The organism is Salinibacillus aidingensis, from assembly GCF_039522525.1.
Lineage (GTDB): Bacteria > Bacillota > Bacilli > Bacillales > Alkalibacillaceae > Salinibacillus > Salinibacillus aidingensis.
Genome location: NZ_BAAADO010000003.1, coordinates 456930 through 572272 on the forward strand (window position 1 = coordinate 456930; position 115343 = coordinate 572272).

The 115343-nt window shown below is 39.5% G+C and carries 111 protein-coding genes, 3 pseudogenes and 1 riboswitch; of the genes and pseudogenes, 86 read left to right on the forward strand and 28 right to left on the reverse strand.

Features of this window, described 5'->3' with window-relative positions:
- Window positions 1-67 precede the first annotated feature (67 nt).
- Complete coding sequence (locus ABD006_RS09225) at window positions 68-1195, reverse strand: NADH-dependent flavin oxidoreductase (protein WP_343839973.1); 1128 nt, start codon at window positions 1193-1195, stop codon at window positions 68-70.
- Window positions 1196-1462: 267 nt separating this feature from the next.
- Here ABD006_RS09225 and ABD006_RS09230 point away from each other — a divergent pair, with 267 nt between their 5' ends.
- Window positions 1463-2086 (forward strand): YdcF family protein, encoded by a 624-nt coding sequence (locus tag ABD006_RS09230; protein ID WP_343839975.1) that lies wholly within the window; start codon window positions 1463-1465, stop codon window positions 2084-2086.
- A 162-nt stretch (window positions 2087-2248) separates the two neighbouring features.
- Window positions 2249-2659, forward strand: coding sequence for a hypothetical protein (locus ABD006_RS09235; RefSeq protein WP_343839976.1), 411 nt, complete (start codon window positions 2249-2251; stop codon window positions 2657-2659).
- A 182-nt stretch (window positions 2660-2841) separates the two neighbouring features.
- Here the strand turns inward: ABD006_RS09235 and ABD006_RS09240 are convergent, their stop codons facing one another.
- Window positions 2842-3414 carry a nitroreductase family protein gene (locus tag ABD006_RS09240; RefSeq protein ID WP_343839977.1) on the reverse strand — a complete coding sequence of 191 codons (573 nt, stop codon included), beginning with the start codon at window positions 3412-3414 and terminating at the stop codon, window positions 2842-2844.
- 256 nt (window positions 3415-3670) lie between these two features.
- Between ABD006_RS09240 and ABD006_RS09245 the strand changes: the two genes are divergently transcribed.
- From ABD006_RS09245 to betB, 7 genes are all read left to right on the forward strand, one after another.
- On the forward strand, window positions 3671-4528 hold the full coding sequence (locus ABD006_RS09245; protein ID WP_343839978.1) for a TetR/AcrR family transcriptional regulator: 858 nt from the start codon (window positions 3671-3673) through the stop codon (window positions 4526-4528).
- An 83-nt stretch (window positions 4529-4611) separates the two neighbouring features.
- Window positions 4612-6021 carry an MDR family MFS transporter gene (locus ABD006_RS09250; RefSeq protein ID WP_343839980.1) on the forward strand — a complete coding sequence of 470 codons (1410 nt, stop codon included), beginning with the start codon at window positions 4612-4614 and terminating at the stop codon, window positions 6019-6021.
- A 147-nt stretch (window positions 6022-6168) separates the two neighbouring features.
- On the forward strand, window positions 6169-6966 hold the full coding sequence (locus tag ABD006_RS09255; protein ID WP_343839981.1) for an ABC transporter ATP-binding protein: 798 nt from the start codon (window positions 6169-6171) through the stop codon (window positions 6964-6966).
- A 13-nt stretch (window positions 6967-6979) separates the two neighbouring features.
- Window positions 6980-7504, forward strand: a complete 525-nt coding sequence (locus tag ABD006_RS09260) for a DNA topology modulation protein (protein WP_343839983.1) — start codon at window positions 6980-6982, stop codon at window positions 7502-7504.
- A gap of 210 nt (window positions 7505-7714) precedes the next feature.
- On the forward strand, window positions 7715-7840 hold the full coding sequence (locus ABD006_RS09265) for a hypothetical protein (RefSeq protein ID WP_343839985.1): 126 nt from the start codon (window positions 7715-7717) through the stop codon (window positions 7838-7840).
- On the forward strand, window positions 7830-8738 hold the full coding sequence (locus ABD006_RS09270; protein ID WP_343839987.1) for a glycine betaine ABC transporter substrate-binding protein: 909 nt from the start codon (window positions 7830-7832) through the stop codon (window positions 8736-8738). The genes ABD006_RS09265 and ABD006_RS09270 overlap by 11 nt, the downstream gene beginning before the upstream one ends.
- A 453-nt stretch (window positions 8739-9191) precedes the next feature.
- On the forward strand, window positions 9192-10661 hold the full coding sequence (gene betB / locus ABD006_RS09275; RefSeq protein ID WP_343839989.1) for a betaine-aldehyde dehydrogenase: 1470 nt from the start codon (window positions 9192-9194) through the stop codon (window positions 10659-10661).
- A 296-nt stretch (window positions 10662-10957) separates the two neighbouring features.
- Here the strand turns inward: betB and ABD006_RS09280 are convergent, their stop codons facing one another.
- The 3 genes and pseudogenes from ABD006_RS09280 to ABD006_RS09290 all read right to left on the reverse strand — a co-directional run bounded on the left by ABD006_RS09280 (window position 10958) and on the right by ABD006_RS09290 (window position 13215).
- Complete coding sequence (locus tag ABD006_RS09280; RefSeq protein ID WP_425542211.1) at window positions 10958-11980, reverse strand: DUF2332 domain-containing protein; 1023 nt, start codon at window positions 11978-11980, stop codon at window positions 10958-10960.
- A 24-nt stretch (window positions 11981-12004) separates the two neighbouring features.
- A complete protein-coding gene (locus tag ABD006_RS09285; RefSeq protein ID WP_343839991.1) occupies window positions 12005-12772 on the reverse strand; it encodes an aminoglycoside adenylyltransferase domain-containing protein in 768 nt (255 codons plus the stop codon).
- A gap of 41 nt (window positions 12773-12813) precedes the next feature.
- Window positions 12814-13215 (reverse strand): annotated as a pseudogene (locus tag ABD006_RS09290) (HIT family protein).
- Between the two features lie 168 nt (window positions 13216-13383).
- On the opposite strand from ABD006_RS09290, the gene ABD006_RS09295 reads away from it, so the two are divergent.
- Complete coding sequence (locus tag ABD006_RS09295; RefSeq protein WP_343839993.1) at window positions 13384-13848, forward strand: GNAT family N-acetyltransferase; 465 nt, start codon at window positions 13384-13386, stop codon at window positions 13846-13848.
- Between the two features lie 12 nt (window positions 13849-13860).
- Here the strand turns inward: ABD006_RS09295 and ABD006_RS09300 are convergent, their stop codons facing one another.
- Complete coding sequence (locus tag ABD006_RS09300) at window positions 13861-14424, reverse strand: hypothetical protein (RefSeq protein WP_343839995.1); 564 nt, start codon at window positions 14422-14424, stop codon at window positions 13861-13863.
- Between the two features lie 257 nt (window positions 14425-14681).
- Between ABD006_RS09300 and ABD006_RS09305 the strand changes: the two genes are divergently transcribed.
- From ABD006_RS09305 to ABD006_RS09380, 16 genes are all read left to right on the forward strand, one after another.
- Window positions 14682-15683: an LLM class flavin-dependent oxidoreductase gene (locus ABD006_RS09305; RefSeq protein ID WP_343839998.1), complete on the forward strand. Its 1002-nt coding sequence runs from the start codon at window positions 14682-14684 to the stop codon at window positions 15681-15683.
- Between the two features lie 170 nt (window positions 15684-15853).
- Window positions 15854-16423, forward strand: a complete 570-nt coding sequence (locus ABD006_RS09310; RefSeq protein ID WP_343840000.1) for a biotin transporter BioY — start codon at window positions 15854-15856, stop codon at window positions 16421-16423.
- A gap of 17 nt (window positions 16424-16440) precedes the next feature.
- Entirely contained in the window at window positions 16441-16614 is a 174-nt protein-coding gene (locus ABD006_RS09315; RefSeq protein WP_343840001.1) for a hypothetical protein, read from the forward strand.
- 282 nt (window positions 16615-16896) lie between these two features.
- Window positions 16897-17307, forward strand: coding sequence for a hypothetical protein (locus ABD006_RS09320; protein ID WP_343840003.1), 411 nt, complete (start codon window positions 16897-16899; stop codon window positions 17305-17307).
- Window positions 17308-17527: 220 nt separating this feature from the next.
- Entirely contained in the window at window positions 17528-17908 is a 381-nt protein-coding gene (locus ABD006_RS09325) for a YkvA family protein (protein ID WP_343840005.1), read from the forward strand.
- A 30-nt stretch (window positions 17909-17938) separates the two neighbouring features.
- Window positions 17939-18160 carry a hypothetical protein gene (locus ABD006_RS09330; RefSeq protein ID WP_343840007.1) on the forward strand — a complete coding sequence of 74 codons (222 nt, stop codon included), beginning with the start codon at window positions 17939-17941 and terminating at the stop codon, window positions 18158-18160.
- Window positions 18150-18926 carry a class I SAM-dependent methyltransferase gene (locus ABD006_RS09335; RefSeq protein ID WP_343840009.1) on the forward strand — a complete coding sequence of 259 codons (777 nt, stop codon included), beginning with the start codon at window positions 18150-18152 and terminating at the stop codon, window positions 18924-18926. The genes ABD006_RS09330 and ABD006_RS09335 overlap by 11 nt, the downstream gene beginning before the upstream one ends.
- 266 nt (window positions 18927-19192) lie before the next feature.
- A complete protein-coding gene (locus tag ABD006_RS09340; RefSeq protein ID WP_343840011.1) occupies window positions 19193-20419 on the forward strand; it encodes an MFS transporter in 1227 nt (408 codons plus the stop codon).
- Window positions 20420-20544: 125 nt separating this feature from the next.
- Window positions 20545-23214, forward strand: coding sequence for a DEAD/DEAH box helicase family protein (locus ABD006_RS09345; protein WP_343840013.1), 2670 nt, complete (start codon window positions 20545-20547; stop codon window positions 23212-23214).
- A 51-nt stretch (window positions 23215-23265) separates the two neighbouring features.
- Complete coding sequence (locus ABD006_RS09350; protein ID WP_343840015.1) at window positions 23266-23769, forward strand: site-2 protease family protein; 504 nt, start codon at window positions 23266-23268, stop codon at window positions 23767-23769.
- Window positions 23770-23944: 175 nt separating this feature from the next.
- Window positions 23945-25882, forward strand: a complete 1938-nt coding sequence (locus ABD006_RS09355) for an FUSC family protein (RefSeq protein WP_343840017.1) — start codon at window positions 23945-23947, stop codon at window positions 25880-25882.
- A gap of 116 nt (window positions 25883-25998) precedes the next feature.
- Window positions 25999-26805, forward strand: a complete 807-nt coding sequence (locus tag ABD006_RS09360) for an MBL fold metallo-hydrolase (protein WP_343840019.1) — start codon at window positions 25999-26001, stop codon at window positions 26803-26805.
- 35 nt (window positions 26806-26840) lie between these two features.
- Window positions 26841-27386, forward strand: a complete 546-nt coding sequence (locus ABD006_RS09365) for a hypothetical protein (RefSeq protein WP_343840021.1) — start codon at window positions 26841-26843, stop codon at window positions 27384-27386.
- A gap of 65 nt (window positions 27387-27451) precedes the next feature.
- Window positions 27452-28006 carry a hypothetical protein gene (locus tag ABD006_RS09370; protein ID WP_343840023.1) on the forward strand — a complete coding sequence of 185 codons (555 nt, stop codon included), beginning with the start codon at window positions 27452-27454 and terminating at the stop codon, window positions 28004-28006.
- Window positions 28007-28027: 21 nt separating this feature from the next.
- On the forward strand, window positions 28028-28498 hold the full coding sequence (locus tag ABD006_RS09375; protein WP_343840025.1) for a DUF4367 domain-containing protein: 471 nt from the start codon (window positions 28028-28030) through the stop codon (window positions 28496-28498).
- 178 nt (window positions 28499-28676) lie between these two features.
- A complete protein-coding gene (locus tag ABD006_RS09380) occupies window positions 28677-29771 on the forward strand; it encodes a metallophosphoesterase (protein WP_343840027.1) in 1095 nt (364 codons plus the stop codon).
- A gap of 42 nt (window positions 29772-29813) precedes the next feature.
- Here ABD006_RS09380 and ABD006_RS09385 read toward each other — a convergent pair whose 3' ends face one another.
- Window positions 29814-30602: an HAD family hydrolase gene (locus ABD006_RS09385; RefSeq protein ID WP_343840030.1), complete on the reverse strand. Its 789-nt coding sequence runs from the start codon at window positions 30600-30602 to the stop codon at window positions 29814-29816.
- A 193-nt stretch (window positions 30603-30795) separates the two neighbouring features.
- Here ABD006_RS09385 and ABD006_RS09390 point away from each other — a divergent pair, with 193 nt between their 5' ends.
- The 9 genes and pseudogenes from ABD006_RS09390 to ABD006_RS09430 form a co-directional block, all read left to right on the forward strand.
- Window positions 30796-31200: a nucleotidyltransferase substrate binding protein gene (locus ABD006_RS09390; protein WP_343840032.1), complete on the forward strand. Its 405-nt coding sequence runs from the start codon at window positions 30796-30798 to the stop codon at window positions 31198-31200.
- A 326-nt stretch (window positions 31201-31526) separates the two neighbouring features.
- Complete coding sequence (locus ABD006_RS09395) at window positions 31527-32792, forward strand: MFS transporter (RefSeq protein ID WP_343840034.1); 1266 nt, start codon at window positions 31527-31529, stop codon at window positions 32790-32792.
- Entirely contained in the window at window positions 32789-33268 is a 480-nt protein-coding gene (locus ABD006_RS09400; protein ID WP_343840036.1) for a regulatory YrvL family protein, read from the forward strand. Before ABD006_RS09395 ends, ABD006_RS09400 begins: the two co-directional genes overlap by 4 nt.
- Before the next feature lie 404 nt (window positions 33269-33672).
- Window positions 33673-34596, forward strand: coding sequence for a glycine betaine ABC transporter substrate-binding protein (locus ABD006_RS09405; protein WP_343840038.1), 924 nt, complete (start codon window positions 33673-33675; stop codon window positions 34594-34596).
- Between the two features lie 168 nt (window positions 34597-34764).
- Window positions 34765-35274: a YfiT family bacillithiol transferase gene (locus ABD006_RS09410; RefSeq protein ID WP_343840040.1), complete on the forward strand. Its 510-nt coding sequence runs from the start codon at window positions 34765-34767 to the stop codon at window positions 35272-35274.
- Between the two features lie 158 nt (window positions 35275-35432).
- Complete coding sequence (locus ABD006_RS09415; RefSeq protein WP_343840042.1) at window positions 35433-36089, forward strand: type 1 glutamine amidotransferase domain-containing protein; 657 nt, start codon at window positions 35433-35435, stop codon at window positions 36087-36089.
- Between the two features lie 337 nt (window positions 36090-36426).
- Entirely contained in the window at window positions 36427-36909 is a 483-nt protein-coding gene (locus tag ABD006_RS09420) for a hypothetical protein (protein ID WP_343840043.1), read from the forward strand.
- Window positions 36910-36957: 48 nt separating this feature from the next.
- Window positions 36958-37311 carry a DUF2200 domain-containing protein gene (locus ABD006_RS09425; protein WP_343840044.1) on the forward strand — a complete coding sequence of 118 codons (354 nt, stop codon included), beginning with the start codon at window positions 36958-36960 and terminating at the stop codon, window positions 37309-37311.
- A gap of 128 nt (window positions 37312-37439) precedes the next feature.
- A pseudogene (locus ABD006_RS09430) lies at window positions 37440-37802 on the forward strand (helix-turn-helix transcriptional regulator); the annotation flags it as partial.
- A gap of 185 nt (window positions 37803-37987) precedes the next feature.
- Here ABD006_RS09430 and ABD006_RS09435 read toward each other — a convergent pair.
- The gene (locus ABD006_RS09435) at window positions 37988-38464 is read right to left on the reverse strand and encodes a DinB family protein (protein WP_343840046.1); all 477 of its coding nucleotides are present in this window, start codon (window positions 38462-38464) and stop codon (window positions 37988-37990) included.
- Between the two features lie 96 nt (window positions 38465-38560).
- Here ABD006_RS09435 and ABD006_RS09440 point away from each other — a divergent pair, with 96 nt between their 5' ends.
- On the forward strand, window positions 38561-38875 hold the full coding sequence (locus ABD006_RS09440) for a YnfA family protein (protein WP_343840048.1): 315 nt from the start codon (window positions 38561-38563) through the stop codon (window positions 38873-38875).
- 82 nt (window positions 38876-38957) lie between these two features.
- Here ABD006_RS09440 and ABD006_RS09445 read toward each other — a convergent pair whose 3' ends face one another.
- Window positions 38958-40037 (reverse strand): type I restriction endonuclease, encoded by a 1080-nt coding sequence (locus tag ABD006_RS09445; RefSeq protein WP_343840050.1) that lies wholly within the window; start codon window positions 40035-40037, stop codon window positions 38958-38960.
- Between the two features lie 249 nt (window positions 40038-40286).
- Between ABD006_RS09445 and ABD006_RS09450 the strand changes: the two genes are divergently transcribed.
- The 4 genes from ABD006_RS09450 (at window position 40287) to ABD006_RS09465 (ending at window position 42973) form a co-directional block, all read left to right on the forward strand.
- Entirely contained in the window at window positions 40287-40634 is a 348-nt protein-coding gene (locus ABD006_RS09450) for a VOC family protein (RefSeq protein WP_343840051.1), read from the forward strand.
- Window positions 40635-40671: 37 nt separating this feature from the next.
- A complete protein-coding gene (locus tag ABD006_RS09455) occupies window positions 40672-41058 on the forward strand; it encodes a DUF4181 domain-containing protein (protein ID WP_343840052.1) in 387 nt (128 codons plus the stop codon).
- 377 nt (window positions 41059-41435) lie between these two features.
- Window positions 41436-42347 carry an AEC family transporter gene (locus tag ABD006_RS09460; RefSeq protein WP_343840053.1) on the forward strand — a complete coding sequence of 304 codons (912 nt, stop codon included), beginning with the start codon at window positions 41436-41438 and terminating at the stop codon, window positions 42345-42347.
- 149 nt (window positions 42348-42496) lie between these two features.
- Window positions 42497-42973, forward strand: coding sequence for a pyridoxamine 5'-phosphate oxidase family protein (locus ABD006_RS09465; RefSeq protein WP_343840055.1), 477 nt, complete (start codon window positions 42497-42499; stop codon window positions 42971-42973).
- A 216-nt stretch (window positions 42974-43189) separates the two neighbouring features.
- Here the strand turns inward: ABD006_RS09465 and ABD006_RS09470 are convergent, their stop codons facing one another.
- The gene (locus ABD006_RS09470; RefSeq protein WP_343840056.1) at window positions 43190-43609 is read right to left on the reverse strand and encodes a hypothetical protein; all 420 of its coding nucleotides are present in this window, start codon (window positions 43607-43609) and stop codon (window positions 43190-43192) included.
- Window positions 43610-43901: 292 nt separating this feature from the next.
- Window positions 43902-44342 (reverse strand): hypothetical protein, encoded by a 441-nt coding sequence (locus tag ABD006_RS09475; protein ID WP_343840057.1) that lies wholly within the window; start codon window positions 44340-44342, stop codon window positions 43902-43904.
- Between the two features lie 237 nt (window positions 44343-44579).
- On the opposite strand from ABD006_RS09475, the gene ABD006_RS09480 reads away from it, so the two are divergent.
- From ABD006_RS09480 to dptH, 10 genes are all read left to right on the forward strand, one after another.
- Complete coding sequence (locus ABD006_RS09480; protein ID WP_343840058.1) at window positions 44580-44840, forward strand: hypothetical protein; 261 nt, start codon at window positions 44580-44582, stop codon at window positions 44838-44840.
- A 121-nt stretch (window positions 44841-44961) separates the two neighbouring features.
- Window positions 44962-45243 carry a hypothetical protein gene (locus tag ABD006_RS09485; protein ID WP_343840060.1) on the forward strand — a complete coding sequence of 94 codons (282 nt, stop codon included), beginning with the start codon at window positions 44962-44964 and terminating at the stop codon, window positions 45241-45243.
- Between the two features lie 26 nt (window positions 45244-45269).
- Entirely contained in the window at window positions 45270-45659 is a 390-nt protein-coding gene (locus ABD006_RS09490; protein ID WP_343840062.1) for a DUF5694 domain-containing protein, read from the forward strand.
- Between the two features lie 24 nt (window positions 45660-45683).
- The gene (locus ABD006_RS09495) at window positions 45684-46511 is read left to right on the forward strand and encodes an alpha/beta fold hydrolase (protein ID WP_343840064.1); all 828 of its coding nucleotides are present in this window, start codon (window positions 45684-45686) and stop codon (window positions 46509-46511) included.
- Window positions 46512-46677: 166 nt separating this feature from the next.
- Window positions 46678-47319, forward strand: coding sequence for a hypothetical protein (locus ABD006_RS09500; protein WP_343840066.1), 642 nt, complete (start codon window positions 46678-46680; stop codon window positions 47317-47319).
- Between the two features lie 152 nt (window positions 47320-47471).
- A complete protein-coding gene (locus ABD006_RS09505; RefSeq protein ID WP_343840068.1) occupies window positions 47472-48095 on the forward strand; it encodes a Bax inhibitor-1/YccA family protein in 624 nt (207 codons plus the stop codon).
- A gap of 75 nt (window positions 48096-48170) precedes the next feature.
- Entirely contained in the window at window positions 48171-48521 is a 351-nt protein-coding gene (locus tag ABD006_RS09510) for a nucleotide pyrophosphohydrolase (RefSeq protein WP_343840070.1), read from the forward strand.
- 164 nt (window positions 48522-48685) lie between these two features.
- Window positions 48686-51067: a DNA phosphorothioation-dependent restriction protein DptF gene (gene dptF, locus ABD006_RS09515; RefSeq protein ID WP_343840072.1), complete on the forward strand. Its 2382-nt coding sequence runs from the start codon at window positions 48686-48688 to the stop codon at window positions 51065-51067.
- Window positions 51068-51070: 3 nt separating this feature from the next.
- The gene (gene dptG, locus ABD006_RS09520) at window positions 51071-52441 is read left to right on the forward strand and encodes a DNA phosphorothioation-dependent restriction protein DptG (protein ID WP_343840074.1); all 1371 of its coding nucleotides are present in this window, start codon (window positions 51071-51073) and stop codon (window positions 52439-52441) included.
- Window positions 52422-57623 (forward strand): DNA phosphorothioation-dependent restriction protein DptH, encoded by a 5202-nt coding sequence (gene dptH / locus ABD006_RS09525; RefSeq protein ID WP_343840076.1) that lies wholly within the window; start codon window positions 52422-52424, stop codon window positions 57621-57623. The genes dptG and dptH overlap by 20 nt, the downstream gene beginning before the upstream one ends.
- Before the next feature lie 98 nt (window positions 57624-57721).
- Here dptH and ABD006_RS09530 read toward each other — a convergent pair whose 3' ends face one another.
- Window positions 57722-60610: a DEAD/DEAH box helicase gene (locus tag ABD006_RS09530; RefSeq protein ID WP_343840078.1), complete on the reverse strand. Its 2889-nt coding sequence runs from the start codon at window positions 60608-60610 to the stop codon at window positions 57722-57724.
- 119 nt (window positions 60611-60729) lie between these two features.
- On the reverse strand, window positions 60730-61131 hold the full coding sequence (locus ABD006_RS09535; protein ID WP_343840080.1) for a (deoxy)nucleoside triphosphate pyrophosphohydrolase: 402 nt from the start codon (window positions 61129-61131) through the stop codon (window positions 60730-60732).
- A gap of 435 nt (window positions 61132-61566) precedes the next feature.
- Between ABD006_RS09535 and ABD006_RS09540 the strand changes: the two genes are divergently transcribed.
- The 4 genes from ABD006_RS09540 (at window position 61567) to ABD006_RS09555 (ending at window position 65380) form a co-directional block, all read left to right on the forward strand.
- Window positions 61567-62601: an amidohydrolase family protein gene (locus ABD006_RS09540; protein ID WP_343840082.1), complete on the forward strand. Its 1035-nt coding sequence runs from the start codon at window positions 61567-61569 to the stop codon at window positions 62599-62601.
- A 29-nt stretch (window positions 62602-62630) separates the two neighbouring features.
- Complete coding sequence (locus ABD006_RS09545; protein ID WP_343840084.1) at window positions 62631-63329, forward strand: iron-sulfur cluster assembly protein; 699 nt, start codon at window positions 62631-62633, stop codon at window positions 63327-63329.
- 55 nt (window positions 63330-63384) lie between these two features.
- Complete coding sequence (locus ABD006_RS09550) at window positions 63385-63957, forward strand: DJ-1/PfpI family protein (protein WP_343840086.1); 573 nt, start codon at window positions 63385-63387, stop codon at window positions 63955-63957.
- A 301-nt stretch (window positions 63958-64258) separates the two neighbouring features.
- A complete protein-coding gene (locus ABD006_RS09555) occupies window positions 64259-65380 on the forward strand; it encodes a CdaR family transcriptional regulator (RefSeq protein WP_343840088.1) in 1122 nt (373 codons plus the stop codon).
- A 5-nt stretch (window positions 65381-65385) separates the two neighbouring features.
- On the opposite strand, the gene ABD006_RS09560 is transcribed toward ABD006_RS09555, so the two are convergent.
- From ABD006_RS09560 to ABD006_RS09580, 5 genes are all read right to left on the reverse strand, one after another.
- Window positions 65386-66726 (reverse strand): (Fe-S)-binding protein, encoded by a 1341-nt coding sequence (locus ABD006_RS09560; protein ID WP_425542205.1) that lies wholly within the window; start codon window positions 66724-66726, stop codon window positions 65386-65388.
- Complete coding sequence (gene glcD / locus ABD006_RS09565) at window positions 66704-68134, reverse strand: glycolate oxidase subunit GlcD (RefSeq protein ID WP_343840090.1); 1431 nt, start codon at window positions 68132-68134, stop codon at window positions 66704-66706. Before glcD ends, ABD006_RS09560 begins: the two co-directional genes overlap by 23 nt.
- A 248-nt stretch (window positions 68135-68382) precedes the next feature.
- Window positions 68383-68694: a DMT family transporter gene (locus ABD006_RS09570; protein WP_343840092.1), complete on the reverse strand. Its 312-nt coding sequence runs from the start codon at window positions 68692-68694 to the stop codon at window positions 68383-68385.
- Entirely contained in the window at window positions 68695-69045 is a 351-nt protein-coding gene (locus tag ABD006_RS09575; protein WP_343840094.1) for a DMT family transporter, read from the reverse strand.
- Window positions 69046-69050: 5 nt separating this feature from the next.
- The gene (locus ABD006_RS09580) at window positions 69051-69638 is read right to left on the reverse strand and encodes a TetR/AcrR family transcriptional regulator (RefSeq protein WP_343840095.1); all 588 of its coding nucleotides are present in this window, start codon (window positions 69636-69638) and stop codon (window positions 69051-69053) included.
- Between the two features lie 154 nt (window positions 69639-69792).
- Here ABD006_RS09580 and ABD006_RS09585 point away from each other — a divergent pair.
- Together ABD006_RS09585 and ABD006_RS09590 are read left to right on the forward strand one after the other, a co-directional pair.
- A pseudogene (locus ABD006_RS09585) lies at window positions 69793-69885 on the forward strand (VOC family protein); the annotation flags it as partial.
- 189 nt (window positions 69886-70074) lie between these two features.
- A complete protein-coding gene (locus ABD006_RS09590; RefSeq protein WP_343840096.1) occupies window positions 70075-70575 on the forward strand; it encodes a hypothetical protein in 501 nt (166 codons plus the stop codon).
- Window positions 70576-70723: 148 nt separating this feature from the next.
- Here the strand turns inward: ABD006_RS09590 and ABD006_RS09595 are convergent, their stop codons facing one another.
- From ABD006_RS09595 to ABD006_RS09605, 3 genes are all read right to left on the reverse strand, one after another.
- A complete protein-coding gene (locus ABD006_RS09595) occupies window positions 70724-71947 on the reverse strand; it encodes a dicarboxylate/amino acid:cation symporter (RefSeq protein WP_343840098.1) in 1224 nt (407 codons plus the stop codon).
- A gap of 215 nt (window positions 71948-72162) precedes the next feature.
- Window positions 72163-73419 (reverse strand): YeeE/YedE family protein, encoded by a 1257-nt coding sequence (locus ABD006_RS09600; RefSeq protein WP_343840099.1) that lies wholly within the window; start codon window positions 73417-73419, stop codon window positions 72163-72165.
- 162 nt (window positions 73420-73581) lie between these two features.
- Window positions 73582-73788, reverse strand: a complete 207-nt coding sequence (locus tag ABD006_RS09605; protein ID WP_343840100.1) for a thioredoxin family protein — start codon at window positions 73786-73788, stop codon at window positions 73582-73584.
- 287 nt (window positions 73789-74075) lie between these two features.
- On the opposite strand from ABD006_RS09605, the gene ABD006_RS09610 reads away from it, so the two are divergent.
- On the forward strand, window positions 74076-75458 hold the full coding sequence (locus ABD006_RS09610) for an N-acetylmuramoyl-L-alanine amidase (protein WP_343840101.1): 1383 nt from the start codon (window positions 74076-74078) through the stop codon (window positions 75456-75458).
- Window positions 75459-75554: 96 nt separating this feature from the next.
- Here the strand turns inward: ABD006_RS09610 and ABD006_RS09615 are convergent, their stop codons facing one another.
- Together ABD006_RS09615 and ABD006_RS09620 are read right to left on the reverse strand one after the other, a co-directional pair.
- Window positions 75555-75986, reverse strand: a complete 432-nt coding sequence (locus tag ABD006_RS09615; protein WP_343840102.1) for a hypothetical protein — start codon at window positions 75984-75986, stop codon at window positions 75555-75557.
- A 761-nt stretch (window positions 75987-76747) separates the two neighbouring features.
- Entirely contained in the window at window positions 76748-78739 is a 1992-nt protein-coding gene (locus tag ABD006_RS09620) for a S9 family peptidase (protein WP_343840103.1), read from the reverse strand.
- A 221-nt stretch (window positions 78740-78960) separates the two neighbouring features.
- On the opposite strand from ABD006_RS09620, the gene ABD006_RS09625 reads away from it, so the two are divergent.
- The 5 genes from ABD006_RS09625 (at window position 78961) to ABD006_RS09645 (ending at window position 82843) form a co-directional block, all read left to right on the forward strand.
- Entirely contained in the window at window positions 78961-79143 is a 183-nt protein-coding gene (locus ABD006_RS09625; RefSeq protein ID WP_343840105.1) for a hypothetical protein, read from the forward strand.
- 155 nt (window positions 79144-79298) lie between these two features.
- On the forward strand, window positions 79299-79613 hold the full coding sequence (locus ABD006_RS09630; RefSeq protein WP_343840107.1) for a hypothetical protein: 315 nt from the start codon (window positions 79299-79301) through the stop codon (window positions 79611-79613).
- A 689-nt stretch (window positions 79614-80302) separates the two neighbouring features.
- Window positions 80303-81226, forward strand: a complete 924-nt coding sequence (locus tag ABD006_RS09635) for a DMT family transporter (protein ID WP_343840109.1) — start codon at window positions 80303-80305, stop codon at window positions 81224-81226.
- Window positions 81227-81547: 321 nt separating this feature from the next.
- Window positions 81548-81841, forward strand: a complete 294-nt coding sequence (locus tag ABD006_RS09640) for a hypothetical protein (protein WP_343840111.1) — start codon at window positions 81548-81550, stop codon at window positions 81839-81841.
- A 456-nt stretch (window positions 81842-82297) separates the two neighbouring features.
- On the forward strand, window positions 82298-82843 hold the full coding sequence (locus tag ABD006_RS09645; protein WP_343840113.1) for a GNAT family N-acetyltransferase: 546 nt from the start codon (window positions 82298-82300) through the stop codon (window positions 82841-82843).
- Between the two features lie 271 nt (window positions 82844-83114).
- Here ABD006_RS09645 and ABD006_RS09650 read toward each other — a convergent pair whose 3' ends face one another.
- The gene (locus ABD006_RS09650; RefSeq protein ID WP_343840115.1) at window positions 83115-83810 is read right to left on the reverse strand and encodes an aspartate/glutamate racemase family protein; all 696 of its coding nucleotides are present in this window, start codon (window positions 83808-83810) and stop codon (window positions 83115-83117) included.
- Window positions 83811-83922: 112 nt separating this feature from the next.
- On the opposite strand from ABD006_RS09650, the gene ABD006_RS09655 reads away from it, so the two are divergent.
- The 7 genes from ABD006_RS09655 to ABD006_RS09685 all read left to right on the forward strand — a co-directional run bounded on the left by ABD006_RS09655 (window position 83923) and on the right by ABD006_RS09685 (window position 95445).
- Window positions 83923-84411 carry a metallophosphoesterase family protein gene (locus tag ABD006_RS09655; protein ID WP_343840117.1) on the forward strand — a complete coding sequence of 163 codons (489 nt, stop codon included), beginning with the start codon at window positions 83923-83925 and terminating at the stop codon, window positions 84409-84411.
- A gap of 145 nt (window positions 84412-84556) precedes the next feature.
- A complete protein-coding gene (locus tag ABD006_RS09660) occupies window positions 84557-86344 on the forward strand; it encodes a S9 family peptidase (protein ID WP_343840119.1) in 1788 nt (595 codons plus the stop codon).
- 609 nt (window positions 86345-86953) lie between these two features.
- Window positions 86954-91348, forward strand: coding sequence for a S8 family serine peptidase (locus ABD006_RS09665; RefSeq protein WP_425542212.1), 4395 nt, complete (start codon window positions 86954-86956; stop codon window positions 91346-91348).
- A gap of 225 nt (window positions 91349-91573) precedes the next feature.
- Window positions 91574-91658, forward strand: a riboswitch (cyclic di-GMP riboswitch).
- An 84-nt stretch (window positions 91659-91742) separates the two neighbouring features.
- Entirely contained in the window at window positions 91743-92174 is a 432-nt protein-coding gene (locus ABD006_RS09670; RefSeq protein ID WP_343840121.1) for a response regulator, read from the forward strand.
- A gap of 126 nt (window positions 92175-92300) precedes the next feature.
- Window positions 92301-93599 (forward strand): NCS2 family permease, encoded by a 1299-nt coding sequence (locus ABD006_RS09675; RefSeq protein WP_343840123.1) that lies wholly within the window; start codon window positions 92301-92303, stop codon window positions 93597-93599.
- A gap of 192 nt (window positions 93600-93791) precedes the next feature.
- Window positions 93792-94325 carry a hypothetical protein gene (locus tag ABD006_RS09680; protein ID WP_343840125.1) on the forward strand — a complete coding sequence of 178 codons (534 nt, stop codon included), beginning with the start codon at window positions 93792-93794 and terminating at the stop codon, window positions 94323-94325.
- Window positions 94326-94539: 214 nt separating this feature from the next.
- Window positions 94540-95445, forward strand: coding sequence for a hydroxymethylglutaryl-CoA lyase (locus tag ABD006_RS09685; RefSeq protein ID WP_343840335.1), 906 nt, complete (start codon window positions 94540-94542; stop codon window positions 95443-95445).
- 129 nt (window positions 95446-95574) lie between these two features.
- Here the strand turns inward: ABD006_RS09685 and ABD006_RS09690 are convergent, their stop codons facing one another.
- Window positions 95575-96414, reverse strand: coding sequence for a sulfurtransferase (locus ABD006_RS09690; protein WP_343840127.1), 840 nt, complete (start codon window positions 96412-96414; stop codon window positions 95575-95577).
- A 292-nt stretch (window positions 96415-96706) separates the two neighbouring features.
- On the opposite strand from ABD006_RS09690, the gene ABD006_RS09695 reads away from it, so the two are divergent.
- The 8 genes from ABD006_RS09695 (at window position 96707) to ABD006_RS09730 (ending at window position 104083) form a co-directional block, all read left to right on the forward strand.
- The gene (locus ABD006_RS09695) at window positions 96707-97693 is read left to right on the forward strand and encodes a LacI family DNA-binding transcriptional regulator (protein WP_343840129.1); all 987 of its coding nucleotides are present in this window, start codon (window positions 96707-96709) and stop codon (window positions 97691-97693) included.
- Window positions 97694-97831: 138 nt separating this feature from the next.
- A complete protein-coding gene (locus ABD006_RS09700; protein ID WP_343840131.1) occupies window positions 97832-99229 on the forward strand; it encodes a sucrose-specific PTS transporter subunit IIBC in 1398 nt (465 codons plus the stop codon).
- Window positions 99230-99250: 21 nt separating this feature from the next.
- Window positions 99251-100717, forward strand: coding sequence for a glycoside hydrolase family 32 protein (locus ABD006_RS09705; protein WP_343840133.1), 1467 nt, complete (start codon window positions 99251-99253; stop codon window positions 100715-100717).
- Between the two features lie 16 nt (window positions 100718-100733).
- The gene (locus ABD006_RS09710) at window positions 100734-101249 is read left to right on the forward strand and encodes a PTS sugar transporter subunit IIA (protein ID WP_343840134.1); all 516 of its coding nucleotides are present in this window, start codon (window positions 100734-100736) and stop codon (window positions 101247-101249) included.
- Between the two features lie 52 nt (window positions 101250-101301).
- Window positions 101302-102168 (forward strand): ROK family protein, encoded by an 867-nt coding sequence (locus tag ABD006_RS09715; RefSeq protein WP_343840338.1) that lies wholly within the window; start codon window positions 101302-101304, stop codon window positions 102166-102168.
- A 273-nt stretch (window positions 102169-102441) separates the two neighbouring features.
- Window positions 102442-102591 (forward strand): anti-repressor SinI family protein, encoded by a 150-nt coding sequence (locus ABD006_RS09720; protein WP_343840135.1) that lies wholly within the window; start codon window positions 102442-102444, stop codon window positions 102589-102591.
- Between the two features lie 245 nt (window positions 102592-102836).
- Window positions 102837-103340 (forward strand): RNA polymerase sigma factor, encoded by a 504-nt coding sequence (locus tag ABD006_RS09725; RefSeq protein WP_343840137.1) that lies wholly within the window; start codon window positions 102837-102839, stop codon window positions 103338-103340.
- Entirely contained in the window at window positions 103337-104083 is a 747-nt protein-coding gene (locus ABD006_RS09730; RefSeq protein ID WP_343840140.1) for a hypothetical protein, read from the forward strand. The genes ABD006_RS09725 and ABD006_RS09730 overlap by 4 nt, the downstream gene beginning before the upstream one ends.
- A gap of 225 nt (window positions 104084-104308) precedes the next feature.
- On the opposite strand, the gene guaC is transcribed toward ABD006_RS09730, so the two are convergent.
- Complete coding sequence (gene guaC, locus ABD006_RS09735) at window positions 104309-105292, reverse strand: GMP reductase (RefSeq protein WP_343840142.1); 984 nt, start codon at window positions 105290-105292, stop codon at window positions 104309-104311.
- A gap of 185 nt (window positions 105293-105477) precedes the next feature.
- Between guaC and ABD006_RS09740 the strand changes: the two genes are divergently transcribed.
- The 3 genes from ABD006_RS09740 (at window position 105478) to ABD006_RS09750 (ending at window position 108346) form a co-directional block, all read left to right on the forward strand.
- Window positions 105478-106656 (forward strand): LL-diaminopimelate aminotransferase, encoded by a 1179-nt coding sequence (locus ABD006_RS09740; protein ID WP_343840145.1) that lies wholly within the window; start codon window positions 105478-105480, stop codon window positions 106654-106656.
- Window positions 106657-106935: 279 nt separating this feature from the next.
- Window positions 106936-107586, forward strand: coding sequence for a molybdate ABC transporter permease subunit (gene modB, locus ABD006_RS09745; protein WP_343840148.1), 651 nt, complete (start codon window positions 106936-106938; stop codon window positions 107584-107586).
- Between the two features lie 97 nt (window positions 107587-107683).
- Window positions 107684-108346: a ribonuclease H family protein gene (locus tag ABD006_RS09750; protein ID WP_343840151.1), complete on the forward strand. Its 663-nt coding sequence runs from the start codon at window positions 107684-107686 to the stop codon at window positions 108344-108346.
- A 152-nt stretch (window positions 108347-108498) separates the two neighbouring features.
- Here ABD006_RS09750 and ABD006_RS09755 read toward each other — a convergent pair whose 3' ends face one another.
- Complete coding sequence (locus ABD006_RS09755) at window positions 108499-108630, reverse strand: hypothetical protein (protein ID WP_343840153.1); 132 nt, start codon at window positions 108628-108630, stop codon at window positions 108499-108501.
- A gap of 206 nt (window positions 108631-108836) precedes the next feature.
- Between ABD006_RS09755 and ABD006_RS09760 the strand changes: the two genes are divergently transcribed.
- The 3 genes from ABD006_RS09760 to ABD006_RS09770 all read left to right on the forward strand — a co-directional run bounded on the left by ABD006_RS09760 (window position 108837) and on the right by ABD006_RS09770 (window position 111927).
- Complete coding sequence (locus ABD006_RS09760; RefSeq protein ID WP_343840154.1) at window positions 108837-109451, forward strand: PH domain-containing protein; 615 nt, start codon at window positions 108837-108839, stop codon at window positions 109449-109451.
- 212 nt (window positions 109452-109663) lie between these two features.
- Entirely contained in the window at window positions 109664-110779 is a 1116-nt protein-coding gene (locus tag ABD006_RS09765) for a thermonuclease family protein (protein ID WP_343840156.1), read from the forward strand.
- Between the two features lie 548 nt (window positions 110780-111327).
- A complete protein-coding gene (locus ABD006_RS09770; protein ID WP_343840159.1) occupies window positions 111328-111927 on the forward strand; it encodes a histidine phosphatase family protein in 600 nt (199 codons plus the stop codon).
- Window positions 111928-111997: 70 nt separating this feature from the next.
- Here ABD006_RS09770 and ABD006_RS09775 read toward each other — a convergent pair whose 3' ends face one another.
- Window positions 111998-112933, reverse strand: a complete 936-nt coding sequence (locus tag ABD006_RS09775) for an NADP-dependent oxidoreductase (RefSeq protein WP_343840162.1) — start codon at window positions 112931-112933, stop codon at window positions 111998-112000.
- 331 nt (window positions 112934-113264) lie between these two features.
- Here ABD006_RS09775 and ABD006_RS09780 point away from each other — a divergent pair, with 331 nt between their 5' ends.
- The 3 genes from ABD006_RS09780 (at window position 113265) to ABD006_RS09790 (ending at window position 115257) form a co-directional block, all read left to right on the forward strand.
- Window positions 113265-114140: a transporter substrate-binding domain-containing protein gene (locus tag ABD006_RS09780; RefSeq protein WP_343840164.1), complete on the forward strand. Its 876-nt coding sequence runs from the start codon at window positions 113265-113267 to the stop codon at window positions 114138-114140.
- Window positions 114141-114150: 10 nt separating this feature from the next.
- Entirely contained in the window at window positions 114151-114849 is a 699-nt protein-coding gene (locus ABD006_RS09785; protein WP_343840168.1) for an amino acid ABC transporter permease, read from the forward strand.
- A 168-nt stretch (window positions 114850-115017) separates the two neighbouring features.
- Complete coding sequence (locus ABD006_RS09790; RefSeq protein WP_044160513.1) at window positions 115018-115257, forward strand: DUF362 domain-containing protein; 240 nt, start codon at window positions 115018-115020, stop codon at window positions 115255-115257.
- The last annotated feature ends 86 nt before the right edge of the window (window positions 115258-115343 follow it).

Below are 115343 nucleotides of genomic sequence, written 5' to 3' on the forward strand. Positions count from 1 at the left end.
CTAAAAAAATTGCATAAAAGAAAAGCTGAGGCGTAAATCCTGAGTGGATTTTTACCTCAGCTTTCTATTAATAAATTCCCGGGAACCATCCAGGCGTATTTGTGATAATATTCCATAAAGGATCAGGTACGACTAATTCTTCCTGATGATTTTTATTGAGTTCAGTTATAATTTCTTCTTCTTTCCCCTCTGAAATTTTTTGAACCCAGTCAGGATCAATAATCAGTTCACGGCCAAGCGCAAGAAGGGGGACGCCAGTCTGAAGAGCCTGTATAGCATCGTCTGCAGAGTAGATGGATCCTACTCCAATGAGAGGGACACGGTGATTGATGACTTCCAATAAGTATGCAATTCGTGACTTATTATGGTCCTCTACTCCTCGTCTTGGTTCGGACCGGAAATCCGTTAGCGACACATGTAAATAATCCAATCCCTGATCTGACAGCTTATCAACGAAGGCCAGTGTATCATCCATCGTAATTCCATGTGTTTCCGGCTCCTCAGGAGAAAAACGATACCCTGTAATAAAGGAAGAGTCAGCGTGTTCATGAACTACCCGTTTCACTTCCTGGATAACCTCTAAAGGAAAAGTCATTCGCTTTTCAAGGGATCCACCAAAGCGATCTTCCCGACGATTGGAATGAGGGGAGAAGAATTGCTGCAGTAAATAACCATTTGCTCCATGGATTTCAACACCGTCAAAACCAGCTTCTATGGCACGACGAGTGGTTTCACCGAACGCTTTTATAATTTCCTCCACTTCTGATTCCTTTAACGCACGTGGAATTGGATGATCATCCCCTTCTGCAGGAATGTCACTGGCACTCACCACATCTTTGTTGGGGACCAGATAGGTAGGACACATTCTGCCGCCATGGAAAATCTGAAGAACAGGTTTAGCTCCTTGCTCCTTAATTCCATTTGCGAGCTTTCGGAGACTTGGAATCATTTCATCACTGTCGGCACCGAATTCACCAGGAAATCCTTTTCCGTTTGGTGTAACATATGTACAAGCTGTAACCACCATGCTTACACCACTGGAACGCCGTGCATAGTAATTCACTTCAGCATCGGTAACGGTTCCATCTGAATTTGATGAAAAATTGGTCATAGGGGCCATAATGATTCGGTTTTTCAACTCAGAACCATTGGGGAGTGTGTATGTGTCAAACAGTTTTTCATATTTTGGATTCATATAGACGTTCCTCCTTAAATAAGTTACGAAAGATATCTTAAATGAAGAAAACAGGGAATGTACATTATTTTGCTTTACAAATCGGGAATTACTACAAAAGTCCCGTAAATCTTGTTAATATTCAGACATGGGTTTAAAATAGGTAAAACTTTAACTACCCTACAGAATGTTAAGTCATGCCCAATGAATCACATGCGGATATTGAAGTGGTGAGCGGTACAGAAGTGAGAGTTTGACAGTCTGAGCATAGGAAAAAGGTTGGTCAGTATGCATAAAATAAATCTGAAAAAATTAATCGTGCTCATCTTCCTGCTATTTTTTCTTTTCCTTTGTTTTACCGGCTACAGTATCTGGAGTTTTAGCAGGAAGGATCAAACAGCCCCTGCCGATGCAGCTATTGTGCTGGGGGCTGCGGCATGGGGAGAGAAACCATCACCGGTTCTGCAGGGAAGAATAGACCACGCCATTTCCCTTTATGAGCAGGAATATGTAAATAAAATTATATTTACAGGCGGTCAAGCTGAAGGGGCTTCCTATGCAGAATCAGAAGTAGCGAGAGACTATGCAGTTCCCCATGGCATCCCGGAGAAGGATATTTTAATTGAAACACAATCTGAAATAACTGAGGACAATCTGATTTATGCGGCAAAAATTGCTCAGGAAAATGGTTTGGAAAGCTTCCTGATTGTGAGTGATCCTCTGCATATGAAAAGAGCAATGCTAATGGCGGAGCAAACGGGGCTTGACGCTAACTCTTCGCCAGCAGAGAACTCAGCGTACGAGACACTTGAGAGTAAAATCCCCTTCTTTTTCAGAGAATTATTTTTTTATTCCGGATATATTGTAAGTTTACCGTTCAGGCATATTTTATCACGCATTAACTGGCCGTAATACCCCACTTCAAGTCTTGAGGGTAACCCAACATGGCTAAGTGGGGATAAACGGCCAGTAAATTCCTAATAAGTTCAACTAACCATCAGTGGGGCATGGAGTAACCCCCCACTGATGGAAGTTTCACTTTATAAACAATAGAGATTGGACAGGGGGGATTCAATGAATAGAGTTCTTGCGCTTGCAGGATCTGTTATCTTTTTTGCCATAGCCTTTTCCATTTATTCTTATGTTCCTGAGTCCCAGCGTGAGCCTAATGTATATTACTTTGGATTTTTTGAGACATTTGTCTTTGTGATGATTTATTCGGGTCCTGTTTATTTGATCGCAGGTTTACCGGTATCACTTCTAATTGATCAGCTGTTGAAGAAAATAAAGGGAAGATTGCCCTATTTGCCGCGCATGACGATGTATTCTATCGCTGGGATTATAATTGGTTTTTTATTCCATATATGGATGACAAAAAATCATATCGGTTCACTATCGCTTGTTATCCGCCCACTAATATACGGGTTTACCGCTGCGAATATCTTTCTTCATTTATTATTGTTGATTTCGTGGTATAGAAAATAAGGATATTCTTAGAAGGTAAATAATAATTAGGCTGCTGCGCGTTCATATAATGGTTGCTGATGTTCATCGTGGGTATTAGACCTAGTGGAAATGGGATGAAAAGTAAAACGCAAATGAAGAGGTATGCAAATTCATCAACCGAATTCGCATACCTCTTTTAATTGGAGTACTTTCTCATATGATTATGAATGAGTGAATGACCCTTCAAAGATTGATTCTTTTATTGGACGTCGATCAGATGGCTGCTCACGATCCTGTAAATCTGCAGGCAGCGTGCTTTTATCTCCCTGATATCCAATGGCTAGAAGTGCCTGGATGTCATATTCATCAGGGATATTTAATACTTCTCTGGCTTTATCTTTATGAAAACCGCCCATTGGATGGGTAATAAGTCCTTTTCGGGCTGCCTCTAAAGCGAGGAATCCCCATGCTGCACCTGCATCAAATGCGTGTGAACCATCCTGTTTATCTGAGATGATGACGGTGAGGACAGGTGCTGTTTTACACCATTTTAAATTCCCCTCCATAATAAAGGAATGAAATTTATCCCGATCTTCCTGATTACGAGCAACGATAAAGCGCCACGGCTGCATATTCATAGCAGATGGAGCCCAGCGAGCAGCCTCAAACAGACTCATTAACACTTCTTCAGGCACTTCTTTCTCTAAAAAGGAACGAGGAGACCACCGATCTAAGTAGATAGGATCAATATCGTAATCGGCCTTCCGTTGATACTTCATATCTGTAGTACTCATCACTTAACCTCCTGCTTACAATAATTCCAGTAATAGTATAGGGAATATATGCTTCGGTTTCAAAGTTTCTGTTTCGGGACTGTCCCGCTGTACGTTAAAGCGTTAACTCTTTAATGCTTTAATGCTTTAAATCGGAGCGGGACAGTCCCTGAGAAAATTCCAATACATTCCCGTTGACATTTTTGGTGAAAACTATTAGTATACATAAAGTGACTTTTGAGTCAGATAGTTTGACTGCCTGGTCTGGAGGGGTTTGATGCTTAAAAAAAATGAGCTCATGAATCGGGCCATTCAGCTGTTTTCCGAAAAGGGATTTTATCAGACATCTGTACAGGAAATTGCTGAAGCAACCGGAATTTCAAAGGGTGCATTTTACAAGTATTTTGATACGAAAGAAAGCTTACTGATTGAGATACTAAAGCTGCAGTATGAAAACATGATAAAGCAAGCATCCTCTATGAGTCAGCTTGAAGGAATGACCAGGAGAGAAGCCTTTATTGAAAATATGAGTCATGAATTAGAGCAGTGGATCAATAATCGGGATTTTTTCACAGTATTATTCAAAAACTTCCCTCCAAATGAAAACAAACAAGTGTCTGAAATTATGAGTAAGCTGAAATCATCGCTGGTGAACCTGCACCGGGAGACGTTAATAGACACTTATGGAGAAAAAATAGAGCCATTTATAACGGATATCGTTATTATTTTTGAAGGGATTTTGAAGGAATATATCATAACCGTGATTTTAAGGGAAAAATCTGTTGATGTATACCAGTTGGCTTCTTTTATTGCGACAGTTATGGATTCAATTGTTAACTCTCTTCCTTATACAGAACCGGTGTTAACAGATTATCTGAATCCGGCTAATCCAAAGGAACGTATTTTGGACTGTTTAGACATGATTGAAGATAAATTGAATAATACTAACAACATCACAACAGATAAGGAAAAACTTTTAAAGGCAGTTCAAAGGTTAAGAAAAGAAATGAAAACAACAGAGCCACAGCAATTTTTATTAGAAGCACTTATCTCCTATTTAAATAATGAAGAAATCCTCAAAAAAGAGGTTGATGTACTGGACCGCCTGTATAAAAGGCTGGTTCAGGATGAATAAAATATAATTGGCACGGTCAGTTTAATTGACCCACGTTTGTACGAAACACATTAGATTGAGGTTGGAAAGAAGGGTAATAACTTATGAGTGAACAGGAACATACAGAACAAACAGAAAAAGACTATAATAAATGGGTCATTATGATTGTGTTGCTTTCAGGAGCCTTTGTAGCTATCCTGAACCAAACGTTATTGGCAACAGCTTTACCAAAGATAGCTGCTGATCTGGAACTTCCTTATAGTGTTGCTCAGTGGCTGCAGTCCATCTTTATGCTGGTTAATGGGATCATGATTCCTATAACAGCTTTTTTAATTGGTCATTTCACAACAAGGAGATTATTTATTTCGGCGCTTGGATCGTTTGCCATTGGTACGATAATTTGTTCGATTGCACCGAACTTTACAATCCTTATGGTAGGCCGTATCTTTCAGGCTGCAGCAGCAGGTATTATTATGCCGCTTATGCAAACCATTCTGTTCCTGACTTTTCCACGTAACAAGCGGGGAACAGCGATGGGGATGTTTGGTTTAGTTATTGCGTTTGCGCCTGCAATTGGACCAACTCTTTCAGGATGGATGGTTGAACATTTTCCATGGAGAAGTTTATTTTATTTAATCTTACCTATCATCCTGATTGACATTTTAATTGCTTACTTTGTTCTAAAAAACGTGACAAAGCGAACTTTTCCAAAACTGGATCCATTATCAATTGTCTTATCTACATTTGGTTTTGGAGGCTTGCTTTACGGATTCAGTGTGGCTGGTGGAGAAGAAGGCTGGGCAAATATGAATGTCTACATCTCCCTGGCTGTCGGAGCAATTACTTTAACCTGGTTTATTTTAAGACAGTTAAAACTGGAAGAGCCTATTCTTGAATTCAGAGTCTTTCAGTATAAAATTTTCACATTGACAACTGTTTTGGGTATGGTTGTCTTTCTTGCCATGATAGGTTCCATGGTTGTCTTACCGCTATTGATGCAGGATATGCTAGGATTTACGGCCTTTGAATCAGGGCTGGCACTCTTGCCGGGGGCTGCCACGATGGGGTTAATGAACCCTGTTACAGGTAGGCTGTTCGATAAATTCGGTGCCAAATGGCTATCCATTGTCGGCTTAACCATCTTAGTTATTACGACATTTATGTTTGCAACCATGACTACAGAAACGACATTTGCCTATATTGCCGGATTAAATGCGGTAAGAATGCTTGGAATTGCAATGGTCATGATGCCGGTAACAACTGCAGGCTTAAATGAATTGCCTCTGGACATCATTTCGCATGGTACAGCGATGAACAACACCATGCGACAGGCTGCAGGTGCAATGGGAACCGCACTCATGGTAACGGTTATGTCGAATACCACCATTGAATCCCAGGGAGTACAGGGGGCGATACACGGGGTTAACATGACCTTTATCGTAGCCGGTGTATTTGCTCTCATTGGGCTTATCCTAACCTTCTTTATAAAACACAGACGACCAGAAGAAGAATAATGGGGACTGTCCCGCTCTCCGCTAACGCGCTAACGCGTTAAAGCGGTGCGGGACAGTCCCTATTTCTTTATAATCCCCCATTTCCATTCGGCGCAATTTCCTTTATAGTTATAGACAAGTTTATTCAACGACAAGGGGGATTTGGAGATGGTCCTTGAACTTAAAGGGGTTTCGTTAAAACGTAATGGCAAGTGGATTCTTGAGGACATAAACTGGAGTATTGAAGCAGGTGAACACTGGGTATTATATGGATTGAACGGAGCCGGAAAAACAGCTTTATTGAACTTGTTAAACGCTTACTATTTTCCAACAACGGGAAGGATGAAGGTTCTCGGCAAGGAGTTTGGAACGGATCCACTTGCTGAGCATTTACGTACAAGAATAGGATTTGTATCTTCCTCTCTTCAGCAGAAGTTTTATCCGGGAGATAACGCTTTTGAGGTTGTACTAAGTGGCTCTTTTGCGTCTATTGGTCTTTATGAAACACCCACAGATGAGATGAGACAGAAGGCCATTTCCCTTTTAAAGGAAATGGGATGTCTGGATTATGCCAATCAGACCTATCATACCCTGTCCCAGGGGGAACGACAGCGTGTTTTAATTGCCAGAGCATTAATGGCTGATCCTGAACTTTTGATTTTGGATGAACCAACGAGTGGTCTGGATTTCATAGCAAGAGAGCAGCTATTAGAAGTGATTGAAAACCTAGTTGACAAACAGAATGGTCCAGCTATTATATACGTAACCCATCGATCGGATGAAGTTTTGCCTGTATTTTATAAAACCCTGCTGCTGAAAAAGGGGAGAGTTTTTTCTTCAGGGTATACAACAGACTTGTTCAAGGACGAGGGTTTATCCGATTTTTTCGAGATTCCTGTGCATGTTCATTGGCATGAAGGTCGGCCTGTCCTTTCCAAAAAAGAAAATATAACATCCCGACATTAAGGAGAGAGGTATATTGAGGCGTATAGGAATTATAGGTTCAAGCGGCTCTGGAAAATCAACATTGGCAAGGAATCTCGGGGAAATTTTGCATATTGATGTGTACCACCTTGACCAATTATTCTGGAAGCCGGGCTGGGTATTAGCGACTCTCGATGAACAGAAACAAATTCAGCATGAGTTAACGAGTCAGGAAAATTGGATCATAGATGGAACGTATTCAAGCACGATGGATATTCGTCTGAAACAGGCGGACACGATCATTTTCTTAGATTTGCCGAGACTGCTATGTGTGTATCGGGTCGTAAAACGGCGAATTCAATATCGAAACCAGACACGTCCGGACATGGGAGAAGACTGTGAGGAAAAACTAGACTGGGCGTTTTTAAGCTACGTTTGGAATTTTCCCAAAACCAAAAAGCCGAGGATTCAAAACTATTTACAGAATAGGAAAGCGAATCAAGACGTTATCGTTCTATCCTCACTAAGAGAGATCAGAATTTTTTTGGAAAAAATCAGAAAGACTGTGCAGAACCGATGAAAACAGTGGTTATCTAAGGTGATGAAAACAGAGAGCACCGTCTTTAAACTCATCACCACCCCCATTTTAATTTGACATTATTTTATATTACGTTATCATTAAGATTGTTAAGAAAAAATTTAATTTATTGAATAGGGTTAACGGAGGTTATTTATATTGGATACACCCCAGGACAAGAGGGTAAATGAAACTCGAAAATACTGAGGGTGTGTGATTCAATCTATATCAGGAAAATGGACTTGTTCCGATCGTCAGGAAGAGTTAAGAGCTTTTATCAGAGAAACCAATGATACAGGAAAAATTAGACAAGGGGAGTTTTCATTACATGTTTTTTAAAAAACGTATTCTGTTTATCACAGCAATCATTTTTGCAATGCTATTAAGTGCTTGTGGAGAAGGAACGACTGAAGAATCTTCATCAAATGCTAAAGAAAAGAGCAGTTCAGACAAGCCTGCCATTGAAATGGGACAAATCAACTGGGCAGAAAATGTTGCCGTAACGAATATGTGGAAAGCTATTCTGGAAGATAAAGGATATGACGTGAATTTTAATTTAGTAGACATGGGTGCACAAATGTCTGCGTTATCAGCCGGGGAACTGGATGTGAACTTGGAAATCTGGTTACCTGTTCAGGACGCTAAGTATTTAGAGGAATATCAGGATGAAGTGAATTTCTCTGAAGAAACCTGGTATGATAAGGCGAAAGTCGGACTGGTTGTACCAAGCTATATGGAAGATGTCAATAGCATTAAGGATTTAAACAATCATAAAAAAGCCCTTGAAGGTGAAATTACCGGATTTGATCCTGGTGCAGGTACAATGATGGTAACCAAGGATGTTATTAAAGAATATAACCTCGATTATGAGCTGATGCCAAGCTCTGAACCAGCGATGTTAACGGCACTAAATGAAGCTGTTGAGAAAAAAGAGCCTATTGTTGTTCCATTATGGAGCCCGCACAGTATCTTTTCTCAGCTGGATCTGAAATATTTAGAAGATTCTAAGAAGGTCTATGGTGGCGTGGAAAAAATCCATCATGCAACCCGTCAAGGCTTTGCAGAGGATTACCCTAAAGTAAGCAAATGGCTGAAAAACTGGAAGATGGATGACCAGGCCATTGGAGAATTAATGACAGCTGTCAAAGAAGCTAAAGAGCAAGGGAAAGAGCCTATAGACGGTGCAGAAAAATGGGTGAATGAAAACCAGGACTTAATTAATGAATGGATCAAGTAATCAACCAGAAAAACTGCACCGGGAATCATCCTGGTAACCCTATTTAAAAAAAACAGAAAGTCCCGTGGTCTATCAATAACGGGGTGACACATTCATCGATTTCGTGTTCACAGATATGGCCACGGGACTGTATTTAACCATCCCGTTCATCTACTTAGAAAACGAATCCCTCCATTACATTCATCAACGAAAACGAGACGTATTTAATTAAAATATCTTCTTTTGCTTTGACAAACATGGAAATCCATGTTAAATTAATTTTGTTCTAAACATTAAATTTTTTCTTAACAAATTTAATTAATTGAATCTAACTCATTGCATTGTTATATTGTAACAATATGGGTGGAAGTCTGATAAAATCGCGTGTCCTGCTGTTAGCCCTCCATGAGAATGCCCTATTCAGCAAAGGAAGAGACTTACAGCATGTCATGCAGTTTAAAAGGAGGGAATGAGATGGAAACAAAATTACAATTCATTGGTGGTGAATGGGTACCAGCTCTCTCTAAAGAAACAAGAGAAATCATTAACCCATTTAACCAGGAAGTGATAGCCGTTGCTGCTGAAGGTAATGAAAAGGATGCAAAGGAAGCAATTAAAGCAGCACGTAAAGCTTTTGACCAGGGAGATTGGTCCAACACTTCAGCATCCGATCGTGGCGAAATTGTAATGAACATCGCAAATCTCATTAAAAGAGACAGAGAAGAACTGGCAAGACTGGAATCCCTTGATACAGGAAAAACCGTCGAAGAAAGTCGTGGCGATATGGACGATATTGCCGGCGTTTTCCGTTACTTTGCAGAAATTGCGGATAAAGATGGTGGTGAACTGATCGATTCCCCGCTCCCAAATTCAAATAGTAAAGTAGTAAAAGAGCCAGTAGGAGTCTGCGGACAGATTACACCATGGAATTATCCATTATTACAGGCATCCTGGAAGTTGGCGCCAGCACTGGCCGCAGGTAACACGCTCGTTATGAAGCCAAGTGAAATTACCCCGCTTACAACCGTAAAAGTATTTGAACTAATGGATGAAGCCGGAGTACCAAAAGGAGTAGCTAACCTAGTGCTCGGAGCTGGTGCTACTGTAGGTGCTGAGCTGTCATCAAATACAGATGTAGATCTCATCTCCTTTACAGGTGGAATCGAAACCGGTAAGAATATCATGAAGGCAGCAAGCGTAAATGTGAAAAAACTGGCGCTTGAGCTGGGTGGCAAAAATCCAAATGTCATTTTTGCTGATGCCGATTTCGAAACGGCTGTTGACCAGGCTCTAAATGGAGTGTTCTTCCACGCAGGTCAAATCTGCTCGGCTGGCACAAGGATTATCGTTGAAGATAAAATTCATGATCAATTTGTAGATGCCCTTGTAAAACGAGTCGCCAATATTCGTCTGGGCAGCGGGTTTGATGAAAACACTCAAATGGGTCCTTTAATTTCCAAGGAACATCTAAGTAAAGTTATGGATTATGTGGAAAAGGGTAAAAAGGAAGGAGCCACAGTTGCTGTTGGTGGAAAACAACCGGAAGATCCGGAGCTGCAAGACGGATTTTTCTACTTACCAACCGTTCTTACCGACTGCACCACCGATATGAGTGTTGTCCAGAATGAAGGATTTGGTCCTGTTATTACCATAGAAAAATTCTCGAGTGAAGAAGAAGCAATTCAACTCGCAAATGATTCCATTTATGGTTTAGCAGGTGGTGTCTGGACATCTGATATTGCCAAGGCCGAACGATGCGTAGCAAAAATGCGCATGGGCACCGTATGGATTAATGACTTTAACTTATACTTCCCACACGCACCATGGGGCGGCTTCAAACAATCAGGCATCGGCCGCGAATTAGGAAAGCCCGGATTAGATGAATACCAGGAAACTAAACATATTTTCCATAACCTCAAACCAGAGCCAATGAACTGGTTTTAGATGATTTATGGAAATAGATTAGATAAAGCCTATCAGACACATTAGCTGTGTTTGATAGGCTTTTTTATGAGAATGGGGGGGATGATGGGTGATTTATGTGGGGATTGATGATGAATCAGCCGAGAGCGGAGTAGTTTCGGCAGATTCAAGAGGGAATTGCAGGTGAATCGGCCGAGAGAGGTGTGGTCACGGCAGATTCAAGTGGCAATTGAAAGTGAATCGGCGGAGAGAAAGCACATCCCGGCTGATCCAAGTAAATGTCGTGAATTTCTATAACTCCCTTAATCTATTAAAAACTAAATATCCAAAGAAAACCATCTGCCATGCCCCTCTGTTTCTCCAATCATTTGCCGATTCTTTTCACCATTTAAAACATAGTCCAAATGAAGATAGTGGTCTTGAATATTATTATATAGGTGAAAAATGTCGCGCTCTTCACCAATCTTTGAAATCACATTCAGTAGTTTTTCCTTTGATTCATATGAAAATTGGTTTGCAACGTGTGTATGGAAAACGCCAATAACAGTATCATTTGGAATTCTTTTCATGATTTCAGGCAGTAAATCCACACCATCTCCTTCAATAAGTTCTAAATGATTCTTATTGACAACTTGAGATGCAGCTTCAAAAAGTTTTCTTCGTTCTTCATGCTCCGGCCAGATGAGTGCTTTCAGCCATAGCTTATCTTCATCATTTGATAGTCTGTTGATATGTAAATCTACACCAATCCGTTTTACAACGGGCGGACTACTGGACAGTAAAAAGGGGATGGCTCCTCTGACTTTGGAATCAATATGAACTTCAGCCTGTGGATTTCCATATACCTGGGTCGTTCCATATGAATAGCTATATTGATCCCACAACAATTGAATTCCGGCACTCGTCCCAATTTCAATAAAGGCTAAGGGCTTTTTTGTTTTTTCATACATATAGCAAAAGCATGGGTATAAATAGGCGCATCGTCTCACTTCATTGGTCTGTACGTTTTTGTTTTGAAGAATTGACTTGATTTCCTTGCTGTGTTTCAAACAGAAATCCTTAAAATGAGTAAAACTTTGGGTGATGTCATCTTTGGGGTGGTCCGCTATGCTAGCATAAAAGTTTCTAAGTGGGTGTTTCTGTCCCTTAAATAATAGATATTGAACAGCGGCGAAAAGTAAATTTGGTATTGGCTGGCCATTCTTTGCATGAGTACATAATTCGAGAATTTGTTCATCATCAGCAATTTTCAAAGATAACTTTTCATATAATTCAGATGAACCGTGACATTGTTCAGCAAAATTCATAAATCTTGCGGCTATGGAAGAATCCAAAATTATACACCACCTTTAAAATAATATGAACTATAACTGCTGTAAATTGAGTTCTTTGTTAATTTTTCTCACCATACACTCAGCAAACTTTTTTAACAAATTAGGATCAAAATCCTCACCTGAGTTTTGTCCTGTATATTGATTTAAAGCCTTAGAAATTAACTGGTCATAGGGAGTTGACACAAGAGAAATCGCCCATTCACCTCCTTCTTTTTTGGAAGCAATGGCATTCTCTTTTAAATAGTAGAGGGTGCGGCAAAGATTTAATGAATAATAAACTGGATCTTCTGTTATTTTCATAGAAACTTTGTCAATATCCTGTAATAGGGAATGGGTGAAATGTCTCTTTTCGACTTTAGGTATTTCAGAAATACTCGCTCCATAGAGAGTTATTCCTCTATGTTTGGTGACAACAAGGTGTGCCGCTAAATCCGGGTCCAGCTCATTTTCGGATAAATAATCCGGATTTTCCTGATATAACGGTTTGTGGAGTTTTGAATAATGCAGCTCAAAAGGTGTCGGGTACTTAAAATCCTGAAGATGATTGTGTGCGATAATGCTCATTTCAACTTTAATTTCCGGATAGGTTTTCTCCAGTTGCAGTATTTCCTGGATAAGTTTCTTTTTCTTATTTTGCGAAATCTTTTCATGTATGACTATAAGGATGTCGATATCACTTTTTCCTGGCTGATAACAGCCCATAGCCAAAGAACCGTGTAAGTATATACCTATAAGATTGGTTTGCAAATGAGTTTGATAGATTTGAATGAACTGGTTTAAAAAGGATTGAACATACATGTGTATTTCCTCCCCCCCTTATCATTTTCATTAAGGTGCTATTACTCTGTCACTTCCCGTTGATTCATGGAACCTTTAAAAAGATACCGAATCCCTTTACCTGCCAAAGGTTCGTCCTTGTACCTCGGAATCACATGAAAATGGGCATGAAAAATATGCTGTCCACCCACTTCGCCACAGTTCTACCCCAGGTTATATCCTTGAGGCTGGTGATTTCGATCCAGATAATCCTTCACGTCCTGAAGAAGATCATACGTCGCCATCCATTCTTCCTTCGTTAAATCAAAAACGGTTTCACGATGTTGCCTCGGGACAATTAACCCTGCACCTTCCAGTTGACATCCTTTCGTTTGCACATCTTCCAACTGTACAAACATACAATACTCATTACTCATAATGACCCGCTGCTTAGGCTCCAGCTCAGGATAACAAAAAACACACATTGAAAATCCTCCTTTGGGACTGTCCCCACATGCTTTAAAGCGATAAAGCGTGTGGGGACTTTTCTCGAATATAATAATAGTCTAATATAAAGCTATGTGAATGAAAAATAGAAAGCGAATGTAATCCAGGAGGTTGAAAGTTCTAGCTATTAAAAGGGAGGTATCCTTATGATCTATGAGTTTAAACAAATGACACAGGAGCAGGCAGAACAAATCGCTTACAACTGGCATTATGAAGGGATTTATTCCTTTTACGATATTGAAGCAGATAAGGAGGATATGGAAGAATTTCTGGATTCTGAACAGCGGGGCCAATCCATGTTTGCGGTAACTGGAAATAATGAATTAACAGGCTTCTTCAGTATTAACCAGGTAAACAACGATACCATTGATATTGGATTGGGATTGCGCCCCGATATTACTGGCAAAGGTTATGGTTTAACATTCCTGAAAGAAGGGCTAAGCTTTGCAGAAAAGAATTATAATCCTGGAATGATTACTCTATCGGTCGCCACCTTCAATCAGCGTGCAATTAAAGTGTATAAAAGGGCAGGTTTTACAGAGGCTGGAACATTTATTCAGAATACGAATGGTGGACAGTATGAATTTCTCAGGATGGTATATAAGTGTTAGAATTTTTGTCCATTAATCATTGCTCTCCTTCAGCCGCATAATAAAACGAGTTAGCCAGTATGCAATCAGTACAATCCCCATATCGATAAGAAATACATAAAATTGATTCATCCCTTTATTAAAGGATATAAGGCCCATATATTTCTCCAGCGTTGCAAAGCCAAAAGCAAATATGGCACTGGCAATAGCTATGTACAAATAATAATTTTTATTATGGTTAACACAATATTGATATACGAGCATAAAACCCACAGGTAGAACGGCGGCATTCAGACTTAAAGCAAAAGGCAACAATGGAAGTAGAAAATAATGATGAACAAAGTGAGAGGTAGATCCTAAAATGGTATCCGTATAACCCCATAGCATATGAACCGTAAACCCAAAAAACAGGATTTCAAAAATTCGTGTGCGATCGATGGATAAGAATAAGATGATTAAAGGTACCACCAGCATGGCTGCAACAAACCAGAATTGCCACGTATCAAAATAAGAATATTGCTTCCAATATTCAATAAGAGTGGAATTTAATTTTTCATCTGTTTCATATATAAGAGTCCAATATTCCTGAAATTTCATGTTTGATATCCTCCAGATTATATATCCTAATCTTATTTTTCTTAATAATCCCTTATTTATTCAGTGAAATCATCCTGACAGACATTTTTCTTATGACATAGCTATCATGCACACTACAAAAGGTGCAGCATGATTTATTTTTATTAGGTTAGGATAATATGCAGATAGAAACTCAGAGGCACAAGTCATGAAACCAACAGGAGTCTTATGTTACTCTACAGGAGATAATGAAGTTGCATAACAAAGGAGAGAAATACATGGCTAATCTGAACATTCCATTGTCTGTTTTAAACCTTGCCCCAATTCGACAAGGGAAGGATGAAAAGGGAGCCATCGATGATATGGTTGACCTTGCTCAGGCAACAGAAAGCATGGGTTATAGACGTTATTGGATCGCCGAGCATCATAATACAAAAACCCTTGTAAGCTCAGCAACCACGCTTTTAATGAAACATACATTAGAAAATACAAACAATATCCGGGTTGGATCTGGTGGGGTCATGCTACCGAATCACTCACCATTGGTTGTCGCTGAACAATTTGGAACGATGGAAACCATTTATCCGAACCGTCTTGATTTAGGTCTGGGACGCGCCCCTGGGACAGATATGCTTACGGCGAGTGCCCTTAGACGTTCACAGAGTGATACCGTTAACTCCTTTCCCAAGGATGTGCAATCCCTGCTTACATACTTTGGTCCGGAAGAAAATCAGGGTTTTGTTAAAGCCCATTTAGCGATTGGCACAAACATTCCAATATATATTTTAGGATCATCACCGGACTCTGCGGTGTTAGCGGCAAGATTGGGGCTTCCGTATGTATTTGCTGCCCATTTTGCTCCAAGATATTTAGAGGATGCCATTAGTATATACCGGGACCAGTTCGAGCCATCGGAATACCTGGATCAACCGTATATGATGGTTTGCCTGAATGTGATTGCCGCTGAAACAGACGAGGAAGCTAAATTGGAATCGACAACGATGGAACAGTTTTTCCTCAATGTTGTCCGGGGCTCACAAAACTTTTTAAGTCCGCCGGTTAAAAATATGGATGATCTGTGGAGTCCACAGGAAAAAGCCGCCGCTTCGTCCATGTCGAGTGTCACTCTTTTAGGAAGCAAGGATTCCATCAGAGACCAGTTAACCAGCTTTCAGGAAAAGTATGATGTTGATGAGCTGATGGTTGTTTCCTACATTTATGATACGGATAAACAAAAACGGTCCTACGAAATTTTAAAAGAGGTAGTAGATGAGAGCTGAACATGAGCTTGTCATGATAAAAGATCGGCATAAATGTCGATCTTTTTTTCGTTGAATAAGATGCCTGATTTGGTGATTTTTATTTAAAAATTCAAAAAATGCATAGTCAACCTCCAATATTTATGTTAACTTATATCAATAAAAGGTTAACAATTAGGAGGCGTTTTTATATGGAGAATGTTAATCCGAAACTAAGAGCCGTTGTGATTTGTGGTTTGTTCGCAGCTATTACCGCTATTTTAGCTCAGGTAGAGGTACCTTTACCTATCGTTCCCATAAGTGGACAAACCTTAGCTGTAGGATTGACGGCAACGATAATTGGAAGTAAGTTTGGTGCTGTTGCGATGATTTGTTATGCTTTATTAGGAGGCATTGGGCTGCCTGTCTTCGCGGGATTTAAAGGGGGAGCGCAAGTGTTAATCGGTCCAACAGGTGGATATATTTTTGGTTTTATTCTAACCGCTTATGTCACAGGATTAATTCTGGAAAAAACAACATTTAATTTATGGATGGCCATGATCGCGAATACAGTGGGAATGATGATTACTCTTTTGTTTGGCACCATTCAATTAAAAATTGTGCTGGACATGACATGGAATCAGGCGCTTGCAGCAGGGGTATATCCTTTTATTGCCGTCGGACTTATTAAAGCATTTCTGGCAAGCTGGCTTGGGATTACCGTCAGAAAACGTTTAGTTCAGGCTAGTTTAATCCATCAAGTTGATCATAGAGCAGCATGAAAGTAGGAGGGATTTAATTGGGCAACTGTAAATGGAGGAGAATCGCTGGATTAATCGGTTCTTTCTTACTCTTCATCTTTGGTACATATCAATTGGTACTGGATGGACCATCATTCATACCTATTTTATTTGCTATCAGTGGATTGGCAGGGTTTCTAGGAGGACTGCCTGGACCTGAGAGGCGCAGTTAGACCATACCCTGTGTCGAGAAGGTCCAGAACTTCCTGAACGAGCACTGGAGTGGGATCAACACTAAACGTTAACAGAGCCTGAAAATAGGATCTTTTAATATGAAGGTTGAATAAAGACATTATTCAGCCTTTTTTATAGTCCAGGAAATTATAAAATAAGCGATTTGTGGATAAGAAAAACAGGTAAGGCCACGTCCGCCTTTGTTCTTTGTAACCTATAATCAAGTATGTAAATATTGAATATAATATACTTATTACAATGTTCAACTTAAAAAGAAAGGGATGTTTGTTATCGACTTTATCATATTTTTCTTATTCGCAGTTTTTGGATGGATCGCATTAATGGGACTAAGTCATACAGAGAAAAAATGGCTGGGTGGATTTGGCGGATTTTTAGCTATTGTGTTTATCGTTGTTAGTCAAATCATTAAGTTTCAAACAGACTATTTTACGGAAAGCAGTTTTGGAAATGCAGAACCCGTTGGCCAATGGGTGGTTCCCGGTTTTATCGTTTTAGGCATTTATCTTCTTGGGTTGATTAATTATCGACTGATTAAAGCCGCAGTAAAAGCAAAATCGTGGCAACGTTGGGGTCTTGTTGTGCTGGATATTGTTGTTACAATCATCTATCTATGGGCCGGAAGTGTTACATTGTTTTTTGTGGGATTTAGCTATTTTCCATTTGCACCTTAATTTTTTGCAAAAGTAATTAGAAAATTATGTTAATATTGTGGCTGATATGCTTCTATATGTGTTTACCATCATGTCATACTTGAAATGCTTATGGCTGGTGTGCACTTTATATATAAAAAATAATATTATAAATGAACAGTCTATACCTTATTGGATGGTTAATCGTTCCCTTATCTGTACATACTTTAACTGCACTAAAAATGGAAAATGAGGGTCCAAATTGAAAACCATCAGAAATTGGGCGAAAAAACTAAAGCAAAGAATTATGGTTCTATACTTTTCCTGTAAGGATCAAAGAATCCCCTGGTATGCAAAGCTTTTTACAGCATGTGTAGTTGGCTTTGCTTTCAGTCCAATAGATTTAATCCCAGACTTTATTCCGATACTTGGCTTATTGGATGATCTCATTTTAGTCCCATTGGGAATAAAAGCAGCTATAGGGATGATCCCTGAACAAGTCCTTCAGGATAGCGAGGCAAAGGTAAAAGCAATGCAGGGAAGTACTAAACCTAAACCCGGAAATTGGGTTGCAGGTCTTATTGTTATATTGATATGGCTATTAATTCTTAATTGGATTATTTTGGAGTTATTTGTTAGTTAAAAAGAGGATTAGAAGGGAGAGGATGTATATTTGAAACAATTGAAGATTATAAATTACAGCTGTTCATATGCGCAGAGATTTACTGGAAAGCTTTACTTAGACTGCTGGGCAGGTAATCAAAAACTAAGAGTCTATTATCCTGCTCAAGGACTTACATATTTAGGGTATTTTCCTGAAAAGGATTATTCTATCAGTGTGTTTACTTCCACAGATTGTAAGAAATTAGATGGAGGTGACAATGGTGGGGATTGATTTTCATAACGATAGGAATCGTTTTAAATACGCCTTCCGTCATGTGGATTCTTTATGGATGGATTTAGTCAAAAGTCTAGTTCCAATCGAGAATACTTCAAGTGCCGCCGATATTGGCTGTGGAGGGGGAATCTATACTAAGGCACTTTTGAAGCTCGGAGTGAACTCTGTAACGGGTGTGGATTTTTCTCTCGCTATGATTGAAGGGGCAAAAGAAGCTTCCAAAGGTTATCAAAATTTATCCTTTCAGCATGGGAGTGCGTACGAATCGGGGTTGAAGAGAAATGCCTATGATTTGGTTTTGGAGCGGGCCCTTATTCATCATATAAAGGATCTTTATTCCTGTTTTCAGGAAGCCTATCAACTCTTGAATAATGGGGGGAATTTAATTGTACAGGACCGGACACCTGAAGACTGCTTACTACCTGGCAGTCAGGATCATGTTAGGGGATATTTCTTTGATTGCTATCTAAAATTAAAAGATATTGAATTAAAGCGCAGATATACAAGTACATTTGTCACAGAAAATCTTAAAAGGGCAGGCTTTAAAGAAATCGAAGAAGTGACATTATGGGAGACGAGAAGAGTCTATGAAACCAAACATGAATTATTAAATGACATTAAAAATCGAACAGGACGAAGTATTTTGTTTGAATTAGAAAATGATGAATTAAAGTCCCTAATCGACTATATGGATAAGTCATTGCCTATGAATAAAAAAATTACAGAAAAAGACCGTTGGACCATTTGGAAAGCCGTTAAATAAGAAAATGGTTCTTGTGAGGAGCACGAGAAAAATAGGAATGAGTCTCATATGGGGCCATCCAGATTAATCCCCAAATCTCGAATCATCAATATGAATCTCATTAAATATATAAATTTATCGGAATATTTGTTAAAATATATGGAAAATGATGTTAAAATAATTTTGTGTATGATTATAACTATACCGAATCAGTGAACAACTATTTGATTTTCAACCGTATGGAATAGATTATGGTATAAAATTCCGGACTTTTCGGAGCTGATCAAGTGAAGAAGCAATCAAATCTAATCTTTAGAAATCAAACATTTTTCCGGCTTTGGATGGCACAGAGCGGAAGTAGTCTGGGTGACTGGTTTAATCACGTGGCTTTAGCGGCGACCACACTTCGTTTAACTCAATCACCAACAGCAATGGGACTTGTACTGATATGTCGGGACCTTCCCCAGGTAACGTTATCTTTTTTGGCTGGTCCTTTCGTAGACCGATTTTCTAAGCGAATGATCATGTACATATCTGATTTCATACGTGCTGTTGTTGCTGTAATGTTTATCTGGGCAGCTTTAGAACAGCAGATGTGGGCCTTTTATCTGGGTTCAGTCCTTATGGGAGTCGCAAGTAGTGTCTTCGGACCTGCTAGAAACGCGGCGATTCCAGCTGTTGTTGCTGAGAAGGATATCACAGCTGCAAATTCGTTAACTGTTGCTACATCTGGAGTACTTTCCGTTGTGGGGGCTGCATTTGGGGGTCTGGTTTCAGCTGTTCAGCCAGCACTTGCTTTTGCCGTTAATGCACTTAGCTATATTTGGTCGGCTGGATGGGTTTTGGCAACAAAATGGAAGGAAGGAATAAAAAAGAATAATCAAGGATCATCACCTTCTTATTTTAGAGAATTGAGTGAGGGCTTTGGTATTTTAAAAGAAAATCGTTTAATCATGGCTCTGATTTGTACAAGTGTAGCCTTCGCAATTATGTCAGGCCCTTACTTTGTCATGATTCCTGTATTGGGTGATCTTACATATAATCTTGGAGGAATTGGGATAGGATTGCTATATGTTGCGGATGGGTTGGCATTTATTCTATCTGCAATGTTTGTGGGACGGGTTGTAGGAAGTCAGGTGAAGTCTGCCCACAGATGGTATGGCTGGGGATTTTTCATTCAGGCTGTATTTTTTGTTGCCTTCGCTTTTTCGACAAATGTCTGGACGGGAATGATTTTTATCTTTTTATCCCAATTAGGAGCGGGTATTTTATTGACATTAGGGACCACTATTTTGCAGATGACGGTTTCATCTGAAGTACTTGGAAGGATCTTTGCAATTGATCACACGGTGGATTCAGGTATAAAGCAGCTTTCTTTACTCATTTCAGGTCCCGCTATCTCCTTACTCGGTTCGCCTGTTGTTGGAATTATTGTGGGGCTGATTGGCAGTCTTGCAGGTGTCGCATGGTGGTATGTGAGCTATCGGGAAAGAAGGAATGTTGCATATCGATAAACTCACAGGAAATGGCTGGCGGGTGATTTCAAAAGAAGAATTAGAAAAGATGTAAGAATGGATATTGTTACAGGTTATGAAGATACAAATTCTATGAATCTAGTCATTTGTTAAAGGTGATACATATGAAAACATTCCCTGAAAATATTAAGTTTTGCTATCCTTGGCGCAGCTACCAGGCAGAGGTGCTTGAGCATTTAGACCATCACCTGGAAAATAAGCACCTTCATCTGGTTGCCCCGCCTGGTTCCGGGAAAACGGTTCTGGGCTTGGAGGTCATGCTTCGCTTAAATAAACCTACCTTCATTGTGGCACCAACCATTGCGATTCGAAATCAATGGGTGGATCGATTTACGGAGCTGTTTTTACAAGCAGACGAACAACCAGACTGGATGACCACAGATATTAAAAATCCCCAATTTATTACAGTGACTACTTATCAGGGTTTACACAGCCTATTTAAAGAAGACAACGAGAAAGAAGAAGAGCAAGACCATATTGATGATGAAGAAGCAGAAGAAGAGCCTGCACTGGAGCTTACCGAAAAAGAAAAAGCACAGCAACGCCTGTTTGAACAAAACTATCAAACCTTAGTTTTGGATGAAGCTCATCATTTACGTACCAGCTGGTGGAAAACGGCAATGGCCTTCCGTGACGAACTTAACGATCCATCCATTGTGGCTTTAACGGCGACACCTCCCTATGACGTGGGCCAGTCAGAATGGGATAAATATATTCAGTTATGTGGTCCTATTGATGAGGAAATTGAAGTGGCAGCTTTAGTTAAAGAGGGTGACTTGTGCCCGCATCAGGATTACTTATGGATGTCCATGCCGGCGAAAAAGGAACGGGAGCCTATCGAAACCTTCCATGAAGAAGCGGAAAATCTCCGAGAAAGCCTGCTGCATAACCAGTCCTTCCGGGAGCTTATTGAAACCCACCCATGGATGCAGTCCGGGGAATATGTAGAGGAGAAACTCAGCCATTATCGTTATTTTATCAGTATGATGGTGTATTTAAAGGAAGTCGGAAGTGATGCCTGGGAGCTTCCGTTTCAGCTTATTGACGAAAAAGCTAAGCATTTACCTTCGTTTGACTTAGAATGGGCAGAGGAATTATTGACTTCCATGCTGTACCGGGATGAGCTGGTCAATGAAAAAGAGGAGCCCTTGAAAGGGATTAAAAAACAGCTGTCCGGAATGAAGGCTTTAGAGCATCGTAAGGTTAAGCTGCGAGCCACCCGTAAAATGGAGAGAACATTATTGCACAGCACATCTAAGCTGGATAGCATTAATCAGATTGTTTCCTTGGAAAAACAGGCACAGGGGGATGACCTCCGATTAGTGGTGCTCGCTGATTATATTTATGCCGGTGACTTGCCTAAGAATCCGGATGAGGAGCAGCCGTTAATCCGGCTTGGCGTTGTGCCTGTTTTTGAAAACATACGTAGAGAGCTGGGGAACCGGTGCAAGCTTGGTGTTTTAACAGGCTCCGTCGTGATTGTACCCAAAAAGGTCGTTTCTCTATTACAGGAACAGGACTTACAATTTCAAACGGAGCCCCTGGTACATGCTGATCAATATGTAAAAGTCGAGGTACAGGGGGCATCCAGACAACATATGGTAAGCGCAATTACCGAAATTTTTTCGAGTGGAGGAATTGATGTTCTGGTAGGAACAACTGCACTGCTTGGGGAAGGGTGGGATGCACCAAGTGTGAACACGCTTGTTCTGGCCTCCTATGTGGGGACCTTTATGCTGACGAATCAGATGCGAGGCCGTGCCATCCGGACAGAACGAGGGAATGACGAGAAGGCAGCTAACATCTGGCATTTAGTTTGTATGGATCCATATGGTCCGGATGGTGGTTATGATTTTAAATCGCTTAGACGTCGCTTTCGTTCCTTAACGGGTCTGGATGAGGAACTTCCGTTAATTGTCACTGGACTTGAGCGCTTAAGGCTTCCGGACACGACATTTAACCAGAATCAAATCTCGCTCATTAATCATGAAATGAGCAAACGGGCAACGAATCGTAAGCGTCTGTTTGACCGTTGGGAAGAGGCTGTACAAAAAGGAGAGAAAAAACGGGAGGAATTTCAAACCGATACATCCTATGTGCCGAAGCCGTTTGTGTTTAGAAATACAGTGAAATCATTACTCATTATAAGCGCATTTGTATTTTTTAATATGGCTCGTGCAATTGGAGAATACGGATACTATCGGGATGCCTGGGAGCTGGTCGTTCCATTATTTATTGGACTGGGCCTGGGAGCCATTTTTTCTGCTCCGTTTTTATGGAAAGCAATGAAAATTTTCATCTTTAATCCGTCGATTGAGTCAAGTATGAAGCAGGTGGGAAAGGCTGTCTATCACACCCTTTATGATATCGGGCGAATCCAGACCTCTCCCGCTCACAATAAAATAAATGCGGAAAAAAATGAATGGGGAGAAATTGTCTGTTATCTGGAGAAAGGCACGACCCATGAACAGAAATTGTTTTTGCAAAGTGTTCAGGAGCTTGTTGATCCGATTGATAATCCCCGCTACATCATCCACCGAACATCAGGAAAAAGGTTTTGGATTCGGCATGATTATCATGCGGTACCGGAAGAAATAGGCCGGAAAAAGGAATATGCACAAAAACTGTTAGAACAGTGGAAAAAACGAATCGGGGAAGCGGAACTGATTTATACACGTACACCAGAAGGAAGAAAAATACTATTAAAAGCCCGGATGCGTGCGATGTCAGGGCAGTTTGTGAAGCGGTCGGAGCGAAAAAGTGTGTGGAGATAAAGGCTTAGATTTTAATCTCTTTAAGGAAAAAAGAATACATGGGGTGTTATTGTGGAATCTTTAATAGATTTGCTTATCATTATCATTTTTTATACCCTGATTATTCCAGCCTGTGTCCTGCTTCATGAATTGGGTCATGCATTCGGTGTTGTTTTATTTAGTAAGAAACGGGCGACGGTTTATCTCGGGCACAACAGGAAAGGAAAAGAAACATTCAGAGTCGGAAGGATCTCCTTTTGTATTAAATGGTCTTCGGTTGGATTTTGTGGCTGGGAGCATAAGGAAGCTTCCGTTTTTCAACGGGTCATGGTATTTGGAGGAGGGCCCCTGGTTTCTTTTGTTTTATTTTCCCTGTTTTTTATACTTACTTTTCATCATACTCTTCACGAAGATTTTAACCTTTTATGTAACGGAATATGGATTTTTAATCTCATTAATTTTGCAGTCACTGCATTTCCCTTCATATATCCAAAATGGTGGGGACCCTATGCAGGACTTCCATCTGATGGATATCAAATCTATCAGACATTGAAAAGAGCAGAACCTATTCAATAAAGACCTTATTTCCGTAAAACTCTTGATCAAGAATAGCATTAAATTCACTATGCATGACTCGCCGAATAAATGCAAAGTCTGAGAGTAAGCAACCTTGTGAAACGTTTCTCATCGCCCGGCCTTCTGATATAATAGTAAGGTTAACTTTGTTTTGTATGAGAAAGAAGTGACAAACATGACTGAACAAACACCAAGGAATTCTGAACTCCTATCGGTTATGAAACAAGCGTTAAAGGTCAATAAAAAGCCATTTCCATGGGTGAAGGCTTTTTCGGCAGGCCTGGCAGCATCTCTTCCTATCTTGATTGGGCTGTTAGCTGGCCATTTGGACTATGGCTTGATTGCGGCAATGGGAGGCTTTACGTATTTATACGTATTCGATGTACCCTATGCCCAAAAAGCGAAGAAACTCCTATTTGTTATTTTGGGACTGACTCTGGTTACGGCACTGGGGACACTGGTTGCTCCTTATCCGCTTGCGATTGCGTTAGTTATGGGGCTAATCGGCGCTACAGCAATTTTTATTTTTGGTGCTCTCCGTATAGCCGGTCCGTCGGCTATTTTTTTCGTACTGGTATTTGCCATGACTACTGGAATGCCTGTACAGCCTGAAGATGCTCTCTTGCGGGCAGGACTCGTTTTTTCCAGTGGGATACTGTCGTTTATGATTGCCATGCTTGGCTGGTTCTTTAACCCACATGGACCAGAAACGAATGTTGTCAAAAGACTTTATGAAGAATTGGCATCATTCCTTGAATCTGTAGGAACGAAAACCTTTAATGAAGCAAAACATCGTGTTATGTCTGCTTTGAGAGAAGCGGATAACTCCCTTGCAGCAGGGTACATTCCCTGGCGAAAAACCGATTATTTCAAGCGTTTATACTTATTAAATAGTCAGGCTCATCAAATATTTCTGTACATTGTTGAAAACTTTTCGGACGATCATCGGGAGCTGCAGCCTGAATTAGCGAAATCCGTTCACCACATTGCAAAGACTTTAGATCAGAAAAATCCAATGGTTCAGGATTATAAAAATCTCCGGCAATCATCGGATAAAAATGATGAAAAAATTGAATTATTGCTGGAGCGAATTTATGATGCCGACGCAATTATGAATGAACCAGCAAGCCGAATTGATCAGGACATCCCTGTCAACAAGCAATCCATCCGTCAAGTATTGGGTGGGGGCTTTGATAAAAATTCCATAGTATTTATTACAGCCCTGCGATTTGGGTTTGTGACCATTATTGCAGCAATCATTGCCTATGAATTCGGTTTTGCGAGATCCTACTGGGTGCCATTATCCTCTGTAGCGGTAATGTCCGGTTTTTCCATTGTTGCCACCTATCATCGTGGGATCCAACGGGCTTTCGGGACATTCGTGGGGATTTTGATTGCCAGTCTCATTCTGTCTATTCATCCCTCCGGCTATTTGATCGCTTTATTGGTGTTGATTCTGACCTTTATCACAGAGCTGTTTATCGTGAAAAATTACGGTCTGGCAGCACTGTTTTTCACTCCTAATGCACTTCTAATGGCAGAAAGTACAAGTCAGGGGGGCTTTAGCTTTTCGTATTTTGCTTCGGCAAGAATCATTGATGTCATCATCGGAAGCTTAATTGGTCTGATTGGTGTCTGGATGATGGGAAGAAAATCTGCATCGAGCAGACTTCCTCATTTAATTACGAAAACCATTCGCAGTCAATCGCAATTATTACTGGCTTTATTTTCGAATCAGGGAAAAGGATTTGATGCAACGCAGAGTCGGGAACTTCGAAAAATGCGCACCAATCTTAACAATTTAAATATTTTATATAATACAGCGGCCGGGGAAGTGCCTGTAGATCGAAAAGCACTGGATTATTACTGGTCTGTCCTTTATTCCATGAATAGCTTGAGTTATCTTCTGGAAAATTGTGCTACAGACAATCGGCCCGAACTTTCAGATGAAACACTTTCTCAGCTGTTGTATGTCTGCGAATCCATGGCTAATGCAGCCAGTCGAAAACGCATCCCGACGTTAAAAGAGGTACCTCATATAGAAAAATTCCCAAGTATACAGAAGGAACTCATTGCTTTACAAAAATCATTGCGCAATGAAGCTTCCATCTAGCTCAGATGCATCTCTGCCAGTTTAGAGATGCATTTTTTAATTTTAAAGAGGTGTGTGGAAAGGATAATGCGAATATACTCTTGAATAGGTAATGAGTAAGGATAGGAGGTAAAACCATGCTGAATGTGTATGAAAAGGAAGAGGTAACCTGTGTGGAGGCTGTCATTGAAAACTCTAAAGTAAAAGTGGGGAAGGTCTTTTTGTTCTTAGTTGATGGAATGTTAGTAGATACTGGACCTCAATCTATAGAGTCGGAATTACTTGGTTTTCTGAAAAAGCAATCCTTTGATTTTGTCACGTTAACCCATTCCCATGAGGATCATTCCGGTTTAGCGCCGTGGATCCAGCAACACCGAAACGTTCCTATTTATATTCATGAAAAAGGAATTCCGATATGCCGACAGTCCAGCCCGTATCCGGAGTATCGTAAAATGGCCTGGGGATTCAGGGATGCTTTCAGGGCCCTGCCACTTGAAAATACCATTCAGTCACGCAGTCATGAATGGGAGGTTATCTATACTCCCGGTCATGCAGAAGACCACGTTTCACTGTTACATAAAGAAACCGGACGATTATTTACCGGGGATTTATTTGTTTCACCAAAAACAAAAGTAATCATGGAGAGTGAATCGATTCCGACGATTGTGAATTCGCTCCGTAAACTGCTGACCTATGATTTCCAATCTATTTTTTGCAGTCATTCAGGGTACTTTGAAAATGGGAAAGAAATGTTGAAGAAGAAGATAGATTATCTTGAAGACTTAAGGGAAAGAGTGATAGATTTACATAGACGAGGGATGTCTGTTGCAGAAATTAAACAAGAGCTGTTTCCCAAACCCTATCCGATTATAAAGACTTCCGGTGGAGAATGGGATTCCAGGCACATCATTTCCTCGATTTTGTCAGCTGAAGATTCATGGTAAATCGCAATTACGTTAACATGTCAGGAGAGTTTTAAGTGCGGAACAGAACGTATAAACGAATATGGCCGGTTTTCATCATACTTGCTATTGTCGTACCACTTATCTATTATACGCAACAGCCGGATGAAGTATATGGGAATGATCGAGCGTCCATTGTTAAGGTTATCCATTCTATTGAAGGGTATGAAAAGAAATCGATTGAAGTTCTGGATATTAAGGATAAAGGGAAACAAAGACTGGTGGGTTTCCTATCTGACAATCAGCCAGGCTATATGAGGTTCACAAGAAATCCAGAGGGGAATTATGAGTGGGATCATATCGAAGTTGATCGGCAGGATTCCTTCCATATGTTTCTTCCAGTGACTTCGCATCAAACGGAACAAATGATGTTTGTCATGAATCATCATAATGAAGTGGCAAAAATGACGATCGAAATCAATGGTCAGCAACATGAACTGGAGTTTCCAGCGAATCAGACTGCAGTAAAGTGGATGGACCTGCCTGAGTCCTCGGACGGTAGCTATTCCTTTCAACATTTTAAGTACTACGATAAAGAAGGAAATCTGCTGGAGGATTTATAACAACACGAACAGATAATTTTACATAGGATGGTTGGCGATGATTTTCTAAAATTGGAGTGATATCTGTGTCCAAACCCATTTATTATATCGTGATCATAGGTTTTCTGTTCATTGCAGGATGTACCAGCAATCAAGGGAGTGACAATGAGGAAATTGCCGCAACGGTCAGAGGAGAAGAGATTCCCTTAGAGGAAATGCAGTTTCTTTATAAAAATGAACAGATTCCTGATAAGATTGAAGGGACCATAAAAGCAAAACTAGCCATGCAGGAAGTTAAAAAGATGGGTCTTGATATTTCGAGTAAAGTTCAGGAGAGAATGGAGAATCTCCCAGAGCTTCCGCCAAAGGATACTAATCACGCAAGAACAGAATCTGAAAGAGCATTTTACGATTCACAAGCGGAAAAACTTGGCATGGAACCGGAAGAATACTATAAACAGTATCAACAAAAAATGTCTGAAATGAGCGTAGCAGTAATGACCTACATAGAAGAAAAGCTTGGGGAACCATGGGATGATACAGAAGAAAATCAACAATATACGAAACAAGCGAATCAACTATTGGATGACCTTGTAACAGAACATGAAGAAGAGATTCAAATCTTCATCGATCATAACTAACTAGTGAATTGGGGGATTCAAATGTTCAGGAAAATATTCGTATTCGTCATCATACTCGTCTTTTTCATTACCGGCTGTTCCAATGAAGATCCAGATATGTATGAAGTAAGCCGGTCAGATATGACAGAAAAGCTGGTCAATATCAATTTTGACTATCAATTGCCGGCAAAATTACCTTTTGAAGTTCAAAGCATTCAGGCCAATCGTCCTCCAACAGATCAGGCGATGTTCAGTTTAGCCTTTTATGGTCCGGATGGAGAATATCTATTTCTGGATGTATCCAATTCAGAGATAAAGCAAAAATCGGAAAATAATATGGAAGAAGTGAAAATCGGCGATAAAAAGGGATCCTATTTGGAAAATGATCAGGGAGCAAAGATTCTTTTCTGGAAAACGAATGGAGTTTCCTATCAGTTATCCTTAAAAGAGTCTGAAGAACAGCAAGGATACACGAAGGAAGATTTGGTTCATATTGCTAGGAGTTTTGAGTAAAAAGAGAACAGGTTATCTATCACATTTGATGGAATACAAAAATATACGTAATTGAGCAGTCCAATGAGAATATCAAGGGCTGCTTTTTTTAATAGAAGAGGAATTTTGTGTAATGTCTCGAATATTGTCATAGGAAGAGCAGGTTGCAACTTTATATCGTGAAAAGGAGAAAATTCAGTTGGACAAGATAAAAAATATAACGATTCCGAACAATTCCAGAATCATCGTTATCTCTGATATTCATGGAGAAATAGAACTTTTTAAAGAGCTGTTAAAGAAGGTACATTTCAATAAGGAAGATTACTTAATTATTAATGGTGACCTTTGTGAAAAAGGCAGTAACAGTGAAGCGGTTGTAAAATATATTATGGAACTTTCCTCAAAAAGCTTGAAAGTTCATGTGACAGAAGGCAATTGTGATACTTTGGCTGAAGATCTTTTAGATGGAAATCCCGATTTAATAGAATACTTATATCATCGACCTCATTCTATTTTAAATGAATGGCTTGATCAGCTTGGTATGTCATTGAATGAACGATTGAATATTCAGGAAGTAAAGGAATTATTAACAAAGCATTTTTCTGAAGAAATGAAATGGCTAACAAATTTACCAACAGCTATTGAGACAGACCGGTATATATTTGTTCATGCCGGATTAGAAGATAAAAAGGATTGGAAGAACACAAAACGGGATAATGCCATTACGATGTCTTCTTTTTTAGAGAAAACACATAGCACAGACAAATATGTGATCGTGGGGCATTGGCCTGTTGTGAATTATTCATCAGACACCCCGTCTCATAACCCTATCATAGACGAAAAGAAGAAAATCATAGCAATCGATGGTGGGAATGTTATCAAAGAAACAGGACAATTAAATGCATTAATCATTGAAAGAACTGTCGATGCAGAGTCATTTTCATACGTTTATGCTGATCCTTTTCCCACATGTAAGGTCGTAAAAGATTTTTGTAAAGATCCCAGAATGAAAGGATCTATTGAATATCCATTCTATGAAATTATTCCTTTAGAGGAAAACAATGACTTCACTTTATGTGAACAGACTGAGACAAACAGGCAAGTCTATGTTAAAAATGAATATATTAGCCGGAATAAAAAAGGACGTTCTACGGTTAAAACAGATGTATCATGCACACAAATCAATGTAAACGCAGGTGACATCGTGTCAGTGATAGATGATACGTGTTCAGCCTATGTCCTAATTAAAAAAGATGGTAAAGTTGGCTGGGTTGCGAAAGAGTGTATTCGTTAAAATCAAACACAACTGTTAATCCAATAGTCATAGTAAAAATAACTAAATGACATATGGCTGCTGAAGATAACGTTCGATAAACTCGGCTAATCCATCGTCTTCATGATGTCCTGTAACAAAGTCAGCAGTTGCTTTAACCTCTTCTCCAGCGTTTGCCATTGCTGCCCCAATACCGACGTGACGAAGCATTTCTATATCATTGGGGCCGTCTCCTATGGCTGCAACTTCATGTGGATGAATTCGAAGCAGATCTAGAATGGATTTAATACCTGACCATTTGGAAACGTTAGGAGCTACCATTTCAAAGCCGTCGCTCCAATTAATCACTTTTGCTTCCTCTTTAAATAAAGCCGATAATTCAGGACTGGGTGCTCCTGTTTTAACGCTATATTTTAGAACATCCTGATAATTTGCATGTCTTAAATCACCGATGTAGCGTGGTGGCATTTGCCCAACTTTTGTCCAATGATCCACTTCTTTATCTGTATTCTTACAATAAAGCCCATTTGCTGTATGGATCAAAACGTTATATGCGTTTTCCGCTGTCAGTTGATGAAATCGTTCCTCGTTTACCTGCAGGGTGTGAGTTTTCACGGCCTTCCCTGTTTCTGCATCATGAATGGCTGCACCATTCAGGCAGATCATCGGAGTTCGTAATCCCATTTCTTTATGGTAGGGAGCGGTTATTTCATAGTGTCGACCAGTGGCCAGAAAAACCTTCACTCCCTGATTAATGAGCCTGTTTATTGCTACTCTGTTTCGACGGGAAATGATATTTGAGGAGTTTAGAAGTGTTCCATCCATATCAATAAATATCGCACGTACATTCATTTTTATTGCCTCCTTATTTGTTGGTAAATCAACCATATCATCTGAATATTAAGGAGTGGTTAACTCAATGTTCAGATTGGATGAAGTATTTGAAAGCGAGTAAGTTTTATGGGAGGATGTGTTTAAATGAGGCTGGTTTAGTTGTACAGATAATATAATGGTGCAGATATTTTTTAGAAAAAGGAGTAATCTTATGAGCACGGATGATGAAATTCGCTGGAGACAGATATTTGATAATTATGAGAAAGCATTTCGGGAGTTAAAAAAGCATAAAGATACGGCATTTGATAGTAAACTTCAAAAAGCAGGTTATATTCATTATTTTGAAGTAGCGCTGGAATTTGCGGAGAAGGTGATGTATGCCTATTTAGATGCAAAAGGTCATTCCGCAGACACACCACGTAAAGCTGTGAAGGAATTATCGAAGCTCGATATCATTCAAAATCCGCAAGTCTGGTTCAAAGCACAGAACCGCAGGAAGTTACCTTTGTTCATACACAAAAATGATAAGCTATTTGATGAACTCATCATTGATATCGAGGGTACATATCTTCCGGAGTTGGAATTATTTTGGGAAACTTTAAATGAGATAAAATGATGATTCACCAATTATATTTAAGGTATCATTAGTAAAATTAATGTATTTAAGAAGAAGCTGGCGGGAGTCTATTACTCCTGCCAATTTTATTTCTTAATAAGTGAAACCACTGTCTAAGATATTCCTATGTTATTTAAATAGTTTAATGTTAACTTTTGGAGGATTTTGGATAAGTTAGTCGAATAACTTCCTATATATTAGATAGGAAATTTTACTTCCTGGGTAATCAGTCTTGAGACTTAGGATAATTCCTTCCTTTGAATGTTTCATTTGTATAATCAGGAAGTAACAATGGAGATAGAAAATAAAGAAGGTGAGTGTTTCCATTGTGGACTTTATTCAAAAATGGTAATTTCACACGATTATTTATTGGCCGTTTAATCACAAACGCAGGGGACAGCTTGTATGCAGTAGCAGCAATGTGGTTAGTCCATCAGTTGGGAGGTTCGACGTTCCATACAGGCCTCGCTGGATTTTTAACGATGCTACCCACGTCACTCCAATTTCTGGTGGGACCTCTGGTGGATCGCTGGGAGCTAAAGAAGACACTTATTGTGACACAGGTTATTGAACTATTGTTTATTCTGTTAATTCCGGTATTTTATTATGCAGGGATACTTAATGTTACGGTTGTCCTTGTTGTGATGCCTATCGTTGCTTTTGCAAGTCAGTTTTCGTTTCCAGCTGAACGGGCAGCCCTGCCAAGTATTCTGGAACCAGATGAGCTTGTTAAAGGAAATTCGGCATTTTCATTCGCTTATCAAGGATTGGATCTGGTTTTCAGTGGATTAGCAGGGATATTGGTAGCGATGTTCGGAGCGGTTACTTTGTATCTGATAGATTCGTTAACATTTGCAATAGCTGTTTTACTGTTTGCTACACTTCAATTTCCTGGAAAACAGAAAACCCATGAACCAAAAATGAGTGTGAGGGAAAACGTTAAAAAATACGGAAGGGACCTTAAGGAAGGCTTTCGTTTTGTAATGGGATCTATTATTGCAAAATTTTTCATCGGAGCTGTTGGGGCTAATTTTACGTTTGGTGCGGCAATGGCTGTCCTGCCTGCTTATGCAGACGTAAGAGGGGACGCTTCGTTCTATGGATATATGATGGCTGCACTTTCTGGTGGATTTCTTGTTGGTGCACTTTTATCACCGTATGCAGAAAAATTTTCATTTGGAAAGATGGGGATTGCCGCCTATAGCTTAAGTGCCTTTTCATGGGTGGCGTCTGTATTCGTTCCCTGGAACATCCTGAGCATCATGTTATTCGGGGCGGCAACGATCCCGATTGGAGTAACTGAAGTGCTTCTTGCTGCGGTTATTCAGCGCATTGTGCCACAGCGTTTACTGGCACGGACATTCTCGGTGATGACGAGCGTTTCCACATCTGCAATGCCACTTGGAGCATTGATTGGCGGTGCAGTGGGTGCAAAGATTGGAAGTGTAGCTACTTTCGGTGCAGCCGCTTTCGGTATACTGCTTGTTTCAGTAGTATGGTTTTTAGTTAAAGACCTGCGGGAGTTGCCAAAGTCAAACGAAATTGATCCCGGGAAATACGGATTGAGCGAACAAAATGAAGCGGGAGTATGATGCAAAGATATATAAAGGAGTGCAGAACTTATATGCCCTTACGTAAAAAAGAAAAAATGGCTACTATGATAGGAATGATTTTTTTCATCCTTTTTATAGCAGGTTTGGTATTGGGTATTTACTTTTTGGGGTTCGCCGGGATTTTTGAATTACTCGGTGTTCAATATCATTCAATTTGGTCTTTGTTTGTTTTTGCAGTTTGTTTCTTTATGGCTGGTTTTATCATTGAATTATTTTCCAAGCCAATTTTTGAAAGGTCCACCCGGAATGTGTCGGGAAAAATAAAACTGGTTTTTATACAGATCTGTTTTGAATCTGTATCTAACTGGCTCGTTCTATTCACCGTTGATGAGTTTATGCAAAAAATTAATCTTTCTTCTAAAACAGAGTTGCTGATTGCTCTATTTGTTTCAGTATTTGAAATTATACTTGAGAATAATAATGACGATGATGGAAATAAAAAGAATCCAATTTGATTCATAAACAAATTGGATTTTTTCTATTCAATACGGTGACATTAAAATATATCAGCAAGTGAAAACCTCCAATCATTTTAAACTTTTTGGAAGTTAAATAGCGGAAACCACTTTGATTCTATATTTAGGACACATTATATTATTAGGATAATTTTATTTTGAGGTATAGGTTATAATTTGAGATATTTTGAAATTTGTGAAGTGTTATGATCATATGTGAAAATTAATGTAGTTTCGTCTTAGAGGGTTCAAAGGCTCTACATACAGAGATTTATACGCTTTAAAGCACTATATTTGGATTTGTATACCATTATTTTCAGAGAGATTGTTTCTGGAATGAACCAATCTATACAAATCGAATATTATTCTGGTGCTTCAAGAAGAAACTAAGGAGGAGAAATAGAATGATCAGAAAGCTTCTATGGGTAACGCTAACATTCGCTTTAGCAGTTACGTTAACAGCATGTGGAGGAAATGAAAGTCAAGATCAGAACCAGGGTCAGAGTGATGATACAAATAATGAAAGCACTTCCGTTGGTGAAAAACTTGAATACACGATTACCGGAATTGATCCAGGTGCAGGTATCATGGGCCAGGCTGAAGATGCATTAAAAGAATATAGCCTTGATAACTGGGAGATTCAATCAAGTTCCGGTGCGGCCATGACGGCGGCATTAGAGAAAGCAATTGATGAAAAGAAACCAATCATTGTCACAGGATGGATCCCACATTGGAAATTTATGCGCTTCGACCTGAAAATGCTGGATGATCCCAAGGGTGTTTTTGGAGGAGAAGAACAAATTAACACCCTTGTACGAAAAGGATTAGAAGAGGATATGCCTGGTGCGTATAAATTCTTTGATCAGTTCAACTGGGAGCCGGAGCACTTACAAGATGTAATGCTGAGCATTGAAGAAGGAAAAGAAGAACAAAAAGCAGCTGAAGAGTGGGTTAAGGAGCACGAAGATCTGGTTAGTACGTGGACGGAAGGTGTAGAATCTGGAAATGGCAAGGAAATTAAGATGACTTATGTTTCCTGGTCCGATGTCATTGCCAGCTCCAATGTTGTAAAATACGTACTGGAAAATAAGTTAGATTATAATGTTGAATTAGTTCTGGTGGAGCCAGGCCCAATGTTTGCCAGTGTTGCAGAAGGTGATGCAGATGCAATGATTGGTGCATGGTTGCCTTCCACACATAAGTCTTATCTGGAACAGTATAAAGAAGACCTGGTAGATTTAGGAGTTAACCTGACAGGTACACGAAATGGTCTTGTTGTTCCTTCCTATATGGATATTGATTCCATTGAGGACTTAAAAGCTGAATAACACTTCTACTGGAATGATAAATAAAATCCGCAAACGTGCTTGTTTGCGGATTTTTTCGATTTATAAGGGTTATTCATCCAGAATAAGTTTAACGCTATTCAGTTTGAAGTATTGTAAATGTTATAGTGGAAATATCATGAAATAATGAATAGGGAAGGAGAATTGAAAATGGATGTTAAATTCCCAATTGGCCAGTTGGAAGTTCCGGAGAAAATAACACTGGAAAATATTCAGGAATGGGTAAAGCAAATCGAAACGTACACGGAACGATTAAGAGAAACGGTTGACTCATTAAGTGATGAGGAATTAAGCAAAACGTACCGGGATGGAAGCTGGAACGTTCGACAACTGGTTCACCATATTGCTGATTCTCAGTTGAATATGTATCAGCGTTTGAAGCTTGCTCTAACTGATGAGAGTCCAACCGTACCCGCATTTGATCAGGATAAGTGGGCTGTTCAACCGGATACAGAGCTTCCTGTTGAAAGTTCGATTAAAATGCTGGAAGGTATAAATGAGCGCATCGTATCTTTAGGTCACCGTTTAGCGGAAGAGGAATTAAATCGATTTTTTGTTCATCAGACAAACGGTGACATAACCGTGGGAACAAAAGTGGCAAAATTAGCCTGGCATGAAGAGCATCACTTAGCCCATATAAAAATCGCATTATCAAAATAGTAAAATGAAGCGGGCTCAAATTATAAGATTGTATCCCATTTGACTCCAAGCACTTGTTTTGAATCCCTCCTGAATTTATGCTAAAAATTAAAGTGTGAATAAAAATAAGCATGTGACACATATTATTTGTGTTACATACTTACCAGGGAGGTATAAAAATGGCAAAAAAAATACTTATGGTAGTAACCAATCATACAACGATTTCCGATGATCATAAAACAGGACTTTGGCTCGAGGAGTTTGCAGTCCCTTACTTAGTGTTTAAAGAAAAAGGATACGATGTAAAAGTGACCAGTATTGCAGGTGGCGAAGTAGCATTGGATCCAAACAGTATTGAAGAAAGAGCGGAATGGAAAGAAGCAGAAGAAGAACTGAAAAATACTGCAAAGCTGACAAAAGATGATGCAGACGGCTTTGACGCCATTTTCCTGCCAGGTGGCCATGGAACAATGTTTGATTTTCCTGACAACGAAACGCTGCTGTATGTTCTCCAGCGTTTTGCGGAGAAAGGAAAAGTTATTGGTTCTGTCTGTCACGGACCAGCAGGATTAGTGAATGCGACCTATGCAGATGGAACACCTATCGTGAAAGGGAAAAAGGTTTCTGCCTTTACGGATGATGAGGAAAGAGAAATGCAATTAGACCAGCATATGCCTTTCCTATTAGAAACCAAACTGCGTGAAAAAGGTGCCAATTTTGAGGGTGCAGAAAAATGGACCGATCATTCAGTGAAAGACGGCAATTTAGTCACAGGCCAAAACCCGCAATCCAGTAAAAGTACGGCGGAAAAAGTAGTAGACGCATTAGAAGCATAATCAGGGATATATTGGTTTCACAGAAAGCATAGAAAAGAAAATGACTGCAAGCCTAAAGCGCGTGAATGGATCTTTTATCCATTCACGTGTTTTTTATCTTATTGACAATTGGCACCATTCCTGTAAAATGATGGCCAACCAAGTTGAAGAATACTAAGGGAGAAAATAATGATGGATAAGGTGAAGAATCATTGTAATTGGGGGTGTCTTAGAAATGACCAATTTTATAAGAAAATCTTTTATACTTCTTTTTTCTGCTTTCATATTTCACATCGTCTTAAAATTCAATGATTGGCTGAATGTTAACTTTGGAAATCTATCAATCTTCATTCTTATTATGACAGCATTTACGGCTGCTGTTATATGGACAGCTCTTCAACTGGATAAATGGCTGGCAGCACGGCGGTTTCAGATTCTGATTAAATCTATAGTGAACAGCTTAATCATCCTGTTTTTTATTTATCAATTATTTACTCCTTACTTCTATACAGATCAATACTTACAAACAGCAGGATTGGAACAAATCGAGACGTATTACCAGCTTTCAAACGAAGAACTGACAGACCAGGATCGAAGCAGGATGGCTGAGTCCTCTCTGGTTGAAGGTATGGCTTTTGCCACACTGACTACGAATCATTATCCGAAACAACCATTAAAAGATGTGAAGCCGATGGATCTTCAGCGGAGCTATTATCACTATGATATGATTGTTGAATTGAAGCAGAAGAATGCTCAAACGAAGGTTTACCAATTTACATTTGCAAGGGAAGAGGGTAAGTTTAAAATCAAGGGGATCACACAGTTAAAGGCTGAAGAATGAAAATATCAACTCAAAACCATTTAGTGATCGGGCAAAAGGAGGATACATATGGCCAAACATAAGATTTATTCAATGAGTGTCGCAAGCGTCTATCCCCATTATATTAAGAAGGCGGAGAAAAAAGGACGTACGAAAGCAGAAGTCGATGAAATTATCCGCTGGCTGACAGGATATAGCCAGAAAGAACTCGAAGCGGAACTGGAAAAACAGACGGACTTTGAAACTTTCTTTAAGGAAGCCCCCCAATTGAATCCTTCACAGGCTTTCATCAAAGGTGTAATCTGCGGTGTCCGAGTAGAGGATATAGATGAACCCACAATGCAGGAAATTCGCTATCTGGACAAGCTGATTGATGAATTAGCAAAAGGAAAAGCGATGGAGAAAATCCTGCGGGAATCTTAAGTAAAGAACTACTTCTCGTCGTCTGCAGAGGTCAATGAAAGGATAAGATAAACCGACAAAATAGTGCATAAAAAGTCGGACTAAACGTTTCGATTCCTGCTATTCTATTGATGAAAGGAGGTCATTAAGTGGATTTGCTTAAGAGCATGAATGATGCAATGAGCTATATCGAGGCTAACCTTACTAAAGAAATAGACTTTAAAGAGGTGGCAAGGATTGCTCAATGTTCTGAATATCATTTTAAAAGAATGTTTTCATTTCTTGCCGGTATCACATTATCAGAATATATTCGCAGCAGACGACTGAGTTTGGCCGCATTTGAGCTTACAAATACTAATCTAAAAATCATTGATATTGCGGTTGAATTTGGATACAATTCACCAGACTCTTTTGCCAGAGCTTTTCAAAATCTACATGGTGTAACGCCATTAGAAGCAAGAAACAATGGACAGCAATTAAAAGCCTTTCCACCCATGACCTTCCAATTATCAAGTAACTGAGGGACCCGAAATTTTGTCGATTAAAACGAATGACTTGACTTCACCATCTGTAAAAAGTGAAATTTGGATTCCGGTTTTGAAAAATAGTTAAAGATAGGAAGCATGAAAAAAGGTACTTGGACTTCATTCCAAGCACCTTTTTTTAACATAGGAAAAGGTGGAGAACTTCCCGCCCCTTATTTTTCCTGATCTTCTTTAGTTGGCCCCATAACGCCTGGAACATTTAATCCTGCCTGGCGCAGAAGCACCGTCATTTGACCGCGATGATGGGTCTGGTGGTCAATTAAAGTACGCAGCAGTGCGCCACGTGGAGTTGGCGTACCATGGGCGTCCACTTCTTCCACGATTTGTTCGTCTGTTAGTTCTTCCGCCTGACGCTGAATGCTTTCTGCAACGTTTTTATATGTATCAGCGATGGTGCTTGCCTTGTCTGGTACCTTATTTGGATCACCGGAAATATTGATATCGAACCCAACCAGTCCCCCAAAATAAGCAGGCGCAGTTGCCAGGTGCCATCCAAGCCATCCTAATGTATTATGACCTTCTACAATCGCCTGGTCCAATGTTTCATCGGTTAGAGATTCAAGCACTTTCATCGTACCTTTTGATGCTTTTGACCATTCAGCTGCAAAATCCTCAGCTTTACGATACATGGAATCACTCCTCTATTATTTTTGATATCATTGTAACATGTGGAGATAGAGAATTAAAAAATACGAAACTATGGGTGTGATCAGGTGTTTTATGCCATGATTTTATTTATTATTGCAGGAATAGCTGAAATCGGTGGAGGTTATTTGATTTGGTTATGGTTTAGAGAAGGAAAGCCATTTTACTGGGGAATTGGTGGTGGCCTGTCACTAGCCTTGTACGGCGTAATCGCTACGTTTCAAACCTTTCCTTCTTTTGGGCGCGTTTATGCAGCATACGGAGGTGTCTTTATCATCCTGTCTGTTTTATGGGGATGGGGAATTGATAAGAAAACTCCGGATATGTATGACTGGGTTGGGGCAGGGATTTGTCTCATCGGAGTTTCTGTGATGCTTTTTGCCCCGCGGCAATGATGGCTAAAAAAGTTTCATTATAATTTAGGATACATCATCTTAAAAAAGCGCTATCAAAAATAGCGCTTTTAAATAGGAAAGGTTATGTTGTGGTTATTTTTTCAAAGCTGGTGACAACTTCCAAAAATTTATCTTTATATTTAGTCAGATCGGACACTTTGTCTATGTTATATGTATTTCTATCTTTATCATTAAATTGGACGTATTTTTTATTTTGATCTAACCCCAATCTACAAACCCATCTTCTAATATTATTATCTAACAGGATATTAAAATAGCTTTTGTTATCTCTGTAAAATATTCGTTCTTCATCTATTAGCTCAGAAAGGATGAGTTGGACAATTGTGTACCCTTGAATTTCCTCTTCAGTTGTAATGATACCGTCATCTTCGTCTTCTGATTCTTTCCCTTCCTCTTCAATTACGTTTTCTTTATCTTGGTCATTTGAAGTGGAATCCAAAGCAGCATTTAGCTTTTCATTTACCAATTCGTTAATAAATTGCTTTAGAGATTTTTTTACAACTGGTGTAAATTGATTGATAACATTCTTGGTTTTTCTTCCATCATACACATTATTGAGAATATATGTTATGAAGTCTTCAGTTGGCTCTTCCCAAATTTCATATAAGAAGGATTTGATTTTGTTGGTGTACTTCAAATCGGATGCTGTGCTGAAAATATTCTCAAGATCAAAACTGTCTTTTTTAAATTTAGCCAACTCAGTAACTTGGCCATCTTTAAAATCTAAAATATTAAATTCAAAAAACGGAGAAGTATCCATCTTATTTTGTTCGTCAAGATCAGTGTAAAACCTGTATAAAATTCCGTTAGTTAGAATAGAAAATTTGGCTGAGGATGTTCCAAAATACCTAAATAATTGAGAGTCATGTTTATTTAATTTTTCTGTTATAGCTTTAGCTTCGATCAAAATAATCGGATTTCCCTCATCCATTATTGCATAGTCAACCTTTTCTCCCTTTTTAATCCCTACGTCTGTTATATACTCGGGTGTAAATTCCTCTGGATTAAAAACATCATAACCAAGGAGCTGAAAAAATGGCATTATTATACTTGTTTTTGTAGCTTCTTCGGTTGAAATAGAATCCTTCATCTTCTCTACTCTCTTTGACAATGAAACCAAACTTCCTTTGAAATCAGACATCCTTTGTTCTCCCCTTTTATTAAATAATATTAAAACACACCTTTAAAGGTACTAACGAAACAAATTATAGTGGGATTAACATCTGGAGTGTCGGCTGTTTAATGTCATGTATATTAGAATTAATTTACAATTATACTGCTATTTTGATGAGCTTTAAGTGTAGGGGATGTTGTGAGAGAAGGAAAAAAGCTTATTTTATTGAATAGTATAGTATTAGAATAATAATTCAATTTAAATGGGGGAATTGATTTGGAAATCTACTTAGACCATGTAAGAGCGAATGTGTCGGACTTACAGAGATCGATTCAATGGTATGAGGACACCCTGGGTTTTAAAGTCACAGGTCATTGGCCACCTGAAAATCCGAATTATGCACATTTTGAAACTGAAAAAGGAGCTATTTTTGCCATAATGGAGCATGAGGAAAATCCTTCCCGGGGGCGATTTAATTTTAAGGTGGAGAATGTAGACGCCTTCTGGGAGGAACTTAAAGATAAGGTTGAAGTTGTGGAGGAATTATTCAACACACCATATGGCAGTAGAAAATTTACCATTAAAGATATTGACGGAAATGAGCTTGGGTTTGTACAGGTATAAAATAGAACAATAAATATGGAAAAGAGGAAGCTTCAATATGAAAATCATAACCGTTACAGGATTCATTGTAATTTTCTTGGTTTACATATTTGTCGATCAATATCTGCTTAAAAGAATACTTGGTGTAAAAACAAAGAAGTTCTGGTTATTTTCTAAGGATAGAAAAGTATTTGCGATTGTTATAGATGTGATAATCCTTATCCTTTTTGTGATAAGCTATTGGACTTTAAATAGTGGTGAAAATGTCATGCAATATTCAGCGATTGTTAGAACAAGTCCTATGTTTGGTTTATTCTTTCTGTTGTTTGTTAACCGTGGTATTGAGGAAAGATTAGTCAATCCTGCTGAGAAAGCCTACTACCGTGATTGGCTGGGTGCATTGCTTATTTTGTCAGCATTTTTCGTACTATCAATCTTTGAATAGCCTTGGAACGGAGGGATGAGATGTATATCAGTTTTAAGTCAGTCTTCGTTTCTTTTATTGGTACATCAATAGGTGTAATTCTATTTACGATTCTAAAAGGACTATGGACTGATTCTTATGACTGGGATCAATGTATAGCGATGATCATAGGCGGTCTAATCGCTCACGTTTTGCTAACAACGTTGATTTACTGGCAAGGTAAAAAGAATGCCGGGAACGATGATTAGTTATTTTTTTAGAAAGAACAGGCCCGCCAGCAGCTAATGAAAGTGCATCATTTACATGCAAGGATTGACGAACCTCACAGACAGCGTTATGATTTCTCTTATGAAGTTTTAAGTCTGCGAATAGATTTATAGAGTAAGGAGAAATCATCATTGTCCAGTTTTAATCATCAGTTTTTATATTCTATTATTATCATCGCATTAGGTTATTTATTGAAGCGGACGAATTTTATCAAAGAACGGGACGGCGAGGGGCTCTCCCGCATTATATTTAATTTAACGCTGCCTGCACTTATTCTTGTGAGTTTTCATGATATTACCCTGGATACATCTTTGGTTTTACTGATTATTATAGGTCTGGTTTACGGACTGATTATGGGTGCGGTGGGTATTTTTATTTTCCGGAAACAGGAACAAACGACAAAGGGTATGCTTACCATGATGGTGCCGGGATTTAATATTGGTCTTTTTGCTTATCCTCTGGTCGAAGGAATCTGGGGAAGCAAAGGAATCCAGTATTTTGGTATGTTTGATATGGGAAATGCCTTTATTGTCTTTGGTCTTATCTATGTCATTGGTGCGTATTATTCAGATTCGTCCTCGTCACTGGATGTCAGGACGATTTCCAGACAAATGACCCAGTCGATTCCTTTTATGACCTTTATTGTTACCATTTTCATCAGTTTGGCCAGCATCCCGCTCCCGGAAGCACTGATCGAAACGGCGAATATTATTTCCGTGGCCAATATGCCATTGTCCTTACTGCTATTGGGGATTTATCTGAACTTCACGTTTGAGAAAGGATACCTGAAGCTGATTATGCAGTATATGGCCGTTCGGTATCTCATCGGAATCGTGGCTGGCGCAGGATTATTTATCCTCTTGCCATTTAATGACATGTTCAAATATACAGTGTTAATTGGACTTATCCTTCCATCGTCCATGTCTGCACTCCCGTATGCCGTGGAGTTTAACTATGATCGACGGTTTGTAGGCACTGTGACAAATATGACCATTATTATCAGCTTTCTATTGATGTGGCTGATTGCAAATTTTGTGATTTAAAAAACAGAACAATATCTACTGTTGTTACATTTAAATGGTTTACCTCCTTTATTTGCGGATGTTTGTTTCATTTTATTTAGAATTCTACTGCACCTGAATATAAGTGGGGACAGAGGGAAGTATATACCCTGGAAGGAGGTAATACCATTATGAAACAAGATGATATTGAAACTCTATGGGAGTTAATTAAAAATGTAGATACGGCAATGTTGACTACAGCTACTGAAGAAGGACTTGTTTCTCGTCCTATGAGAACCCAGGAAGTAGAGTTTGATGGAGACTTATGGTTTTTCACTAAAAAAGAGACGGATAAATATGATGAAATATTACATAATCAAGATGTTAATGTAGCATATGCAGGTAAATCCTATGTTTCCGTCCGTGGAAAAGCGGAAATCGTTGAAGATTTAGACAAGAAAAAGGAAATGTGGAGCAAAGTACACGAGAAAATTATGCAAACTTCTTATGATGATCCGAACATTATCCTGATAAAGGTAAAAGTGGAAGCAGCCGAATACTGGGAAGAAGGAAATTTCATAAAGAAGGCTGTCTTCTACTATAACCGTATGACAGGGCAAAATTCTAAAACTACAGATATTAATGAAACGATTGAATTCAATAATTAACATCAAAATGGGTTGTCTGTTTATAGGACAATCCAAATTATTTGTTAGATCACTGAATGGAACAGGTAATAAAGTGAGACTTCTTGTTGAGGTATTTCTTCAATAATTTTAAGTAAACGTTCCTTGGCTGTATTCATATTGAATTCATCCTTCTTAACGATTTTCTAGGTTTAAAATAATCTTAAAGATAAGCCTACGTTGGTTGAATAATATCTACTAATTATTTTTAGAACAATGAAAAGTACCAATTAGCATTAACACAGCCATAGAGAACCCAACTGTAAAAACAGGTATAGTTATAAGTCTTGAGTAAATTATACCCATTGTCCCTAACATTCCTGACAAAATAAACCAGTAAATGAATTTTGTGTCTTTGGTTTCTTTTGTGTTAATTACTGCATCCAACACAACCAATACATAAAATCCAGGATAAAACATCGCAAATTCATAATTCACTACGGCTAATGCTTCCTTGTGTAATCCATTCATATCTAAATAGAGTGCCTGATTTATATGGGATAGACGATTTATAAAATGTTCTATAATTAAAAATGTGATGGCTTTAATATATTGAAGATTTAATAACTGACCAAGCCCTGGCATCACTATACTTATTAAAGCAGTTCTTATTCTCATGTTTATCACCTATAATAGCTTACCCTACAAGGATAGAACATACATTTTTTTACATTGCTGCCTCTTTAATTTAAAAGAAATATTATTCATCGATATACATCACGCTTTCATTTTTTATTATTTGTTCCTTCTATTTATCGCTTACTAACTGGCGGTAAGACCCCCTTATAAAAATAAGAAATCAGTGGGGATCCCCCCACTGATTGAAGTTTCACTTTGTCTCCTCCGGCTCAGTCCAGTCCGTCGTCGCTAATAGTACAGCTGGATAAACGGGCACTTCCACCTTTGTTCATTACTGTACCCTGTACCATGCAAACCATCCATCTTCCTTGCTTTTTGCTAAAAACAGCTGACCATTTGCAGCATTTTCACTTTTTCCTTCCCAAAGTGGAAAGTGCAGCTTTACTAACCATGATTGTTCCGTCACATCTTCCCCGCAGGCTTGTTTCGCCTGGTTATAATATTCTTCATTTTGCTGATCATTTTCAACAGCTTCAGCAAAAGGCAGAGCTGAAGTCACTTCCCATTTGGAGAAGTAATTTCCATAGTCATTTTCCCCATATGTATCCGGTACAATATTGTTCAGTGCTTCACTCAGCTCGTCCTGATCATCTATTTTCGTATTCAGCAGATTCTTTGTACTCGGACAATGAACATCCGATTCTGCACTTAATTGTACGGGGAAAATGAGAAGGAATGTAATGATACATATCAAAACTGTTTTTTTCCTCATAAAATCACCTCACTATTACTCTTCCTAATCATGTTTAAATTATTCACTTTTCGGACTATCCTTTTTTGTGAACTTAGCGAGCGGCATGAATCGTCGTTTAAGAAAAAAAGTTTTAATCGATAATGACTTCAGAATTACCTTATTAAATTTAAAAAAATATTCCAAAATATTACAGAAAGATGTATAATGGTATTTGGATTTTCATACTTTGCATGAGATTTTGAAGGGAGGAATGATGTGAGGTATTTAGTCCTCTTGTTGGCAGGGCTTGTGTTAGGTGTGATCCTTCGTTTTATCGAAACGAGAAGTGTGTTTTTAAAGCAGTGGATGAGAAGGGTACTGAATTATTTATTCCTTGTGTCACTCATTACAATCATAGTTGGATATGGAATATTCCTTAATGTATATCTACTGGATGCAGGACTTTTTATTTTTATCCCAGCATTTGCTGTATTTCTTGTTAGACAGACGTTTATTTATGTTAAAAGGAAAAGGTGAGCGCTCTCTTAAATGTTGAAGAATCAATTGACATAAGTTCATTTAAAACATAACTCTCGGAGGTTTTACTATTAGAAAGAAAAAATGGCTGGCAGTTGTCCTAATAATAGGAGTACTAGTATTGAGCTTTCAGGTGTATTTAACCATTCAGAAGAAAACACAATTAAAAAAGGACACAATTAACTATTTAGTTGAAAAAGGATATGACGAGGAAACTGATATAAAAGAAATTGAGGTTGTGAAACTCCTGGAATTAAACGAGGATGATGAAGCCGTACATAATGGCAAATACCAAGCTGTTGTAAATTTTAAGGATGTACCGGAGACAGCCTATTTTTATACTTATAAAAAAGATACGAAGGACATTATCCGGATTGACACGGTTGATGAGGGATTAGATTAACTTATGAGGATGGTGATGTTATTTATGTGCTGAAGGAGGAATGGGACTCAGTCATGGGAAAGCTCGCTCATAAACCAAAAGTAATGGTGCTGGGAACTTTTCATATGAGAAATACACCAGACATACACCATGTCGAAGTGAATGATCTAATTGAAGAACATTACATCAAAAAACATCATGAAATGTATTTGCAGGTTTCACGGATTGGAAAAGGAACAGAATATGTTGGAATCGATTGGGTTCGCTGGTGGTATCAGCGGAATCTCATTATCTACTCCAATATTGCAAAACTTGCTCAATCTTCATCGGATCGTATTCTTTTAATTATAGGAGCTGGACATGCGTATATACTATCTCAACTTTTAGCGGATAGCGGGTTGTTTGAGGTTATACCTGTGAATAAATACTTGAAATAACTGATTCTAAAAGGGGTTGATTAAATGGAGATTCAGGTACATGAATGGGGGGACAAGGAAAGTCGAACACTGGTATTGCTCCATGGGATGGGAAGCACAGGCTTGAATTTTAGTGAATGGACCCAGCATTTGAAAGAAGATTTTCATATTGTGGCATTGGATTTACCTGGACATGGACGTACGCATCCTTTTCCTGACGAAGAAGATTATCATCCGAGCTATATAGCAAATCAATTGGGTAAACAAATAAAAAAGGCTGAAAAATCCGGAGTCATCCTTGTGGGGCATTCCTGGGGCGCACATTTAGCTTTATATATAGCCAAAGCCTTTCCTGAACTGGTGGACGGTGTTGTTTTACTTGATGGGGGCTATTTGCAAATAGATAAAATATCCAAATTAGAGGATGAATTAGAACAGGTGGAAAAGGTTTATAATCAGGTTCGTTTTCCTTCATGGGAAGCTTTCATCGAGGCAGAAAAGAGTGAAACCAATCATTGGTCTGATGAACTGGAAAAAGCAGCAAAAGCCCAAATGACAGAAAGAGATGGAGAGGTTCGCCTGGCAGCAAGTGTTCCAACAACACGTGGCATCATAAAAGGGATTTTTTCTGAGCCCACTCGTGATGTCTTTTCCTGTATAGATTGTCCAGTGTTGCTACTTATAAGCACCATACCGGAAGAATTGGAGGAGCTTAGAAGAGAAGCCATAGGGGAAATGAAACAAAAAATGATGAATCTCAACTCCATTGCCATTCCTGATACAACCCATAACATCTATGTTGACGCACCTGAGGACGTGGCGGATAAACTGATTACCTGGGTGAGGGACGAACTTACAAAGGGAAAGGTGTGAATACGAATCAGAGAAGGTAGTAAAATAGGAATAGGATTAGTGGTGGATTCCTGGAACCTCAATCCAAATAAAGGTAGACGAGGCAGTTGCAATTAAATTAGTATGAGGAAGGTTCTAAGACACGAGCAAATTTGGTCTTATGCAACAAAAAAAGGAGAGACAGAAAATGAAAAAAACAAGTTATGTCCTTTTGATAGTATTGCTAACTTTTCTAACGGCATGTTCATCTAATGACGAAGCAGATAATAACGGAGAAAACAAAACTCAAACAGAAGAGTCTGCAAATACGGATGAACAGAAGTCAACTAATGAAGAAGGAAAAGTTGATGTTGATAAAAATTTGCTTAGTGTTGAAGTAACATTGCCAGCTTCAATGTTTGAAAATCAAGACCCCGAAGAAGTTATTGCAAGTGCAGAAGAGGACGGAATAAAGGTGACCGAGAATGACGATGGTTCTTATACTTATAAGATGTCTAAAGCCAAACATAAAGAAATGATGGCGGAAATGGGTACCGAAGTCAAAAATACGGTTGATGAAATGGTATCAAGCGGTGATTATACATCAATTAAAGACATTACTTATAACAATGATTTTTCGGAATTTACAATGGTTGTAGAACGAGAAGCTTACGAAAACAGCATGGATGCATTTGCCGCTATGGGATTGGGAATGTCCGGAATGATGTACCAGTTATTTGACGGTGCTGATCCTGACGAATATTCGGTAGCGATTTCTTTAAAAGATGAAGCGAGCGGAGAAGTTTTTAATCAAGTTAAGTATCCTGAAGCATTGGAAGAAACTGAATAGTTAATTCCAGAGTCTTAAGCGCTATGAATATTCATAGCGCTAAGTTTTTGGTCGGTACATTTGTTGAGAATACGAATAAGAATCTTTTATGATAAAATATGTTGATAGTGAAGCACAGGAAAAAATTCGCTATTAAAAGGGGGAATGATTGAATGGAACATGTGCAGTACCAAAAACCATATGCTAAGTTATTTATTGCTTTTTTTAGTGCATTAATGATTGCGTTCGTTGGATTCTATGCGGGTCAGTATGTACCACCTGCCTATTTCTTACCACTTATATTTGTTGAATTAGGACTAATTATAGCTATGATTTTCCTACGTAGAAAGAAAGCAATTGGTTATCCCCTAATGTTTACATTTATGTTTGTTTCAGGGTGCACCTTGTATCCAGCCATCGCCATGTATATATCCCAATTAGGTGCAGAAACAGTTGGGAAGGCCATTGTTATAACGGCTTTATCTTTCGCCGGAATCGCTTTATATACAGTCATAAGCAAACATGATTTCCGGTTCATGGGTGGCTTCCTATTCATTTCCCTGTTTGTATTAATTGGCCTGGGAATTGCGAATATATTCGTACCATTTGGGGGTCAAATGGACCTGATTTATTCAGGGTTCGGTATTCTAGTTTTTGTAGGATACACGCTTTATGACTTCAGTCGATTGACGCATGAAGGATTCACGGATGAGGATATCCCAATGATTATCGTATCTATTTACCTCGATTTCGTTAATTTACTGTTGTTTGTTTTACGTTTTTTAAATAGAGATTAAATAATCAGGGACTGTCCCTCACCGCGTTAACGCGTTAAAGTGGTAAGGGACAGTCCCTAGCTAAAGGAGCCTAGTATGAATAAGCAAAATGTAACTGTAAATGATTTAGTTCAAGCCGCAACCAAATTTCGTGATGATCGGGATTGGAGACAATTCCATAACCCCAAAGATTTAGCAATTTCCCTGTCATTGGAAGCAAGTGAGCTGCTGGAAAATTTCCAGTGGAAGGATAGTGCAAAATCCATGGAGGAGAATGAAGAAAATATATATGAAGAATTAGCGGATGTGCTCATTTATTCTCTGATGCTTTCGGATGTTTTAGATGTTGATTTGAATGAGATCGTGTTAAACAAATTAGAGAAGAATGCCCGGAAGTATCCTGTGGAGAAGGCGAGAGGGACGGAGAAGAAGTATACGGAATTATAATTAGGGACTGTCCCGCACTACTTTAACGCGTTAAAGTAGTGCGGGACAGTCCCCTTTTATTGGAAGAAGTATACTAATTGATAATGGTTAATAAATTCTGGGATTTTAGTTATAATTAGATTGATGTAATTATGTTTGAGCATGTAAATGAGGTGAAAGGATACATGTCAGAATACACGTTTGATTTTTTACAGGAATTAGATCCTGAACTAGTACAAATCGGTCGGAGTATTGAAAATATATTTTATGATGATCCTCATGGAGTTTTGGTAAAAAGCAGGTTATTTGCCGAACATATGACTAAGACCATTGCTTCATTGGAAAATCTAGATCATATTAAATCGTGGAAACAAGTGGATAGAATTGCTTATTTGGATCGTGAAGGTTTATTTACAAAGGAAGTTGCACAATCCTTTGATATGATTCGTTATATTGGAAATCGTGCTGCCCATGCAGATGGTAAAGGAGATCTTGAAAAGGCTTTAAAAGTGCATAAGAACCTGTTTAAAATATCTGTTTGGTTTGCGGAAGTGTATGGAAGTTATGATTTCAAAACTCCAGAATATCAAAACCCTCCTATGCGCAAAACAGAGGGACTTGACACGAACCAAATTACAAAACTGATTGAATCAACATTATCAAAGCAATTATCCTCATTTTTTAAACAGCAAGCGATAGATGAAGGTTTTGTAACGGATGATAAACCTGGAACCAATCAAAAGGAATTAGTAGAAGAACAACAGGGTAATCCTCAAGAAGAAGAACCACCAAGAGAAGAAGAGGAACAGCATGATACAGCAGATCAACCTGAAGAAGGTCCTAGAACATTATACGGAAGTGAACTCCTCTTCCAGCTATCTAAATTGAAGGAGTCTTCTCAGGAAGCTATTGAAGGATCAGAAGCCTTTAGTTCCTTTAAAAAATATTTACACGTCGAGCGTCCTATACAAAATGACCTTGAACACATCTTAAGAACAAAAGTGAATGAACAGAGTAGTCAATTGATCTTCCTTTGTGGAAGTGTGGGGGATGGTAAGTCTCACTTGTTAGCCTACATGAATGAAACCTATCCAGATTTAATGGCTAATTTTAAGGTCCATAACGATGCTACAGAGAGCTTTGACCCTCATAAAAATTCTTTAGATACGCTCGCGGAAGTGTTGGAGCCATTTTCTGATGCAAATATTGATAAAACGAACGAAAAACGAATTCTAGCGATTAATTTAGGGGTACTACATAATTTCTTAGAGTCCTCCTATGTAAAGGAAAGTTATACAAAACTTGCTTCGTTTATTTCTGAATCAAAAATCTTTGAGACCGATTATGTATCAGAGAACTACATGGATGACCATTTTAATTTAATTAGTTTTTCTGACTATCATCCATATGAATTAACAAAGGAAGGCCCAGAGTCCTCCTATTTTATGAATATATTTGAAAAAATTGTTCAACCAACGGATGATAACCCATTCTACAGAGCATTTAACCGTGACCAAGCAGAAGGCATAATGGGGCCTTATATGACGAACTATAAATTGCTCCAGCAAAAAACGGTCAGGCAAAAGCTTTCTCAATTATTAATTAAAGCTATTGTTCAACACAAATATATTCTTTCAACACGTACATTGCTTAATTTTGTTCATGATATTTTGATTCCTTCTAATTTAGAAGAGCACTTGACCTCTACATCTGTCATTGAGGAAACACAAGCTTTGTTACCAAATATGTTGTTTAATAGTTCGGATCGATCTCCGTTACTCAAAGTAATTTCCTATGTTGATCCTATTCATACACGTTCAGAGATGATCGATCAGATGTTAATTGAGCTAAATAATTCAACCGATATCTCAAAAGTGTTTCAAAAGAATATAAGTCAAGAGGGGTTAAAAGACTGGGTCGATGCCCTATCCGATTTAGGCCCATTTTATGAGCTAACAAAAGCGACAAGACAGGTGTTAAATACATCCTTGATCCGTTTTTGTTACTTCTTGTCTGATGAAATGGAAGAGATATTCAAAAATAAAACCTACAATGATTTTATGCATTATTTATATGCCTTCAACCTAGGGATTCCTGCAGGCCTTAAAGGGATATATCAAGAAACGGAAGATGCTATCTTTGCCTGGAAGGGAAGTCCTAAGGGGAATGATCAATATATTTATTATGAAGAATCAATGGGCTCCATGAATATTGCTCAAACCTTAGAATTGAAAAGGTATACGAATCATTTAGTCAAGCGAGACCAAGACGTTTTTTATCGATTTAAGGATACCTTACTTATCGGATTTCAAAATCAACATAAAACAGAGTATGCATTGCTTGAAATTGACTATCCATTATATGAAACCATGGTGAAAGTTCTAAATGGTTATCGTCCAAATAAAAAGGATAAAGAAGATGCGATTCAATTTTTAGAATTTGTAGAGAAACTGATGCAAATAGGTAAAAAGGAAGATGAAATGGTAATTCATGATTTAACGGAAGATTTATTATTCAAGCTTGAATATGATGCTGAATTTGAAGAATTTACGTTTAAGAGGGAGTAAGTCATGGGATATACAGAGGAATTGAAAGCCTTACGCAAATCGTTAAGAATAAAAGAGGATAAAAAAGGGTTAACACACACGATTAATAAAAAGTGTCCAATCTTTCCATTTCCAACTCGTAACCCAGAGCGTGCGAAATTTTCTAGAGGCTTTGAAGGTGTTACAGGGGAATTTGCCCGTATCGTGAGTGGAAATGTATTAGACCAAGAAATCGAAATGGAATCGGTCATTAAAAAAATAAGTGATACGGTGAATCCTGATGAGAAGGATTTACCTTACTTTAATCGCTTGATTCGAATGTTTTTATCAGATGACCTACAAACCATGAAAATATTTCATCCGCACATCTATCAATATCTTCCTTTGACATCTGGGAAAGAAGCAAAAGGTGAAACCAATATAGCCATATTTATTCGTGATGTACTCTTACAGAATGAGCAATATATCCAGGAGTTTTTCACGAAATCAGAAACTGATCACCTTATGTCTAAATTGATACTAGATCAGCTTGACTATTTAAAGGAAAAGAGTCATACAAAACGTTATCACATTATGATGCCAATGATTTCTGACCTTTTTGAAGAGGATATCAAATTCCTTATGCAGCATAAGGATTACTTTATTGAAAATATTAATATGTTTTTAGCGTATTATTATTTCTTCTATATTACCCAGCTCACATTAAAGCTGAATCAAACGAAGAAAGCAGACTTTCATTCGGTAAATGAGGTTGTTTATACCCTCGATTGGGAAGGAGCCAGTAAAAGTCGTATTGGATATGAACGAGGGTATCAACGTATTAAAGATGCAGCTAAAAATATATTGGTTCATAATAACTGTTTAGAACATTTGAATTTTCTTCTTGATACTACAACGGCTAAAAGCTATGAAGGAATACGAGAAATCTTCCAGGATCTTTCTGAGGAGGAAAAACAGGATTTCCTAAATGTATTAAAAACATGGATAGGAGAGTATCGATATCATGTATCGCTACTTCCCTTAGAAACATTAGCGGATGATTTTGATGGCCTTGTAGACCAGCTGTTTTTAAGCCTAGATGAAGGTGTGCCAAAAGAAACGAAGACCCGTTTTGCTTTATCTATTGAAGAAATCGGGAAAAGATATTTCCTGAAGACACGTGGGGTACTCGGCTACATGCTTAATATATCCCAGGATTTTCTATTATTATTAACCACAATAAGTGTGAAAGATGAACGCAAATCTTTAAAAGATGTCTTTCGTGAATTTGAGAAGAGAGGCGTGTTTTTTGACCGCCATTCTCAAGATGAGGTTGTACAACTATTTGATAAACTAAATCTTTTGGATAAAAAGAGTGATAGTGGGGATGCACAATATGTTAAACCAGTTCTATAATTATCTCTCAGAAAAACTAATTGCTTTCTTTGAAGATCAATCGTTATCAGGAGGAGAAAGGTTTTATCTGCAATTTGATGACGAGAATCAAGTTCGCCAATTTTATGATGCTCTAGGAAAGCATGATTATGCGGACAGTTTCATTTATCAGCATGAACATGGTTCCCCTTATGAAACATTTGGGTTAAAAATTGGAGAAGTTACCGTAGTCGTTGCAGCAACCGTTAATCATGTAACTCCTGACTTTTTAGTAACCCTCCGTAATAAGGTAGGGGAACAGCAAGAAGACTGGGAAAATACAGCGTTATTAAGTATTTGTCATGAAACTCTAGATAGTATTCGTGGGGGAAGCAGTGACCTTCAAAAGGAAGGAATGCCCTTTCATGTAAAATCAATCACTAATACGTTAAAGCAGGAAATTGAAAATTCAAGTCTGTCCAAAACGGAAAAGGAAATCGCTAAGTTTCACCTGAATAAAAAGCTAGAAGACATTATCCTACAGCCGGCCTTGGTAGATTTTGCAGAGGTCCTCGGGTTACTATCACAAGGAAGTATTGAGAAGAAGGACTATCCATCATTAGGTCTTTTTTATGATGAACAGTTAGACCAATATACTCCGTCCCAAGTAAGAAAAAGGCTGGAGGAAAACCATAGTTATTTTGAAAAGGTACAACACATACATGAATACGAAAATTTGGAACAGCAACTTGAAAAGAGCTTTGATGATAAAGGTGTGACGCAACTCAAGAAGGATGACTGGCAAGCCTTAGATTATTCCTTTGTAAAAGAATCAAATGAACGGTTAATTGAAGAGGACAAGAAGGTTTTAGAATATATTGAAATGGTGGATAAACAAACAAAGGAAGGACTTGTTTTTTGGGAAAAACCAATACGGGATACAAAAGCAGGTAATCGTAAACGACACATCATTATTTTTAATCCAGAACGAAAAGAAGAGATCAACCTTCAATTCTCTTTTGATGAGTTTTTAAAGCAGGAGTTTATAAAAAATAAGACAAAGGCTCACGTTGAAAAATCCGGGAAAAAGTTAAACGTACAATTATTTCATGATGCGGGAAATACGACATTCTACAAATTTACCTATCAACACAAAAACCAAACAAAATCGACCTATGACTTTCAAATTGCTATTGTTGAATGTCCCCCTACATTTTTAGAGCCTATTCAAACGCTATATGAAGTGAAACAGAATGAAAAAAGGATTATTATACATGGCGAAGGGAACAACGTATTCATTGGTCAAGATCAACAAAATGCCAATGAATACGACGTAGAAGAGCCAGATGAAGTCATTGAGTTAGCTTCAGAAGAGGAAGGAATTGAAATCTCTGAAGCATCAGCGGCTTGGTCAGATGATTCTCTCAAGTTTACGATCAAAATCAATGAATATACGCTTCCATTTAAAATTAAAGACCAACTTACGAGAACACCAGCTGTATTAGGGAAACAAATATGGAAAATGAAACGTGAAAGGAAGGCTCACTTCACATTTGAGAATGATCAACTTCAGCAAGGAACTTTGGTTTACCATCCACGTGAAGAATTCAAGCGTTATTTACAATTAGAAAAAATGTGGATGAATCAAGGAATGCACTTTGCGAAGCTTGGTTCTACAGGTTTAGAAGCAGAATACTTGAATATCCCAAGTAAACTTAAGGATGCTTATGAACACCTGTTAGATTTATATCGTTCAAAACATTTATTGCCAAGCTTAGCTTATTTAGAAGATCAGCTTCTTGAGCAATCGAAAAAGTATGTAGATATTTATAATTCGTGTGTGCGTGCTGTTGAGGAAAACTCTATCTTGACAAAGGAAGAGAAGAATATCTTTAAACTTGGAACGATAGAGGAAGCAAATCGGATTTACTTAACACCTCTACATCCATTAAATGTAGCCTATCAAATCGCGTTCCATGAGCAAATAAGTGGAGAGCAGTTAGAGCATCACATCTTAGATCGGTTAAGACCAAACAATCTCCTTCCTTATGTATTTGGAAATCAGGATGAGCTCTATCGCCCTATTATCCAGCATCATGCAAGTGAGTGGGTTGTTTATGAGCCATTAAAAAATGTGACGGTCGGGGAATCGAATGCCTATTTGGCCAATGTTGTAGAAGAAAAGCTGCAACAGTTTGTGGAGCACTTTAGCTATTTATTTTTAACTGGTTCAAACTCACCATTTAAAATAAATGTTATCAATATTACGAATGATGAGGAGGTCCTTAGAGGGATTTTCTATTTTGTAAAGAAACGGATCGAAAAATATGGGCCCCATCAAGTCATTCCATTAGACATTGCATTGTATCAGGAAAACGATTATGTCAGTGCGTTTGAAACCTTCTCATTATATGATGATGTGGAATCCATAGAAGAAAGATTTGATATATCCTTAGAGTCTAAAAAGCTTGATCCAGCTGATATGCTTCGTTTTGTACGAGAAAATATTCGTTATTACAAACTAAAAGACACAGAAGACTACAACTATGCCCATATATCCTTTTACAAAATGATATCTCAGGATAGTTATGCTAAAGATAATATACAGGAAATGGAAACTGGATTATCCTTACATGGACTACTTTCCTCTGTGACGTCTGCTACGGGCAGACAGGATTATCGAACAGGGTTTGGAATAAAAAATGTACTCGAGCCGGAAAATCAACTGATTGAAACGGCCTACTGCTTAAATGAACTTGCTAGTAACTTGGAAAATGAAGGAAGCAGCCCATATCGAAAGAACGAAGCCATCGTGACTCGCACAACTTCCTTTAAAGAAGAGACGTTAGATGCTTTGTACGATTCATCTTATTGGGTTACATTTATTGATCCTAATGTCGATCTAGACTTCTTTCAAAGATCAGAGCGTGATTTGCTCATTATCCATTATAGTGATCAGTATTCGTATGATCAGTATGATGCCATTACCGTTACAGACAAATCCTCGCAATATCGAAAAGTCATTAAGCAATATTTAGAGGATGAATATATAAAGGCAGAGGATGATCAAATCAATTTAGCTATAAGGGCCTTCAACGCGGTGAATGGAGAATGGCTTTTAAGAATTATTGGAAGTAAGGCGCAATTCTCACGAGAGAAATTAAGCATTATTTCGGCCTTAAAATATGCATTAAGCTTTTTAGACCACGAGCGTATTATTTGGATACCTATATCGTTAGAAGAAATTCTAAGGGTAGCAGGTGTGGTTAACCTAACGAAAAGTGCTGGAATCTTTTCAGCAAAAAATCTTGGGGTTAAAGGTTCGACAAGTGACGATCTCCTACTAATCGGACTTGAAATAACAGAGGATCAAAAAGTGTATTTTCATTACTATCCTGTAGAAGTAAAGGTTGGTTTAAACCAATCTTCAACGATTGCTAAGGCTAAAGAACAGATTTCAACTACTCGCAGCTTATTGGATGAGCAACTAAAAGAGGTCGATGAAAATGGTGATAAAATCTTTAAAAATGCGTTCTTTAGAAATTTCTTTGTTCAATTATTCTTAGCCAATGCCCAAAAATTCCTAGCTAATGGTCTGTGGCCAGAGAAAAACTTTGAGGATATTGAGAAGGTGAAGGATATTCTCCTCAACGATAGCTATCAAGTAGGTAACCATTTACGCCCTAATATTGGCGATGGGATGGTACTTTCTTTCAAGAATGAAGCAACGTGGAGATCAGCAAAAATCGAGGATCGTTCATTGCTGTTACAGCTTTCTGAAGAGGACGCATATTCAGGTGTGATTGAAGAGGTTGAAACCATCAAGTCGAGAATTCATCAAGGAAAAACAGATATAAATACGAATATTTTATTGGCTAATAACTATGGCCAGACTCCTCAGGCCACAGAACATGCAGAGCCAGTAACAGACGAAAAGAAAGAACCTGAAACGAAACAACCAAATGAGAAAGAGCTGTCAAAAGAAAAAACTGAAAAAGAGAAAAAGCCAGTGCCTGATAACGAGGATCCAGTTCAACCAAACCCCGAGGAGGAAAAGGATGAGCAGCCAGTAGACCTAGAAGATGTTCGTGTATTATTAGGAACTGTCGAAGGATCCAAGCACAAAGTCTACTGGGAATATGGCCATAAAGATTTAGCTAATCGGCATATTCTTATTTCAGGGAAATCTGGACAAGGAAAAACCTACTTTATGCAGTGTATGCTGATGGAACTGGCAGCGAATAATGTTTCAAGTATTATTTTTGATTACACAGGCGGTTTTAAGAAGTCTAAGCTAGAACCTGAGTTTAAGGAATTTTTAGGAGATAAGCTTGAACAAATTTTAGTAGCTAGAGACAACTTTCCAATAAATCCTTTTAAACGAAATGAGAAAGAATTGGATGAGGACGAATTTATTGAAGAAGATTTTGCTGATGTAGCTGATCGTATGAAAAGTGTATTTGCGGCTATTTACACAGATTTAGGCATTCAGCAGCTCAATGCTATTTATCAAGCCATTGTTAAAGGTATGCAGAAGCATGGAGATAGCATGAACCTAGAACTACTTCGACAAGAATTAGAGGAAGATAACTCAGGTTCAGCTAAAACTGCATTATCCCAATTAAATCCTATGATTGATAAGAATCCATTTGATAGCTCCCATGATTTTAATTGGGGAAAGCTTGAAGAAGATAAAGGAAAAGTTTTGGTGATTCAACTGACTGGCTTTGCAAGTGATGTCCAAAAAATGATTACAGAGTTTATCCTATGGGATTTATGGCATTATAAGCTTCAGCATGGAGATCAGACGATTCCAATGCCAGTTGTTCTAGATGAGGCACAGAATCTTGATCATAGTGAAAAATCCCCAAGTGCCAAAATCCTAACAGAAGGAAGAAAGTTTGGCTGGTCTGGCTGGTATGCGACACAATTCTTGAAAGGTCAACTGAATACAGATGAAATTGCACGTTTACAAAACTCAAGCCAGAAAATATATTTCTTACCACCAGAAAACGAAATCTCTACGGTGGCATCCAACCTTTCTCATGACAACGCATCAAAGCGAGAATGGGAAAGACGATTGGCTGCTCTTAATAAAGCGCAGTGTGTATCCTATGGACCAATGCTAGGTAAAGATGGTTCATTAAGACAAAGTGAGCCGGTTATTGTTAATATTTCTTCTTTAGAAGAGCGGATTAGGTTGTTGGGGGAGAAGGAAAATTGATAAAAGCCTTTTAAGTAATGGAAGGAGTGCTAATTGTTAGCACTCCCCTCCTTTTACATTCAATTCAAATTTTAAGAGAACGCTATATCTAATAAACATCACTCACTACTTGTTAAATATTGATACAGCTTATAATCAATACTCTTCTCCATAACCATATTCATGCACACAACAGGTTTATAGCTATCCTCCATTTTTGTTTGTTTTATTGTATCCTGATCTATATCTGCTTTACCTAAATAATAGAAGTCTTTCCCCTCGTCATCATCCTTCTTAACAAAAATGTGAACATCAATGTTATTCTCTTTTGCTTGAATAATCTCTTGTACTTCCTTTGATTTTAATGTGCGATTACTTCTTGTGAACCACCTGAGTATATCCTGATTAACAAATTCATCACCATAATCAACGCTAGAATCAACATCTTCATCTTTGTGATAGGTGATAAATATAGGGGTGGTTTGATATTTTGTTTTATAACCATACATCGTTCCCTTTTCATCATTCTCCCAATTTAGTAATCTACAGACATCTTTTCTTGAATACTTTTGATATAGAGTAAGTGGCTGTTCACTAATGTAGGTTCTGTTCTTCAATTTAGCACTTTCTATAATATCTGCGACAAATATCTTAAAATAATTATTCTCATTTAGACTCTTACGAACGTATGGATTGAAATAAAAGTTGTTATTATCGTCTAAAATAATAACAGGTTGGTTGCCATATTTATTTTGATCAACAGAAGTGAAAAATGACAAATTAAAGATTCTTTTTACTGATTGCAGTGTTGCTTCATTAACATAACAATTTTCACGCTCTAATTGATTGATATATTCTTTTTTAGAAATCGTGTCCTGCTTAAAAAGCAAGTCTAATAATATGATTTCATGCTTTCTTTTCCCATTTAAGACTTCTTGTGAGAGCATAGTTAGTACTTGGTTTTCGTACTGTGTGAAAGAAGGAAGCTCTTCTCGCATTTTTATCAAAAACTTATAGTAGTTTTCGAATTTTTCGATAAGTACTAAAGGATCAATTGAATGGTTGGTAATAAAGTCATATAAATAAGGTACTCGTCCAATTTTATTTTTTAATTCGCTATATGAATCTTGTAAAATTTTTATAGAATTAAGTGTGCTATTTTTGATAGATTTGAAAATTTGTTTTTGAGCAATTTCCTCAAAGTTAACCGTGGAAACTCCTTTTATATAACTTGTATCATTCAAACGTCTTCGAATATTATCTTTGTTTTGTGATTGGTCGCCAGACAGTGCAATAGGAATTAAATAGTTATTTTTGTAATTACCGATGAAATCAATGATAGTTACAAAGTCTTTTGACTCATGCTTACGCAGACCTCTTCCTAATTGCTGGACAAAAACAATGCTGGATTGGGTCTGTCTTAACATAACGACTTGGTTTATACTTGGTATATCAATTCCCTCGTTAAAAATATCAACAGTTAAAATATAATCTAATACTCCATTTTCTAATCGATTTACTTGATTCATTCTTTCTTCTTGCGAATGATCTCCAGTTAATGCAACGGTGTTGTAACCCTTTTGATTCAATGATTTAGAGAGTTCTTTAGCCTCATCTTTTCGACTACAAAATATTAAACCTTTAACCTCTTCGCCCGAATGTCCATAATACTCGATTTTATCAATAATATGATTAACTCGCTCCTCTGTTACAAGTTTTGCTAAAGAGGCTGTATCATCTAGAAGTTCACCATTTAATTCAAAATCAGTTACCCCAAAGTAATGAAAAGGACAAAGCATATCTTCCTCGAGAGCTTCTTGTAAACGAATTTCATAAGCAATATTATAGTTGAACAACTCGTAAATATTAAAATCATCTGTACGTTCAGGAGTAGCCGTCATCCCAAGCAGAAACTCAGGAGAAAAGTAATCAATGACTTTTAGATAAGACTGTGCTCCTGCTTTATGAACCTCATCAATTAAAATGTAATCAAATTCGTCTTTTTGAAACCTTCTTAAGTTATCGTCTTTTGAAATACTCTGTATTGTTGCAAATAAATACTTTGCATTTGTTTGTTTATTAGAACCGGATAGAATTCCAAAGTCTTTGTCAGGACCTCCCATTACTCTTTGGAAATCAGATTTTGCTTTTTCTAATATTTGTTCCCGATGAACAATGAATAGCATCCTGTTTGGTCTATATCTTCTGACATCAAATGCAGAAAGATAAGTCTTTCCAGTACCAGTTGCTGAGATAACTAATCCTTTATTCTCTTTAGACTCTCGTAGAGCCTGAATTTGTTTTAATGCCATTTCTTGCATTTTATTTGGTGTGATCTTAATGGAGTCTTTTAGTGCATTTTGTTCATATTCAGAAGGAAACTCTATTACATTTTCTACAAGTCTTTGATCTGAATTTTGATTATATCTTTTTTCGTATTGTAAAATCCAATGCTCTGTTAATGGTTCTGCGTCTTCCCAAATTTCTTCAAATTGATTTTTAAAGTGATGTATGATCTCACCATTCTCATGAGATGTCAATTTTACGTTCCATTCATAATTTTGCTTTAGGGCATGTGCAGTTAAGTTAGAGCTTCCAACTATTAAGGAGTAATACGTATGATTATCAAAAATATATCCTTTAGAATGAAAGCCTTTAGTAGTAGTTAACCTAACTTCCACATTTGTTATTTTTAGTAGTTCTTTAAAAACTTTAGGTTGATTAAAATATAAGAATGTCGAGGTTAAAATTCGACCATTTACACCTTTCCTTTTTAGATCATATAAATGGGACTTAAGAGTAGCTAACCCACTATCGGTAATAAATGCAACAGAAAAAAGAAAGGATTTACATCGATCTAATTCTTCTAAGAGGGAAGGGAGGACCTGTTGTTTCTGCTTCGAATCATTGACTAACAATTCTGGCTTGTATCGGTCATACTTGTTGTGTTTATAGTTTATAAATCCTTTATGTAAAGAGGCTTCTAAATTTTCCAGAAATCCTGACATATAAACACCCTATCTAATAGTTTATTTTGGCTATATTTTAATATTTTACCATTTTTGTTTCAAATCAAAATAATAAGCTACTCACTTTTTGCTGGTGAATAGCTATTTTTAAAGTTAATCTATCGTAATGGTGTTTTATTTGATAATTTTTCTATAGCTGGAATGTCAGCAGGTGCCCAATCTAACTCAGGTAATTTTTCGGGTATCAGCCATTTAATCTCCTTATGTTCAGTTAATGTTGGCTCCTTATCCAAAAGTTTACAATAAAAGGTGGTTAAATGAACAATGCCAAAATCATATTCATAAACGGTTTGATCTATTTGTTCACCTATCTCTATTTCGCAACGCATTTCTTCCTGTATTTCTCGTTTCAGCGCTTCTTGAGTTGTTTCTCCTTCTTCAATTTTACCTCCTGGAAATTCCCATTTTAGAGGTAATGATTTTTCAGGTCCTCTTTGTGCACAAAGAATTTTCCCATTTTTAACTAAAACCGCTCCAACTACGTATATATCTTTTTTCATACTTGGCCTCCTATTAAATGTTCGATAACTATACTCTAACATATTTGAAAGGATAAGGTTTATAGGGAGGAGGAGAAGAGTGCTTTCATAAAAAATAACGATATATCAATAATTTTTTATTTGATTTACATATAACTCTGTATTCGTCATGATAATTACAACTTTTCCTAAATACGTAAATGAGCCACAAATGTGTTTTGTACCTTCCCACAAAAAAACATAAAATATAAAACTTTAATATTAGATTCCTGTACATATAATCCTGAAGTTGGTTTCGCTATAATAATGCTTAACGAAAAAATCATTCGAACAGGATATCTTCTATAAAACGTTCAGGACATTTAATTTTTCAGTTTGAAGGAGGGTAATCTTTTTATCATTAACTTTTGTAACCGCTTACGAAGTTGTGAAAAGTTTTAAAAGGGGAGTGAATGTATGTACAGAACCATGGATGGAGAAGAGATCTTTATTATTGATGCCCATATTGCTTTGTGGGATGCAAGTAAGGAAAATCAGTTGAATGTACATGGACAGCAATTTATTGACTGTTTTTATGATTATCAGACGAGTCTGAGTCCTCAGGAATTTTGGTGGGATAAAGAAGATTTTTTAAAGTACAGTGAAGATCGTTTGATTAAGGATGTATTTCATAAAGGGTACGCGGATATGGCAATTTTCCAGCCTGTTTTGCTGAAGGAATTCTATAAAAACGGGTTTGGGGACATAGAAAATAGTCAAAAGCTGACTCAGACTTATCCGAATCGACTTATTTGTAATGATACCTTTGATCCGCGTCATGGGAAACGTGGCTTAGAAGAGTTAGAGAAGTCGAATGAACGCTACAGTCTCAAGGGTGTAAAGCTGTATACTGCTGATTGGTATGGTGATTCCAAGGGATATAAACTTTCCGATGACTCAACCTACCGTTACTTAGAAAAGTGCCAGGAATTAGGAATTAAAAATATCCACATTCATAAAGGACCTACGATTACTCCACTTAATCGTGATGCGTTTGATGTAGCAGATGTTGATGACGCAGCAACCTCATTTCCAGAATTGAACTTCATTGTTGAACATTTAGGTTTACCTCGATTAGAAGACTTCTGCTGGATTGCAACCCAGGAAAAAAACGTATATGGCGGTTTATCCGTGGCTATGCCGTTTATTTATGCACGTCCGAGATATTTTGCAGAGATTATGGGTGAATTACTCTTCTGGTTAGATGAAGACCGGATCATTTTTGGTAGTGACTATGCAATCTGGGAACCTGGCTGGTTAATTGAGAAGTTTATGGAGTTTGAGCTTCCAGAGGATATTAAACAAGAAACAGGTGCTGAATTAAATTTAGATGTGAAGAAGAAAATTTTGGCGGGCAATGCTGCACGTTTGTACGACATTGATATTGAGGCACAAAAAGGAAAGATTAATAATGACAGGCTTGCTCAAGAAATGAATCTATCAAGTGTTTAATTCGATTTTCCAGTTGAGAGGATGTTGGTATGTCAAAAAAGCAGGACGTAATGGAAAAGCTGGATAAAGTCTACGATCCCGAGCTTGATCAGCCTTTAACAGATTTAGATTTTATTGATGATATAACCATTGAAGGATCTGATGTTGAGGTAAAATTTCGGCTTCCGACTTATTGGTGCTCCCCAAACTTTGCCTATATTATGGCTGAGGATATTAAGGAGTATGTTTCAGAAATTGATTGGGTTAAAGAGGCGCGGGTGACACTGGATGATCACTGTGCATCTGATGAAATTAATCATGGAGTCGCACAGGGGAAGCAATTTAGCCAATCTTTTGAGGGCCAGACTACTGGAGATCTGGATGAATTGAGAAAAACCTTTCGAATAAAGGCTTTTTATTCAAGACAGGATCGATTCGTTCGTCATCTGTTGAACAAGGGATTTTCTAAAGAAGAACTTGTTCGATTGACGCTGCAGGAGTTGGAAGATATCACACTTTCTGAGGAAGGAATCCATTTACGTGACAAATACTTACAGAAAAAGAAGGAATTAAATCATCCCGGGACTTGTATAAATGCAATAACGGATCCCGAGGGGAATGCCATTACCATAGATGATTTATCAGATTACTTATTAGGAATAAAGACCACCAGGTTAAGTATGGAGTTTAACGGACATTACTGCAGAGGTCTTTTGGAAGCTCGTTACCATTTAGAGAAGACAAATTAAGATGTGCTGATTAGTGCTTCATGCATTAATAATAAATTTAAGGAAAGGTGATAGAATGAGTAAAAATGTATTGATTATTACGGGAGATGCTGTAGAAGCTTTAGAGGTTTTTTACCCTTATTACCGCTGTGTAGAGGAAGGAATTGACTGTACGATTGCTTCACCAGTTAAGAAAAAGCTTCAAACAGTGGTTCATGATTTTCTGCCGGAAATGGACACATTTACAGAAAAATGGGCGTATAAAATTGATTCTCATGCAGCAGTGGAGGATGTAAACCCAGCTGATTACGATGGATTAATCATACCAGGCGGTCGCGCGCCGGAATACATTCGGATGGATAAGAAGGTTCAGGAGATTGCTGCACATTTCCTGTCTGAAGATAAGCCAGTCGGTGTCATCTGTCATGGACAACTCGTTTTGACCCCGATAAGAGAGCATGTAAAGGGACGTGAATTAACAGCTTATTCAGCATGTCAACCAGAAGTGGAAGCTGCAGGAGCAACCTATATCAATGAACTCATACATGTAGATAAAAACATTGTATCTGGTCATGCATGGCCTGAGCTTCCTTTATTCATGCGCGAATTCTTTAAGATTTTAGGCGTTACAGAAGGTGTGAAAGCATAGGAGAGGTGCCTGTCACCACCCGAAAAATCTTGTTTCACAAAATGTCTCACAGAAGGTCGGCAATCTATTCTAGTGATTTTCACAAGATACATCTTCCATAAAGAATCTTCATTGAAGATTCATAAAGTAGCCCCTCAAGGCAGCAGAACACCGAGGGGCTATTTTTTATTTTCACTTCAAATAAATCCGAACCTGATGACGGATTACAATCATTTGAAGTTTTTATCCGTATTCATGCAGGCAGGATTTTCCGTTTTTTTGTTCAAATAGATAAGATACAGACTTAAACGGAGGTGAATCTATGCAGCTTCTCCCTGAACTTGCCAATAAAATCATCTATGAAGTTCGTGTCATCCTGAACGAAAATCTGATTGTGGTAAATAAAAATGGTACGATTGTGGCCTCGACCGATGAAAGTCGAATTGGTAGCTTTCATGAAGGAGCAAGAAACGTAGTCAAGACTGGCGAGAAATTGTATATCACACCTGAACGAGTAAAGGAATTAAAAGGCACAAAGCCAGGCATTAATTTACCTGTGAAGTTTGATCATAAGGTTATTGGGGTTATCGGAATTACTGGTAATCCAGAGGAAGTTGAACCTTATGCTGATTTGCTGAGGAAAATGACAGAATTAATCATTCAGGAATCCTATCATTTGGAACAAAAAGAGTGGGAGAAAAGAGGTCTGGAAGCCTATTTTTATGAATGGATTTTTGCCAGGGAAGTTGATGAAGATTTCATCCATAGAGGGCAGATGTTGGGAATATCAATTGGAAATCCTTATATGTGTATTTTGATTCAGGTACATACAGAAAATGAGATTCCGGAACTTCATATGGAATCAAATGTCTTGAATTGGTTTCAAAGTCAGTTTCCGAAAGGTGGGGAAGATTTTCTTATCCGCTGGGGAAAAGGAAGATTTTTATTAGTGAAAAATAAAACTCCTGAAGTGAAAAAGGAATTTTTAACGTATCATTTTGATCGATGGCGGCGTTATTTTCTAAACCATTATAAATGTGTGCTTTCATTTGGAGTCAGCAAGTCCGTCGCTAAATTATACATCAATCAAGTATATACAGAGGCAGAGAAGGCTTTACAGGCTGCCGGAAAAAGTGGGGAAATTTTATTTTATGAAGATTTACAATTGGATATTATTCTTTCCGAAGCCTGTGAGCAGGCACAAGAGGAATTCGTATCCAGGACACTCCAAAATGTATTAAATAATGATGAATTACAGGATACCCTTGTAGCTTATTTACTTCAAAATCAATCGATAAAAGAAACCTCAAAAAAATTACACATACACACCAATACCCTACATTACCGACTTAAGCAAATCACCGAACTTACAGGGCTCGACCCGAAAAACACAAAAGGGGCCACATTGTTTTATGTGGCACTTCATATTATTGGAAAAGTATAGAATGTTTACCCAGCATGTTCCTTGTTGCGATATTCATAAGCTTCAAGTAAATAATCAACAATATGGACCGCTCTCATTTGGTGAGCCATTCTTTCCTTTTCAATGCCCATTTTCATTTGCAAAAGGCATCCCGGGTTTGCCGTAACAATGACATTTGCTTGGGTTTCCTGTGTCCGCTTCATTTTATAGTCTAATATTTGCATAGACATTTCGGTTTGCACCAGATTATAGATTCCGGCAGATCCACAGCATCGACTGGCATCTTTCATTTCTACATAATCGGCACCTTGAATACTCTGAAGCAATTGTCTTGGTTCCATGAATGTGTGCTGCCCATTTTTTAAATGACAGGAATCCTGATAAGTGACGACTTGCTGGGGGAGTTCCAATGGCTGCTTATGAAAACCCAATTCAATCAACAGACTGGAAATATCTTTTATTTTACGATCAAAGGATGCTGCTCGATCCTTCCAGTCCTCTTCATTCTTTAAAAGGTGATGATAGTCGTTTAAAAAAGCTCCACACCCACCGGCATTGGTAATGATATAATCAACATTAAGATGCTCAAAGGCTTCAATGTTTTTCTTAGCCATTTCTTTTGCCTGCTGTTTTTCTCCGCTATGACCATGGAGCGCACCGCAGCAAATCTGATTATTAGGAATAACAACTTCACACCCGGCGTATTGTAAAAGTTTGATGGTTGATTGATTGGTAGATAAAAAGAGAGAGTCCATTAAACACCCTGTAAAAAAAGCCACTCTTTTCTTATTGCTGGATAGAGGCATGAGAACTTCATATCGATCCTTAGCCGTTTTCATCTTTGGTACCATAGGAAGGGATTTTTCCATAAGCCTGAATGCAGATGGGAGAATTTTTGTTAATTTAAATTTATGTACGAGCTTTTGGATTTTGAACTTTTGATAGAATCGTAGTAGCCCCGCTAATCTTCTTAAACGCTTTGGCTTGGGAAACAGGCCTTTAAAAGCGATTTTTCTTATCATTCTTTTGAGGAGCGGTGTTTTTTGGTTTTGATAAATAATATCCCTTGCTTCTTCCAGTAATTGACCGTATTGAACTCCTGATGGACATACAGGTTCACAGGCCCGACAGCCAAGGCACATATCAAGAGATTTTTTTACTTCTTCATCTGGTTCAATGTCGCCATCCACGACTCCTTTCATTAATGCGATGCGTCCCCTTGGAGAATGGGCTTCATCCTCTCCGGTCTCAATATAGGTGGGACAGCTCGGCAGGCAAAACCCGCACTTCATGCAGTTTAGAAGTTCGTCATAGTCCATTCTCTGCTGGAACTCTTCCTGAATTCTAGCTTTCTCCTGCGTATTCACGATTGATCACCACTCTTTTTTGATTATGATTGATAAACATCTTACCAGGGTTCATGATCTGATTAGGGTCCAGGGCAAATTTTAGCTGTTTCATCGCATTTAAGCCTGTGTCTCCTAATTTCAAATGAAGGTATGGAGATTTCATAGCTCCAACTCCGTGTTCTCCTGTAATGGTTCCACCTAATTCAATAGCTTTCATAAAAATTTCCTCAAAGGCTTTTTCCACGCGTTCAATTTCTGCTTCGTTTCGGACATCTGTGAGGCAAGTAGGATGTAAATTTCCATCTCCGGCATGGCCAAACGTACAAATGTTCAGGTTATACTTTTTTGCGATAGTGTTAATAGCTTTGACCATATTCGCGATTTCAGATCGAGGTACAGTAGCATCTTCAAGGATAGTGGTAGGTTTTAAACGGGAAAGAGCAGAAAGAGCTGCACGTCTGGCTGTAGTGAGTGCCTCAGCCTCTTCGTTTGTTTGAGCAATGGTAACGTCAAATGCTTGATTTTCCTTACAAATGGAGGATATGTCGTGAATGTCTTTCTCAACTTTATGGGGGTCTCCATCTTGTTCAATGAGCAATACAGCTTTTGCGTGCGTCGGTAAACCAACCTTCGAAAAATCCTCAACCACTTTAATGGTAGGCTGATCTAAAAATTCGAGTGTGGCAGGAATGATTTTATGGGCAATAATTGCAGAGACGGCTTCAGCAGCCATTTGGATATCTTCAAATAAAGCAAGGGCTGTCTTTTTTGTTTGTGGAAGAGGCAAGAGCTTTAATGTTGCTTCGGTAATAATGCCGAGTGTACCTTCTGATCCAACTAACAGGCGTGTTAAGTCATATCCGGCAACGTCCTTTGCTAATTTGCCTCCTGTACGAATAATATCTCCATTTGGAAGGACAGCCTCTAACCCAAGAACATAATCCCTGGTAACCCCATATTTTAAACCCCGCAGGCCTCCGGAGTTTTCATTGATATTTCCGCCGATTTGCGAGACTTTTAGTGAGCCTGGGTCTGGTGGATAAAAAAGCCCTCTTTCTTCCACTTGGTTGATAATTTCCTGTGTAATTACGCCTGGTTGTGTCGTAATGGTTAAATTCTCCTCATCAATCTCAAGAATTTTGTTCATGTTTTTCAGCAGCAGGACAATACCGCCTTCCAATGGCGTTGTACCCGCGCTGAGGTTGGTCCCTGATCCCCGGGGCACAAGCGGAATTTTATAATGATTACATATCTTTACGATTTGTGAAATCTCATCTGTATTGTTTGGAGCTACAACAGCATCCGGCATGGACTGAAACTGCGGGGTTGCGTCATAGGAGTATACAAGTTTATGGGTGTAGGAGTCCTGATAATTGTGTTCTCCTACAATTCTCAATAATTCCTGTTTGACTTTATCAGGTAACATGAAATGACTCCTTTGTTTATCATAGTACTTTTATTGTATTAAATAGGGGCAGGGATATTAATGTGTGATTGTACAGAAATGGAGATACAGGGGAGAAGTTTTTTTGTACTTTTACCTAAGAAATAAGATTCGTATAGCTTGGATAAAAAAACCCGCTATTCTTTAACTCAGAAGAAAAAGTTAAATAATAGCGAGTTTGCGTGTGAAACATTCCGTGAAACAAGATTTCTCGGGGAGTGACAGGTACCTTACGAAATCAACTTCAGCCCAACCGCCGAAGACAAAATCATGGTAATAAACAATATTCGCTTCCATTCCCGGGGCTCCCCATAGATGAGCATTCCCATTACAGTTGACCCCACAGTTCCGATTCCTGTCCAGACGCCGTAAACGGTAGCCATTGATAAGGTTCGCATGGCAAACCCCAGGAGTGTCAGACTAAGGCCAAAGGTAACGATAAGAATCACTAATGCATCCCACTTTTTCATGGCTAATCGCTTTAAATTAAGTACGCCTATGACTTCACAAATTCCTGCTATAATAATTGCTAACCATGCCATTTATGCTGTCTCCTTTGTTTCTGAAGATTCATTTGGTTCATTTGAGATTTGTTTTAACCCAATCACTCCAATGAGAAGAGTACTGATTAATAGGATCTTTAATAGATTAAAAGGTTCCCCGTATACAATAATTTCCACCAGCACTGTTCCGGCTGTTCCAAGACCCGCAAATACAGCGTAAAGCGTTCCTACAGGGAGGCGTTTTGCGGAAAGTGGTAAAAGGACAAACGTTGTTATAATGGCAATGATGGTAAACGTCCATTCGACTGTATTTCCTGAATGTTTAAGTCCGGCCACCCAGAATACTTCGAAACAGGAGGCTAATAGGACGTAAATCCAGTATCTGTTCATGTGCGTCACTCCTTATCAGATGATGCTAACCCTCGCCAATAAATCGGAAAGGAGACATTAACTCGTTCAAAAAATTCGTTTTTTCCGGTAAACAGAAGCTCGATGACGACTCCATCTACCAGCGTTATATAAGCGAGAGCAGCCTGGTAACTGTCTACGCCGGTAAGCTCACCATTTTTATGGTGATGTTTCATGAGTTTGACCAAAAGCCGCTGCATTCGGGCAATAAAGGCATTCACGATTTTTGAGACTTCCCCTCTAAAGTGCCAGGGTGGGAAAAAGCACATTCTTAATAATAGTTTTGCTGTATCAGATTGATAGAATCTATCCTCAATATAATCAAAAAATCCCAGTAATTTTTCTTTGATCGACTTTTGCCCGGATGATTGAAAATAGGAGAGGATATTTCTTCTTTCCAGACGAAAAACATACCTTACAACAGTAAGGAACAAGTCGTCCTTACCCTTATAATGGGAGTAAATAGTTGATTTTTTAATTCCTGTTTCCTTGGCAATTTCGCTTAAGGAAGCACCCTCATACCCATGCCTGGCAAAATGGGAAAGGGCAACATTACGAATTTTTTCTGAACTCACTTATTTCACCTACCTACCGTTCGGTCGCTTTATTTTCTCACAGGATATTTATAAAGTCAATGTGCTTGTTTTAGAGGTTTACAGGGGAGAATTTGGTTTTGATGAAGAAGAATTTTTATAGATTCCGAGAGTCCAAAGATTGAATGATTGCGGGACGATGGAACCTACGGAAGCAGGGAATGTCACCATAGCTGTTTTCGATGATACATGCGGAAATTTAATTCAGATTGCACAGATGAACGCTTGACGAATGTAAGGCAGCCCGGCAGCAATTCCACATTGGCGCTGTGAAACATTTTGTGAAACAAGATTATTCGGGTGGTGACAGGCACCCATCCGAGTGTGTAGAGATATTGGTCAATAGTTTGTTGATCAAAAATATATGTCTCATGATACGTCTGCCATCTGAAATATTATTATTTGGGAGATGAAGCATATGCATGAGGAAACGAGATTACCTCAAAACGGAAAGGAATTTGCACTGTTTTTAGCCATTATTTCAATAATCTCAGTGAATATTATCGCGCCTATTATTATGGGATTTGAATTTGGTTTTCACAAAGAGGTTTACTTTGAGACTTTGCAGGTTCTTCCGTTTGTATGGATAAGTGTTATTTTGCTGGTAACTCTTGTGGCAAATCCAATAGTGAATGAACTGTTACCAAAGTTTGTGGGACCTAAAGAGGGATTTAATGCGAGGGTATTATTTAATATCTTATTTAGTGTAACCATCTTGTCCATTTTACTTACAGTTATTGGATCCTGGATCGGATTGGGAGAAATTAGTTTAGAGCCGATCCAAACATTCTTTTATTCCTGGCCACGTAACTTTTTCATTGCATTTTGGGTGGAAGCCTTAATTGCTCAGCCAGCAGCAAGATTTGTCATGAAAAAATTACATGCAAGTCAATCCGTAAATAAAACAGCAAATGCGTAATGCTTCAGTTCGAATGACACAAGTAAACTGCTTCGCTATGATATATGTATTCATCAAAAAACCGCTATCTAAATCGATAGCGGTTTTTTTGATGCGGCGGCCCGTGAAACATTTTGTGAAACAAGATTTTTCGGGGCGTGACAGGCACCTAAACAGCCTGATCATCCTGTTTCTCGGTTTTATTAATAATCGATGTTCCAACAAGGTCGCCGGTAACGTTGAGTGCTGTACAGCCCATGCCTACCAGGGCGTCAATGGCTGTTAACAGGGCAACGGCTTCCATGGATAGGCCTAATTGCGCAAATACTGTAGCAATCATAACAATACCTGCTCCTGGTACACCTGCTGTACCGATGGATACGAGTGTTCCTAACACGACAATTTGTAGCATGTCCGGGAAGCTTAAGGTTTCACCCATAACGTTGGCAGCAAATACTGCAGAAATAGCGATTCGGATGGCAGCCCCATCCATGTTAACCGTGGCTCCAAAAGGCAGGCTGAACCCGTATAAACTTTTGGATAGCCCTAAGTTTCTGGCTGCATTCAGTGTAAGAGGAAGGGTACCTGAACTGCTTTGAGTAACAAAAGCAGTGATCATCGGTGTACGTGCCTGTTTGAAAAATTCACCTATTCGAACGTTAAACAGCTTCATGAAGATGATATAAATGACAAGCATACCTAATAAAGCAAGATACAAGACAAGGACCATGCTTCCCAATTCCTCCAGCGTATTCAGTCCCTGACTGCCGACTGTATTTGCAATGATCGCGAAAATTCCAATCGGTACATACTGCAGAATCGCCTTCATAATTGTTAAGGTAGCTTCGTTCAATCCATTTACAACCTTATATACCTGCTCTCCCAGCTCACTGTAATCTTTGGTTGAGCGTAAGTAGGAAATCGCAATACCAAAGGCAAGTGCTGTGAAGATGATTCCAAGCAAGTTCATCTCACTAAATGCTGTCACGATATTTTCAGGTACAATGTTTAAAAGTACGCTGATAAACCCGGGATTTTCCGGTGTTTCAAATTCCTCAGTTGGAAGAGTCATGCCTGTTCCAGGATTGAATAGGCTGGCCACTGCTAAGCCAATAGCAATCGCGAAGGCAGATGTAATCACATAATAAAGAAAAACCTTTCCGCCCATTCTGCCTAAATCCCCGATTTTAGTCTGATTGACCCCGACTATAAGGGTAAATAAAATAAGTGGAATAATTAAAAACTTAAGCAAGCGAAGTAACAGGTCTCCGAATGGGGACAGCACGGCCGCATCCGGTCCAAAGATGAAACCGACAATAATACCAAGTATAAGTGCAACTGTAATCTTTAAAATAAGGGATGCTTCGATATATCCCCGCCATATTGCTTTCATCTTTCAATCTCCTTTCTAAAATTATTTATTCCTATAAGTTTACTAGGAATTATAGATTTCTATGAAAATATAAGGTAAAAAAAGAAGAATGTCAAAACTTTTGCTTTTTTGTCCATAACCATTTATTTACCTTACATCAAGAGCTTCTAAACATGCACGATGTTTGTTTCATGGAAAAAACACCATGCGAGGGTTTCACATGGTGCTTTCCAGACTTAACAAAATGTATCTTTAGGTTTTGGCACGGATAAACCGAATAAAGGTCTAAGATACAGAGCAACAAAGGTTCCTCCCAGGGCTAAAACACCCCAGATATATCCGTGAAGACTGAAGGATGCAATTCCACCGAAGTAAGCTCCGATATTACATCCAAAGGCCAGACGTGCACCGTAGCCTAACAGAATTCCTCCAATGATAGAGGCCACTACATTTCCTGGGCGTAGTTTTGAAAACTTAAACAGACCGCCTGCTGCGGATGCAAGAAAGGCACCCAGGATGACACCAAGATTTAATACAGTAGTAGAATCTGCAAAAATAGAAGATTCAAGAGCAGCGGCATTTGCACCCTGCCAGTATCCCCAGCTGGCTACGTCAATTCCAAAGAACTGGGCTGCTTTAGATCCCCATAAAGCGAACGCTGACGTTACACCCCATGGTGCACCGCGTGTCATAAGTGTTAAGGCATTAAGCACGGCTAACACAATTGCAGCTGTAAACAGGGGCCAGGAACCTCGGAATATTCGCTTCCACCCTTTTTCACTAGGTAATGGAGGCATTTTGGGCGGACGTTTCTTCTTTTCCACTCTTAAAGTAATCCATGAGATTAGTCCGAATAAAGCGATCGAAACAATCCAGGCGCCACCATATCCAAGTCCTGTTGTCGTAGCTAATGATACAGGTTCAAATGCCGGCATTTCTTCTGTCCAGAATGGCAGATGATAGGCTCCTAGAGTTGATCCAACAATAAAGAATAATAGCGTAATAAACATAACAGAACGCCCGCCACCGACGGCATAAAGTGTACCAGACGCACATCCGCCCCCAAGCTGCATTCCAATACCAAATAGGAATGCACCGACGATAAGACTGACGCCAACGGGGGAAACGTAGCCTGAAACCTCATCACCAAAGAATGAAAATCCAAAGGCCAGGATAGGAGCAAATAGCGTAACGGCAACCCCCAGCATAACCATATGTGCACGTAAAGCCTGCCCATTTCCAACAGACATCAGCCTGCGGAAGGCGGAAGTAAAACCAAATCGTGCATGAAAGAGGGTATAGCCAAGCAGCAGTCCAATGACCAGCAGTAGTGGCTGTGCTCCATTTTGTGTCATCATGAGATAGATTAGTAACACAGCTCCAACCAGCAGTCCTCCAATGATTAATGGGGTTTGAGGCTTATTTAACGTTGACTGGTGCTTTTGCACGGGTTCAACCTTGTCTTGTTGTGTTTGAATATTTGCAGTTGCCATTTAAAAAACACCCTTTTCTTATGAGTTTGGTTGGTTTAATTCTGATTTACTTTATTTATAATACTCACATGTCAGCAACATGTCAAAGGAAAAATTTTAAGGACAGAGGAGCAGGCCGGGAATCCCTTATTAAGGGAGTGGCCTGTCCTTCTGTCCTGAATTTTAAGATTGGGCAAATTTTTTTATTTGCTCTTCAGGAATATATCCAATGGAACGATCTGCTTCCTCACCGTCTTTGACCAGGACAAGTGTCGGGATACTCTGAACCTTGAATTCATTTGCCAGGTCTGATGCCTGATCAACATCTACAGAGTAAAAGTCAACACTGTCCAGTTCATCAGCTGCTTTTGAGACCACCGGCCCCAGCATACGGCAGGCTGGTCACCAGTCGGCGGTAAATTGAAAAACAGCCGGCTTGTCCATACTCTTAATAAGGTTCTGATACTCTTCGGATGTAATGGCTTTAACCACCTTTTAACCCTCCTTCTCTTTTTATTCATGTCTAATTTTCCCTGCAGATGCTAAATATATCCTGAATCAATGAAATATTGAATCACCTTCCTCAATTCATCAAAATTCAACGTTTTGTCCAATACGATTTCCGGTTATTTTTAATATACTATATGGAATCTCTTTAATAGAAGGGGGTGTATGGAATGAAACTCTATTTAGATCCCGGGCATGGCGGAACTGATCCAGGAGCTCAGGGGAATGGGTTGGATGAAAAGCATATCGTACTGGACATTGCTCGCAGAATTCGAAATATTTTAACCGATGAATATGAAAATGTGACGATTCGTATGAGTCGTACGGATGATCGAACAGTGAGTTTGAATCAGAGGACCAATGACGCTAATGAATGGGGCGCCGATTATTATCTGTCTATCCACTGTAATGCCTTTAATGGCTCTGCCAATGGCTATGAGGATTATATTCACAGTAGTTTATCCGACTCTTCCCAGACTGCTGAATATCAGGACATTATGCACGAGGAAATAACGAAGGTGAATCAATTAAGAGATCGGGGTCAGAAAAAAGCTAACTTTCATGTGCTGCGGGAAACGACGATGTCTGCACTGCTCACGGAAAATGGCTTTATTGACAATGAAGATGATGCAAATTTACTGCGTGATCCATCCTACCGTCAAACCGTTGCCCGCGGACATGTCAATGGGTTGGTGAGGGCCTTTAACCTGGAGCGGAAACAGGATCCAGGAGGTACCCTTTATAAAGTCATCGCTGGATCATTTCAATCAAGAGATAACGCAAGAAGCCGTGCGAATGTTTTACGGTCAAGAGGGATAGAAGCCTTTATTACTACAGTAACAATCTCTGGTACCCAATGGTATCGTGTTCAGGCCGGTTCTTTTTCTAACCGGCAAAATGCAGAAAGGCGTCTGCAGGAGGTGCGGAATGCCGGAGTTCCTGATGCATTTATTGTGACAGAAAATGTAGGCAGCGATAACGGGGACACCGATAACGGGGACAGTCCCCAGCCTGATCCCCAGCCAACAGGATATCGGATTACAGGGGTAACCTATCTTTCCCCTGAATTAATGAACCAATACGTTAGAGGCATAAACGGCAATGCCATTGAAATTGCAGGTTACTATTTAACGTTTGGAGAATATTATGGCATCCGTGGAGATATTGCTTTTGCCCAGGCGATGCATGAAACAGACTTTTTACGCTTTACCGGAATTGTGGAGCCGGAACAAAATAACTTCTGTGGTTTAGGTGCAACCGGACCAGACAACCCGGGAGCAAGCTTTGATACACCAAGAGAAGGGGTAATGGCTCATATTCAGCATCTGTATGCTTATGCGACGACGAAGCCATTACCTGAGGATTATCCTCTTGTCGATCCCCGCTTTGACTTGGTGACCCGGGGATCTGCATCAACCTGGACGGGATTAAATGGCAAATGGGCCGTTCCTGGAAATGGTTATGGCCAATCGATTCTGGACATCTATGAACGTATGATCAACTCGAGTATTGATAACCTGGAGGATGTACGTCAAAATGTCAGGGAAGCATAACCTTTAACCCGGGCCGTCACCATCCAGTTTTGTCCGACTTTAAAAATAGGTCAGTCATCCCTTAAAGTGGAATGGCTGACCTTTTTAATAACTGATTTAAGATAAAGGAGCTTCTTTACCATGATGGGCAAGCCCTGCAGCATTAATGAAGAAAATATAGACTGGATAAAGAATCAGCAATGCTAAAATCATGAAGCCGGTACCAGGGCCAGGTTCATCTCCTCCATAGGTAATAGGAAATATAGACGCAAAAAGAAATACATAGAGAACATGATAGGGGAACCATAGGATTACAGACCAGAAGCTCGATTTGCGTCCATTTACCCACTTTTTCGTTAGAATGAAAAGACCAATAGTACCCGAGATCAACGTCATCAAACTCATGACGCCAATGATGATCACCATTTGGTCAATATTTACCTTTGTCAGCCTGCTCAGACGATATAGATTGACCATCAGTTCAATTGGGACGAATAATAGGAAGGCATAAATCGCACTGATTGCGTTTAATTTTACGAAAAAGCTCATAGCAAATCCCCTATTTTGGCTTTTTTATATCATAACATGGGAGAATTATATTTTCCGAATCTGTTTATCAATCAGCATACGTTGGTATAATAATAGAAAAGGATTCAATCATTGAGAGGATGTGTAATAATGGCGGTTACTTATGAAAACTTTCGGGGAGATACTTATTATTTGCACAGCAGAAAAACGAAAAAAGGATAATAGATGATTTATTTTGCGCTGGATCCCATATACTCATTTACACTATAAAAATGCCTGAAACATTTATGTGTAAAAGCTAAATTATGGTAAAAAGAGAGAAGGTACTCTATCATAAATGTATGCTTACCACGGCAGATACATTTAGACTTGTATGTGGGAAATGGAAATGAATATAAACAGATAATCCAGCATAACGTTACTTTTTCTTATTTGGCAAAAATTCGATAACAAACCATGCAATTACAATTCCAACTACAGTTTCTAAAATGTTCCACTTCCATTCAATTGTGTTAGTAAAAATGTAATCAAATATACAAAGCAAAAAATACAAAACTAAAACTAAGATGATTCGTGTTTTATTATTCATAAAAATCCTCTTTCAGTATTTTATCCAATATTATACATTAAGTGAATATAAAATTAAATCAATATATGCACTCAGCAATCGACAGCTCGGTGATATATAAATTTCAATCATTATAGAGGAGCAGGAACCTGGATTGTTCCTGCTCCTCTTCACTTTAACGCTTTAAAGCGGTGAGGGACAGTCCCTCGATTGGTTATAGGTACTCCTCAAACCACTCCGCCATTTCATTTAGCCGGTCTATTCTTAACTTTGGCTTTCCGCTTCTGGACAGTTCGTGATCGGATTCCGGAAAACGGACAAATTTTACTGGCTTATGCTGGTGTTTCAAGGCAACATACATTTGCTCACCTTGTTCGATTGGGCAGCGGTGATCCTCTTCACCGTGAATAATGAGCAATGGTGTTTCCACCTCATTAACGTAACGGATAGGGGAGTGCTTCCACAGCTTGTCAGGTTCATCGAGCTTGTCCGTCTTCAATTCCCACTCCGTAAAGAAGTAGCCGATATCACTTACACCATAGAAGCTGAACCAGTTACTTATCGAACGCTGAGTGGCTGCGGCTTTGAACCGATGGGTGTGTCCTACAATCCAATTGGTCATAAAGCCGCCATAGCTGCCGCCGGTAACACCAAGGCGCTCATGATCAACCCAATTAAATTTTTCAACTACGTAATCCACCGCATCCATGATATCCTCATAATCTTTCCCACCGTAATCTCCTCTGACAGCATCCACAAATTCCTGACCATAGCCGTGACTGCCACGAGGATTCATGAAAAGTACCCCATAGCCTTTTTCCGCAAATACCTGAAATTCATGCATAAAGGAGTTAGAGTACATCATATGCGGTCCCCCATGAATCTCAACAATCAGCGGATATTTTTTGCCTTCCTCAAAATCTACAGGCTTCATCAGCCATCCCTGTAAGGAAAGGCCATCACGTGCTGTGAAATTAATTTCGTCAGGGAGGGAAACCTGCTTATCTAATAACCAATGTTGATTGGCTTCCGTTAAGCGAGTTTCCTTTCTGCTATCCAAAGAAACATGATAGAGGTCACACGGAATTTGCGGATCACTGACTCCAATCACCGCTTGTCTGCGATGTTGATCAAGTCCAAAAGCATAAATCTGACGTTTGCCGCCAGCCACAGTAGTTATGCGTTGGTCCAAACCAATGTGATAGAGGTGTGTATTTCCCCGTTCACTCGCAAGCACATATAGCCCATCATCATTCGCTGTCCATACCGCACCCGGACTTCCTGCACCTGTAGCCAAGTCATTAATAGCCACATCGTTGACTTCTGTATCCCAATCTCCGGTCAGACAGATAAGTTCCTTGGAGTGGAGATCAAGTGTCCAGACCCTGGTCAAAGTTGCTCCTTTATATTCCATATTGTGCCCCAGTATAGAAAGCTTTTTGCCATCATGAGAATAATTGGGGGCTGTATACATTCCTTCACTGTTCGTTAGTTTCGTTAAAATCTTGCTGTTAAGGTCAAGCTCATAAATATCGGAAATCATCGTGAAGTCAGGGTCTTCAGAACGATTGGCGGAAAAGGCAACCCGCTTTCCATCAGGGGAGAAGGCAGCATTGTTATGATGATAGCTTCCCTCTGTAAGCTGTGTTTTTTCACCGGTTTCCAAATCTATGAAAACGAGCTGTGAAAACTTTTCCTCAAGCAGCCCCTGGCCATTTGCTTTATATTTTAATCTTGTTGTGATGTAAGGCTCAGGTTCCTTTTCCTGTTCTTTGGACGCCTTTGCATCAGACTCTGTTTCCTCGATGGATTGATTCTCTTTTAGGCTTGTCGTACATAGAATGGAGCGGCCATCGGGTGACCATACTGGCTGACTGGCACCATTTTTGAAAAACGTAACCTGTTGGGCCTCACCACCATGAAAGGAAATTTTCCAAATCTGATTTGTACCGGACCGATTGGATGTAAACAGAATCGTCTTCCCATCCGGTGACCATCGTGGACTCGTATCCCTGTTGTCACCCTGTGTAAAGGGAATCAGCTCCCTGGTTTGTATGTTCATCACATACAAAGAAGATTGATAGTCTTTCTGTTTATGAATTGTACGCTTCACAAAAACCACCCAATTGCCATCAGGTGACACCTGAGGATCGGAAATAAAGGAAAATTTTAATAAATCGTTGACTGTAATTCCACTTTTACTCATTCATTTCCCACCTTTACGTATGTAATTGCCTGGTGAATTCAAAAAATTCATTCCCTTTCTGTTATACACTAGTTCTATAGTCACCACAACTATTTTTAATCATGTGAAATTAAAGAGTACTTTTTTAAATTATGAAACTTGAATCTATGTAAAACGTACTTTATTAAAAGGGTGGAAAATCTTACAATATTTAATAACACCACTGTACAGGGGGGCAAAAATTGAGGAATTGGTGGAAAGGCAGGAAGGAAGTTATGAGGAAAAGGAAGAAGAACCATGATCACCGTTTTCGGGACTATGTTTTTGATTTTCTCAGCTGGATTCCGGAGCTTATCGTCCTGCCCATTCGATTTATTATTTGGATTGTCAGGGGAATTGGAAAATTGATAGGTGACTTTTTTTAATCCTGGATTATAATGTTAAATACTAAAACGAGCGAATAAAACATACCGAAAAAGTAAGAAGCAGGGGCATAATACCAACATCTTTAATTCGTGAAACACTGTAGATAAATTGCTTTTTGAATTAAGAAAGTCATAAATGATATTGGGGTGATGTTTTGACATTGTTTATTCTTTTTACACTAATTTTATTTTTTGATGGAGCAGCTATCCATTTTCACAGGACTGGTAAGATCGCTTTATGGTTATCTGGAATAGTGATGGGCGTACTTTCCCCAATATTGGGATATTCTTTCGTTTTTGTGTTTTGGCAACTCAGTAAAACTTTCGACCCTTCCTCTACACACGAAGGTGCAGCGTATGCAGGTGTATTTATATTTTTGGGATTGTTAGCTAATGCTATTATTTTTTTCATTATCGGTTTAATTATAAAAATCATTAACCACTTTAAGTCTAATAAAATTAATGTCTAATTACCAAGATGATAAGATGTGCTGGTCAAAAATCATTCTCTTAGGAATTAGTATCATATTAACTTGTGAAGAATCGTGGCGTCGGATCCCGGGTTCATCTTGTGGGTTTTGAATATCTTATTGTGCTGATGGGAGTTGTGCTTTCCTTTGTCGGTTTTCAAAAGTGGAATAAAATGAGACAGAAATTGCATGATAAGTATATGTACATATGTTGGTTTCATGTTATAATATATATAGAATTGCATACGATAGAAATGCCGTCCCATGCTGGTAACATGGAACGGTCGTACAATAGACCAACCCCATCACGAGGGGGGAGGCACTATGAAGGGAATAACCTCTCACGGCCCTGCTAAAGCACATGAGGGGTTATTTTTTATTGTCGGACATGATGATGGCAATTAACGTGCCAAAAGCGATCATTAAGGTCATCGCATCGGTCATATCCATAGGCATCACCCCCTCCCTGGGAGACCCTCTTCAGGGCAAAAGGTGTGCCGTCCCCTCATGTGAAGCTTGTCTATTGTATTTTTTATTATAGCATAATCGAACATATGTTTCCATTTTGTTTAAGGAATTAGTCTTTTTCGACTAGATGTGAATAAATGAAAGGGAAAGGCCATCACCATGCAATGATATGTTATAGTGCCTATGGAACAGACAAAAAAAGGAAAGTGCGGGAGAAAAAAATGGAAGAAAAATCCAGATGGAAAGGCTTTGTTTTAGTTGTTTTAGGCGCTCTCTTTTGGGGAGTGGGCGGGACGGTTGCTCAGCGTTTGTTTCAGGAGGATCATATCCCTGTAGAATGGCTGGTATCCGTACGATTAGTTATAGCTGGACTAATCATGATTTTTATCGCACTGTTTACCAACAGTCGGGACCGAACGTTTCGGATTTGGACCCATAAAAAGGCAGCTATTCAATTGATTATTTTTGGCATTTTCGGGATGCTGGCCGTCCAATTTACATACATGGCTTCAATTAATGATGGGAATGCAGCGGTTGCCACTCTTTTGCAGTATCTAGCGCCGGTTTACATTATTATTTATCTGGTTATAACGAAGGCGAACAGGCTCAAAAAGAATGACCTTATCGCGGTTTGTCTGGCTATTATCGGTACCTTTTTATTGCTTACGAATGGATCATTTCAGGAGTTATCCGTGCCGTTATCCGCTGTTATATGGGGGTTTTTATCAGGAATTGCTCTGATGTTTTATACGCTTTATGCGAATCAGTTATTACAAAAATGGGGATCTCTGAATGTCATCGGATGGGCAATGATTGTTGGCGGAGCGGCACTTGGGCTGTTTTATCCACCCTGGAATATTGATATGAGCGGCTGGACCGTGGAGACAGTTTTCTTTCTTATATTTGTTATTTTGTTTGGCACGATGTTCTCATTCTGGTTTTATCTTGAAAGTTTAAAATATCTATACCCACAGGAAACGAGTTTACTAGGGAGTGTTGAACCACTGGCAGCGATAGTTACGTCTGTCGTGTGGCTGCATATCCCATTCGGAATCTATCAGGTTATGGGAACAGCCCTGATTCTGGTTATGGTAGTGGTCGTATCGATGCCGGAGAAAAAGCGGACAGTTCATGTCGTCCATTAATTTTCATACATAATGGTTTTACTTGATTAGGTTCATAGATTTATAAAGAAAACCACAGGAAAGAGTAGTTCAGTTGTGGAGTACATAACAACATGTATTTCAAAATGGACTACTTTTTTATGCTGTAGGAAATTATCGACCCATTTACATAATAAATACTTTAGGATTTGCTGTTAAAATTGGAATTATGTGTTAATGTAATGGTGAAACATGAAGGAGAAATATGCTTATTCAACTCTCCCGCTTAGAACCGTCAACAGGAAATAAATTATTATTCTTCTTCCACGAAACTGTACGTTAGATAAAGGATGAGGTGAAGTTATGAATTTTATTTACTCATTAGATCCGTTTGTTATGCAACTAATAATCATTCCTTTTATCGTTATTGGTTTAGGGGTTTTGCTGGCTGCTGTCACAAAGAAAATCTTTATCGGTCCTTTAGCAACACTAATTCTTAACTTACTGTATGAAGTCTGCTATTCAATGTATTTTTACCCGGACTCGGAACTGATCTTCAGTTCCTGGAATATTATTTTCCCTCTTTTATCCTTAGTCTTTTCGGCAATTTTTGTATGGGTTAGAAAGTCAAATACGGAAATAGAGATTGAGGATTAAGTGACATGTTACTTTTGAAATGAACAAGCAGGAGAGCTCAATAACGAGGGAGAGGCGTGTTGAAAATAAGAAAAGCCTCAAGAATTATTAGGAATACTTGCGGGGATCGCCAGTTGTATTCTATGGTTTGTACTTAAACCGACTGAATATGAGCAATGATAAACACATTTTTTTCACTAGCACTTCCAGCAATTGTTGCAATTATAGCTTCTAACGCCATATAATTTCTTAATGTTGATAGCATTTCTATGGTCACTGCTAATTAGCTTATATATGGTGCTTACACCAGGCTGTTTTGCTCTTTTTGGTATTACTTGTGTTTGTTATTTAATAAGTTTTTATTTTATTATTATTAGACAGGAAAAGAGACAAACAGGATAAACTTATATCAAACTAAAGCAGCTAATAGAATATATGATTCCAATAGCTGTTTAAGTTAACGAGGGGGAGAAAGGCTTGCTTACATACAAAATTGATGAAGAAGTTTCTTTAAGATTATTTAAGGAAGATGATGCAGAAGAATTTTACAATTTAACCATTGAATCAAAACCATATTTAAAACAATGGCTTGGTTGGCTTGATTATATAAAGAGTGTTGAAGATTCTGCCAATAACATAAAGGCAAGACTTAAAGGGTTTGTAGAAAATGGTGGTTATCCCAAGTCGTTTGCTATCATTTATAGAGGTGAAATCGCTGGTACGATTGGATTTAATGAATTAAATAAAGCTAACCGAATTGGTGTTATTGGTTACTGGTTAGGTGAAAGATTTCAATGTAAAGGTATAATGTCAAAGGCGTTTAAAACTGTGATAGATTATGGTTTTAAGGAACTTGAGTTAAATCGAATTGAAGTTAGTGTCGCAGTTGAAAACCAAAAAAGCAAGGCATTACCTGAACGATTTGGTTTTACAAGAGAAGGTAAAATTAGACAAGCGGAATGGCTTTATGACCATTATGTTGACCATAATATTTACGGACTTTTATCTGAAGAATGGAAGTAAAAATTCTAACTTTTGGTGGTAACCCCCAAAAGTTAGAATTTTTGTTTACTGTTTATACTGATAAATATGTTTCGAAATGTATGCTAATCTATATGCTATTTCTATTGTTAGTAGAAATATTTCTCAAACGAATGTTATTAAAATATGGGGTTAAATTCTATTATAAGGCTATGGGTTTACCCATTGTCCTACACAGTCAATTCAATAAGATTTCCCTCTGAATCCTCAATGACACTTTCATAATACCCATCTCAGTTACCGCTTTTGTTCTTTAATTAAACATTGTCTCCACGATTTTGCTGATGTGAATTTCGGTTGTATTGAACAGTAGAATGTCAAGATCGTCATCCTTTAGTATCATGGGAAGCTCTGTACAGCCGAGAATGATTCCTTCAACGTTTTTCTCATCGATCATTCTGTTTATGATATCGATATAGTCTGCCTTTGTCTGTTCATTGACAATTCCGTTTTCCAATTCCTTTACAATTTTCTCATGGATATAGCTCTGTTCGGATGCTGTTGGAACGACAATGGTTTTGTCATTCTCTGAAAAGGGGGTCTTAAAAAAGTCATGCTCCATTGTAAATTTCGTTCCCAGCAGACCTATCCTCTGCAGGCCTTTTTCCTGAACCGCCTGATACGTTTCCTCAACAATGCTTATCATCGGAATCTGTACTCTTTCTTGTACCTGGTCAAATACAATATGAGGTGTGTTGGCAGAGATTGCCGCATAGTCCGCACCGATTTGTTCCAGCTTTTTAACTGCATCTGTGAGGTAGTCTGTGAGTCCATTGATTTGGTTGGAGTCAATCAACTCGAATACTTTGTACATATTAATACTGTTAATCAGAAATTCAGGCAAATCCTCCTTAGTTCCAACCCTTTCCTGATACTTCGAAATAATCTTCTGATAGTACTCTACGGTAGATTCAGGTCCTAATCCGCCAATTAATCCGAGTTTTTTCATTTGTTTTTCCTCCTTAATCTTATTTTAACATATTGGAATAGTCAGACTTTGATTTTGACCGGGAAAGGCTGTATGGTTAAACCAAAGTTTCTGCAGGGAAAGGAGTACCTTTATGAAAATTATTGTCACGGGAGACACTCATATTTCCGGAAAAAATAAACCGCTCCCTCATCGATTGCTTACTGCCTGTGAAGAAGCAGATCTGATTATCCATACTGGAGATTGGAAGTCCCCTGAGATTTATCAGACGTTAAGGGAATACGCGGAGGTTAAAGGAGTTTACGGGAATGTCGATGGGGAGGAAATTACGGATCAATTTCCTATCAAGGACAGGTTAGATGTAAAGGGCTATAAAATCGGTATTGTTCACGGTCATGGAGAGAAAAAGACAACGGAAAAGCGGGCCATTGAAGCTTTTCAGGAAGATATGCCGGATATTTTAATTTTTGGCCACTCGCACATTCCGCTCATCCGGTATTTTAAAAAGACATTGCTGATGAACCCGGGGTCACCTACCGATAAACGAAAACTGCCTTTTTATTCATTCGGAGTTTTGGAGATTGGGGAAGAACTGCGGACAGAGATTGTTTATTTTAAATAGACGGCCTGTGTGAGACCGCAAAAAGAATTTCATAGATGAAATAGTGAAGAGGGGTATGGAGGACGGTCTATTGTTCTCATGCTGGTTTATCGCTATAATAGATTCAGGTTTATTTTAATTTTCTGAACATAATGGAGGCGAGTTAATGATTGAATTTCCAAAACCAGATATTGAACAATACTTAAGATCCTCTGCGATCACTCATTTTGCGGTAAGTCCGGATGAATCATCGCTGGTATTTAACACGAATCTAAGTGGTGAAATGAATCTATGGAAGTTGGATTTGCCGAATCAATTTCCCTATCAGGTATCCTTCCACAATGAAAATAGCCAATTTGTTGCTTATGACCCGGAAAATCGCTATTTGCTTACGGGAATTGACCATGATGGGGATGAAAACTTCCAGATTTATGCTTTACCGATAAATGGTGGTGTTCCACAGCCTGTTGTGACAGGTGAAAGTGATGAAAAGTTCTATTTTAGCCATTTATCAGAGGATGGAGAGCATCTTTACTATACAACGAATAAGGGGAATCCTAATTATTTAAATCTTCGCAGACGCAATCTGAATACGAAAGAGGATGTACAGCTTTTTAATGGGGAGGAGGCTCCTGTTGAACTGGAGGCGGTAAGCCCTGATGAGGAAACCTTTGTCTATCTTCAGGCTTATGCGAATACCTATCAAATACTTTATTTACATACAAACGAGGAAAGCATGCCTCTGACACCTGATCCAAAAATAGTCCATGTGGCATCAGGCCCGGTTTTTACAGATAACGAAACCATTTATTTCGTTACAAACTATCAATCTGAATTTTCCTATTTGGCTGCTTTTGATTTAAAAGCGAAAACCTTTAAAGAGGTACTCAAATTTGATGAACGGGAAATCAGTGACCTTATTTATCACAAAGCGTCCAAAACCCTTTATCTTGTGACGGAGCATGGAGTTGCAGATGAGCTTTATGCCTATGATATAGAGGCAGGTGAAGTCGAGGAGATTGATATTCCGATTGATACCATTGATCAGCTGAAAGCAGCGAAAAGCGGAAATCTTTATCTGTTGGGAAACAGTGCTGTGGAACCGTCTAATATTTATAAAAGAGATGCTGGCGGTGACTGGACACCGTTAACGAATAATCGGGTTATGGGTATGAGTTCTGACGACTTGGTGGATCCGGAAATTGTCACCTATAAATCCTACGATGATACGCCGATTGAATCATTGTTATTTAAGGCAAAACCAGAAGTGGCCAATGGGTATACGGTATTCTGGCCCCATGGAGGTCCGCAATCTTCAGAAAGGAAGTCGTATCGTTCCTACTTCCAGTTTCTCGCGGGAATCGGTTATAACGTCTTTGCACCTAATTTTCGCGGAAGTACCGGTTATGGAGCAGAGTTTGTAAAGCTGGTTGAACAGGATTGGGGGCATGGACCGCGTCTGGATTGTGTGGAAGGTATTGAGTGGCTGTTAAAAAATGGCTATACAGACCAGGAGCATCTTTTCCTGTTAGGAGGAAGCTATGGAGGGTATATGTCTCTGTTACTGGCCGGCCGCCATCCTGAGTATTTCCGTGCAGTTGTTGATGTCTGTGGTCCCAGTGATTTGTTCAGCTTCTACAATTCTGTACCAGAAGACTGGAAGCCGATTATGAAGCTGTGGCTGGGTGATCCGGAAAAGGATAAAGATCGGTTTATTAAGGATTCTCCCATTACTTATTTAGACCAGATGACAAAGCCGATGTTCATTATCCAGGGGGCCAATGATCCGAGGGTCGTGAAAAAAGAGTCCGATCAAATGGTAGAAGCGTTGAGAGACAAAGGTGTGGAAGTAGAGTACTTCGTGATGGAAAACGAAGGACACGGCTTTTCCAAAAAAGAAAACGAAATCAAAGCCTTTCGTAAAATCGCCGAATTCTTTGACAAATATCAATAAGGATTTTTCGGGTGGTGCCTGTCACCACCCGAAAAATCTTGTTTCACAAATTGTTTCACAAACTAATGTCCATCGTTTTTCCTCGTTCATTTGTCGGTGGATTTTGAGTCTTTCAGCTTAATTGCTTCCTCAAATCCTCTCCTGTTTTAGTTCATAGGATAGATTTTTTCAATGGAAAACGATAATACCTGGGAAGATGTTAGGGATTATGTATCATTTTATTTTATAAATATAGCGAATGTGCTAGTTTTCCTAATAGATTAATCCAGGCGGTAAATCCTGGAAACCCCTCCTTCCGTTAGCCTTTTGACAATTTTCTCATCCCTTAAAGACCTGAAGGTGTAGTACTTTTGTAGATGGCTGAAGGGTCTCCGGAAAGGTACAAAACTACTAATTTTTTACAAAAGCATTTCTGCAGTCAAAATATGACAAAATTTCATGCAGATTTTTACTATACTAGAATTAACTTCATAGACTTTTCACAATAACTCGCCTGCAGCTCTAGAGCCTACATGTTTAAAAATTCGTAGGGAAGGAGGGATGAACAGGGAGTTTTTTTGTTTTTCATCAGGAATAGTCAGGATATTAAAAAAAGGAGGAGATTTTTTGCTGAAAAAGAAACGTCGGCGAACAAGGACTTTTAGTATGGTCGCCTCTGCATTGATGGTATTTTCACTCGTCGCACCGAGTATGACCTATGCTGAGAGTGCAGCAAAGAACAACAAAATTCATGAATCAGCGAAGAATACCCAGCAGGTGGCGGAAGCAAAAGTCAGTGATCGGCTGCACAAGCAGTTTAGTGATCAAAAGCAAGTGACGTATCTGGTTAAGTTTAAGGAAAAGACGGATACGAAACAGGTTGCCCAGGATGCAAGGAAGAAGGCACAATCGAACAATCTATCAGCAACGAAAGCAGAATTCACTCAGCGCTCTGCCGTGATTTCTGCACTAAAAGCAACAGCCCAGCAATCTCAGCAGAATGTAAAAGCTTATCTTCAAAAAGAATTGGAAAAGGGCAGTGCAAAGGAAGTCCATTCTTATCATATTGTTAATGGAATGGCTGTTACGTCCACTAAAGAGGTTGCGGAAAAGATTGCTTCGTTTGAAGAGGTTGAAAAGCTTCTGCCAAATGAAACCCGTCAATTGCTGACACCTGTGGATACGAAGGTGAAAAACAATCCTGAATCTGAATTGACCAATGTAGAATGGAATGTTGAACGCGTTGGTGCACCAGAAGTTTGGGAAGATGGAATTGATGGTACTGGATCCGTTGTAGCCAACATTGATACAGGGGTTCAATGGGATCACCCGGCCCTTCAGAATAACTATCGTGGCTATGATGCGGATACCGGTGAAGCAAGTCATGATTACAACTGGTTTGATGCGACAGCAGGAGAAAGTGAGCCTTATGATGATCAGGGCCACGGAACTCACGTAATGGGTACGATGGTTGGAAATGAACCGGATGGATCCAATCAGGTTGGTGTTGCACCTGGGGCTAAGTTTATTGCTGTTAAGGCATTTACGGCTGCTGGTGGAACAGACGCGGATTTATTAGAAGCAGCAGAATGGATTATGGCTCCAACAGATTCTGAAGGAAATGCACGTGCCGACCTTGCTCCAGATGTTGTCAATAACTCCTGGGGTGGCGGACCTGGTTTGGATGAATGGTATCGTGATGTCGTGACGAACTGGAGAGCTGCTGGTATTTTCCCTACCTTTTCAGCAGGGAATACGAGCTTAACGAATCCAGGTGGTCCAGGGTCTGTTGCTACACCAGCAAATTATCCTGAATCTTTTGCGGTAGGTGCTACAGACAGCAGTGACAATCTTGCAGGATTTTCTCTGCGCGGACCTTCACCATATGACGAAATTAAGCCTGAAATTTCAGCACCTGGGGTAAACATTCGCTCTTCTGTTCCAGGCGATGGCTATGATGGCACCTATAGTGGTACGTCCATGGCTTCCCCTGCTGTATCAGGCGCTGTAGCGTTGCTTCGTCAAGTGGATAGCAGTATTACCGTAGATGAATTGGAAGAAGTGCTGATCAATTCAGCTATTCCAATGACCGATGATGAATATTCAGAGTCTCCGAATAATGGATATGGACACGGTTTGTTAAATGCATATGACGCTGTTGCTCTTCTGGACAACGGTCTTGGAACAATCAAAGGTACGGTTACCAAACATGGGGAAGATAACGTTGCACCAACCATAGAACATACAGCTCCAGAAGAAACGTATGAAGGAATGGATCTTCCTTTGAATATTCATGTGGAAGATGATATTAGTATCGCTTCTGTTTTACTTGAATATCAAAATGCCAATGGTGAATGGGTATCTGTTGAAGCAGGCCGTACATCCGGAGATTACAAGTCTGCAGATTACACAGCTGCCATTCCAGGTGACCAAATTAATGGTGATTCACTCACTTATAAATGGACGGTTGAAGACTTTGGAGAAAACACTACGGAAAGTGACACGTATACCGTAGACGTTCTTCCTGGTATTTCCCTTGGTTATTCCGAGGATTTTGAAGGCACTCAGCCAGCAGGATGGTCTGTATTTGGTGAAAACAGCTCCTGGGAGTGGGGCACACCTGAATCAGGACCAGGAAATGCTGCGTCTGGTGAAAATGTATATGCGACGAACCTTGCAGGTGATTACGATAGTGACATGAATGCAACACTTATGATGCCACCGATTGATTTACCAGAAGGAGAGGCTTACCTTCAATTTAATCAGTGGCACGATTTAGAGCAGTATTCATCAGGAACGGCCTATGACTTTGGCCATGTCTTTATTTCTACCGATCAGGAAGAGTGGACGCAAATCCTGCAAGTTACAGGTACCACCAGTGATTGGGAAGAAGCAGAAGTAGATCTTTCTGAGTACAGTGGTCAAAGAGTCTATATCGGCTTTAACGTTACAACTGACGGTAGTGTTACCCGTGAAGGCTGGTATATTGATGACGTGGCATTGTCTGATACGTCTAATGGAAATCAGGCATCGCTTCATAAGAAGAAAGGAAACAACGGAAAAACAAAAGGTAAGAATAAAGGGAGAAAGAATGGAAATGCATTCGGGTTTATGAATGGCTTAGGTGTCATGAAGTCGAGCCCTAGTGCAGGTCTAAAAGAAAAGGTAAACCCAGCTGATATTCAGCCGAATTTACCTAAAGAAGATCCTCCTGCCCAAGAGGACTATGTTAATCCTAACTTATTGCCTATGCAGGCGCAAGTGAGCGTACTTGAAAGCGGCCGTTCAGTGACAACTGATCCGGCTACAGGAGAGTATTCGATAAGCCATGCTGCCGGAGAATTTACATTAAAAGCAGAGTCCTATGGCTATGAATCACAGGAGCAAAGTGTAACGCTTGAAGCTGATAGTGAAGCTGTAGCAGATTTTACACTTGAAGAAGTTGATCAGTTTACTGCAACAGGAAAAGTTACCGATCAGGCTACAGGTGAGCCGGTTGAAGGTGCGACCGTTCTTTTAGCTGAGGATGCAAACGTTGCACCCGTTGCAACAGACGAAAATGGGGAGTTCTCCATTACTGGTTATGAAGGCTCCTATACCTTAAAAATCATGGCCCCTGATTATTACAGTAAGGATGTTAGCATTGATCTGACAGAAGATGTTCAGGTAAATGCTGAGCTTGAGCCACTGTACACCTATCCTGGCGGGGAGATTGGCTATGATGACGGCACTGCCGAAAATGCAAGAGCTTTTTATGATGCCGGGAATGCCTGGGCTGTAAAAATGTCTCTTCCAGAGGGCAAGGATCAGGGTGTTGTCACAGACGGTGTGTTCCGTTTCTGGAATGAGGAATGGCCACAGCCGGGTGGAACGGAATTTGCTGTTGAAATCTGGGATGCCAATGGTGAAGAAGGTTTACCTGGTGAAAAGATTGCCGGTCCGATTGAAGCAGAGGCGCTTCGTAATGGTGAATGGACAGTTGTGGATTTAAGAGAGCACAATATTTTTGTAGATGGGGATTTCTACATGGTCTATGTACAAACCCATCCAAACCCTGACACTCCAGGACTGGCTACGGACGAAAGCAGCGAGCATGCCGGACGAAGCTTTCAGCGAGTGGCTGGGGAATGGTCACCATCTCCAACGTCAGAAGGAAACTATATGATCCGTGCCCGTGTAAGCTATGAGGTTGAAGATCCTCAAATTACCTCACCGGAAGCTGGACTCATTACCAGTGATGAAGAGGTAACGGTAACTGGTACAGCTTCACCAACGACAGAAGTTGAACTGACGAATAATGGAGAAGCTGCAGGAACTATTGAAGTAGGAGAATCCGGTGAATTTGACATTCCTGTTGAACTTACCGAGGGTGAAAATGTATTAAAAGCAGTATCCAAACTTGATGGAGCTGTGACTGGTGAGTCTGAAGAAGTTTCCGTCACATTGGATACGACAAGCCCTGAGCTTACCATTGACAGTCCTGAGGATGAGTCGAAATCCAATCGTGAAACAGTAACGGTTGAAGGTACAGTCAATGATGCGAATCTTGATTGGGTAAAAGTCAATGGAAGTGAAGCTAATATTTCAGATGACGGCACGTACTCCAAGCGAGTTTTACTCGATAATGGGGAAAATGAAATTGAAGTGGTTGCTCAGGATTTAGCAGGAAATCAAACGACTGAAACGATTACGCTTGATGTTGACTTTACAGCTCCTGAAATCAGTAATCTTCTGCCTGAGGAAGACCATGAACTGAAAGCTGGAGAAAGCGTGCGTATCGAATTTGACAGTGAGACTGATTTGGATGCAACGTTTGTCATCCATATGCCACTCACCAATGCACGTAATCAAGTATCCAACGCAACTGAGCTTCCTATGATGGAAATGTCTGATGGCCACTATGTTGGCTACTGGACCGCCACAAGCAATCTTAAAGCAGAAGGTGCAGTCATCGAAGTAAAAGCAGTAGATGACCACGGAAACGAAACAAGAAAGAAAGCAGACGGGAAGCTTTATATTAATTAAGGTGGTGCCGCCGCGGGTAGTGCCTGTCACCACCCGAATAATCTTGTTTCACAGATTGTTTCACAGAACCCCTGACATCTCACGCACGGTGTCGGGGGTTTTTCTATATTCATTCGCTGATAAAAGTACACTATAATTTACAATTTGTGGAATGTTGGGCAAACCTCTTGATTATCAGCACAATTCGTCGATAATTATAAAGAGTGAAAATGATATAAAGCAGAAAACCGATAAGGGCAAACTTATTGAAAAATAAGGACGCAAAACTAAGGGCCTAAAGCTTACGAGCTATGGCAGCCTGGTTGCCGAAGAACTGGTCATAACAGACGAGCCTTTTTCTTTGGCTGGTCTTTTTTCATGTTATCTACCTTTTTGTCCTTATTGGATGCTGATCTTGTTACGAACAAAAGTCATTAAGCAGCAATCTATGAGTAAGGAAGAGGCGCAAATGAGTGTAATTTTACTAGCAGACGATTCAGCTTTTATGAGAAATTGGCTGAAACAAATTATTCAGCAGCACGGGTCTCATGAGTTTGTAGAAGCCAAGGATGGACAGGAAGCTGTTACAGTTTTTCAGGCTGTCCGTCCTGATATGGTCATTATGGACATGGTTATGCCCGTGAAAAATGGACTTGAAACTCTGTCTGAGATCATGAGTTTTGATTCAACAGCCAAAGTCATTATATGTTCATCGCTTGGGACACAATCAAATGTCATGGATGCCATCCAGTCAGGAGCAAAGGATTTCATTGTAAAGCCTTATTTTAAAAATTTGGGAGAAATTATAGACAAACATCTCGGAACAGCCACCACTTCAACTGAATAAAATTCCAGAATCGCTGGCTGCTTTGATATTTCATACCCATGTTTGCTATAATATAAAATTGGCTCGCCTGATAATCAGGAGAGAGCGGGCAGGGAGAGGGCTATTTAAATTAGACAGGTCGATAAAATGAATAAATGGATGAACAACTTTTTTCAGCTCGACAAGTATGAAACTACACTGAAGAGAGAAGTTATGGCAGGTTTGATTGGTTACTTTGCGATTGTTTATATCATTGCTGTAAACTCTCTCATACTTTCAGAGGCCGGAATACCACTGGAAGCAGCAATTCTGGCGACGATTTTCATTTCCTTTGCGGGCTGTTTTCTTATGGGATTCTGGGCCAATATGCCAATTCTTCTCGTTCCAGGTATGGGAGTAAATGCTTTATTTTCCTATACTATGGTTCAATCGATGGGGCTTTCCTGGCCTGAAGCTTTAGCTGTTGTACTGGTTTCAGGGTTAATATTTGTATTCATTGCATTTTCCAGTTTTGCGAAAACGTTGAGTGAATCGATTCCCCAATCCCTGAAGGAAGCCATTACAGTTGGTCTTGGACTCTTTTTAATGCTCATTGGACTAGAAAAGGGTGGGATTGTAGAAAAGGGTACAAATTCGATTGTGGCACTTGGGGATTTAGGTAATCCAGCTGTGCTTGCGACCGTACTGACTTTTTTGATTGCCATCATTTTGTTCATAAGGAATGTACCCGGCAACTTTCTTATAACTGTTGTAGTAGGAACCTTTATCGCATGGGCATTTGGTTTACTGGATGCACAGAGTAATAACACCAGTCAGCTATCCATTCGTGAATACATGAATGTTTTCGGTTCGATGTCTTTTGACCGTTTATTCTCCATAACCTTCTGGATAGCGGTGTTTTCCTTAACGATGGTATTGGTTTTTGAAAACGTAGGATTAGTACACGGACATGCGAATTTTATTAATCGCCCGGATGGATTTTCAAGGGCATTTCAGGCAACATCCGTTTCGGCTATGTTATCTGGCTTGTTCGGAACCAGTCCTACTGTTGCAACAGTTGAAAGTTCAGCAAGCATGGCAGCAGGTGGCCGAACAGGAATTACGGCGATTACGACCGGCTTTCTGTTTTTGCTGTCCATCTTTTTTATTCCGGTCATTAAGCTGATTCCAAGCAGTGCCATTGCCCCCATTTTAATTATTATTGGCGGATTAATGCTCCAGAATATTCGAAACCTGAATCTCAAGGATATGAGTGAAAGTTTTCCAGCCTTCCTGATTATTGCCCTGATTCCATTCACGTATAGTATTGCGGATGGGATGGCAGCCGGATTTATTTTATATCCAATCTTAAAAGTCGGGATAGGCCGGGCACGAGAGGTTTCGTTTACACTGTATATTATTGCGTCACTGTTTTTAGTGAACTTTGTGGTTCATGTGATTGGCTGAACGTGGATTATTAATTAATTGATTAAGGGGTACAATCCATTATTGCGATTGTACTCTTTTTTGTGTATTCATGGGAAATTCCTGGACAGTAGAAGCTTACTATGCTTACCCAATCATCATCTTATTTTGTTATAATCAATCATCTATTAATTCCTCCATATATGTTAAAATTTTTATAAAGGAGGGTAGGATATGTTCAATATTTTTAGTATTATCCTTATCATTGCCGGAGTTATACTGTTAACTTTTTTTCTAAGTATTATGATTAAAAATAAAAAGATTTTGGTGGTTGTTGAAGCATTGATTATCTTTGGACTGATATTCAGTGTTTATCAAATGCAGTATACTAGTTTTAAAGCTCTCTATTCAGAAGAAATATTTACTGATAGCACCGTAGTAGAGGAAGTCCGAATTACCTTATATAAACCACCCAAAGAGCGCGGTTTATCTGAAATTGACAGGCAAATTACAATCAAAGATTCACAAGTTATAGAGGATATATTGAATGATTTTTCAGGAGTGGAACTAAAGAAAGATCGTGATTCTGCGGGATTATTTAAAGAGTTTGGAATAAGACTCCTTATAACAAGGGAAGCGAAGGAGGATTACTATCTCTCTGATTACCATGGTTTTCGTGTGAATGAAAATTACCTGGGTACTTATGAAATTATTAACGAAACGAACCATTTGAAAACCATTTTATCTATAATGGAAAACACAAAGTAGATCAATTTATAGTGGAATCGATTTTCTTCCTTTATGTTGGATATAAGAAAATATGCTCAAAAGAGGGTCTGTTCTAGAAATCACTCACTTTTTTACCGTTGACACTTTCAGAAAATTCATCATATAATACGGTCAGCAGTTAGATTGTTATACTGGCTGTTTTTTTGTATAAAATTTTTTTGTAAGCGTATTCAAGTATGGAGGTGTACATATGCTGCAAAACCTTCCTGATAAAATCTATTTAAAGGATGTAGGGCCAAGGGATGGATTACAGAACGAAGAGACTTGGATTGAAACAGAAGACAAAGTGACGATGATTGATAAACTGGCTCAATCAGGATTAAAAGAAATTGAAATTTCCTCTTTTGTCCATCCGAAATGGATTCCGGCTTTATCTGATGCGAGAGAGGTTGCCAGACAAATTCAGCGTTATCCTGATGTGAATTATTCAGCGCTGGTTCCTAATCAGAAAGGACTGGAGCATGCACTTGAAGCAGATCTCGATGGAATTTCCGTATTTATGTCTGCAAGTGAAACCCATAATCAGAAAAATATCAACAAGACGATTGATGAGACGTATCCAGTTCTGCGTGACGTCATCGAAGTGGCTAAGCAGGAGAATAAGGTGGTCACCGGCTACGTTTCAACGGTGTTTGATTGCCCTTTTGAAGGAAGAACTAAACCAGAGCAGGTGATCCCTGTTTGTGAACAATTACTGGAGTCAGGTGCTGATTATCTATCGCTTGGAGACACCATTGGATCAGCCGTTCCATCACAGGTGGAAGCTTTACTTGATGAATTATTGAAGCGTTACCCTGAGGAAAAGCTGATTATGCACTTCCATGATACAAGAGGAATGGCGATGGCAAATCTATTAACCTCTCTTAATTATGGGATAACACATTTTGATAGTTCCGTAGGCGGGCTGGGTGGCTGTCCATATGCGCCTGGTGCAGCGGGGAATGTTGCAACGGAGGATGTTCTGTATTTATTCCATGGCCTAGGAATAGAGACAGGTATCTCAATGGATCATCTTTTGGATACAGCCGAATTTATTCAGAGTAAATTAGGGAAGCGGCTGCCAAGTAAATCCCTTACTCATCAATTAAGCAGAAATTAAAATTTATTATGCCGATATAAAAGCAGGGATTCAGCCATGCTGGAGGGAGATAATCGGTGAACAGCGAAATGACTAAATGTTTCTGAATGAAAAAGAACGAAATCATCAGGATTCCGTTCTTTTTTCATGCTACTCATCCTCAGTCTCCACTTCATTTTCATCATAGGAAATCCAGTCACTGAAGCTTCCCGGGTAGAGTTTAACATTATGGAATCCGGCCATTTTTAAAGCCATAATATTCGGAGTAGCGGAGACACCGGACCCGCAGGAAACCATAATTTCCTTATCTTTCGGGAGGCTGGCAAAGTGCTGACTCAGATCATCCGGATCCTTCCATCGTCCATCCTCGCTTAAAACGTCCTTATAAAAGTAGTTTATGGCTCCAGGAATGTGTCCGGCTTTTTTATATAAGGGTTCATTTTTGCCCAGATAGCGGTCTTTGGAGCGGGAGTCAATTAAAATCGCCGAGTCCTCCTGGAGCTTTTCTTTGACCTGATGAATATCTACTACTTCATCTGCTCTCGGCTTTGGAATAAAGGTTTTCCTTTCAGCAACGGGCTGTTTCGTCGTTATTTCATAGCCCTTTTCCTGCCAGCGTTCTAATCCACCGTCCAGAACATAGACGCTTTCGTGTCCTAAATAATGAAGGAGCCACCAGCATCTCCCTGAAAACATTTCATTACCCTGGTCATAGACGATGACGGTTGTATGTTGATCAATGCCGATATTTCCAATCTTTTGAGCAAACTCATTAATGTCCGGCAGAGGATGATTTCCGCCGTGCTCTGTTTTTTCACCGGCTAAATCCTTATTCAAGTCTAAGTAAAACGCTTGGGGAATATGGCCTTTGAGGTATGCTGCTCTGCCTGCACCCGGATTCGTTAACTCAAACCGTGTATCGACAATGACCATCTCATCGGAAGCATCCATTTTTGTTTTTAACTCATCGACAGATATTAGAAATGACAATCCTATCCCTCCAAATGACGTAGGTTTATCACGGATGAACTGGCCGTAATATCCCCACTTCAAGTCTTGAGGGTACCCCAAAAAGACTATGTGGGGATAAACGGCCAGTAGATTCCTGATAAGTTCAACTAACCATCAGTGGGGGATGGAGAAAAGTCCCACTAATGGAAGTTTCACTTTATGTTTATTCTAAATGAAAACGGTGAAAATGAATAGTTGTAAAAAAGGATGAAAGAAGGTCATCATTCCTTTATAATAGATTTCAACAAGAATATCGTCGGGAGAGATGAAATTGGTAACCATAAAAGAAATAGCAGAAATGGCGCAAGTATCTAGATCAACCGTTTCCCGAGTGCTGAATGACTCTGGATATGTCAGTGAGGAAGCAAGAGAAAAGGTAGAACAGGTCATAGAGGAAACCGGTTATGTTCCAAGTCAGTATGCGAAATCCTTACGTACAAAAAGGACAAAAGTCATTGGAGTCATTCTGCCGACTATACAGACCGAGACCCCGAGCAGAATTGTAACGGGCCTTGGCAAAGAATTGGAGGAGCACGGATACCAGATTCTCTTAGCCAATACCAATCACGACAAGGAGAAGGAGCTGGAATACCTGGATCTGTTAAAAGTTCGTCAAGTGGACGGAATTGTACTGATTGCCACGAACACGGCACCTAATTTAATAGAGAAAATCAAAGAATTACCCATCCCGGTCGTTATGATTGGCCAGGAAGCAGAGAATGTCATGTATGTTTCCTATAACGATTATGATGCAGCCCGTACACTTACATCCTTATTTATTCAAAAAGGTCATAAGAAAATTGGATTTATCGGAGTGGATGAATCCGACAAGGCTGTAGGGATTTTACGTAAACAGGGATATTATGATGAAATGCAGGCACACGGTTTACCTGTGGAAGAGAACTGGGTGCAAAAGGCAGTCTTCAATATAGATTCCGGTTATGATGCCATGAAGAAGATTCATACCTCAGAAGGCGTCCTTCCATCTGCTGTGTTTGCGGTAACAGATCGGCTGGCTATTGGAGCAATGAGTTATCTGAAACAGGAGGGGTTACGTATTCCTGAGGATGTAGCGGTAGCTGGGATTGGGGCTTCGGAAATTTCCCAGTACATTCATCCGAAACTCACAACCATCGATTATCAGAATGAAAAAGCTGGAGAGGAAGCAGCAAAACAGTTGTTATCCTGTATTCACTCAAAAAAAGTGAAAGAAAAAATGATCTTAGACTATAGACTAATAGAGAGAGATAGTGTATGATAGTACCTGAAATCGATTCCATGATTTATTTTTGAATAATGTGGAATCGATTCCACCCAAAAGAATACTTTTAAAGGAATAAAAAAATATTTTTATACAATGTGGGATCGATTCCACAAATAAAGGAGTGTACATCATATGTCTGATAACAAGAAAATTGCAGAAGAGCTGATTGAGGCCGTTGGCGGTACAGACAATATTCAATCTGTTACTCATTGTGCCACTCGTCTGCGCTTTATCATTCAGGATGAAGATAAAGTTGAAAAAGAAAAGGTGGAAGATATTGATAAGGTCAAAGGGGCCTTTTTTAATTCGGGACAATACCAGGTCATTTTTGGGACAGGTCTTGTGAACCGAATTTATGAAGAAGTCGCAAAATTTGATTTGAAAACGGCTTCCAAAGATGAACAAAAGCAAGAAGCTGCTGAACAAAATGGTAATCGTTTACAACGGGCTATCCGTACATTTGGCGACGTATTTGTTCCGATTATTCCTGTTCTGGTTGCAACCGGTTTATTTATGGGATTGCGCGGGCTGTTTGTACAGGAAAAGATTCTGGCCTTCTTCGGTTTGACCCCTGAGGATATTCCGGCGGATTTGCTGCTATATACGGAAATTCTGACTGATACGGCCTTTATCTTCCTGCCGGCTCTGGTTGCCTGGTCAACATTTAAAGTGTTTGGCGGAACTCCAATCATTGGTATCGTACTTGGGTTGATGCTTGTCAGTCCTTCACTTCCAAATGCCTGGGGTGTAGCTGAAGGTGCGGACCCGATTATGTTCTTTGGTTTTATCCCTGTTGTTGGGTATCAGGGTGCTGTTCTTCCTGCCTTCATAGCCGGTATTATTGGTGCAAAACTGGAAAAATCCATTCGAAAACGAGTGCCGGAAGCGTTAGATCTTATTTTAACACCGTTCCTTACATTGTTAGTGATGAGTATCCTGGCTCTATTTGCGATTGGACCTGTATTCCATACCGTTGAAAACTATATTCTTGATATTGTTCTGGCTCTACTTGAGCTTCCGTTTGGTTTAGCCGGTTTAATCCTTGGTTTCTTAAACCAGATTATCGTTATTACAGGTGTTCACCACATCTTCAACTTACTTGAAATTCAATTACTTGAGAACCTTGGGGAAAATCCGTTTAATGCGATTGTTACGTCTGCGATAGCGGCTCAGGGTGGAGCAGCCTTAGCTGTTGGATTGAAAACGAAAAATAAAAAGTTAAAGGCTTTAGCTATGCCATCGTCCGTATCTGCGTTTCTGGGTATTACGGAACCAGCCATCTTTGGTGTCAATTTACGCTATGGAAAGCCGTTCCTAATGGCGCTTATCGGTGGTGCAGCAGGTGGTTTTGTTGCATCCATTACAAACCTTGCCGGAACGGGGATGTCCATTACGGTTATCCCGGGAACCCTCCTTTATCTCAATGAACAGATCTTCCTGTATCTGCTCGTTAACATTATCGGAATTGCCGTAGCATTCGGTTTGACATGGATGTTTGGCTATTCAGACGAAAAACAGCTTAAAGAATAAATAACGATAAAGGAGCTTTTTATGCATCAGGAATTGAACAATCTCAAAAGGAAAGCACATGAACATGCAGAAGCTTATAAACATGTAGTTGCAGACGATCCCTATCGTCTGCACTACCACCTTATGCCACCTGTTGGGTTGTTAAATGATCCAAACGGTTTTATTTATTTTAAGGGAAAGTATCATATCTTTTATCAGTGGAATCCATTTGAAACGGCACACGGGGCCAAGTTCTGGGGACATTATATCTCTGAAGACCTTGTACATTGGGACAAGGCCCCCGCAGCTCTTGCTCCTGATCAGTGGTACGACAAAAACGGCTGTTACTCAGGCAGTGCAGTGGTTTCCGATGGAGAACTCTATTTATTTTATACTGGAAATGTAAAGGATGAAGCCGGAAATCGGGAATCCTATCAATGTCTGGCAACCTCCCATGATGGCATTCATTTTGAGAAAAAGGGCCCGGTCATTCACGTTCCACCTGGATATACCGCTCATTTTCGCGATCCAAAGGTGTTTCGTCATGAAAATAAATGGTATATGGTCATTGGTGCCCAGACCGAAGCAGAAGAGGGAGTTGTCGTACTTTATTCTTCAGAGGATTTATTAAATTGGAGTTTTCTGGGTCCTATAACTGGCAGCAGACAGAATCAACTTGGGGACTTTGGTTATATGTGGGAATGTCCGGATTTATTTCCTCTTGGGGACAAAGATGTGCTGATCGTTTCACCTCAAGGATTAGCTCCACAGGGATTTAAGTATCAGAACGTATTTCAGACGGGTTATTTTGCCGGTGAGGTTGATTACCAAAATGTTCGTTACCAGCACGGAGACTTTACAGAGTTGGACAAAGGGTTTGATTTCTATGCCCCGCAAACCACATTAGCATCCGATGGTCGCCGTCTGCTGTTTGGCTGGATGGGAAATTCAGAAGAAGGAGATGCTCGCCAGCCAACGCATGAACACGAATGGATTCATGCGTTAACCCTTCCCCGTGAGCTGGAATGGAAGGATGGAAGACTGTACCAGAAGCCGGTACGTGAGCTGAAACATTTAAGAAAGGACAACATCGAAAGGAAAGATGTTACTTTTGAGAGTGCGAATCCAGTTTCGTTTGACGGGATAAACGGAAATGTTTTTGAGCTTGAAGTATCTATTATTGATTGGAATGCACGCAGTTTCAGCATTAAAATTGGTAAAGCTGTAAAAATACGTTATGATACAATGGAAGGGATTCTATCATTGGAAAGAGAAGGATTCACCCCTGATAAGGAAATGGAATCAAGAAAATGCTATCTTGAGAATCTTCATCATTTGCAGATATACAAAGACACATCTTCCGTAGAGGTTTTTGTGAACCATGGCGAAGAAGTATTTACTGCACGTATTTTTGATGAGCCGGACGCACAATCGCTTGTTTTCCAGTCTGACGGCCAATTAACCGCAAGCCTGAATAAATGGAACCTCGAGAGAATCACAGAATTTTAAATAGTGGAGTGGTTAGATGTTAGGGAAATTTTTTAAAAAGAAGAATCAAGCTTCAGAAAATGCTGAGGTAAAAGATATTACGATTTTAGCACCAGTGTCAGGAGAACGGGTATCCCTTGAGGACGTTCCGGATCCTGTTTTTTCACAAAAAATGATGGGAGAAGGTGCGGCCATTCAGCCTAAAGAAGGCAAGATTTATGCACCTGTAAATGCGGATGTTATTCAGGTATTTCCGACTAAGCACGCGATTGGTCTGAAAGCCAATAATGGTGCAGAAATTCTGATTCATGTCGGCCTTGAAACAGTAGGGCTTGAAGGAGAAGGCTTTACTGCAAAGGTCAAAGAGGGCGACAAGGTCAAACAAGGGGATCTCCTAATGGAATTTGACATCGATATCATTAAGGAAAAAGCGAAGGATACCGTGACACCGGTGATTATCACGAATACTGACGATATGAGCGAAATTACCGTAGATGATACAGCTAAAGAACTGACTGCAGGTGAACATCCGCTGCTTAGAGTCAGTAAATAACCGCGTACTTCGCTGGAGTACAGCAGTGTCAGTTAAGGAGGAGAGGCGCATGTTGATTGGCGGCATAGAGGCTGGTGGAACAAAATTCGTATGTGCTGTCGGGGATGAAAACGGCAATATAAAAAATAAAACAACATTTCCTACAGAGGATCCAGATCAGACGCTTGAAAATGTAGAGAAATTTTTTAAACAATATGAGATCCAGGCGCTCGGTGTTGGTACATTCGGGCCGGTGGATCTGGATGCTAAAAGCAATACGTATGGGACGATACAGAAAACCCCTAAAATCAATTGGCAGTACTATCCTTTTTTACAAAGACTGAAGGAAATCTTCTCGATCCCGATTGCCATGGATACAGATGTCAATGCTGCATGTCTGGGTGAATTTACGTATGGAGCTGCCCGGAATGCGGATTCAAGTCTGTATATTACGGTAGGAACTGGAATCGGTGCAGGACTGGTGCAGCACGGCCGAATATTTCAGGGGAAAAATCATTCAGAAATGGGCCATATTCTCATTCCAAGACATCCGGATGATGACTTTAAAGGGAACTGCCCCAGTCACGGCACTTGTTTTGAAGGACTCGCATCAGGTCCTGCGATTGAAAAACGCTATGGGAAAAAGGGGCATCTGCTGGCTGAAGAGGCCCATGTTTGGGAGCTTGAAGCCTTCTACTTAGCCCAAGCCATTATGAGTTACTATGTTATCCTGTCACCAGAGAAAATCATTCTTGGTGGCGGCGTCATGAAGCAGGAAAAATTATATCCAATGGTCCAGAACAAATTTATGGATTTATTAAATGGATATTTAGAAGTGAAAAATGTAAAGAATCTGATTGTAGCTCCGGAACTCGATGATGAGCAGGGCGTCATTGGATCTGTTATGTTAGGGCTTAAAGCTTTGGAAATGAAGGCATAAGCCGTCGTGAATTTAGGAAAATTCGTTGTCCCAATCGTGGAATAGAATATTGACCGAACGGAAGCCGCCTGGAAATCCAGGTGGTTTTTTTATATGTATAATGAACGTGGGTAAACAGGAATAAGGCCGTAATATCAAGGGGAATTTATCTCGCTTTGAAGTTTATACTAAAGTATAGTTTTTCTTTCCGGTTATGTATGGTACCTTTTTATCATACAAATAGACAGAGCTTCATGAGTCAGTTGCACATCAGGGGGAATGGGGAGGTTGAAGATGAGAAAGGATGAGCTGGATAAAGAGTGGGTCACACTAATGGTTGAGGCGAAACAGATAGGTCTGACCATTGATGAGATTCGGGATTACTTTACAGACAAAGGTGCAGAAAAAAAGTTAGAAGCGAAAAAAAACGGTCTGAGGGTATAAGCACTAATTTGCTTTTAACAATTATACCATGCATTTGAAAACAGGGATTGGTAAGGGGCCAATTCCTTTTTGTTTTGTATAGATCAAAAAAGTTTCTATGCCGGCACCTCCACTCATTATTCATTAAAACGCCAATGGTACTAAGAAATTTCTCAAGGGAAAATATATGAATATGAATAAAAGTGTAATTTTGTCGATAGATGAATCGTCTTATACGTGAGTATGGCAATTGGGAGGAGAAGACTTTGACACATGAGGATACATTGACAACCTGGTTTCATCATTACAGTGATGATGTTTATAACTTTCTGATTTATTATGTGGGACACGGGGATGTGGAGGATATGGTTCAGGAGGTATTCATCAAGGCCCTGAATCATATAGATACCTTTAAACACGAGTCCAAGCCGAAAACGTGGCTCTTTAGTATTGCCCGTAATGTTGCGATTGATCATATGCGAAAAAAGAAGAGGAATCGCAATAAGGAATCGAAATTAATCCAACATAAACAAACCGTAAATGAGAAGTCCCCAGAAGACATTTATCAGTTAAGTGAAACCAGAAAAGAAGTTTACCAGGCGATGCGATGCCTGAAAAAGAATTATTATGAAGTCCTCCTGTTGCGCGGTATTCAGGAATTATCTGTAGAAGAGACAGCTGGAGTATTAGATTGGAGTCAGAACAAAGTAAAAGTGACATTTCACCGTGCAATGAAAGCCTTAAAGAAGCAATTGGGAGGGGTAACATGAGAAAAGATGAGCTATGGGATGAGTTAGGGTCATTTCCAAAGGACCAGCAGATAAACGGGCAAGTGAAACAGGAAATGCTGCAAAATCTTCAATCTGAAGCTTTACAAAAGAAACAGCAGCGCATAAAGCCTTCGAAGCCGCGTAAGCCTGGAATGGTGTTAAAAAGAGTATCCATCAGTTTTGTAAGCCTGGCTGTTTTATTCATTGCAGGAACCTTTTTATTCAGTGAAATTCAAATGAACCAGCAAACGACACCCCAACAGAATGAGGACGGAAAACAGGATACAATGCAAATGCAGGATGCTGACCAGGGAGAACAGGCAAAGACGCCGGAGCCATTGGAAAAAGAGGATGCGCTTCGGATCTTAAGGGAATTTAAATCAACATTTAATGAACTTTATCATCAACGTAGTGGGGATGACCAAAAGGTGACAGGTATCCAATCACTTGAGGAAGTGAAGAAAAAGCTGGAAACGATGATGTCAGCTGACCTGGCTCAATGGTTTACGGAATCCTATTTCCGTGAACAAAATGGAGAAGTGTATGTCGTTGCCATGGATGGGCCAACATGGCTTCAGGAGGATATCCCCTTTGATTTGGAAAAGATAAGTAACACAGAGTATAAGGTGCATCAGGAAAGAGACAACGAGCAATTAGGGCACCGGATCATGACCTATGTTCTTGTCTATGATGAAAATCGCTGGATTGTTGACCGAATAGAAAGTGAAAATCTGGACCAATAAAAAAATAGACACGAATGACTTTCTCTACAGAGGAGCCATTCGTGTTTTTTATTGTCTAGGAAATTATAAAATTACGAATTTGTAGATAAAAAATCATGAGAGGCCACGTCCGGCTCCAGCGCCCAGCGACTAGCGTGACTTCCCTCACCTCCGTCCGATAAGTCAACATTGACTCACGCTGTTCATCGTGTTTCCTTTATCTCCTCCGGCAGATTTACATATTGGTTAGTAAATCTTATCCCCGTTAAAAATGGAATTTTTCACGACGACATAATCAACATGTCGAATGGATTTTAATTCCTTGCCTCCAGCATAGGAGATGGAGGATTGCAGGTCCTGTTCCATTTCATTCAGTGTATCCTGTAGCGGGCCTTTGTAATCGACATACATTTTTTTGCCCTCAACGTTCCTTTTTTCTCCTTTTTGAAACTCGGAAGCGGAGCCAAAATATTCTTTATAAAGCTTTCCGTCCTTTTCAACGGTTTCTCCAGGTGACTCTTCATGGCCGGCAAAGAGAGAGCCAATCATGACCATAGTTGCACCAAAACGGATAGATTTGGCGATATCCCCGTGAGTACGGATTCCTCCGTCCGCAATGATGGGCTTACTAGCTGCCTTTTCACACCAGCGTAAAGCGGCCAGCTGCCAGCCTCCAGTACCAAAGCCAGTTTTAATTTTGGTTATACAAACTTTTCCTGGGCCAATCCCGACTTTTGTAGCATCTGCGCCGGCATTTTCCAGTTCTCTGACGGCTTCAGGTGTTCCCACATTTCCGGCAATCACAAAACTGTCCGGTAAGTGCTTCTTAATGTGCTGAATCATTTCAATAACAGCGTTGGAGTGACCGTGGGCAATATCAATGGTGATAAATTCAGGTATCAATCCTTCAGTAGCTAATTGTTCAACAAATTGATATTCCTCTTCTTTCACACCGACACTGATCGATGCAATCCTGCCATTTGCCTGCATGTCCTTTACAAAATCACGACGGGTTTCAGGTTCGAAGCGATGCATAATATAGAAATAACCGTTTTCGGCTAAATAACGGGCAATTCTTTCATCAATAATGGTTTGCATATTCGCAGGTACCACTGGAAGTTTAAATGTATATCCTCCAAGTTTTACAGATGTATCGCATTCTGTTCGGCTTTTTACGATACATTTTGCTGGAATTAACTGAATATCTTCATAATCGAATACGTTTTCCATTGTCATCCCCCTAAAAGACGAACGAATTTATATAGTGCAATTAAAATGTTCGCCTATATGAATTTACAATAAATTTTAGTGAATGTCAAAGTTTTTTGATATCTTTATTGATTTTCAGTCTGAACTTGTTGTTATAATAGGTTTAATTATTTTCTAACACGAATTTTTAAAGGGGATAGGTAAATATGAAGTTTTCCGGGAAAATGAATCATTTTCAGACGTCTATTTTTAATGAACTGGCAGACTATCAAAAACAAAAGATAAATGCAGGCTGCGAAATGATAGATTTGAGTATTGGCAGTCCGGATCTTCCGCCACCTGAATTTGTCAGGGAGGAATTAGCCGGAAATGTAAAAGATCCTTCCCAGTACGGTTATACATTGACAGGGACCGATGATTTTCTTCAGGCGACAGTGGATTACTACAAGGAGCGGTATGGTGTATGTCTGGATGCAAAAGAAGAGGCCCTAATGGTCATGGGGTCACAGGACGGCCTTGTTCATTTGCCCCTGACCATTACCGACCCTGGGGATTTGATTTTAGTACCCGATCCTGGCTATACGGCTTATGAAACAGGGGTTTCCTTAGCTGAGGCCACTCCCTATAAAATGCCATTGAAAGAGGAAAATCATTTTTTGCCTGATTTGGACGCCATCCCTGAGGAGGTCAGGAAAAAGGCAAAGCTGATGATTTTGAATTTCCCCGGGAATCCTATTCCTGCCCTGGCCTCACGGGAATTTTTCGAAAAAGTAGTCGAGTTTGCCAAAACCTATAAAATAACGATTCTACATGACTTTGCCTACTCCGAATTGTATTATGAGGAGAAGCCAATCAGCTTTTTATCAATTGAAGGTGCAAGGGATGTAGGGATTGAATTCAACTCTTTATCAAAAAGTTTTAATATGGCCGGCTGCCGGATTGGCTATGTGGTTGGAAATTCTGAAATTATTGAAGCCTTGAGCCGCCTGAAATCAAACCTGGATTATGGGGTATTTTTGCCAATCCAAAAAGCGGCGGTAAAGGCTTTGCGGAATTCCGCACAGTTCAGTGATGATTTACGAATGATCTATCAGGAGCGTCGTGACCAGTTTGTGAATGGATTGCATCAGGCAGGCTGGAGTGTTGAAAGTCCGAAAGCATCTATGTTTGTATGGGCCAAGGTCCCACATGGAATAGATTCCGAATCATTTGCCTATCAATTAATGGATGAAGCCGGAATCGTTGTCGTTCCTGGCCAGGCCTTTGGCGAAGAAGGAGAAGGCTATGTTCGTATTGCACTTACCCAGGATAAAGACACACTGCGGCGCGCGGCCGAAAAAGTGAAGGAAAGCGGCTTATTTTTATCACGCATTAACTGGCCGTAATGCCCCCACCTCAAGTCTTGAGGGTAACCCATCAAGGCTAAGTGGGGATAAACGGCCAGTAAATTCCTGATAAGTTCAACTAACCAAAAACCCTTGCTGATGGAAGTTTCACTTTATCTGAGTCAGCCGGCCGCTAAAAAAATAGAAGCATACGTCTGTCTGTCTTTTCGTTTTCGTGTAAAATGGAATCATATACAGATTAATGACGCTAAGAACAAAGGAATAGATTTGCATAACATCAGGAGTCATTGCAACTGAGGGAAAAAGTAGGTGATCTGAATGTGGTCATGGCATCCGGTCCAGCTGTCTCTTTTTGTGGCAACCATTGCCGCAGTTATAACATTTATCCTCGCCATTTACGCTGCATACGGGATGATACGGAAACAGAGAAGAGGAAAGGCACTGGTCGAAACATTATTTTTTATGCCGCTGGTACTGCCGCCGAGTGTGGTTGGCTTTCTTCTGCTTATCGTGTTTGGGGATCAGGGGCCTTTTGGAAAACTATTGGAATGGCTGGGAAGTGATGGGGTTGTATTTACTCCTACAGCCGCTATTATCGCAGCAGGTGTTGTTGCCTTTCCATTAATGTACCAATCTTTGAAAACCGGTTTTCAGTCTGTTGATTCCAACATTTTGGGGGCTGCTAAAGTGGACGGGGCTTCGGAATGGACGCTTTTAACCCATATCATCATCCCAATGTCTTCAAGGTCATTATTAACAGCCCTGATTCTTGGCTTCACCCGTGGATTCGGCGAGTTCGGGGCAACATTAATGTTTGCGGGTAATATTCCGGGAAAAACACAAACCATTCCGACCGCCATCTATTTTGCCATAGAATCGGGCCAAAATCAGCTTGCATGGTCGTATGTCTGGATCAGCATTGGATTTTCGTTCCTTTTACTCCTGCTGGCAAATCGAGTAAGAGCCTAGCTTTGCTAAGTTTTTTCATCGAAGCATATTTTTTCCTTTTCATCAAAAGATAAAAACAGACAGAATTAGAGTATGGAATCATAAAGGATGGTAGGCTGTGCAAATAAAAATTGAATGGACTTATACAACAGCTAAAGGAACGGAAGTATTTTTTCAATCAGAGAACATGACGGTAGAAAAAGCTGTGCTGGTAGCAGAGGATATAGAAAAGACAGGCCGGGCCAAGCATGTACATTTTATCGATCATCAGGAGAGCTCATGGAAACTGAAGGAATTAAAGAAGTACATGGAGGGCATTCAGACAGAACCTCACAATGTTACGGTTTATTTTGATGGTGGCTTTGATCGGGAATCCAGGCATTCAGGATTGGGCTGTGCCATTTATTATGATCAGAATGGGAAATCCTATCGTTTGCGAAAAAATGCTGCTGTAGATGAGCTGAAAACGAACAATGAAGCGGAATATGCTGCCCTTCATTTAGCGTTACAGGAGTTGGAGTTTTTAGGCGTCCATCATTTACCGGTCACATTTATCGGGGATTCCCAGGTTGTGATCAATCAACTGAAAGATGAATGGCCCTGCTTTGAAGAGGAGCTTTCCAGGTGGATGGACCGGATTGAAGAAAAAACACACACCCTCGGAATCCAGCCTGACTATCAGCTTGTCGGCAGAAAAAAGAATCAGGAGGCAGACCATCTCGCTTCACAGGCTTTGAAGAATATTGAAATTATGAGCACCATCGAATTAGATGCTGAATAGATTGTGGGGCAAAAACATACCAGATTGCAAAGGCTTGTTCCGGTAACATCTTTACAAACTGCTGACATTTGTTAGCAGTTTGTTTGTTTTCCTTAGATGGATTGAATTTTGTTAGGTCTGGATTAATATTTGCGGTGAATCGGTGGATATTGTTATGTATATCGATGGATTGTGATTTGCCAGGTTGATAGCTGCAGTGAATAGGTGGATAAATCCAGGAAATCGGCGGATAGAATCACCAGATCGATGGATACACCCACGAAACAGACCGATAACACCATCAATCCCCATCACCTAAACCGGTCCCAGTTGAATTTCCCCCATATATTTCACAAAAACAAAATATGAAAGTTCTGAAAATAGTGGTAAAATAATACCAGAGATACATCATCTGTGTCCGTTGCAGCTACTACATAATGAACGCGGGAATCAGGTAGACTTTTTAAATGCAGATGGGTGTATCTCAAATTCAGTTAGGGGGAATGGAAGGATGTTAAAGAAGTTTGCTTCGGATGCGTTGGGTTTATCTGATATTGGAAAGATTATTGAGCCCAAAGATTATGACAAAACGGATGCGGATGATTATGTTCGTCATGAGGACGATGAGAAGATCTACTTTCTTATTAAAACAAAAGCGGATGAGTACTGCTTTACCAATTTGGCGTTCATCCATGTGGACGGTGAAAACGCGGTATCTTCCAAGCGGACGCTTCGGCGTTATCCCTATTTTCAGTATCAGATTTCGAATGTGCTCCTGGAAACAGCGGGGCGTGTTGATTTAGATATTGAAATTAAATTCTCGCTTGGGAATCAGGATTTCAGCATCGATGTAGATAAAAATCAGCTGGAGCAGTTAAATGATCTTTATAAGGCATTAGTGTACATTTCTGAGGCTACTCAGGAAAACAAAATCATGTTAAAAATGAGTGAACAGAGTCTTGATAAGGCTGTAAATGTTCTGCAAAACTCCCGTACAAACGATGCCAACCTGGCTGATCAATTCAAACAAATTACGGAATATGGATTTTCCTGGCTCCATTCCAATCATGAAAAATTCCACCAGAAAGACTTTGGAGACGTGTTTGAAAAGTATATTAATCAATAAGCTAAGACCCGGCCTGATTTGGGCTGGGTTTTCTTTATTCACTAAACAGGTTCGTTAAAATAAATTTTCACCCCGGGAAGGACACTTGAAAAACAAAGAAGGGTTTTATAAAATCATATTTTGAAATGTTTTTTCAGAACGTCATACCTCTTTAAAATAATTCAATCTGAAAATTGTACATAAAGGAGAGAGATACTGTGGGTCCCGCGGTTATGGGTATCAGCTTGTTAGTGTTTATGGCAGCTGCGATCATGCTCGTCGTGTATTTATTTAAACGGAAATCATTAAAAAATGTTAAGCATCTTTTTTTAGTCGGCTTGGCCTTGTTTATTTTCAGTCTGTTTTTACCAGGACCAACGGAGGAATCGACTTCTCCTGATAAAAAGAATGAAGATGAAAATGTAGAGGAGAAGGAAGAAACTGATCAAACAAAAGATGATAAAGAGCGCGAGGAAGAAAAGGATAAAGATAAGGAGTCTGCGGATAAAAGTTCGGATGCAGACGAGAAAGACAAAAAATCAAATCAAGAGAAAAACCAGGACAAAACAAACGGAAACAGTGAAGGAAAGGTGAACAATGATCCTGAAACAGGGGATTCGTCTGGTTCGTCACAGACATCGGATAAACCATCTCCCAATTCAAATTTGGAATCAGCCCGTGTTACGAGGGTAGTTGATGGAGATACAATTGAGATTCAATATAAGGGAAAAACAGAAGATGTCCGCCTTCTGTTAGTAGATACACCGGAGACCGTTCACCCAAGTAAACCTGTTCAGCCATATGGGCCTGAAGCCAGCTCCTTTGCAAAGAAGGCTTTATCCGGAAAACAGGTCCAGGTTGAATTTGATGGACCAAAGCGGGATCACTATGACAGGCTGCTTGCCTACATCTGGGTTGATGGAAAAATGTTTAACCAGCTGCTTCTTGAAAAAGGCCTTGCACGGCTCGCTTACGTATATGATCCGCCATATACTCATTATGACGCTTATGTAAAAGCGCAAACGAAGGCTGTGAATGCCAATCGGGGAATCTGGAGTATTAATGGCTATGTAACAGAGGAAGGCTTTAATGATTCAGCGTCAGGAAACTCTTCGGATGGCGGCTCGAGCTCCGGGTCCGGTTCGGGTTCGAGCGGTTCTGATTCCGGCAGCTCCGGCTCTGGATCAGGAGAGGTCATTTACGATCCTGATGGCCCGGACCGCGACTGCGGAGATTTCGACACTCATAATCAGGCACAAAACTTTTTCGAGGCAGCCGGTGGACCGAACAGCGATCCACACCGCTTGGACAGGGATGGCAACGGCCTCGCCTGTGAAAGCCTGCCATAGTTTGGGACTGTCCCCACATGCTTTAAAGTGTTAAAGGATGTGGGGATTTTTATTGTGTTGACGGATTCCTGGGCTGTGGTGGCGGATGGATCGGCATGAGAGATGGATTCCCTGTATTTTTTGACCGATAAATCCTGAATTTTAATTGATAAATTCCAAATTCAGACGGAAATCACCACCAAAATGACAGATAAAATCCGGAGCGACTGATAAATGGCATAAAATGATGGATGAATCCTGGTTTTTGCCCGATAACCTCAGGAATTAGAGCGATGCCCGCATTCACCTGATTGGTTAAAATCCTTGATTGACTAGTATTCCACCGATATAGCATTAGCCCTCAAAATAATGGGCAAAAAAGTTAAGCTGTTCGTCTGAAAAAGTTGGGTATGCTATAATAATTAGGAAAATTCAAATAAATATCCTAAAATATTAAATTTGAACATTCAAAAAATGGTGAGGAGTAAGTCTGCGTGCGCAGGCGCTGGTGGACGATAGCCATGTATCGATTTTTGTGCATTTAATATATTCTGACTGGGGGAGAGGTCATGACAACAATAGGTTTCATCCGGCATGGCATAACAGAGTGGAATGTGACGGGCAGGGCTCAGGGAATCTCGGATGTTCCTCTGAATGAGACTGGAAAACGTCAGGCTTTAAAGGCAGGAAAAAGACTTTCGAGGGAAGAAAAATGGGATATGATCATAACCAGTGATTTGTCCAGGGCGATAGAGACGGGTTCAATCATTGGAAGGGAGATAAAAGTCCCTATTCATCACTATGATCCAAGAATCCGGGAGAAAAACTGCGGGGAGGTTGAAGGAACAACTGAGGAGGAAAGGTTGCAGAAATGGGGCCGTAACTGGCGTGAATTGGGTCTTGGCATGGAGACAGATGATGAAATAGCAAAAAGAGGGACAGAATTTGTGGAGGAGATTTCTGCTGCATACAGAGGAAAGCGAATCCTCGTTGTCAGTCATGGATTGTTGCTTGGACTCACCTTAAAGAGACTTCTTCCCAATCAATGGGAAAAGCCGGAATTGGAACATACATCGGTTACGATATTAGAATATAAGGATGATAAGTGGGACTGCTCTTTGTATAACTGTACAAAGCATTTGAATGACACTCACACTCATACGATCTGAATTTATCATAGCCAACCAAAAAGGTTAACCTTGGGAACAGAGTTAACCTTTTTTTGCTGGTTCATATAAGTTATTTCATCCGAATGACAATTTTCCCTTTCGCATGGTGAGTCTCGCTTAATTTATGAGCTTCTTTAATCCCCTCTTCAGAAAAAGGAAATTCATGGCCAACTACAGGTTTTACCTTGCCTGCTTCTATGAGTTTTCCTAATTGATCAAGCTGTTCTCCGTCAGGCTCAAGCCAGAGAAAACCAGCTTTTATATTCCGGGCTTTCGCTTTTTCCTCATCGGGATTGCCAGCTATTGAAACCAGCTTACCCCCATCTTTCAGCACTTGAAAGCTCTTATCCATGATTTCACCGCCGAGGGTGTCCACCACAATATCATAGTCATGAAGGATATCCTCGAAGTTTTGCTCTTTATAATTAATGAACTCATCAACGCCTAGTTCCGTTAAAAGGTCCTCGTTTTTCCCGCTTGCCGTAGAAGCGACATAGGCACCAAAATGCTTGGCAATTTGAATGGCAAAGCTTCCGACTCCTCCAGCCCCTGCATGAATAAGGACTTTGTTCCCTTTATTGATATTTGAGAAATCGACAAGGCACTGCCAGGCAGTTAGTCCGGTTAAGGGTACGGAAGCAGCCTCTTTAAAATCGAGGTTTTTTGGTTTGGGTGCAAGTAAATGCTCATCAACGACTGTATACTCAGCGTATGTACCTTTTGCGGTTGTGTCCGGGCGGGCGAATACTTCATCTCCAATCTGAAATTTTGTCACTTTCGAACCTGTTTCTGTGATTACTCCAGCTGCATCCCAGCCTAAAATAACTGGAAATTCAAATGGCAGCCCTTCCTTCAGGTAACCCTCTCTCACTTTCCAATCAATTGGATTAATGGAAGTAGCATACATCTCCACTAGTACCTGGTGTTCCCCGATTTCCGGTTTAGGAATTTCTTTCATTTTTAATTGATTTCTTCCGCCATATTCTTCAATAACCACTGCTTTCATGAATGTTAACCTCCTGTTGATATAGATACTGATAAAGTATAAGGTTATTTTTTATATTATATGCTATCTTATACGATTGCTAGTCAGCAAATCATTCGCTATCCAATTCATTTTAGTGAGAATGTCTACCAATTAATCATAATAAAATGGATTATTGGTTAATGGAGGGATCATTTGTAAAAATACATAAGACCTTCGAATCATTTTTATAAACCGATTGTATAACAGACTCTTAAAAGAACTATTACAGGAAAATGGATTATTGAAACAAGAATAATAATCTGTTATATTTTAAAATGTTTAAATTATGAAACAAGAAGGGGTTGAGCGTGTGAAACGGAAAATTTTAGCGGTGACGTTCTTCATCGGTCTTTTGATTTTGACTGCATGTGGAAATACGGAAGGGGAAAGTAATGGAGGCGAAGAAGAAAAATCAGAGCCTTCAAATAAATGGGAAGAAATTCAGGAAGCTGGTGAGATTGTCGTTGGGACGTCAGGAACATTGTATCCTGCATCCTATTATCCTGAGGACTCCGATAAGATCACTGGTTATGATGTGGAAATCGTCAAAGAGATGGCCAAGCGTCTTGATTTAAATGTTTCTTTTGAAATTATGGGAATTGACTCTATGCTATCTTCAGTGGATAGTGGCAGAATTGATTTAGTCGCAAATGACATTGAAATTACTGATGAACGCCAAAAGAATTTTGCTTTCAGTGAGCCATATAAGTATTCCTATGCAACAATGATTGTCAGGGAAGATGATTTATCCGGTATACAAACACTGGAGGATTTGGAAGGGAAAATAGCTGGCGGTGGTGCTACAACCGTATTCAGTCAAATTGCCAAGCATTTCGGAGCTGAAATAAAAACCTACACAAATGTTACAAATGATGTATATTTACGGGATGTTGAAAATGGACGTACAGATTTAGTTATGAATGATTATTACCTACAAAGTCTGGCGTTAGAGGCGCTGCCGGAAATTGATGTAACCCTGCATCCTGACCTGCGTTTCCATCCATCAGAGCAGGCCCTGGTCATGCAAAAAGATGCCGAGGTTTTCCATGAGAAAATCAATCAGGTTTTGACGGAAATGCGTGAGGATGGAACGTTAAAAGAGCTTTCAGAGCAGTTCTTTGGTGGAAAAGATGCGTCAACACCTCCTGACAAAGAGATTAAAGAAATTGAAGGACTTGACCTATAGGTGATTTTTCATGATGGAAATTAATATCACTGAATTTGATGTCAGTAACCTTTTTGATCCGAAGTTGGCGATAGACAGCCTTCCTTTTGTTTTGGGAGGGCTGCCGATGACCATTGCCGTTTCCTTTGTTGCTATGGGTATTGGTTTAATCCTTGGGTTGTTTCTTGCATTGGGGAGAAACTCTAAAACTATTCTTTTAAGATGGCCGGTGCGTCTCTATATTTCCTTTATGCGGGGAACCCCCATTATTGTCTTTCTGTTTATTTTATATAATGGGCTTCCGTATGCAGGAATTGAATTATCCGCCTATATGGCAGCCATTATCGGTTTTGGATTAAACAGTGCGGCATACATAGCGGAAATTAATCGGGCTTCGTTAAACAGTGTGCCATCCGGACAGTGGGAATCCGCCCAGGCCTTAGGTTTAACAAAATGGAAAACGCTGGGGTCTATTATTCTTCCGCAGGCAACGCGGATTGCCCTGCCCCCATTGACGAATGTCTTTCTGGACTTAGTAAAGGCAAGTTCTCTGGCCGCAGTCATTACGGTCCCCGAGCTATTCCAAAAGGCACAAATTGTGGGTGGCAGGACATATGATCATATGACGATGTATGTTCTGATTGCTCTTATTTACTGGTCATTATGTATCGTTATTTCTGCCTTTCAGGAACGGCTGGAAAAGCGTTTTAGCCGGTATATCCAAACCTGATTTTAAAACCCGGAATATACAGGTTATTTCAAACTTGTTTATTCCGGGTCTTTATTTGGTTCATCGTAATTGTGTTACTTTTTATGTTTAAAAGATTAGATTTATATCGATAGAAAGCGTATACTGGAACATAGAAAAGACATATTTTGCAACATAGGAGGTATTTACATGGCATTTGTCATTACAAGCCCGTGTCAGGAGGAGAAAGCAGGAGAGTGCGTAGAAGTCTGTCCTGTCGAATGTATTGAAGAAGGTAAGGATCAATTTTACATAGACCCGGATATTTGCATCGACTGCGGTGCCTGTGTAGCTGTCTGTCCTGTTGATGCAATTGTGGAAGAGTTTGATATGACACCTGACCAAGAGGTTTATTTAAAGAAAGCGGAAGAATTTTTTGCAAACCGGTAAAATTGTATAAATTGGAGTGAAGGAGTGTGTCTTCCCAGTGGAGATACACTCTTTTTTAAGCAGGTATATTCAATTCTCTGTTGAAA

What these genes read in the sequence shown, in the direction of transcription:
- ABD006_RS09320 (WP_343840003.1), top strand. Translation starts at nt 16,897, where the DNA reads ATGTTTGTTATCGACTTTATCATATTTTTCTTATTCGCAGTTTTTGGA.
- ABD006_RS09390 (WP_343840032.1), top strand. Translation starts at nt 30,796, where the DNA reads ATGAGCACGGATGATGAAATTCGCTGGAGACAGATATTTGATAATTAT.
- ABD006_RS09545 (WP_343840084.1), top strand. Translation starts at nt 62,631, where the DNA reads ATGTCAAAAAAGCAGGACGTAATGGAAAAGCTGGATAAAGTCTACGAT.
- ABD006_RS09250 (WP_343839980.1), top strand. Translation starts at nt 4,612, where the DNA reads ATGAGTGAACAGGAACATACAGAACAAACAGAAAAAGACTATAATAAA.
- ABD006_RS09470 (WP_343840056.1), bottom strand. Translation starts at nt 43,609, where the DNA reads ATGAGAATAAGAACTGCTTTAATAAGTATAGTGATGCCAGGGCTTGGT.
- ABD006_RS09305 (WP_343839998.1), top strand. Translation starts at nt 14,682, where the DNA reads ATGGCTAATCTGAACATTCCATTGTCTGTTTTAAACCTTGCCCCAATT.
- ABD006_RS09550 (WP_343840086.1), top strand. Translation starts at nt 63,385, where the DNA reads ATGAGTAAAAATGTATTGATTATTACGGGAGATGCTGTAGAAGCTTTA.
- ABD006_RS09375 (WP_343840025.1), top strand. Translation starts at nt 28,028, where the DNA reads ATGTTCAGGAAAATATTCGTATTCGTCATCATACTCGTCTTTTTCATT.
- ABD006_RS09765 (WP_343840156.1), top strand. Translation starts at nt 109,664, where the DNA reads ATGGGTATCAGCTTGTTAGTGTTTATGGCAGCTGCGATCATGCTCGTC.
- ABD006_RS09775 (WP_343840162.1), bottom strand. Translation starts at nt 112,933, where the DNA reads ATGAAAGCAGTGGTTATTGAAGAATATGGCGGAAGAAATCAATTAAAA.
- ABD006_RS09650 (WP_343840115.1), bottom strand. Translation starts at nt 83,810, where the DNA reads ATGAAAAAACTCGGATTAATTGGCGGATTAGGACCTGAATCTACCGTA.
- ABD006_RS09790 (WP_044160513.1), top strand. Translation starts at nt 115,018, where the DNA reads ATGGCATTTGTCATTACAAGCCCGTGTCAGGAGGAGAAAGCAGGAGAG.
- ABD006_RS09235 (WP_343839976.1), top strand. Translation starts at nt 2,249, where the DNA reads ATGAATAGAGTTCTTGCGCTTGCAGGATCTGTTATCTTTTTTGCCATA.
- ABD006_RS09245 (WP_343839978.1), top strand. Translation starts at nt 3,671, where the DNA reads ATGCTTAAAAAAAATGAGCTCATGAATCGGGCCATTCAGCTGTTTTCC.
- ABD006_RS09240 (WP_343839977.1), bottom strand. Translation starts at nt 3,414, where the DNA reads ATGAGTACTACAGATATGAAGTATCAACGGAAGGCCGATTACGATATT.
- ABD006_RS09425 (WP_343840044.1), top strand. Translation starts at nt 36,958, where the DNA reads ATGGCCAAACATAAGATTTATTCAATGAGTGTCGCAAGCGTCTATCCC.
- ABD006_RS09635 (WP_343840109.1), top strand. Translation starts at nt 80,303, where the DNA reads ATGGAAGAAAAATCCAGATGGAAAGGCTTTGTTTTAGTTGTTTTAGGC.
- ABD006_RS09285 (WP_343839991.1), bottom strand. Translation starts at nt 12,772, where the DNA reads ATGTATGTTCAATCCTTTTTAAACCAGTTCATTCAAATCTATCAAACT.
- ABD006_RS09595 (WP_343840098.1), bottom strand. Translation starts at nt 71,947, where the DNA reads ATGAAAGCAATATGGCGGGGATATATCGAAGCATCCCTTATTTTAAAG.
- ABD006_RS09680 (WP_343840125.1), top strand. Translation starts at nt 93,792, where the DNA reads ATGTTCAATATTTTTAGTATTATCCTTATCATTGCCGGAGTTATACTG.
- ABD006_RS09655 (WP_343840117.1), top strand. Translation starts at nt 83,923, where the DNA reads ATGAAAATTATTGTCACGGGAGACACTCATATTTCCGGAAAAAATAAA.
- ABD006_RS09270 (WP_343839987.1), top strand. Translation starts at nt 7,830, where the DNA reads ATGTTTTTTAAAAAACGTATTCTGTTTATCACAGCAATCATTTTTGCA.
- ABD006_RS09610 (WP_343840101.1), top strand. Translation starts at nt 74,076, where the DNA reads ATGAAACTCTATTTAGATCCCGGGCATGGCGGAACTGATCCAGGAGCT.
- ABD006_RS09440 (WP_343840048.1), top strand. Translation starts at nt 38,561, where the DNA reads ATGATTTTATTTATTATTGCAGGAATAGCTGAAATCGGTGGAGGTTAT.
- ABD006_RS09615 (WP_343840102.1), bottom strand. Translation starts at nt 75,986, where the DNA reads ATGAGCTTTTTCGTAAAATTAAACGCAATCAGTGCGATTTATGCCTTC.
- glcD (WP_343840090.1), bottom strand. Translation starts at nt 68,134, where the DNA reads ATGTTACCTGATAAAGTCAAACAGGAATTATTGAGAATTGTAGGAGAA.
- ABD006_RS09730 (WP_343840140.1), top strand. Translation starts at nt 103,337, where the DNA reads ATGAGAAAAGATGAGCTATGGGATGAGTTAGGGTCATTTCCAAAGGAC.
- ABD006_RS09540 (WP_343840082.1), top strand. Translation starts at nt 61,567, where the DNA reads ATGTACAGAACCATGGATGGAGAAGAGATCTTTATTATTGATGCCCAT.
- ABD006_RS09310 (WP_343840000.1), top strand. Translation starts at nt 15,854, where the DNA reads ATGGAGAATGTTAATCCGAAACTAAGAGCCGTTGTGATTTGTGGTTTG.
- ABD006_RS09495 (WP_343840064.1), top strand. Translation starts at nt 45,684, where the DNA reads ATGGAGATTCAGGTACATGAATGGGGGGACAAGGAAAGTCGAACACTG.
- ABD006_RS09720 (WP_343840135.1), top strand. Translation starts at nt 102,442, where the DNA reads ATGAGAAAGGATGAGCTGGATAAAGAGTGGGTCACACTAATGGTTGAG.
- ABD006_RS09405 (WP_343840038.1), top strand. Translation starts at nt 33,673, where the DNA reads ATGATCAGAAAGCTTCTATGGGTAACGCTAACATTCGCTTTAGCAGTT.
- ABD006_RS09360 (WP_343840019.1), top strand. Translation starts at nt 25,999, where the DNA reads ATGCTGAATGTGTATGAAAAGGAAGAGGTAACCTGTGTGGAGGCTGTC.
- ABD006_RS09435 (WP_343840046.1), bottom strand. Translation starts at nt 38,464, where the DNA reads ATGTATCGTAAAGCTGAGGATTTTGCAGCTGAATGGTCAAAAGCATCA.
- dptH (WP_343840076.1), top strand. Translation starts at nt 52,422, where the DNA reads ATGTTAAACCAGTTCTATAATTATCTCTCAGAAAAACTAATTGCTTTC.
- ABD006_RS09355 (WP_343840017.1), top strand. Translation starts at nt 23,945, where the DNA reads ATGACTGAACAAACACCAAGGAATTCTGAACTCCTATCGGTTATGAAA.
- modB (WP_343840148.1), top strand. Translation starts at nt 106,936, where the DNA reads ATGTGGTCATGGCATCCGGTCCAGCTGTCTCTTTTTGTGGCAACCATT.
- ABD006_RS09500 (WP_343840066.1), top strand. Translation starts at nt 46,678, where the DNA reads ATGAAAAAAACAAGTTATGTCCTTTTGATAGTATTGCTAACTTTTCTA.
- ABD006_RS09705 (WP_343840133.1), top strand. Translation starts at nt 99,251, where the DNA reads ATGCATCAGGAATTGAACAATCTCAAAAGGAAAGCACATGAACATGCA.
- ABD006_RS09455 (WP_343840052.1), top strand. Translation starts at nt 40,672, where the DNA reads ATGAAAATCATAACCGTTACAGGATTCATTGTAATTTTCTTGGTTTAC.
- ABD006_RS09465 (WP_343840055.1), top strand. Translation starts at nt 42,497, where the DNA reads ATGAAACAAGATGATATTGAAACTCTATGGGAGTTAATTAAAAATGTA.
- ABD006_RS09400 (WP_343840036.1), top strand. Translation starts at nt 32,789, where the DNA reads ATGATGCAAAGATATATAAAGGAGTGCAGAACTTATATGCCCTTACGT.
- ABD006_RS09770 (WP_343840159.1), top strand. Translation starts at nt 111,328, where the DNA reads ATGACAACAATAGGTTTCATCCGGCATGGCATAACAGAGTGGAATGTG.
- ABD006_RS09555 (WP_343840088.1), top strand. Translation starts at nt 64,259, where the DNA reads ATGCAGCTTCTCCCTGAACTTGCCAATAAAATCATCTATGAAGTTCGT.
- ABD006_RS09410 (WP_343840040.1), top strand. Translation starts at nt 34,765, where the DNA reads ATGGATGTTAAATTCCCAATTGGCCAGTTGGAAGTTCCGGAGAAAATA.
- ABD006_RS09620 (WP_343840103.1), bottom strand. Translation starts at nt 78,739, where the DNA reads ATGAGTAAAAGTGGAATTACAGTCAACGATTTATTAAAATTTTCCTTT.
- ABD006_RS09600 (WP_343840099.1), bottom strand. Translation starts at nt 73,419, where the DNA reads ATGGCAACTGCAAATATTCAAACACAACAAGACAAGGTTGAACCCGTG.
- ABD006_RS09590 (WP_343840096.1), top strand. Translation starts at nt 70,075, where the DNA reads ATGCATGAGGAAACGAGATTACCTCAAAACGGAAAGGAATTTGCACTG.
- guaC (WP_343840142.1), bottom strand. Translation starts at nt 105,292, where the DNA reads ATGGAAAACGTATTCGATTATGAAGATATTCAGTTAATTCCAGCAAAA.
- ABD006_RS09385 (WP_343840030.1), bottom strand. Translation starts at nt 30,602, where the DNA reads ATGAATGTACGTGCGATATTTATTGATATGGATGGAACACTTCTAAAC.
- ABD006_RS09640 (WP_343840111.1), top strand. Translation starts at nt 81,548, where the DNA reads ATGAATTTTATTTACTCATTAGATCCGTTTGTTATGCAACTAATAATC.
- ABD006_RS09295 (WP_343839993.1), top strand. Translation starts at nt 13,384, where the DNA reads ATGATCTATGAGTTTAAACAAATGACACAGGAGCAGGCAGAACAAATC.
- ABD006_RS09605 (WP_343840100.1), bottom strand. Translation starts at nt 73,788, where the DNA reads ATGCTGGGGCCGGTGGTCTCAAAAGCAGCTGATGAACTGGACAGTGTT.
- ABD006_RS09660 (WP_343840119.1), top strand. Translation starts at nt 84,557, where the DNA reads ATGATTGAATTTCCAAAACCAGATATTGAACAATACTTAAGATCCTCT.
- ABD006_RS09575 (WP_343840094.1), bottom strand. Translation starts at nt 69,045, where the DNA reads ATGAACAGATACTGGATTTACGTCCTATTAGCCTCCTGTTTCGAAGTA.
- ABD006_RS09415 (WP_343840042.1), top strand. Translation starts at nt 35,433, where the DNA reads ATGGCAAAAAAAATACTTATGGTAGTAACCAATCATACAACGATTTCC.
- ABD006_RS09710 (WP_343840134.1), top strand. Translation starts at nt 100,734, where the DNA reads ATGTTAGGGAAATTTTTTAAAAAGAAGAATCAAGCTTCAGAAAATGCT.
- ABD006_RS09230 (WP_343839975.1), top strand. Translation starts at nt 1,463, where the DNA reads ATGCATAAAATAAATCTGAAAAAATTAATCGTGCTCATCTTCCTGCTA.
- ABD006_RS09505 (WP_343840068.1), top strand. Translation starts at nt 47,472, where the DNA reads ATGGAACATGTGCAGTACCAAAAACCATATGCTAAGTTATTTATTGCT.
- ABD006_RS09510 (WP_343840070.1), top strand. Translation starts at nt 48,171, where the DNA reads ATGAATAAGCAAAATGTAACTGTAAATGATTTAGTTCAAGCCGCAACC.
- ABD006_RS09345 (WP_343840013.1), top strand. Translation starts at nt 20,545, where the DNA reads ATGAAAACATTCCCTGAAAATATTAAGTTTTGCTATCCTTGGCGCAGC.
- ABD006_RS09300 (WP_343839995.1), bottom strand. Translation starts at nt 14,424, where the DNA reads ATGAAATTTCAGGAATATTGGACTCTTATATATGAAACAGATGAAAAA.
- ABD006_RS09675 (WP_343840123.1), top strand. Translation starts at nt 92,301, where the DNA reads ATGAATAAATGGATGAACAACTTTTTTCAGCTCGACAAGTATGAAACT.
- ABD006_RS09570 (WP_343840092.1), bottom strand. Translation starts at nt 68,694, where the DNA reads ATGGCATGGTTAGCAATTATTATAGCAGGAATTTGTGAAGTCATAGGC.
- ABD006_RS09530 (WP_343840078.1), bottom strand. Translation starts at nt 60,610, where the DNA reads ATGTCAGGATTTCTGGAAAATTTAGAAGCCTCTTTACATAAAGGATTT.
- ABD006_RS09255 (WP_343839981.1), top strand. Translation starts at nt 6,169, where the DNA reads ATGGTCCTTGAACTTAAAGGGGTTTCGTTAAAACGTAATGGCAAGTGG.
- ABD006_RS09445 (WP_343840050.1), bottom strand. Translation starts at nt 40,037, where the DNA reads ATGTCTGATTTCAAAGGAAGTTTGGTTTCATTGTCAAAGAGAGTAGAG.
- ABD006_RS09420 (WP_343840043.1), top strand. Translation starts at nt 36,427, where the DNA reads ATGACAGCATTTACGGCTGCTGTTATATGGACAGCTCTTCAACTGGAT.
- ABD006_RS09740 (WP_343840145.1), top strand. Translation starts at nt 105,478, where the DNA reads ATGAAGTTTTCCGGGAAAATGAATCATTTTCAGACGTCTATTTTTAAT.
- betB (WP_343839989.1), top strand. Translation starts at nt 9,192, where the DNA reads ATGGAAACAAAATTACAATTCATTGGTGGTGAATGGGTACCAGCTCTC.
- ABD006_RS09700 (WP_343840131.1), top strand. Translation starts at nt 97,832, where the DNA reads ATGTCTGATAACAAGAAAATTGCAGAAGAGCTGATTGAGGCCGTTGGC.
- dptG (WP_343840074.1), top strand. Translation starts at nt 51,071, where the DNA reads ATGGGATATACAGAGGAATTGAAAGCCTTACGCAAATCGTTAAGAATA.
- ABD006_RS09225 (WP_343839973.1), bottom strand. Translation starts at nt 1,195, where the DNA reads ATGAATCCAAAATATGAAAAACTGTTTGACACATACACACTCCCCAAT.
- ABD006_RS09785 (WP_343840168.1), top strand. Translation starts at nt 114,151, where the DNA reads ATGATGGAAATTAATATCACTGAATTTGATGTCAGTAACCTTTTTGAT.
- dptF (WP_343840072.1), top strand. Translation starts at nt 48,686, where the DNA reads ATGTCAGAATACACGTTTGATTTTTTACAGGAATTAGATCCTGAACTA.
- ABD006_RS09475 (WP_343840057.1), bottom strand. Translation starts at nt 44,342, where the DNA reads ATGAGGAAAAAAACAGTTTTGATATGTATCATTACATTCCTTCTCATT.
- ABD006_RS09760 (WP_343840154.1), top strand. Translation starts at nt 108,837, where the DNA reads ATGTTAAAGAAGTTTGCTTCGGATGCGTTGGGTTTATCTGATATTGGA.
- ABD006_RS09535 (WP_343840080.1), bottom strand. Translation starts at nt 61,131, where the DNA reads ATGAAAAAAGATATATACGTAGTTGGAGCGGTTTTAGTTAAAAATGGG.